Raw genomic sequence first — 115,343 nt, 5'->3', positions numbered from 1 at the left:
CCTCTCATTTGGGATACCGTAAATTGTGTCAGAATAACTAAATTAGTCAAAACTTTGACACAGTTTACGTTAGGAGAAACTCGGGATGATCCAGACTGTCGAAAAAATTTTTAGAGAATACTTTCCCATCCCGGAAGAGAGAAAGAAAACCATTCTACTCGTGGAGGATGAGGCAATCATTGCTCTCTCTGAAACTCAGAGACTGAAAAAGAATGGGTTTAGAGTTATTCAGGCTTACACTGCAGAGGAAGCCGTTCAAATAGCGACTAACGACTACACCATCGACCTGATTCTCATGGATATCGATCTAGGCAGAGACGAAGATGGAACCGACGCAGCAGTTCGTATTCTAAAAACCAGAGACATCCCTATCGTATTTCTCTCCAGTCATATTGAACCTGAGATGGTTGAGAAAACAGAGAAGATCACTTCCTACGGTTATGTTGTTAAAGATTCAGGAGAAACCGTTTTAATTGCCTCTATTAAAATGGCATTTAAACTTTATGAATCTCATCTTCGGCTGAAAAGAAGCGAAGAATCATTAAAAGAAAACCAAGAACTTCTAAGAGCGACATTAAGATCCATTGGTGACGGAGTCATCTCTGCGGACGAATTAGGTAATATCACGGATATGAACTATGTTGCAGAAACTTTAACCGGCTGGTCCAGAGTGGACGCTATCGGGGAACCCATTGAAAGAGTTTTCAAAATTGTAAATGCTAAGACTAAAAGAAGAATGAGAAACTCTTTGGATCTACTTACTCCAAAGGAAAAGAATATGGGTTTGGAAAACCAAGTATTACTTATTTCTAAATCTGGCTTGGAACATAGGGTTGCAGAAAGTTCTGCTCCTATCCGCTCCGAAAAAGGTTATACTATCGGTTCCGTTTTGGTTTTCAGGGATATTTCCAAGGAATATAGTTTGATAGAGAATATTAAAGAAAGTGAATCTAGATTTAAAGCGGTCGCGAATGCAGCTCCCGTTATGATCTGGGTCTCCGGTCTGGATAAAAAATGCAATTGGTTCAACCAAACCTGGCTGAATTTTACCGGAAGGACTATGGAGCAAGAATTTGGGGACGGCTGGGCAGAAGGAGTACATCCGAACGATTTGGAAGAATGTATCCAGATCTATTCCAGTCATTTTGACGAAAGAGAAGCGTTCAGCATGACCTATCGTTTAAAAAACAAAAACGGAGACTGGAGATGGATCCAAGACAATGGGGTCCCGATCACGAATGAATCAGGGATCTTTACAGGTTTTATTGGTTCCTGCGTAGATATCACAGAAGCTAAAGAAGCATTGGAAACATTAGCAAAAGATCTTCATGAAAGAGAATATCTATATAAGGAACTCCAACATAGGGTCAAAAACAGTATGAGTATGATCAGTTCTATCGTTGAGATAGAAGCGTCCAGAACTTCAGATACTAAGCTGGAAAATACTTTGGAGAATTTAGTCAATAGGATACATTCTGTAGGAAATCTGTATGAGATGTTATACACTTCCGATAATTCTCATTCTGTTCGTTTGGATCGTTATATCCAAAAAATCACTGAAAATCTGTTGAATGCTTTCCAGGAAAAAACAAATGAGATCTCTTTACAACTTGAACTAAATGATCTGGAGATAGATGTAAAAAGTGCAATTCCTCTCGGGCTTATCTTGAATGAATTAGTCACCAATATTTTCAAGTATGCATTTCCGAAAAAACAGGAAGGCAAAATTTTCATCCGACTTTTTAAAGAAGATACTTGGGTAAACCTAGTTGTCTCGGATAATGGAGTTCCTTTTCCCAAGGGATTCCGCACCGATTATTCTCCCGGTTTAGGACTTCAACTTGTGAATATGTTAGTTGATCAGTTGAAAGGGAAGATTGAGTGGAAGTTAAATGGAGAGAAGGAAGTTTCTATCCGCTTCTGCAATAAAGAAGAACATTCGGATCAATTTACATTCGTAAAATAGTAGAAATTTCTTCTAAATTTTTCTAAATTTCGGGCCAAAATTGGTCAGAATTCCAGATTGCCAGGGCAAAGGGCGAAATGGAAACTTAAACAATGGACCAGACCCTAGCCCGAAAGGTCAACCCCAAGCCCCGCAGGAAAGGGGGCGCTTATACGGTGGGAGCGGAAGATATTTATATCTTTCCACTTTCCGAAAGTACGAACTTATTTCTTCAAAAAGTTTGGACAGCGTTCGTAAATAAGATGGTCTCCATGACCCTTCCGAACGGAAAACCTGTATTCCAATACGCGATTTTCGAGGCGATCCAAGATAAAAACCTGAAGATCGTAGCATCTTCTACCCATTTCAGAATGAAACAGGTGACCGATAGGATCGGTCTCCAAAGTATCGAAGACTTCATCCGCAATACAATCCCGATCTCTATCCAAGATCCAGGAAATCTTTCTGCCAAATATTTACGAGAAGCGATTCTATCCGTAGAAAAGAAGGCAAGACCGGAAGTTTATTTCCATAGTCTCGACGATGAAAGGGTCCATCCCAACTTAAAACAACTTCTTACCAAAACGATGAATTATGCTGCGGGCATTCCGTTGTTTGTGAAAGGTTTTCCGATCGGTATGTTATGGGGGATCCGTAGGGACAATATGAGTCCCGAACAGGAAGAAGAAGTTCGTCAGCAATTATACAGTCTTTATGACGTAGTGGACTTTGTGATCTCCAAGGAAATGGACCTAAAAGGAGATCCATATTACGCACGTAAGAATATCGAAAAGTCTGATCTTCATTCCAGGGCAAAACATCTATTCTACACCAGAGGTTTCGGCCAAGCCGAACCTGTTACTACCATAGTATTCGATTCTCATACTTACCAAAGATCTTACCGTTTGGATGCAAGTTTTCTAATCCCTTCCGGAGATGGATACTCCGTTAGTTTGAAACGTTTCGAGCCGAAGGAAAGGAATGATACCGGTAAGAACCTTCTTCTTATCCCCGGCTTTTTTTGCAGAAGGTCCGTAATGGACAAGGTAGCCAGAGAATTATCACTCCGCCATGGTTATAGAGTTTTCTCTATGGATATGCGGGGAAGATCCAGACGGACGTTACCCCTTTTTGGTATCCGAGAGGGCTGGACTGTGGATGATTTTATCCAGGAAGATTTTCCGGCAGTTCTTGCATGGATCAAAGAGAATTTTCCAAACGAACAACTAGTAGTAGTCGGCCATAGTATGGGTGGAATGATCCCTCGTTTTTACTGTTCCGCTTACGAAGAAATCGTAAAAAGAAAAAAAGACTCCCCTGTTCCACTTCCTCGTCCTGATGAATTGATCTCGGGAATTGTTTCGATTACCTCACCAAATTTCGTAAGACTACAAGCACAAATTCCAGGTCTAGACATTCTGAAAATGGGATTGAAACTGGTTCCTTCTAAAACGATCTCCGATTTTCTTTTTGATCTGACTTCGTTTTCTCTGCAGACAACTCTTCCGACTGTGGACCTAAATAAGTTTTTTAAATTTCTTCTGGGCCTACACTCTTCCTTGAGAGCTGTTTCTTTTGATCTTCATGCAAAAGTTGTAAATTTGAGAGACTTCGTGGGTTACAAACAGATCTCTCCTCCTGAATGGTATTTTTTGATCGAAGATATTTTCTGCGAAGAATCTACAAAAGTAGTTCTTCAGTTCCTAAGATCTCAACTGAGCCAGGATAGATCTTTTCTTTCCTACGACGGAACTCTGGATTATACCGCGCTCCAAAAAAATCTACAGATCCCACTTTTTTCCGTTTTGGGTTCTGTGGATAAAGTAGTTCCGAGTGAAACAATCGAGAACGATCTTGCTGCACTTCCTCACAAAAAAAATAAGATTCTTTCCTACGAACAGGGTCACTTAGGTATCGTTTTCCATATGCCGGTGGTGAAAGAAATGTGCTCTGAAATTGACTCCTGGATCAAAGGATTGGACTCGACTTGAGCCCCAGGTTTAGAACGCTTGACATTTCGGGAAACGAAAGATAGGTTCAAATACTAGGAAATGGATCTTTTGGAAGCGACCATATATAATATCTCTCTCACGAATGTGGGCTTTGCCGTATTTTTGAAGGCGAAAGACGATTCGGATCAGAGAGTTGTTCCTATTTTTATCGGCCCTCTAGAAACACATTCCATCACTTCGGTTTTAGAAGGAACAAAACCGCCGCGTCCGATGACACATGATCTGATGACAATCCTACTCACCACTTTGGGAGTACAGATCGTAAAAATTGCAATCGAAGAAATCATAGATAATACTTTCTACGCAAAGATCACTTTACGCAAAGACGAGGAGCTGATCGTTCTAGATGCAAGACCGAGTGATTCAATTGCACTTGCTCTTCGTGCTAACGCTCCTATTTATCTGGCAAAAAAAGTCATCGAAGAAGCAGGGATCGTAATGAAAGACGACGAGATCCCTGGTGAGACCATCGGAAAAGAAAAAATTTCTCAGCTTCCTAAATCCCAGTTGGAGATCCTACAGGATTCCCTAGACAATGCTCTAAAAGCTGAAGATTACGAGACAGCGGCAAAGATCAGGGACCAGATCCGTAAACTTCTGGAAAACCCCTCCTAATCTCTTTCCAAATCAGTAAAAAATCCGATTTTTCCCCCGAACATACTGGACCTAAGTCCTTTCCTTCTGTATCCTTGGTCCCCTCGGAGCAACAATCATGGAAAAATCTCTAATGGACATCCTAAACGCCGGAATCGCATTATTTCAATCCGGAGAAGATAAACTAAAACAAAGCCTTTCCGACCTGGATCATGCCTACCAGGACCTCAAGAATAAAGGAGCACAGAACCAATCTGAACAAGCAAATAGGCTTAGGGACCTGATCCAGAAAACGGTGGGTGACGCTCAGGACAAACTTCTAAACGCAAATGAAAGTTCTAAAGCTGTGATCAGCCAGCTCAAAGAGAATTTCGAAAAGATTTCTGTGCAAATTGACGAGGCTCTTCCGGAAGAATTTAAAACAAAGGCTAAGTCCGCTTTAGAAGAGCTAAAAAAACTTACTAAAAAGTAAAATTCGGAAAACTTGATAAAAGTTATATCCTAGAAAAATTCGGGACAAACAAACAGGGTCCCGGATACTAGGCCTCATCTTATTCAGGCCACTCATGATGAGGAAACAATCCTTCATATTAATACTTACAGTCTTCATTGACATGATGGGATTTTCCCTCATCTTCCCTATCTTTCCGGAAACTCTAAATCATTTTCTAGCTCAGGCGGGAGATCCTGTTTTGGATCTTTTAGCCGGTTGGACCTCCCGCATTTTGGACGGCAGAACAAGTGATTGGAAACTTTTCGTAGCTCTCTTCGGGGGAATTGTAGCCAGTTTATATTCTATTCTTCAATTTTTGTTCTCACCTATTTGGGGAAAACTTTCGGACAGTACGGGACGTAGACCTGTTTTAGTTTTTACATGCACCGGTAGCTTTTTAGGATACTTGGTCTGGTTATTCTCAGGAAGTTTTTCATTATTCGTTCTTTCAAGACTGATCACTGGTCTTATGGGCGGGAATGTTTCTGTAGCAACTGCTGCGATGGCAGATTCCACTTCAGAGCAAGATCGTACGAAAGGAATGGGAATGATTGGTGCCGGGATCGGTCTTGGATTTATCGCAGGCCCTTCTATCGGTGGAATTTTAGCTCATACGGATCCGTCTTATCTTCTTCCTTTTTTACCTTTGGGAAAGATGACGATCTTCCCTTCAGTAGCTTTGATGGCGACTGCAGCGTCTTTCGTAAATTTACTATTAATACTCTTTAGATTCAGAGAAACTCTTCCTCATAATTTGCGTAAAAAATCGGAAGGAAGATTACATCCCGCATTAGGAGTTTTTGATCTAGGTTCCAAAGAGATCATGTATATAGGTTTCCTAAATTTATATTTTTTACTCTTCTTTTCAGGATTCGAATTCTCTCTTAACTTTTACTTGGATCAATTTTTAGGATATAAACCCGTAAGTATAGGTTATACTTTCGTTTATATTGGATTGATCATTGTATTCGTACAAGGTGGGATTATACGCAGGATCAGTGGAAAAGTTCCGGAAAAGAAAGTGGGACTTCTCGCTTCTATATTTTTGATATTGGGATTTTCTTTCTTATATTTTTCGAGTGCATCGGTAATCGCTTCCGAACAATCCACATTTCTGTTATTCGTGGCCTTGACTTTCTTAGCGATGGGAAGTGCATTCTTAAATCCTACTGTATCTTCTATCGTATCCTTATTCTCTTCTCCAAGTGAGCAGGGAAAAAATTTGGGGATCTTAAGAAGTTTAGGATCTTTTGGTAGAGGTATCTCTCCCATTATATTTAGCGTAGTGTATTCTCAAAAAGGACCTCAAATATCCTTCTTGGTTTCAGGGATCTTAAGTTTTATTTTTTTAGGGCTGTTTATATTTGTAAAACAGCCGGCTCCTAAAAATTAAAGAACTGCGTTTAAGGCTTCTTTTAGTCTATTAAAATGAAGATTCTCATTCAGCTTGGATCCATTCTCCAATCTAAGTAGGAATGTATCTCTTACCTGACCTGAATCCGTTACTGCTTTAAAGGATAGAATATCCACTCCGAACAAAAATAAGATCTGGGAAATCTCGAATAAGATACCAGGTCTATCTTCCATTCTAAGATCCATCACTGTGGAATCGCTGATCTCTGAATTGAATAGGAAAATTTCCGGAGTAATCTCGACCTTTGCTCTTAAACTTTCCATTTTCTCCGGATGATTCGCCAGATAATTCATTACGGACATTCCACCGTAAAACAATTCATGAAGATCGGCATGGATCGCATTCAGATGTTCGTCCGTCATAGGAGCACCGTCTATACGTTTCACGATGAAGATGTCCTGGATATAACCGTCCATCGAGGTTTCTGCAATTGCCTCTTCTATATTCCAACCATGAACATATAGAACTGCGGTGACCCTATATATGATCCCTATCTCGTTTTTGGAAATATTGACCTTTAGAGCATAAGCTTCGCCCCTAGGGATACAAGAGAGATGTAGAGGTTTTCCTGGAGTTGTAATCATCGGACACCTTTGATGCTAAATGCTGAATTCCTGAACATTATACTCACTAAATTTCAGACTTTTGCATTCTACTAATAATACTGCAAAAGGCGTGCCTTTTTTGTATAAGCTTATATAAAAATAAGAGAAATGTACAGCCCAGCTAAAGCCAGGCTTAGACACTATATTTAAAGGGCGAACTTAATACCTAAGTTTGCAGAATAGATCTTATCGTCAGTGGCCATAGCTTCTGCCAATACCTTGAACATTAATATGTTCAATTCGAAGCCGCCCACGAAATAGTTCATCTGAGTTCTAACTTCAGCAGATCCGCTAGTATTCAAGGATAATGTACCACCTGCATTACCATTCATCTGTTGGATGACCTGAGGAGGAAGACCCGAAGCGTTAGGATCCAAAGCCAAATATAAGGGACCGCTTACTCCCAAATTCAATTTGGTGTATCCTGTATTGTTCGATATACCCGCACCGGCAAATAAGGTTAAGATATAAAAGAGTCGAACCCCGGTTCTAATATCCACCGGAACAGATTGTACCTTCGATTGATAAGCGAAGTTAACATCTGCATCCCATTTACCTGTGGCAGGACCAAACTCAACTTTAACTGCGTCTGTTCCACTCGGGTGATAATTCATAGTGATCTCTTCCCATTTTCTGTGGAAGCCAACACCTAAACTAAGTCCCGTAAATCCGAAAAAGTCCAGTTTGGTGTATCTTTCTTTCGCGATCTGAAATCTAACAGTCATTCCAAAACTGTTTACATTGCCAGACATAGATAAGTCTTTTGAAGTTGAATCACTCAGTGATTTAATATCTCCATTGGAGATATTACCTTGGAAGCCGTGGGCATAAATATTGATCCTATGCAGGAAAGATCTGCCTGAATCCTTTTCATCCTCAGTCGGTTGGTGAGAAGGTCCCTGGCCGAGTAACCAGCCTAAATTCACACCTACCATTACTCCTGGATTGATCGAAGCTCCTACATTCGGGAACTTGGGAATGGAAATATCGCCGTATTGGATATTTATATCATCCTTTTTGACTCCCGCAACTCCAAGCCCCGCTCCTACTTGGAAACGGTTCACTGTTCCTGGTCCCATCATAGAAGAGTTGATGTTTGCAAGAACGGAAGCGTCCGCCATGGACTTTGTAAGCTCATTCAAATATTCTTTGCGGATGGTTTCTTCTAAACCATTGAACTGAGCCACCGTCGAGGCAGGAATTATACTACAGACATTGTTTCCGGAAGCAGGAGGAATACAGGATACCTGTGCCTCTGCGGAAGAAACTGGGATGAAATATAAGGAAGAAGCTAAAATAAGGAAGGCGGCATACCGAACACACCGCCTAATTATACTCTTTAAAGGAGCCATTCGATCCATTTTACCCTTGGACGATAGCTATTTCGAGTTTATTTCAGAGTCCTAAACTTCCACCAATAATTTCTTTCATGATTTCGGTGGTTCCCGCGTAGATTGTTTGGATCCTTGCATCCAAATACGCTCTTGCGATCGGGTATTCCATCATATAACCGTATCCTCCGAAAAATTGGAGGCAGAGGTCAGTATGACGTTTTTGCATCTCAGTGGAATAATACTTAGCCATAGAAGCCTCTACAGTTAATTTTTTTCCAGCTATATGCTCCGAAACCACTTTGTCGACGAAGGTACGGCACATTTCCAGTTCCGTAGCCATCTCCGCCATTTGAAATTTGATGTGTTGAAAACTTCCGATCTTTTTCCCGAAAGCCATCCTCTCTTTAATATATTTTAGAGTCATTCTCTGAACAAGTGCAGTGGCTTCTACCGCTGCGATTGCCAATACGAGACGCTCTTGCGCGAGTTTCATCATCAAATAACGGAAACCTTGTCCGTCTTTTCCGATTACATTCTCTTTAGGAACGACTACGTCGTTGAAGTATAATTCCGAGGTATCCTGGGCTTTTAGTCCGATCTTCTCGAGATTACGACCTCTTTCGAAACCTTTCATCCCCTCTTCTATCATAACAAGTGAAATCGTACCGTTTTCATGTTTCACGGCCGTAATTACTAAATTTGCAAGCTGTCCGTTGGAAATAAATGTTTTTTGGCCGTTGACCACATAATGGTCTCCTTTATCCACGGCAGAAGTTCTTAGACTTTTTAAATCGGAACCTGCTCCAGGTTCTGTCATAGCGACCGCTAAAATGCTATCTCCGCTACAGCAACCTGGTAACCATCTTTTCTTTTGTTCTTCATTTGCGTAAGCACTGATATAAGGAGCGATCACATCATTATGAAGTGATACGAAAAATCCGCTGTTTCCTGATCTGGAAGATTCTTCTATTACAACAACGTTATATAGAAAGTCCGCACCTGATCCACCGTATTCTTCCGGAACGTCAGGGCAAAGCAGTCCGCTTGCTCCCGCTTTTTTCCAAAGTTCTTTCGGAACCATTCCGACTTTTTCCCATTCATGATGATAAGGAGCTACTTCAGTTTCAAAAAACTTACGTGCCATATCACGAAAAGCTTCATGCTCTTCGGTAAATTGTAGGACTCTTTCCATTTATATCTCCCGTGTCAGTAGACGGTATTCATTCTCATGTAAACGCCGGGATTCCGTTTAATGTACTGGATGAGTTCGTTCTGAGAAATAGAGAACAATTCCGTTTCTGATTCTGCTTGGAACGTGTAATTGGACACCAGCTTTTTGGATATAGAGTAAATCTCTCCCACGAAATCTCCGTCGGTCAACTCGGCCAATTTTTTACCGTGTTGATATACGCTTACTTTTCCATGACGAATAATATATGCCTCGTGGTAAAACGCTTTTTCCGTAATAAGCACTGAACCTTTGTTCACCTTGGAAAGTCTCATGATCATTTCTAATTGAGTGACCTGATGACTTGTAAGTCCTTTGAAGTGACGTGAATCTAACAGTGTTTTCCAAGAGTTACTATCACGAATGCTGTTCAGTCGTATCAAGTTTTGTCTTAGATCCGTATTTCTGATAAACTGTAAGAACTTATTCTTCTCGATTGTAAGAGCTACTACATCTGTTTCTGCAAAAACGTCCGCAGCTCTAGGAAGATCTAGAACGAGAGATGCTTCTCCGAAATACTCGTATTGTCCGTATCGTTTAATGGGTGCTATATCGGCATCCCCAAGAAGGCCTTCGAACTTTACGTTTCCGGAAGCGATGATGTAAAATTTATCACCCGGGGTTCCCTTCTTGATGATCTGATCGCCACGTTTGTATTTTTCTTCCCGGACGATCAGTAGGAATTCCTTCGCCTTTTCGATCGGGAAACCGCTGAAAATATCAATTTGGCTTAAGATATCTAGAAGGTTATAAGCCTCCATATGTTTAGGAGGAGTGATCTCCGGATACACAGTGTTCTCTATTCCGAAACGAGCCAGTTTCAGTTTAGTGCCTGGAGGCATATCCGTTCTTGCGATATGATATACGGTGATCTTTTCCTGGATCTCAGGAGGTAAACTCGCTAAATAACTAACCCTTGTATGAAGAGGAGGAATTCCAGCTTCATGATAGATAATCCTTCTGTCCCAAGGAAACTCTTTTAAGAATTTCCAGCGAGATTCGGGAAGAACTCCCTTCTCATACATCTTATCGTGAACTTCAGGTTCATTCAAATGATCGGAAGTATACACAAAAGATTGGTCTTGGAAGAAGAACTCAAATCCTACAGAAGGAATGGAATGTAATGCATAATGAAAATTGAATTCTCCACCGTTGATCATCGCAGGTCTGCCTATGATGATTTGTTGGAAATTGAAAAGTTCGAGTAATTCCTTACGAGGGATCTTAGTAAGAGCTGAATATTTACGGATAAAACTTTCCATCACAGTTGCAGTTGCATGGATCGTGATCTTAGTCTCTTCCATAATTTTTTGGAAAGTTCCAGCATCATGATCCGCATGGCAATGAGTGAGAATAACGTGGTTGATTAACTTAGGATTTACATTAGACATCCTAAGCCATTCAGTTGAGTTCACAGGAGGATCCACCATGATACCTTGGTGATTCAACCAGATAATAAAACCGGAAGTGTTGTCCTCAGGATCGAATCCATGAGAAGGCCCGAGACAGGTGATACCAAGTAAAGGAGCTTGGAAAGGCTCTTCTAACCTATGACCGATCTCGTATTTAATATTGAATCCAACTTCTCCGGGGATCTCGGTCTCTTTCGTTCCATCAGTAATCCTAAAATCACCAGAAGGAAGTTTACGTACCAAAACCTTTCCGAGGTTGACCATATTATCTCTATCGAATACTTGGAAGTCGACTACATCGTCTAGTCCCTTATATCCTCTGAAATAACCCATCTCAGCTTTCATATCAGGAAAGCCGAAAGATTCAGCTCCATCCAAATATTCGGATTCTAAATTGATCTCTTCAGGACCCATTAAGGATTCTTTAAGTACTGTAATAAGCTGATCTTTTTGTTCAGCAGTACAGATGATCGTGGTCTTTTTTTGTCTTAAGAAGAAGTTAAAGTAAATCGGGAATTCAAGCTCTGCGGTGCTGATCCCCTTTTCTACGTGGAAAAATTTGTTAGGAAGTATAAATACCAGGGGAGTCTTTTTTTCAGCCATCGTGTCTTTGATGGTTTCGGGAGGAGAACCGATCTGAAAGAAGCCCTCGCTTGTTTCGACTAAATAGCCCCCTCTAGGAAGCTCAATATATCCCCTGGTTTGTTCTTTTAGCATGAAAAATTCCGCCGCAGTCGAGATCGAATTTTTATTTATGTCTTTCGATGAAACTTTTGATTTGCGCCTTAGGAAGAGCTCCTATGATCTTATCCACCAATTGTCCGTCTTTGAAAAGTAGAAGGGTCGGCAAGGATTGGATATTTAATTTTTGTGCCGTGTCCTGGTTGTCGTCTACGTTTAATTTTTTAATTTTTAAGATATCGTTCATCTCGGACGAAAGTTCTTCCAGAACCGGGGAAACCATTCTACAAGGACCACACCATTCGGCCCAGCAATCTACTAGGACCATGCCCTTATTGATCTCGGAACTGAAAGTTGAATCGTTTATTTCGGTCAATGCCATGAGTTAGATTTTCTCCTATTTTTTTCCCACTCTTTATAACAAATTGGACGGGTCTATTTCTTCTTTTTCTTCTTTTCCTTCTCGGCTTCTATCGACTCTACCTTTTCTTTTAGGGATTCGATCAGGGTTTTTGTCTTCCCCAAGTCCTCCGTTTCGCCCGTAGTTTGCAGGATTTTACGGTTTACCTCCAAAAGGGATATGGATTTTTTCAGATCCCCGGCGTCCTGGGTGGATAAATCGAATTTGGCACGATATTCCTGAGCGGCAAAGTTACAAAGTTCCAGAATTAAGTTATAATGTTCCTGCCTAGGATAGTAAAACGGATTCTCTAAGTCTCTTTCCTTCTCAAAAGCCCGAAAGTCAAAAAGATTCTTACTAAGTATGGCTATTTTGAAATGTATCTCCGGAAAGCTCCATTTCCATTTGGAGTTGGATCCGAATGCCTCGATCGTATTTGTAGTGCAGGTCCTGAGTCCCTTCACGTAATTCAGTCTTTGGAGAGGATTAAATTCTAGGATTTTAGCCAGAAGGTCCTTATTTTCCCCCAGACCAGACTCGAAGTCGGTTCCGACTACTTTCTCCATAAAGGAGATCGCGCTATAAATTTCTTTCCTCCCCTGGTTGAGGTAGGTATCCGATTTTAGATCCAAGATCGCTACTGAGATCTCGTTGATAAGAAGACAGGTATTTATGTTTTTGATAGAATTTAAGGAAAGTGCCACATTGAAGTAAGCTTCCATTTTAGGATCTTTTCTGGATTGGGCTTTGAGAAGATTCCCTTCCTTCTTCAAATCCTCCAAAAATGCGCGAAAATCCGCCAGTTTCTCCTGGAATTCTTGCTTCTGTTCCTTAGTAAGAGCCATTCAATTATACCTGCACATTTATCAGACTTCCGACAGAAAGAGCGTACATATAATCGGAATTGGGAGTATTCTCCGCTTTTTTCCGATCTTCTTCTTTTTCTTCCTCTCCACCCGGTTCTCGAACTGGAAGAGGAACGGAGATTGAATCTAAGGAGTTGGATTCTATTCTCATAAACTCGACCGTTTTGCCTTTCTATCTGAACCAAAGTCCCAATAGAATTATCGGCTTGTTCCTACTAACTATTTGACATATATTACAGAGGCAAAATTCTAACTAAGGAGACAGTATATGTACGCACCACTCGCATTTTTAAATTTAGGCCCTTGGGAAATCTTTTTCATACTAGGTTTAGCTCTCCTGCTTTTCGGGGGCAAGCGACTTCCCTCTTTAGCAAAGGATTTAGGAGACGGAATCCGCCAATTCCGCAAATCTCTTTCCGGAGATGCAGAATCTGAATCTGCTAAAATCCAGGAACCGGAAACAAAACAACCGGCGGCTCCTGCTTCTTCTCCTAAAAAATCCAAAAAATCCGCTTAATAACACGATTTCGCGCAGAAGACACAGAGTTCGCTGAGAAAGTTTTAGGAGAAAGTTCTCCCATATTCAAACCTCAGTGAACTCCGCGCGGGACTTTATGTTAATTCCAATCTTTCGATATGCCTTCTAAAAAAAAGAGCCTTTCCAGTATTCCTCAGCCAACAATCTCAGCTCCAGAGGAAAGTCTTCCTCATGATAGAGAAAAGTTTATGACCCTAGGGGAACATTTAGAAGAACTACGTTCCGTACTCATTCGTTCTATTCTAGTGTTCACTTTTTTTTTCGTAGTCGCTTTATATTTTGGAGAAGAGCTGCACAAGATAGTTATCAAACCGTACAAGAACATTTTGGGAGAGTCTGCTACATTCTACCAAATCAAACTCATGGCTCCTTTTATGGTTTATCTAAGAACGGGATTTATGGTTTCTATCTTGATCACTTTTCCTTTCGTGTTGGCGTTCTTATGGAGCTTTGTATCTCCCGCACTAGAGCCAAGAACCGCAAGACTCGGAAAAGCACTTATAGCATTCTCCACCGTTTTATTTTGGTTAGGAGTTTGGTTATGCTGGGCCCAAGCATTCGAAAGTTTTCTAAAAATATTTTTAGTTACTGTCCGACCTTTAGATATTGAAACCAGGCTTCCTATCGACGAATACTATGATGTATTCTTCAATATGCATTTGATCTTCGGATTATCTTTCCAACTTCCGGTGATCATGGTACTCTTAGCTGCAGTCGGAATATTGAAACTTTCCTTTTTGCTAAGACATTGGAGAGAAGCATTTATAGGGATCGCATTTGCTGCTGCAGTATTATCCCCTGGACCTGATGTCATCTCCATGTTAATGTTATTCGTTCCATTGCTCGTCCTATTCGGGATCTCATTGGTACTAATCGCAATTATAGAGAGGAAATGAGTTGTTTCCGAATCTTCAGTCCAAGCATAAATTGGCGTTCGCTTCTTTTACGGCATCTTTCGTATTATTTTTATCTTATCTACTTTTAGATGATTTTCTATTTGGAGAAGAGATCAGAAAAGAATTAAGAGCATTTGTTTGGATCCGACTCGGGGTCGGGCTTTTCTTCTCCGTAATACTTGGAATACTCACCTATTTTCTTCTAAATTTAAGTTTTAAATCCCTTAAATCAATTTCTCAACTATTGCAAAACTGGTCCCAGGATGTGTATGAGGATTCTGGAGAATCGGAAAGAGAAGATGAGCTGGGAGAACTTGCTAGACATTTCCGGATCGCTCTCTACCAGAAAAAAACAAAAGAAGAAACCGTTTCTCAAGAGTCCTTAAACAAAAAGGAAAGGGAACTTTCGGACAAGATCCAGAAATTTTTCCATAAGATCAGACTTCATAAGATCAAAAATCTAGACATCACTGTTTTTCCACGTTCCTCCGACAGCGGAGAATCGGATTATGCGAATATTATACCGACTGCTGACGGTTGTTTTGGAGTATTAGCAGGTTTTCCAAATCATGGAGCAATTGAATCTTCTCTCAAGGCAAGGATAGAAGGTATGATCTCACTTGCTCAGGAAACCACTGGACTTAGGGGAGAAGATCTACTCTATAAAGTCGATCGTGCTCTCAGATCTACACCTATCTCTTATCTAAATCTCACATTATTTTATTTAGAAACCAGAAATGGAGAAGCAGGTATCCTGCAATTCCAAAAACTTCCTGCGATTGTCCAAAAAAATGGAAAAACGAATATATTACCGATCTCTAAACAAGTATTCTATGATTTCAGAAGTTCTACAAGAGAAGTGAAAAAGATCCAAATCAGGCCCGGAGAATATTTGGTTTTCCTAAGCGATAGACTGACTGAACTTACTAGTTCCGCAGGTGTTGCTCCACTTCTTATCCAACTCCAAAATTGGAGTTCCGGAAGAGAATATAAGAACTCCAGAGAACTTACTCTGGACTTTGGAAGATTTTTAGAAATGGAATCCGGTAAAAAAGGACTTTCTAAAGCAGCAATCTTGACTGTTGGCCGGGTCCGGGATTAGTTATTTTCGCGCCAAGGCGCAAAGAAAAGAAGATTTCTCTACTAATTGCATAAATCCTTAGCGGCTCGCGTGAACCCATTATTGTGGATAGACCAAGGACCAATGTAAAATTTTAGGAATAACAGAAAAAAGAAAATCAGTTCTTCTTGTAGTCTGTCTAATTTTCTGAAAAATCAGTTCGGAAAATTCTCCGGACTCGATTCCCGAATTTCTCACCACTTGAAGTTCATCCAATATCAAATCCAAAACGAGGAACAAAATGATTCCAACCAAAGGTTTTGCTGCAGCTACGGCCAAGGTTCCGCTAGCTCCATTTACATTCGAAAGAAGAGAAGCAAAAGACGAAGACGTCGTAATCGATATCAAATACTGCGGGATCTGCCATTCTGATATCCACCAAGCCAGAGACGAATGGGGAGGCTCTATCTTCCCAATGGTCCCGGGCCATGAGATCACAGGTGTGGTTTCAAAAATCGGCTCCAAAGTCACTAAGTTCAAAGTAGGAGATAAGGTAGGAGTCGGTTGTTTTGTGGACTCTTGCAGAGAATGCCAATATTGCAAAAGCGGATTGGAACAATTCTGCGAAGGCGGCATGAGTGCGACCTACAACGGAAGAGAGCAGGACAGAAAGACCCCGACCTATGGTGGTTATTCCGACAAGATCGTTGTGGATCAAAATTATGTATTAAGAATTCCGGATAATCTTCCTTTGGATGCTGCGGCTCCCCTACTTTGTGCAGGGATCACTCTTTATTCTCCACTTGCTCATTGGAAAACTGGGCCAGGTAAAAAAGTTGCGATCATTGGACTTGGTGGATTGGGTCATATGGGTGTAAAAATTGCTCATGCTTTAGGTGCAGAAGTTACAGTACTCAGCCAATCCAATAAAAAAGAAGCAGATGCAAAACGCCTAGGCGCGGATCATTTTTATGCTACTTCAGAAAAAAGTACATTCAGCAAATTAAGAGGAAGTTTTGATCTGATCATCAACACTGTTTCCATGCCTTTGGACTGGAATGCGTACCTAAGTCTATTAAGAGTAGATGGTTCGATGGTAGTGGTTGGTGTTCCGGAAGAGCAAGTGCCGATCGGGGCATTCTCTTTGATCGGTGGCCGTAAAAGCCTGGCAGGTTCCCTTATAGGTGGGATCGCGGAAACACAAGAGATGTTGGATTTCTGTGGAAAACATAATATCACCAGCGATATTGAACTAATCCCAATCCAGAAAGTAAACGATGCCTACGAAAGAGTCGTTAAAAGTGATGTACGTTACAGATTTGTGATCGATATCGCTAGTTTAAATTAGGAAGGATTTTTCACGCAAAGACGCTAAGATAAGAAGGTCTTAGAAATTACTAAGAAAAAACTTAGCGGTCTTCACGGCTTCGCGTGAGAAAAATTCCGAGTAGAATCTTAAGCGATTTTAGGTTCTTTTTTCAGAACTAGTTTCGGAGGTTTGGTTCCGGCTACCGCATCTTCTGTGATGATCACTTCTTCTACATCTTTGCGAGAAGGGATTTCATACATCAGATCCAGCATTAGATTTTCTACGATAGCACGTAGTCCTCTGGCTCCGGATGCCCTTTCGATAGCAAGCTGAGCGATCTTGTCGATAGCTGCTTCTTCGAAGGAAAGTTTTACATTTTCCATTTCTAGGATTTTGGTATATTGGCGCAAGATTGCGTTTTTAGGTTCTCTGAAAATACGTTTGAGCATTTCTACACTCAAGTCTTGCAGAGTAGCAATCACTGGCATACGGCCGATAAACTCAGGGATAAGTCCGAACTTCATCAAGTCTTCCGGGATTACTCGAGCTAAGATCTCACCTTTGCTCTCATCTCTTAAGATCTTGCCGTCTTTTTCATCGCTACCGAATCCGATCGTTTTTACACCGGTCCTGGTTTTGATGATATTATCCAGGTCTACGAATGCTCCACCCAGAATGAACAGTATATTTTTAGTATCTACCTGCAGATATTCTTGGTGAGGATGTTTTCTTCCGCCCTGAGGAGGAACATTTGCAACTGTTCCTTCTATAATTTTTAAAAGTGCTTGTTGTACACCTTCTCCACTCACGTCTCTCGTGATGGATGCACTGTCAGATTTGCGAGCGATCTTATCTACTTCGTCTATATAGATAATCCCGATCTCCGCCTTTTTGATATCATTATCCGCGTTTTGGATCAGCTTGAGTATGATGTTTTCCACATCTTCTCCCACGTATCCAGCTTCGGTAAGTGCGGTGGCATCTACGATCGCAAACGGGACTTTGATGATCTTTGCAAGAGTCTGTGCCAGAAGTGTTTTTCCGGAACCTGTAGGTCCAATCAGAAGAATATTCGATTTTTCTAATTCGATATCCGCTTTTTTGTCTTTGAGATAAATTCGTTTGTAGTGATTATAAACCGCAACGGACAAAGCTTTTTTAGCATGGTCTTGTCCGATTACGTATTGGTCTAGGATCGCTTTGATAGCGGCAGGATTAGGGACTTCTCCCAAAAGTTCTGTACGTTCTTTTTCCTGTTCAGGCTCTTCTGCAATAATCTCATTACAGAGAGAGATACATTCGTCGCAAATATAAACACCTGGACCGGCAACCAGTCGTTTTACGGAGTCTTGTTCTTTTCCGCAGAACGAACAAAATAATTTTTGTTTATTATTGGTTCCGGTCGGTTTTTTTGCCACGGGATCCCCCTATCAGTTCTTTTGACGCTCTATAGAAATTACGGAATCGATAATCCCGTATTTTTGGGCTTCTTCTGGAGTCATGTAAAGGTCCCTTTCGGTATCCTTTTGCACTTCTTCCACAGACTTACCCGTGTGTTTAGCGTACAAACCGTTTAACACCTGTTTCAACTTCAAAACTTCCTTAGCTTGGATAGCGATATCGGAAGCCTGACCGGTAGCTCCTCCGGTTGGCTGGTGCATCATAATTCTGGAATGAGGAAGAGCAGATCTTTTGCCCTTTGCCCCGCCTGCCAGAAGAAGAGCGGCCATAGAAGAAGCCTGACCAATACAAAGTGTACGAACGTCGGCCTTAATATACTGCATAGTGTCGTAAATGGCAAGCCCGGAAGATACATATCCGCCCGGGGAATTCAGATATAAGTAGATGTCCCTATCCGGATTTTCCGCATCCAGGAACAGTAGTTGGGCGATGATTACGTTCGCGTAATCGTCAGAAATTGCGTCACCTAGAAAGATAATTCTGTCCTTTAAGAGGCGGGAAAATACGTCATACCGCATTTCTCCGCGACCGGTTTGCTCTATTACTGTAGGAATTATTGCCATACTTCTCCAGTTTCCTTATTAGAAAGGAATTCCTTTAGCTGACGGATACTCATCTTCTCGTTGTATTTCTTTTCTACAAGCTGGAAGAGGGTATCGTCTATCTTTTTTGCTAAAAAATTGTCCCGGTAAGTTTCCAGAAGTTTACCTTTTTCCAATTCTTTTTTAAAATCGGCGTCAGGCATACCATATCTTGAGGCAAGGGTCGAGATTTCGCGGTCGAAATCCTCGTCCGTCAAAACGATATTTTCGGTTGAAGCAAGTTTCTGTCTGGAGAAATACCCTTTCAGTCTATTTTCTGCGATGGTTTTGAAGGAATCCCTTACTTCTTCTAGAGGTTTTCCTACCATTTCTGCATATTTTTCGATACTTGGGATCTGTTCTTTAGGAATTCTGGCCTGGCCTCTTCCTAAAACATCTTGCATCATATTCTGATACACATGCTCTGATTCTTCAGTAAGATAGGATTCAGGGAAAATAAACTTGGAATCCGCTACCAGTTCCTTGTAGATCTCTTCCATCTTCTTATTTTTTACGGCTTCGGTATAATTCTTTTGTAGATCAGTTTTGACCTTATCTTTCAAAACTTGCAAAGAAGCAGAACCATCGTATTCGCTCGCAAGATCATCGTCCAATTCAGGAAGAACTTCTTTATAGATCGCCTTTAAGGTCATGGCGAATTCCATCTTCTTGCCGGCCAGATCTTCTCTTGGATAATCGCTAGGATAGGTATAGGAGAAGTCTTTGGTCTCCCCAGTCTTAATGCCGTACAGGTTGTCGTCAAAACCAGGAAGATTATTAGCTTCTCCTAATTTATAATCGCTTGAACCGTTTTTAGCGTTCTTAGGCTCTTGCCCGTCTTCCTTCACTTCGAATTCCATATCAACGATATCGCCGTTCTCGGCTCCTTCGCTTGGTTCTCTCAGAAGTTTTCTGGCAAGTTGTTTACGGACAAACTGAAGTTCTTCGGTGATATCCTCATCGGTAACTTGTACTTCAGGAAGTTTGATCTTGATCTTTTTGTATTTCCCTAAGGAAACTTCCGGATCAGTATCGTAGACCGCAGTTGCCACTAAACTTTTTTCAGGAACATAGTCCTCTACAGTAAATTTAGGGAAACGTACAATCTTGTGTTCCAGTTTTCCGGAAAGTTCACTTACAGTTTCTAATAATAGAAGATTGATTGCGTCGTTTGCTACCGAGTCTCCTAAATGGCGTTTTACCATTTCGATCGGTGCTTTTCCAGGACGGAAGCCCGGGATCTTGAGATCCTTTTGTTTTTCTTTATAAGTCTTTTCGAACGCCTTTTCTAGATCGTTCTTATCAAAGGTTAACTTAAGGTCTACGGATGCGTTTTGATTTTTCTTAGTCTTGAATTCCATGGTCTCAGAAGACAGAAAGCGGAGGACGCCTTCTGTAAGCGGGAAACGGGATTCGAACCCGCGACCCCCTCCTTGGCAAGGAGGTGCTCTACCACTGAGCTATTCCCGCATGGTTGGTAGAACCATGTTTTCTCTCCCAAACCCCATGTAAATCGGTTTTTGACCGGAAACCTATAGTCCGCATGCGGGCTTCAAGAGCCTGGACCTTTTGGGACAGGCTCTTATGACTTTGGAAGGTTTAGATCCTCGGGAGAATTTAGGTTGATAAAGGAGGATTTTTCCATTTCCGGAATATCCAAAAGACTAGGATTTCCATTTTCCATTAGAGTTTTAGGAGAAAATGAATTTAAGCTACCTTTCTCAAATTCTTGGAATAAAAATCGCAGATACTCGGAAGAATAAAGACCGCATAACGGTTCAATCCCTTCTTTCGTTTGGTAAAAAATGCCTGAACCGATTATTTCTTTTTTAGAATATAACCTAGCCAAGGTTTTAATCCTCATATAAGGAATATCCACCGCTAAAACCAAAAAGTTTTTAATCTTAGGATCGTTTTGGAAAAGAAGAAAGGAACTGAAAATCCCTTGTAAAGGGCCATGCATATTTGGAATGGAATCAGAGATGAGAAACTCATTCGGAACGTGTTTGGAATATTCTTCTCTTTGCTCTTCTCGAATGGAAACTCTTACATTCTTACATAAGAATTTTAGTTTTTTATAAGATTCTATAAGAAAGAATTTTTGACTTTTTAAGGAGAGAAAGGACTTATCCCTTCCCATTCTGGAACTTTTACCACCAGCAAGTACGATCCCTACTGAATCAATGGCTCTCATGTGCGCAGCCCTTCGACCACTCGGAAGAACCGTCTAAATAAAATTCCTTTTTCCAGATCGGAACCTCATGTTTCACCCGATCAATGATATAACGATTGGATTCATAAGCTTCTGCCCTATGTATTGATCCTGTTTCCACGATCACTGCTATTTCAGAAATTCCTAATTTTCCAACTCTATGGATACAGTTCGCATGAAGAAGGTCCCATTTTTTGCAGGCATCCTCAAGAATTGCCCGGATCATCTCGTTTGCCATAGGAGCATAAGCTTCGTATTCTAGATGAGTGACCTTCTTACCTTCGTTTAGATTTCGGACAATCCCGGAAAATACAACAAAACCGCCCATCTCGGGAATATCCGGTATTTGAGAAGAAACAAAAATAGGAGAAGAAGATATATGAGAATGAGCTTCCAATACTGACATATCAACCACCGCTGGAAGGAGGAAGCACTGCTACCACTGAACCTTCTCTCAGAACAAAATCATCACTTACGATCGATTGATTCACTGCAAATCTACTAACTTTTAAAATAGATTCAGAACCAGGATTAGTGCGAGTAAGAATTTCTCTAAGATGTACGATAGAATCTCCTTCGGAGACTTCTATCTTTTTTAGATCCGGAAAATGGTCTTTAACTGCGGCAAAAAACAAAAGTTGTATATCCATCTTATCCGCCTATATATTTCATAGAAAGTTCACTTCCGGTAAACTCGTTTTTTTTGGTCTTCATTGCAAGATCTAAAGAATTCTCTAACTCTGATTCGTCTTCCGAAACTGGGAAAGATCGGAAATCGCTTAAACATCCGTAAATTTTCCCCAGATGATCCATCCTAAGACGATTACAACCATTGCAGAAAGGTTCCGTATGATTTGCAATTAGCCCGAATCTATAATTTTCAGAAGTGCGATAATATTTTGCCGTAGATTCAATAGCAGTCATCTCCGATTCAAAATCGAATTCTAAACCCAACTCTTCCTTTATTTTTGCAGCGGAGAAGAATAACTCGGAATGTTTTGCTCTAAGAGGTCCCATCTTCATAAGTTCCAAATAACGGATCGGAAGATTTCTTTCTCCCGCCCAATGAAGAAGCGGACGGATCTGCTCTTCATTATAACCTTTTAATACAGTGCAATTGAGTTTAACCTCCAGGCCTGCTTGGATTGCTTCTTCTATCCTATTTAATAAACGAATTACAGGAAGATTTTTGCCGGAGATAAGAGAAAAAGATTCTTGGGAGAGTGAATCCAGGGAGAAGTTCATCCTATCAAGACCTGCGAGTTTTAGATCCTTAATAAGACCATCTCTGAAAAATCCATTGGAAGTCAGAGCGATATTCGGGATCTTCTCCTCTTTAGCCACTCGAACAAGACTAGGAAGATCTTTATGAAGAGTCGGCTCTCCACCAGTTAAATGAATTTCTTTCAGTAAAATTTTACGGGAAAGAAGAAGTATATTTTTACGAAGAAGCTCTGGGCTTAAAAAAGAACCGTTTGCTCCTTCTCCATTTAAAGCAGTGCCGGGAGCACAGTAAACACAGCCGAATCCGCAAGAGGATGTAACACTCACTCTAAGCACTTCGAATTTTCTACCGTAAGCATCCACGATGTCCAAGCTTACCATACCCGGACGCTTATGAAAGCCAATTAAAAAGTCTTGTCGGTTATGCGAAAATATAAGATGCTTTCATTAGATGAGTCCGGAACAGAAAAAGTATTTTTCCAGACAAACTAAACTGCCTTTTTTGGGAGAATCCGGTCAAAATGGGCTCCTCCAAAAATCAGCTTTGGTGATCGGTCTCGGAGGTCTAGGCTCCCCTGCTTCCTTACATTTAGCAACTGCAGGAGTGGGAAGGATCGGCCTTTGGGATTTTGATACAGTAGAATTAAGCAACCTTCATAGACAAACCGCATTCACTCTTTCTGATATTGGCAGAAAAAAAACGGAAACCACCAAGGAATATATACAAGCCAGGGTCCCAGGAATACGATTAGAGACATTTACAGAAATTTTTTCAGAGAGAATAGATCCGAGTATATTCAAAAATTGGGATATTGTTCTGGATTGTACGGACCAGATCCAAGCGAAATATACAATCAATCGATTCTGCATCCAAAATTTTAAGCCGCTTGTAACCGCTTCCGTTTTTAGGACAAGCGCCCAAATAGCGATCTTCTCCCCTCATGGAAAACCTTGTTATAAATGTTTGTATCCGAATTTAGAAGGATCAGAACTTATTTCCTGCGAAGATGGAGGAGTTTTAGGAGTACAAACTGCAATCGCAGGTTTATACCAAGCTTCTTTTGCGATCCAACACCTACTCTTTCCTGAAAAATCTCCGACCCATTCTACTTTCCAATTGGAATGGGAGTCTCCTCTTATGTATGAAACTTTTTTGGAAGCGGATCCAAATTGTATAGAATGTGGTTCCGGCAAAAGAGAAGAAACTTTTAGAGATGAGATTGACTTAAAGGATTGGAAAGAATGGAAGAAGGACCCAAAATATATTTTGTTAGATGTGAGAGAATCGGAAGAAAGAAAAGAAACTCCGATTGGAAATTCTATATTTTCTCCTCTTTCAGAACTTTCGACAAACTCTGTACTAAATTTTTCTAAAGAAAAAATCTATATTACAATTTGTGAATCAGGCATTCGATCTAAAAAAGCAGCTAAAATTTTAAAGGAAGCGGGACTTACTGCTTATTCTTTGCAGGGAGGAAGGAAAATTTTGGTTTTAGAAGAGATTATTTGAATACGAGAACTTCTATCGGAGGACATAGACTCTCTCAATATACCTACATTATAGAATAAACAAATAAACCGGCTATTACATAAACTGGCGCATATTGGAGTAAAAATCGAGAAAAAAATATGCCTGATAGACGGAGAGATAAATTGTTCCTTTTATCATTCAATTTCTCTTTTATTTCCTCCATTGCATATCTGTTCCATCCGTAACATTCAAACCAAATTACTTTTCCCGAAATCGTTTCCAAAGCTATTGTGCTTATCCACTGATAATATTGCAAATATACATATTTGATCTCGTCTTTACTAAAATGTCCAGAGGACAAAAGCCTATTTTTAGAATATTGCTTATATAAAAACTTATCATCCGTAATTAAAATTTCTAAATTTGGGCTAAAAAACCAAACAACCGCTCGTATGAAAGCTGAGATAATAAAAAATAAAATTATAAAAGTAACTACGTTAGCTTTGGTAAGAAAAAGAGAAAGAACCAAGATGACAATTAATCTAGAGAAAACAACAAGCGAATCTATAAAAAAGGATTGGGATCTAAATCTATAACTTTTGTGCATATTCATCCGCAAATAATAAATAACTATCTCAAAAACTAATTCAATGATTTTATATTCATCTTAGGAAATCACAGATAAGAATCAAATTCCATTCTTCTGGCAGTAAACTCAGCGATCTTATTACCTACTAATTTCTCTACCAAATGTAAGGACATTAAGATCCCTCGAGAAACTCCTCCTGAAGTCAGGATATGTCCATGATCTATAAATTTCTCATTAACCACATTTTTGATCTTAGGATAATTTTTACGTAAAGTCTCTTGGTCCATCCAATGAGTGGTCACTTCCATCCCATCTAGAATTCCTGCCTCTGCGAGTAAAAATGCGCCGGTACAGATAGAAGCTAAAATTTTTACCTTAGGTTCCATTTCTTTAATCCAATTAAGTAATTTCTTATTGTGGATCTCTATCTCTTCTGCCCCGTATCCTCCAGGAATAATTAAAATATCCGGAATACCTGCTTCTTCCAAAGTAAGATGGGGAAAAACTGGAAAACGATTCCTGGCATGTAGAAGTTCCTTCTTTTCAGCAATTATAGAAACTTTAAATAATTTTTCCTTATTTTCATTCTCAGTGATAGAAAACACTTCGTAGGGACCGGAAAGATCCAAAACTTCCACCTCGTTAAATGCCAAAATATGAACGCTAATCTGCTCCATAATCCCTCTTTGTCACATTCTTAACTACAAACGGCTTAGGAAATAATTTCTTAAAAAAGTACTTGCTTATTTCCAATATATAACCATATGGTTATATAAAATATGAATCATGCACTTAGTCAGTCAGCTAGATTGGATGCAACGTTTGCCGCCCTCTCAGATCCCACAAGAAGGGCGATCCTATCGCGTTTAGCGAATGGAGAGGTTTCCGTAATGGATTTGGCAAAACCATTCTCCATGAGCCAACCCGCAATTTCTAAACATCTAAAGGTTTTGGAAAAAGCCGGACTCATCACTGGGATCAAGGATGCCCAGAAAAGATTACGCAAATTAGAAGCCAAACCATTGGAAGAAGCTACTGAATGGCTGGAGAATTATAGAAAATTCTGGGAAGGAAGATTCAATCAATTGGATTCACTTATAGAAGAATTAAAACTTTCTAAACGACCTTCCCCAAAACGTAAAAATAAAAAAGGAGAATAGAATGAGCAGCTTTGTTGGAACCCTAAAGGTAGAAGCTAAAGGAGACAGGGAAATCGTTATGACCCGCGAATTTAATGCGGGGAAAGATCTGGTATTCGACTGTTTTACAAAACCTGAATTAATCAAACGTTGGTTATACGGTCCGGATGGATGGAGCTTGGATATATGCACTGTAGATCTGAAAGTGGGCGGAAAATATAGATATGTTTGGAAATATCTAAAAGACGGATCTACTATGGGAGCGGGAGGAACTTATAAAGAAATTTCAGGACCTGATAAATTAGTTCAGACTGAGGCTTTTGACGAAGCTTGGTATCCTGGAGAAGCTTTGCTCACAACTACGTTTGTCGAAACCTCAGGTAAAACATTTATTACGATCAATGTTCTATATGAAACTAAAGAAGGAAGAGATACAGTGATCAAATCTCCGATGGAAGGCGGAGCTTCTCAAAGTTATAATCGCCTGGAAACATTACTCAATACTCTTGCCAAAACAGCTGAAGGAAAATAATAATCATGAACCCAAAAACAATTTCTATCTTAAAAAGTATCGGCGCCGTATTTACCGGTATTTTGATCAATGTTATACCAGCGATCTCTATTGATGAAGTATTACATATTACTAATTGTTATCCACCTATGGGAGAAAGAATGTCTGATAGTTTATTCCTCCTCGCAAGCTCCTATCGCTTGGCACTTGCTGTCCTCGGAGGATTTTTCACTGCAAAACTTTCTCCTCATAGCCCGATCGGACATGTGATCACACTAGGCGTAATCGGAACAATCGCAAGCACTCTAGGCCATATCCAAATGGGAGACCAAGGTCCTGCTTGGTATTCTATAGGACTCATCGTAATTTCTATCCCTCTTTCTTGGTTGGGTGGATTTATATTCCTAAAACGTAAAGGATAAGATTATGCAAAAGGCAATTCCATTTTTAATGTTCGAGCAAGGTTTGGAAGAAGCACTCCAATTCTATTCTGGCATATTCAAAAATATGAAAATAGAAAATCTTACTAAACTAGGTGGAGGAATGGCTTCTGCCAAGTTTGAGATAGAAGGCCAAAAGTTTTTGGCTTTTACTGGAGGACCTCATTTTAAATTTACTGAGGCATTCTCCATCTATATTAGTGCAGAGACTCAGGCAGAAATAGATGATCTATATGAAAAACTTTCTGCCGGCGGGAGCAAACAACCTTGTGGCTGGGTAAAAGATAAGTTCGGTCTATCTTGGCAGATTATTCCTCCTATCCTAGAAAAATATCTATATGATAAAAACCAAGAGAAGGCGCAACGAGTAACTCAAGCAATGTTACAAATGTATAAGATAGAAATTTCAAAACTACGGGAAGCTTACGACAAAAATTAAGTTTTGATTCCGCCCGGTTCACGGGCGGATTTGTTTCGGGCCTAAGCCGATCTTTTGCTTAAAGAGACCGGAATACCGCTAAACGCTGCATTTCCGGAAAGTTCGTCTAATACCTGGTCGTCCGTTAGATCGTTGATACTGGAACCGGCAAATTTAGAAGCGACTTGGAGAGAAACCCCTTCTTTTGCATGTCCGAATCCATGAGGAATACTCACCACTCCCCTCATCATCTCTTCGGTAATTTCTGCAGGTAATCCAATCTTACCTACTCTGGATTCCACAAGTACTTCCTCTTCTTCTTTAATTCCGAGAGCACTTGCATCTTCCGGATGGATCATGAGTGTGCAGCGATCTTTTCCGGTCATTAGTTTTGGAAGATTATGCATCCATGAATTATTATTTCTTAAATGTCTTCTTCCTATCAGTAAGAAAGAACCATTTTCTTTTTTGTCTGTGAGAAGTTTTTGTCCGTATTTTGCCAATCGATCCAAATCGGAAACCACTTCCTTAGGAACAAGTCGGATCATCTTGTCTTCCGTCCAAAGTCTGTCAGGAAAACAAGGTTTCAAGGCTCCAAGATCAACTCCATGTGGACTGTTTTTCAGGAGTTCTAAACTCATTCCAACGGAAGATCCGGATTTTTCTCCATAAGGGCCTGATTTTAAAGCATGATCAATAATCGCAGAAGGAGTGATCTTTGTTTTGATCAATTCTTTAGGAAGAGGTTTTTCTGATTTAAGAAGTTCGATTCTTTTGGTAAGATCCGAAAAAATTTCCCAATCATGAAGCATTCCTTCTTCAGGTTCGAATGCAGGTTGATTATATCTAACTGTATTTCGTACCGCAAAAACATTAAACACTAAATCGTAATGATCATGTTCCAAAGCAGAACTTGGTGGAAGAATATAATGAGCGTGTTTTGTTGTCTCATTCAGATAGAAGTCCACACTTACCATAAACTCCAAACTTGAAACTGCCTTCTCTAATTGAGAACCGTTTGGAGTTGATAATAACGGATTTCCGGCAGAAGTTACTAGTGCCTTCACTTGACCTTGTCCCGGAGTTAAAATTTCTTCTGCAAGTGCTGCAACAGGTAATTCTTCGTTAAATTCAGGTAAATCCCTGACCCTTGAACCGTAAGTATGAAAACTTCCTGGAGAACTTTTCATCACTCCTTTTGGATCGATCATGTCCACGGCAGGAAGTGTAAACATTGCACCTCCAACTGAGTCCATATTTCCAGTGATACAATTGATTGAATTGATCAACCATTGGCAAAGCGCACCGAATGCTTGTGTAGAAACTCCTACACGACCATAACATACTGCACCGTTCGCTTTCGAAAATTCGAATGCGATCCTCTCTACTGTTTCTACAGAAATTCCGGTTAACTTTTCCGTCTCATTTGCAGGGTACTGAGCCGCAATCGATTTTAATTTTAGTAAATCTTCTTCTTTGATTAAGGAATTTTTCTTTGTTAAGTTTTTCTTAAATAGTACATCTATAATAGAAAGAAGGAAGAATGCATCCGTTCCTGGCAGAATAAAATGATGTTCATCCGCATGAACTGCAGTTTCAGTCTTTCTTGGATCTATAACTACGTATTTACCGCCTCTTTCCTGTATCTCTTTTAATCTCTTTTTTACATCCGGAACAGTCATTAAACTTCCATTAGATGCAAATGGGTTTCCGCCTAGGATCAAAAAGAAATTGGTTCTATCTATATCGGGAATTGGAACCAGTAGTTGGTGGCCGAACATCCAATAAGAAAGTAATTGGTGAGGAAGCTGGTCCACAGAAGTTGCAGAATAATTATTTTTAGTTCTTAAACGCCCTATAAACCTTTGGCCGAATAACATGGAACCGTAATTATGGACGCTTGGGTTTCCGCTATATACTGCGATGGAATCGTTTCCGTACTTATTTTGGATCTCCACAAGTTTTGTAGCGATATCAGTGAGAGCTGTGACCCAGTCTACCTTCTCCCATCCATTCTCAGTACGTTTTAAAGGAAATTTAAGTCTGTCAGGATCTTCGTATAAATTTTTAAGTTCGGGTCCTTTCGCACAAAGATGACCTCTACTGAATTTATCCTCTTTATCTCCTCTAACTGCAACTACTACATCGTCCTCTATCTCTAGTCTGAGTCCGCACATAGCTTCGCATAAAGTACATGATCTATAATGTTGGCGTACCATTTCTTGCCCCTGTCCCAGGAAGGAGTTATCTCCTATCCGAAATCAGAAAGCAAGCATTTACAAATATTGTTGTACTTTAATGATTGGATGCTCGAACTATTTCAATAGTTTGTTCAAATAAGGAACCAGATGTTTAGAGAGTATTTTATGACCTTCTGCAGTGGGATGGATCCCATCGTCTTGGTTCAATTTTCTATCTCCTGCAACGCCTGCTAGCAAGAATGGCATAAATTCAGTCTTTTCTTTTTTAGCGACTCTCGGAAAGAGACTCGCAAATTCTTTTGCGTATTGGGGCCCCATATTCGGAAGCGTTCTCATCCCAATTAATAGAATTTTAATGGAAGGATATTTTGCCCGAGCCTCGCGAATAATCCTTGTTAGATTCTCCTCAGTCATCTTTGTAGGAAGTCCTCTTAAAGAATCGTTTGCTCCCAATTCCAAAACGAACACATCATATTTTGTATTCAAAACCCAGTCTAGTCTTGCGAGTCCACCTGAAGTAGTGTCGCCGCTAACACCCGCATTTACATATCCCAGATCCGGATATTTTTTTTGGAGTTCCAAAAAGGATAGATGAGCAAAAGATTCTTCCGGTCCATTCAAGCCATAACCGGCAGTTAAACTGTCTCCAAAGAAAAGGATCTTTTTGCCGTTTGTTTTTGTTTCCATCTTTGGAGAGACCTTTGGTTCTTGCTCGGAACCTTCTTTATTGCAAGAAGCAACAAAAGCAAAGATTACTAAAATACTGAAAAATCCATAATATGATAAACGGCTCATTTTTTCTCCTATCTACAATCCGACCCATCATGTCCAAGCAAGGTCCCAAAAAGGACGCTTCAAGTTCTGCTTTACGAATACGCAACCGATTGGGATCTAGTAAGTATGTTCAAACGGTTACTAGTCGCAGGCGTTACTGCCGCTTTCTTACTCTTCTTATACCTTTGGTTGGGCCAATTCAGAAGTGAACTCCAAGCCCAGGAAATCCAAGAAGGAATGCTTCGTCAAGCTGAGGAGATTACTTCTAAACTCAGCCCAGAAGAATTAGTAGGTCAGGTCATCCATGTTGCAATACCTGGAACCATTCTAGATCCGATCGCTAAGAAAGAAATTGAGACGATCAAACCTGGTGGAGTGATCTTATTCGGAAGAAACTTGGGCTCCAAGTCTGAGATCAAATCTTTGAACAAAGATCTACAAACAAGTGCATTAGAAAATACTGGATTACCATTACTCATCTCAGTAGACCAGGAAGGTGGAAGAGTGATCCGAGTCAAAGACGGAGTGACTCAATTTCCTGGAGCAATGGCGCTCGGCCAAACCAAGGATAAAGACATGGCTAAAAAAGTTGGCTTTGTCACTTCTTACCAATTGAGAAAATTGGGACTGAACTTTTTATTCGCTCCTGATATGGACATCAATAATAATCCATTCAATCCGGTCATCAACACAAGATCTTTAGGAAGTAATCTAGAAACTGTATTAAATGCGGGAGTTTCTTATGAAGAAGGAGCAAGACTCGGCGGTTCTATTCCCGTAATCAAACATTTCCCTGGTCATGGGGACACCAATGTGGATAGTCATTTAGGACTTCCTAAAATAGAAAAAACCTTGGAAGAACTTAAAAACTTTGAGCTTATCCCATTCCAAACTGCTATCCAAAATGGCGCCGACGCGATCATGAGCGCACATATCGTATATCCAAAGATCGATCCGAACTTCCCCGCTACTCTTTCTTCTAAAATCCTAGGAGATCTACTTCGTAAAGAATTCCAATACCAAGGACTTATTATTACGGATGCGATGGAAATGGATGCGATAGACGAACATTACCAAAAAGAAGATCCGGGCGTGCTTGCTTTGATTGCAGGGGCAGATATTATTCTAATGACTAGCTGGGGTCCAACTACTCAATCCATGAGAGATCAGATCTTAAAGGCCTACAAAAAAGGAACCTTAGTAAGAGAGGGAAAAGATCTTTTAAAAGAAGCAGTCAAAAGACAAATTTATTATAAACTAAAATACGGGATCATCACAGAGTTTGCAGAAGGTCCTAAAAACGGAAGAGCGGCTTCAGTGTTCCCAATAGAACTTCCTGAAGTATTAAAAAACCATTTTGCAGAACAGGATAAGAATAGAGAAAATTTATTCTCCCAATATTACCAAGAAACTCTGAATAGAGATGTAAGCAGAAAGGCGATTGTTTCCTTTCCTAAAACTTTCCTACCTGAAAGTGCATCTATTGAAAATACGGTTTTCTATTTAAAGGGAGAAGAATTTCTTTCCGACCTAAAATCTCGTAATCTTACGAATTCAGATTTAGCTAGTCTGCGCAAAAAGTTGGAAAAAAAAGAAGTAAAACGTGCAGTTTTAAATTCATTCACCCAAACTGAATTGGATCTTGCGGCCTCTCTTGCTCAAAAATTCCCGGAAGCGGAGATCGTTTGCCTGCATTACGGAACTCCATTTTTGGATTTGCCGGATGTTTCAAATCTGAAAATTTTATTCTCTTTTTCTCCAACTCCAGAATCCAAAAAGGCATTATTGTATTCAGTGCTGGACAGAAAGAACGAGATCCCGCTTGTGGATCTGATCTTAAAACCGAATCCTAAAAAATCTTCTGCGTCTATAGAAACGGAAGTAGACTCGGTCAGCAAGAATACAAAATAATTTGGAAACAAGACTCCCGGTCATACAAAAAACTAACAGACCGGGAATCTATGTACACTATCCATTTTGCGTTCACAAATGTAGTTATTGTGATTTTTATTCGGAAGGAATAGGGTTAGAACCTTCTCCCCTGGAAGAAACTCTATTTTCCAAATATAAAGAAGAAGTTCTACTAAGACTTAAAAACTTTCCCGACTATCGAGACATTGTTTTTGATAGTTTGTTTTTCGGAGGCGGAACTCCTTCTAAAGCATCCTATACACGATATGCGGATTTTATAAAATTCTTAAAAGACAATCTAAATCTTTCCGCAGATTCTGAGATTACATTAGAATGTAACCCGGAAGATGTAACTCCCGAATATCTGCAAGGATTGTATGACGCGGGGATCAACAGAGTTCATGTTGGAATACAATCCTTTCTTCCCAAAAATCTGAAGTTTTTAGACAGATATTTCGACCCGGAAACTTATACCAGGACCTTGGAAGCATTACAAACTTCTAAAATAACAAATTATGGCGCGGACCTGATGTTCGGAGTTCCAGGACAGACAGAAAAAGAATTTTACGAAGATGCAAATTCTGTTTTGGCCTCGGGAGTTTCTCATATCAGCATTTATGCTCTCACTGTAGAAAAAGGAACAGAATATAGTAGAAAGGTTTCTGCAGGGAGTGCCGCTCCACCTTCCGAGGAAGTGCAGGAAAAAATCCTACAAGATTTGCCGGATTTTTTGAGATCCAAGGGATTTGTTCAATACGAGGTTTCTAATTATTCGAAGCCCGGACTCTTCTCTCGCCATAATATGAAATATTGGACCTACGAAAATTATTTGGGGATCGGACCTGGGGCTCACGGATTTTTACCTTCCGGTAGGTATTCCAACCCAAGAAACACTTCTGCCTATATAAATGGAACGGGAAAAAATCCGGACCTCTACGAAACCTCTGATCCATTTGAAGAAATCCTAATATCTCTTTTTAGGATATTCCTTCCGATCGATCTTAAAGATTTTTTGGATTATTTTCCCGATAAAAAAGAAACAATACTTTCTAAATTAAAACAAAAGGTTTCAGAAGGAAAATGTACCTTGGACGGTACAATCTTCCAATGGAATTCCAGTTCGGTTCTATTTTTAGACTCAGAAATTTTAGATCTTGCGGATAGGTAACTTAGTCCACTTTAAACTTTTCGATCAGTTTGGAAAGTTGTTCCGCTAACATTTGTGTCTCACCTGAGAATGTGGTAAGATCATCGGCCCCACCCGCTATCTCCTGAGTACCTTCTGAAATACTAAGGATCGTTTTGGTGATCTCATTCGTAGCGTTTTTCTGTTCGATAACCGCTTCTTCGATCTGCATACTGAAAGAAGTTAAAGTATTGGAACTAGTTTGGATCCTGCCCGTATTCGTCTCTTGGTCTTTCACGGAAACCAAAACTTTATTCGCAGAAATCTCGAACTCATTCACACTTTGTTTCAACTTTTTTAATATTAAAGAAGCTTCTTCCACCTTGGAGTTACCATTCATGACAGCATCGTTTGTGGATTCTACAAGTTCGCCGATCTCTTGGACCGAACTGGAAGTTTGGGAAGCAAGTTTGCCTATCTCTTCTGCAACGACAGCAAATCCTTTTCCTGCTTCTCCGGCCCTTGCCGCTTCTATCGCTGCGTTCAATGCGAGAAGGTTTGTTTTTTCGGAGATCTCAGTAATGATAGATAAGATTTCCGTAATTCTAGAGGCACTTTCTCCGATCTCACCCATTGCATTCGTGGAGGCAAACATCGCGTTCTCTCCGGTCACAGCTTGTCTTTTGGATTCTACCGCAAGATTGACCAGTCCCTGCATTTCTTGGTTGATACTTATGATCTGTTCTTTCAACCTCATTGAGTTGCCGTCTATCTCTTTGGTATTCTCCACTGCTTTTTCCATGGACTTACCTACGTTTTGAGCAGAAGCGGCAAGTTCCTCTACTGCCGCAGAAGATTCCTCAGCTGCAGAAGCTTGGGTCTGTGCAATATCCGCAAAGTTCCGAGAAGAAACAGCCATCTCTTCCGATTTAGAACCTAATTTTTCAGACGAAGATCTCATCTCCTTGACCACGTTCAGAAGATTTTCCCTCATCTGGTCCATAGAGATAAATAATGTACCGATCTCATCTTTTACGGGATAATCATTCTTAACCGTTAGATTTCCCTTAGCGATCTCATCCGAGAAACCGATCGCTTTCAAAAGGCCCGAACTCACGAGTCGATCAAATATTAAATTTAAAGAAAGTAATACTACAATCAAGATCAGGAAAGAAGAAAGAACGGCTTTTAGGATAATATCTCCAATATTTTCATAATATACCGAATTTGGAATGCTCACCATTAGAGTCCAAAACTTAGGATCCTTTCCAATATGGAATGGAAAATAATAAGAAGTGTTCCCTCCGGATTCGTATACGAATCTTTTTCCTTCGTTTACATTTTCCAGATATTGTTTTAATTCATTCTCGTCCGCGATCTTTTTACCGAGCAATTCTTGATTTTCTCCGTTGATCGCATACAATCCTGTAGAAGAAATGAGAGCGATATGTCCTTTGTTCCTAAAAGGTTTTTTATTTCCGATCCTCTCTTGCAAATTTTTCAGGTCTATGTCCATACCTGCGGCACCGTAAAATTGACCAGGTACACTGATCGGAACCACAAGAGAGATCATCAGAATACTTTTACCGCTTACAGTATAATGATAAGGACCAACCACTGTAGGTTTATCTGTTTTCTTAGTTACTTGATAAAAATCTCCGGTTCCGTCCGTATTCTCATAATCTCTTAACGGTTCCAAATCTATGATGTCTTTACCGCGAGCGCGGTTTAAATATGGAATAAAACGACCGGATCCGTCATGACCTAGCTTATTCTTATACAAAATATCCTTACCGTCATACGCATTCGGTTCATAACAAAGCCACATTCCGAAATAGTTTTCGTTTCGTTTCATAATCTCACGAAGAGTTTGGACTACCTGCTCTCTCCCCGGAGAAGCATAGATCAAAGGAAAACGAAAACCACGGATCAAACCCATGAGAGTATTCAATTCTTCCATAATTTCGAAAGTCCATCTTTCCGCGGTCACATCGGAACTCTGTTCCACTTCCTCTCTCAAATTCTGGTAAGAAGAATAGGAATTATAAGCCGCAAGCAGGGAGAATGCGGTGAATAGAACGATGGAAATATATAAAGAAATTCGGAGCCGAATACTCATAAGGGCTCCATTTTGAAATTGGAAAGAAATATTGGAATCTTTTTCTTTCTAGCTAACTTTGAATTTTCCTATTAGATTGGATAATTGCTCGGATTGCCCATGCATATCCCCGGAGAATGTAGTAAGATCGTCTGCACCGGTCGCAATATCCTGTGTACCTTCCGAGATATTTACGATAGTTTTGGTGATCTCCTCCGTTGCTCTTCTTTGTTCCGTCACTGCCTCTTCGATCTGAAGACTGAAAGTCATCAGGGAATTTGCACTTTCTGCGATCTCTTTGGTATTGGATTCCTGAGTTTTAACAGAACTCAAAACTGCTTTTGCTGATTTGTCGAATTCGTCTACCCTCTCCTTGATCCTTTGTAGTATCTGAGACGCTTCTCCCATTTTTTTGTTTCCATCCAAAACTGCAGTGTTTGTAGAATTGACTAGTCCACCGATCTCTTGGACCGAGCTGGAAGTTTGGGAAGCAAGTTTTCCGATCTCTTCTGCGACTACCGCAAATCCTTTTCCTGCTTCTCCCGCTCTTGCTGCTTCTATCGCCGCATTCAATGCGAGAAGATTTGTTTTTTCGGAGATCTCAGTGATCAAAGAAAGTATCTCATTAATACGGGAAGCACTGTCTCCAATCGCACCCATGGCACGGTTAGAAGTGCTCATCGCGGATTCTCCGGTAACAGCCTCATCTTTGGAAGAAGCCGCCAGACTCACCAGACTTTGCATCTCTGCATTGATACTCGCAATCTGTTCTTTTAATAAAATAACGTTTCCGTCAATCTCTCTCATACTAGAGACAGCTCTCTGCATAGACTTACCAACGTTTTGGGCAGAAGCAGCCAATTCCTCTACTGCTGCGGAACATTCTTCAGCTGCTGAGGCTTGGGTTTGTGCCACATCGGAAAAATTCCGAGAAGAAACAGCCATTTTCTCCGCTGTTCCGGCTAACTTATTTGTGGAAAATCCTATCTCTTTCACCACGCCGAATAGATGTTCTCTCATCGTATTCATCGCAGCTAATAACGCACCTATCTCGTCCTTACGATCATAATCGGACGAAGCGAGTAAATTTCCTTTCGCGATTTCTTCTGAAAAGCCGATCGCTTTTAATAAGCCCGCGGAGATCAATTTTTGGAATATAAAATGAAGAACAATCACTATCATACTCACAATGAGTAGAGAAGAGACAGCATTCTGAAAAAGTACACTTAATAGTTCCTTCGCAAAAATAGAATTAGGAATACTGATCTGCATGATCCATTGTTTCTGTCCTTTACCGATCTTGAATGGAAAGAAATGATGAGTATTACCATCAGATTCATATGTAAACCGTTCGTGTTCTTCCGATTTAGTTTGGACTAACTTTAATTCTTCTGCGTCCGGGATTACCTTACCTACTAAACTAGGATCACCACCATTAGCAGCGTAAATTCCTTTAGGAGAAATAAGAGCAAGATATCCTAAACCCCGGAATGGTTTTATATTTCCCATAGTCTCTTGTAATTGAGCGGTAGTAATGTCCAACCCAAGAACTCCCCAAAACTTTCCACCATTACTTACAGGAACACAAAGAGAGATCATCTGCACTTGTTTTCCACCGGCTGTGTACGTATATGGATCCGTTACCAAAGGTTCCATTGTCTTTTTAGGGATCTGATAGAAGTCTGCAGTTCCATCAGTTGCCTCATAATTGATAGAAGGTTCTATGACTGCATCCGTAACTGATTTTACGGAATGAACGTAAGTCACGAATCTTCCTGTGGAATCATGACCTTTCTTATTTTTATACTGAGCGTCCGCACCGTCGAATGCATTCGGTTCGTACACTACCCACATTCCGAACCATTTAGTATTCCGATGTAGGATCTCGAGCATCGTATTGATTACCTCTTCTCTCTTAGGATTGGAGAAGATAAGAAGCATCCTGAAACCTCTGGTCATTCCCATAGCGGTATCCAGATAATCTTTTACTTCAAAAGTATATCTTTCCGCGCTTAATGCAGAACCGGACTCGATCTCGGAATGCAAACTGCGATATGAGATCACCGAATTGATCGCAGTAAGAACTGCAAAACCCAAAAATAAAACTAAGGAGAGATATAATGAAATTCTGGCCCTGATACTCATAGGAGGGAATTAGAATAGGGAAACCGCAAATATGGAACAAAAAAAATTCTTTCCGATACGAAATTGTAAAAAAGAAAAACGATCCGAGTATGAGATGGTTTTATTTCGAATATTTGTTAGTTTTTACTTGGAAATTAATTTCCAAGCGGATCCTCATTGTAATCTAATTGTAATAATTTTGTAACAATAGATTGAACTAAGAAAATCTGTTAGATGCGAACAGAATCAGGTAGATCTGTATTTTAAAGCAATCTGGCCAGTACGAGCAATTTCTTGGATCCCATACTTCTGCATCATTTCCATAAAATGTTCCACCTGTCTGGTATTTCCGGAAAACTCTATGGTCATTGTGGTTTTGGTCAGATCCGCAATTTTCGCCTGGAATACTTCGCAAATAGAAATGATCTCGGTACGATTTGAATCTTCTACCTTAACCACTACAAGTACTAGCTCTCTGCTAATACAATCATGATACGCAAGATCCTCTACTTCGATCACATCAGGAAGTTTCAGAAGTTGGCGTTTTACCTGCTCTACTACGGAATCATCTCCCTTTACAACGATCACCATATTCGAAATTTCAGGATCCTGGGTAACACCTACCGCGATGGAATCTATATTATAACTTCTTCTGGTAAATAGACCGGACACATGGCTCATCACACCCGGATGATTGTTTACCAAAATTTTCAGTATATGTTTCATTTTTTACCGGCCCGAACTGTGTCGGAAAATTCGATCATGTCTTTTTGGGATTTGCCCGCAGGGATCATAGGGAATACTTTTTCTTCTGCAGGGATCATGACTTCTAGGATCCTTGCATCATCATCTTCTAAGAAAAATTCTAAAGCCTTGTCGATCTCGGATTTATTAGAAATTTTTAATCCTTTTATGGAATAAGCTTCTCCTAATTTTACGAAATCAGGATTATAATTCCATTCAGACTCGGAGAATCTTTCCTCATAGAATAATTCCTGCCATTGGCGGACCATTCCTAAGAAGTTATTATTGAAGATCAGGATCTTAACCCCTTTCTTATACATCGCGATGGTTGCCAATTCCTGGATATTCATCTGGATAGAACCATCTCCGGAAACACAGATCACTGTTTTATTAGGATTTCCGAATTTAGCTCCTATCGCCGCAGGAAGACCGTAACCCATGGTGCCAAGTCCTCCGGAAGTAAGCCATCGATTTGCTTCTTCAAAAAGATAGTATTGAGCGGCCCACATTTGGTGTTGCCCCACATCCGTGGAAACAATCGCTTTTCCCTTACTCTTTTCGTATAATTTCTGCAAGAATGCCTGAGGTTTGATGGTATCCGTAGAATCATCAAATTCTAATGGATGGTTTTTCTTAATCGTATCTAAAAATCCAACCCATTCAGGACGATCTACCTTATTCACTTTCGGAATAAGTGCCTTTAGGACTTCTTTCAAATCTCCGTGTAAAAGATAATCTACGGATACTCTTTTGTTAAATTCTGCGGTATCTATATCGATATGAGCGCGTACAGCATTCTCCGCAAATTCTCCAGGCTTAGCAACTCGGTCGTCAAACCTAGCTCCCAAATTTAGAATATAATCACATTCTAATACAGCCTTGTTGGCATAAGCAGTTCCGTGCATCCCGAGCATTCCAACGGAAAGTTGGTGAGTTCCTGGAAATGCTCCGATCCCCATAAGAGTTGTGGTAACAGGGATATTTCCCTTCTCCGCGAGCTCCTTGATCTCTTTGGAAGCATTTGCATTAATCGCTCCTCCTCCCACATAAAGAAGAGGACGTTTTGCCTTATTCAATGCAGCCGCGAAAGAATCTAGATCTCCACCGATCGGAGGTTTTTGATAATGTCTAGAATCTATTTTAAGTTTATCTACTTTGCGGACGGAAGTGAGTTCGGTCTGAACGTCTTTAGGAAAATCCAAAAGAACGGGACCAGGTCTTCCACCCAAAGCGACTAAGGTCGCCTCTTGGAAATGTCTAGCGATATCATCCGCAGACTTTATAAGTGCATTGTATTTTGTGATCGGGATAGTGATCCCATAAATATCAGCTTCTTGGAAAGCATCCGTTCCAATTGCGTTGGTTGCCACCTGTCCGGTGATCGCAAGAATAGGAACCGAGTCTAGTTTTGCATCCGTAAGTCCAGTCACAAGGTTCGTGGCACCAGGACCGGAAGTGGCAATACATACTCCGAGCTTACCTGTAGAACGAGCATACCCCTCTGCCATATGGATCGCACCTTGTTCATGGCGAACTAGGATATGTTTTATTTTAGTACTTTTATATAATTCGTCGTAAAATGGCAGAATTGCTCCGCCGGGATATCCGAAGACGATATCCACTCCATATTCTTCCAGGAGTTCGACCATCAAGCGGGCACCGGAGATTTTTGCTTCGGTTTTCGGCATCTTTCCCTCGTTAGAATCCATTCCATGCGAAGTAAGGGCCCTGTCAAGAAGGAAGAATGGACTATAACTTTCGTATTATTTTATGCGCTGCAAACCGGCATTTCTCTCTTTTTTTCCAATTTCAAATTTTCTTTACGGATTTAGTACCAAGGAAAACCTTTACTCATCCGTCAAAGTAATATTAAATAAAAAATTGAATGAAGAATCTCCCAGATCTTCTTTCTAAATTTAAAAAGGAACTTCGGTCCTATGAACGAGCCTATTGAAAAACCCCAAGCAGGAAAGGAAGAAGAAGATTCACATTTTGCTCAGATCAAAAGTTTAGCAAAAGAAGCCTACCGTTTTCTGGATAGCAGACAATGGGACAAGGCCGAATCTAAATTGAAGGAACTTCTGGCTAAAGAACCGAGTAATACTTACGGTTTAGTCGGGATGGGAGACCTTCATTTTAAACGAAAGGAATTCAGACAGGCTCTGGATTTTTATAACAGATGTATCAAAGAAGATTCATCCAATAAATTCTCTTTAATGGGGCTTATGAACTGCTATAGAGAGATGAATCTACTCAATCGGGTCATCGAAGTAGCGGAAGAATACAGGCATATTACTATCACTGACGCATCTATTCTAAGTAGAGTTGCGGACGCTCATAGAAAACTCAAAAACTTCAAAGAATCAGAAGTTTATTATATGCAGGCATTGCAGATCAATCCTAAAGATCAGTATGTGATCGTAGGTTTGGGACATCTATTCTTTGCCTGCCAAAGATACAAAGACGCAATCAGCTGGTGGGAAAAACTTTTAGTTATCCAACCTGATAATATCAAGATCCTAACCGAGATCGGTAATAGCTATCGTAAGATCAAAGACTTTGATGAAGCGATCCGTTATTATCGCAGAGCTGCGGATTTAGATCCAAGGAACTTCTTTGCGCTATACGGTTTGGCAGAATCCTATCGTGGTAAAAAAGATTTCCGTAAAGCAAACGAGTTCTGGGAAAGAATTTTGGAATTCGATCCGGACAATAAACTTATCATCAACAGATATGCGGATAGTTTAAGAGGTATGGGAGAATTTGATAAAGCATTAGAATGTTTTAATAGAATTCTTTCCGAAGGTGAAGACTATTTTGCACTTCTTGGAAAAGCTTCTTCCTTAAAAATGAAAGGTGCAAGAGACAAGGCGGAGGAAATTTATGTGGACCTTCACAAAAAGTTCCCGATGGATCCTCGCCCTGTGGTAGAACTTTCAGAACTTTATTCCGATATGGGAAAAAGAGACGAAGCTCTCAAGTTACTAAACGATTTCCACAAAAAGCAGCCTTTAAACGAGGAAGTGAAACAAAAGCTGGATTCTTTTTCGGAATAATTCAGTCTTTTATTTCTATACGATTTTTCTCCCTCTCTATAAACTCAGGGAGGGGGAAAATTTCCTCCACTCCATTCTTCAAATATTTCGCCTCCGCAGTCCAATTTCCATTCTTTCTAATTAGTTCCACATGATGGTGCCAAATATTTCCTTCTTTGTCTGGAAAGATGCGAGGTACTCGAGCCGGATTTAAATAAAGAGTACCTTCTTCTTTTCTTTTCCAAATCCGAGTCTTCACTCTTAATTTTCTAGAAGAATGGTGCATATGCCCGGCAATTACAACCTTTGGTTTTTTGCCTTGGCCTGCGATCTTTCGGATAAAATCACCTAGATCCTTGTCTCCAAAGTCCCCTTCTTCTTCCTTAAAATCGCAACCCCAGATATCATGAGCTTTATCTCCTAGACCGGAAGGACCATTATGAGCAAGAATGATCAGATCTTGTTTCTGGAAGTCAATGTTCTGGATCAATTCATGGAGTTTTTTCTCCGATTCTTCATAAGAAGAAATTCCAAACACAGATTTAATAAATATTGGAAAATTAAATCTGGCTCCCATAGAAAGAGGTCTGGCGCCCAAAAGTGAAAGTCCAGGTCCAACCTCTGAAAGATTATATTGGCAGACATACGCATCTCCTAAATCTTTTAGTAACTTTTTGTATCTAAGAAGATGGAATGTATGACTTAAATATCCCATGTTAGATGAAGCATTCGTAATCTCCATTAGTAATTGAGGGATAGAAGTAGTATCATGATTTCCTAAAATGATATACTTTGGTTTCCGAACTTTAGAGATCAATTGGGCGATTTTGTTCGTATTCCCCGGTCGATTGTTTCCAAGATCTCCCGTAAATATCACGGAATCATAATTACTTTTGGAAAAGTATTCTGTATCGACCCAGGTCCAGAATCCATGTATATCACCTACTACAGCGATCCGCTTATCAGAAGAATCAAATATCAATTTTACATTCCTAAATTTTAGGTTTCGTTCTTTGGGCTTTTTAAAAGAAACTTTTTTAGATCATACTAGGTCGAAAAAAAAATCAACCAGGATCGCGCATGAAAAACATAAACAAAGAAATTTCCGTCTTCTCCGCAAGGTTTCTATTCTTAACGGAAGGTCTAGGTTATTTGATCGGAACTCCATTTGCGATCGTATTTTTGATCCATTTTATGGACTTGGATCTCAAAGGAGCAGACTCTCTTTGGTTCGTCATGGGAGTGATCTTCGTTCTAGGACTCATCACCAGTTCACTTTCTTCTTTTTATAAATTAAAACCGTTACGAAAATATTCCAAACAATTTGCAGAAGGTGCTGTGACTAGAGAAACAGTCATGGGCGCTCAAAAAGCAGTCTTCCGTCTTCCAGTTCTTCACGCCCTAGACATACTCGTCCGGATCTGGTTAGGAGGAGGGATCTTTGTAGTTTCACTTGGGATATTTCTTCCGATCAGCAAAACGGATTATTCTATTCTTTTAGGACTGATCGTATTCGGGGGCCTATGGAGTGCCGTTTATTTTTATCTGATTGCTGATTGGCTAAAGGACAATTTAACAAGAACAGATCTATTCGGCTCCATTTCATTAGAATCCCTTGTTAAACTCAATCTAACCAAAACACTCGCATTGATCTTCTTTTCCATCGTCCTGGTTTTGGCAATCGGGGTTTCTCTAGTAGTTTATAAGCTTAATTATGAATCTTTAAAGAATGCTTTTACTAACCAAATGGTGAATGTTGCTCAAACCCTGGACCTTCTCACCCAAGGGATTTACGAGGACACAGAAGAGGAAGCTGAACTCATTATCCGAAACAAAACCTTAGGGCTCTTGGTCTCTCAGAAAAAATGGAAAGAAGCGGAGAATTTCCTAAATAATTTTTTAGGATCCAGCCAAAGATTCGAAGGAATAGCGGTTTGGAAAGAGGCGGGAGACTGGTTCTCTCATTCTGTAGGAACAGGAACCTTAGCAAGTAGCGCAATAGTTCCTTTAACTTCTGCTTTCCAACTTCCAGGAGCTGATGAGATCAGAAATATGAATAAGGAGAAGGCTTTCTTTTTTAGCGAACCTTCTAATTCCACCCAAAACGGTTCTCCAGTCATTTTGTATATTAGAGAATTTGAATTGAGTGATGGCTCTAAAGCGTTTTTGGTATTTTCAGTTCGGATAGGAGATCTGACAAATAATATCGTTCAATCCATCAAGATTGGAAAAACAGGTTATCCCGGGCTTCTCACTCCTAAAATGACCTTCTTAAATCATATCAGCGAAAATATGAGATTAAAAAAGATGGAAGATCTTCCTTTCGCTAAGTCATTCATAAATGCGCAAGATGGAGTCGCTATCAAGTACGTGATGGATGGCGCTTATAAATCTATGGTAGTTCATACAAATAAAAAGTATGGATTTAGATCTTTTGTGACCATAGTAAATGAAGAAGTTTCTAAGGAAGCAATTTCTACTATCTTCTATATGTTAGCGATCTCATTTAGCGGATTGTTTGTGATTGGATTTATCATTTATTTCATTTTATCCAAAAGTTTAAAACCTTTAAGAGATAGCCAAAACCTGATCGAAAAAATGTCGGAAGGAGATCTTACTCATAAGCTCACAGTTCTTTCCAGAGATGAGATCGGAGAAATGGCGATCAGTATCAATGAATTCAATCGTAAAGTAAGAGCAGTTCTTCATAAAATTTTCGATGCGTCTCATAGTTTGGCAAATTCTTCCGAAGAAATGTCAGGCACCTTAAAAACGATCTCGGATAATGCACAAAGCCAAGCAGCCGCCTCCGAGGAAATTTCAGCTTCTATCGAGGAGATCTCTGCGGGAATGGATGCAATCTCTTATAGAACAAAAGAACAAGTCAGTCTTCTAAACTCTTTGGATTCCGAGATGGTGGAATTTTCCGGTTCTATCCTGGCCACTTCTGAAAATCTAGAAAATACTCTTTCGCATGTGAAAGAGATCACTGATGAAGCGAGAAGAGGAGGAAAATCTCTGGAACTCACTGACCAAAGTATCCGTAAAATTTCCCAGAGTTCCGACCAGATCACAGGTGTGATCGAAATTATCACAACAATTTCAGAACAGATCCATCTTCTCGCGTTGAACGCTGCTATCGAGGCCGCAAGAGCCGGTGCCGCAGGAAAAGGGTTTGCAGTAGTCGCAGACGAAATTTCCAAACTTGCCGACAAAACTTCCGACAGCATGAAGGAGATAGAAAATATCATCCAAGCAAACGAAACTGAGATCGGGATCGGAGTCAGTAATATCCGGGACACAGTAAGTGTGATCGGAGGGATTATCCAGAGAATTGAAACAATCTATATACGGATGAATGAAGTATCTTCCGTGATGGGAGAGCAGTTGGTCCGAAATAAGGTCGTAAACAAAAAAGGCCAGGAAGTGAAGGAAAGATCGGAAGGTATCCAAACTGCTATCCAAGAGCAAAAACTGGCAATCGAAGAAATTTCGAAAACAATCTCGAGTATTAACGACCTGACCCAATCTAACGCATCTTCCACAGAAGAACTGAGTTCCGGTTCAGTAGGCCTCGCCCATTTGTCCGAGGATCTGAAAAACCAAGCAGAGTATTTTCATTTTTGAAAATGCTCTCCGGATTTTCGGGAGAAAAAGAAGATTTCGAAACTTAGTTGCATTTTAGAGAATTTATTCTAATTTGCGCTTATATGGAATGGGAAAAGATCTTAAGGGACTCTGTAAGGGACGGTTCAATCAAGGAATTGTATCTCAGGAGAGTTCCCACCCTGAAAACCTGCGATGACTGGAATAAGGTAAAGGAAATAGGTCTGATCGATCACAAAACCAAGTACGCCCATTATAAGGGTGGATTGGTCAAATTCGGGGAAGGTCTTTTTTTCGTGAGCGAAGAAAGGCTACAGGCCCTTGCTCCATTCCGCAAATGGGAATTCAAAACCAAGATCAAAGTCACTCCGGACTGATTTAAAATCCTTCTACATTTTTTCACGCAAAGGCGCTAAGGAAAGAAGGTTAGCGCCCAAAAATCTTGAAACTAAATATATACTTTGAATAACAATTAGAAAAGAACCTTCTATTCTTCGCGGCTTCGCGTGAGCAAAAAGAATTTACCTAGTAAGGTTGATGATCAGGTTCAGTTTTTCTGCGACTGTGATCACGTCTTGGACGCGAGTTTTATCCACAAGCACTGCAGTTGGTCCAATCTCGTCCAGAACGATCTTCTTCCCTTTGATCTGACCAAGTAGAAGTTCCATCACGTTCTGGTCTTTGGTGCGAACCAGTACACAATCTTCCGCTACTTCCACAACAGGCAGGTTGCCACCCCAATCTTCTAATAAGAATAAAAGGTTTTGAGCGAGTTCCGCTTTGCTAGAAGCTTTTAAGAAGTCTACGAACTCGTTTGTTTTGTATCCCAGAAGAATTCCCAATTGGTATGCTTCTTTGGTAAGAACGAAAGTATAAACTCGATCGTAGTCTTTTAATTCTGTGAACGCTTTTAAAAGATGAATTCCGTAAATAGAAACTTTCTCAGGGAATGCGATCACGGAGAAGTCCGGGTTGATCGTGATTCCACCCTTCTCCGTAACACCGGCAAGCTCTCCTGTTTGGAAGAAATATTCTCCGAGTTTAGAAAGAGTTAAGAAACGGTTTGGGTATTCTACTTCTAATAATCCGAATAAATGCAGATAGAAGATCGCACTCATGATCTCCTTACGAAGATCCGCCAGATCAGTCTGGAAATTTTTAGTACGGAAACCAGGGCTGAAGATCAAATGTTCCCTGATAATATTAGAGAAAATAACAGAAAGATGAATACGCTTAGACTTGATAATCAAGTTCACACATTTGTCCAAAATCATCTTATCGTAAAAAGGCATTTCAGTAGGTTGGAAAACCTCAGGCGGATTTACCCGTTTCATTCTAGCCTCGTTCACCTCATGGATGACGAGTTTCATGATCTCGAATATATCCTTTGCGAGAAAACCATCCAGGTCCCCTCTTAGAATGATATTCTCCCCTTTAATATCCGCCAAGTTCAGAAGTTTCAGTATAGGAAGGATAAGTTCCATCTGATAGATCTGGCTTTTCTCCGGGAAGATACTGATATCGGGATTTAATAATTCCTGTTCTGTTCTTTTATGATCCGCCTGTTTTACCTTTCCGGATTTTGCCAGGACCAAGCCCTTTCTGCTAATATAAGAAAGAAGCTTTTTGGTATTTAAGAAGAAATCCAACTCGTTAGTGGCGAGTTTTTCCTGTCTTTGGCGAGTTCCTTTTTTAACGGAAGGAAGGATCGGATTATTTTGGATATATTTTAAAAGTTCTTCCGGTAGAGCGAAAATTCTTACGAACTTCTCCTCTACGAAACAAACGTCGGCGATCATTCCCTTTTCGACTAATGCAGGAATGATTGTCTCGTATTTGCCTCTGCTCATCACGATAAAACTTCTGATATCGTCTGCGTCAGCAGCACCGCCACTTAGATAGATCCTGACTACAGTGTCCCTTTCTAATTCGGATAAGGAAACGATAGCTGCCTCATACGCCTCGTCAGAAGTCGCGTGAGTGATAAACTTGCGAATACTGTCGATCTTTGCAGGAGCCTTGACTGCCTTCTTCCATTCGTTGGAAATATCTGTCAGCTTCTTGCGATCTAGAAGTTTTTCGACGGAGACCTTGTATTTGTCCCCTTTTAGATTTTGGTCTAACGAAACAAGGGCAGCCAGCTCGTCATAAGCATGATACTTATCCAGGTTATTGGTAAGTCTTTCTCTGTTTTTTCTTTGGTATACGAGCTGGTATTTGCGGAGAAGGTTAAGTTCCATCTCCACGTTGATTGGAGGAATATTTACTTTACGGGAGATTTCTCCCAAGGTGAGAACATTCTTATTTTTTAAGATAGAGGTATAGATATTAACTTGGAGTACAGTAAGTTTTTCCAGTACACCTTTAAGGTAAAACTCATCTAGAAAGCTGTCGAAAAGAAACTTAACGTTCTTATTCTTTTCTTTGAACGGAAGCTTTGGAATGTTCCAGAGAGCGGCTGTCTTCTTTAGGTCGTTCAGTTCGAGTTTTTCTAATTCTTGCAATAATACTGATTCGCCACTCATACTACTGACCGAAATTCTCGTTCGAGAGCCATACTCTAATTCTCGCCGCTGCCGTAAACCAAAATACGGTTTTCTCGGCGGAACATGGAGAATAGACCCGAGTACCTTTCTTCAGGTTCCTTTATCCCGATTTGAGTATCTTTTCTACCTGATTTGGATTGTGTTCCTTTCAAGTTCTCTTAATCTGGAGCTGAAATGCCAGGATTCCTCGATCAACTTCTGCAAGGGGTAAACAGCGCTAGTCGTATAGTGACCAGTAGTTATGTTTTTTCCACCAAAACCATCCTCCTTTTAAAAGATTTGGCTACAGGAGGAAGTAGTTCCCGTAATATTCCGGTCCGATTGAGAGAAGCGTTTGAAGAATTAGGCGCAACGTATATTAAATTAGGCCAGTTCATCGCTTCTGCCCCTTCTCTTTTCCCAGAAGAGATCGTAACAGAGATGCAAAAATGTTTGGATTCCGTACGACCACTTCCTTTCTCAGAAGTCCAGAAAGTATTAAAAAAAGAACTGGGTAGAGATTACCAAAAATTATTCCAAAGTATAGATCCGGTCCCGATGGCATCTGCGTCTATCGCGCAAGTCCATTCTGCAGTGACAAAAGACGGTTTGGACGTAGTCGTAAAAGTACAAAGACCGGATATCGAAAGTGCGTTAGGAGCTGATTTAAACCTTCTATTCTTAGCATCCAAACTATTCGAAATATTTGTGCCTGGGCTGAATAAATCTGGGCTTTCAGAAATGGTGGGAATGTTCCAATCTTCCATCTTAGAAGAAATAGATTTTATAAAAGAAGCAAACAATTGCGAAGAATTCGAAAGGTATCTTCTATCTTCCGGCGAAACCAGAGCAAGAGTTCCTAAAATTTACAGAGAACTTAGCACCAAAAAAGTTTTGGTCATGGAAAAATTCTACGGAGCTCCCATTACCGACGAAACTTCTCTTCGAAAATTCAGCAAAGATCCTTCCAAAACACTTTCAGATGCGTTGGAGATCTGGTTTTCCACACTTTCTAAATCAGGGTTTTTCCATGCGGACGTACATGCAGGAAACCTAATGATCCTAAGAGATGGAACAGTAGGTTTTATCGATTTCGGGATCGTGGGAAGGATTTCCTCCAAAGTTTGGGAAGGTCTAATGATCTTTTTAGAAGGACTCGCACTGAATAGAACAGACAGGATCGCAAGCGGTTTGGTCCGTATGGATGGAACTGCCTCTGGAATAGACGAGAAAAAATTAGCCAAGGATCTTGAGACTGTTTTTGACCAAATGAGTAAGATGGTCCTGGACATCCAAATGGGAGAGTTGGACGCTTTCGACGAGAAGAAGATGAATACTATTCTTTTCGAGTTCCGAGATATTTCGGATAGGAATGGATTAAAGATCCCCAAAGAGTTTGGACTTCTTATCAAACAAATCTTATACTTTGATAGATATATCAAATCTTTCGCGCCTGAATTAGATCTGATCCGGGATAGGGAAAAATTTATAAAATGAAATCCAAACTTTTCGAATTAGAAGAGGGAGAATCCGGTAAAATTACCGGAATTAAAAACGAATCCGGAAAAACGGGACTAGTACGAAACCTTTTAGACATGGGTTTTCTCCCCGGAACAAAAATCACTGTGGTCCGAAAATTCCAGGACCAAGATAAGATGATCGTAAAATTAGGCCTTGTCCGACTGGCCATTCGGAAATTAGAAGCGGACCTTCTGGAATTGAACTAGTTTATGAAATTATTAAATACTGAAATACAGACTCCGGAGCAAAAAACAGAAAAATCCAGAGTTTTACTTACTGGAAATCCAAACTGCGGAAAGTCCACATTATTCAACAGACTTACAGGACTTAGACAAAAAACGGGAAACTATCACGGAGTCACCGTAGAAAAGGCAGAAGGTACCATCCATACAGACGATAGGACCGTGCATATAGTAGACCTTCCTGGAGCTTATAGTTTAGGCGGAGAATCGGAAGATAAACAGGTAACAACCCGCATTCTTCTTTCTAGAGATACGGAAGACAAACTCATCTTCGTATTGGATGCAGTTGCAATCGAAAGAGGACTCCAATTTTTACTACAGGTATCTTCGCTGAAGATACCTATGATAGTTGCAGTCACAATGAATGATACCTTAGAAAAGAAGGGAGTTCATTTAGATCTCAAAGTTTTATCGAAGGCCTTCGGAGTTTCTTTCTATTTCGTAAACCCAAGATCAGGAGAAGGTGTAGAAGTTTTCGAAAAAGTCTTAACAGACCCTTCTTCGTACAAAACGCCCGATCCTGATTTTTCCTGGGATAAAAAAAGGACCGCGCTGATCGAATCCGTACTTTCTAAACTTTCCGTAGACGATCCGGATTCTGTTAGATTCGTTCTGGAAAATAGTTTTAAAGAATTCAGCGGAGAAAGTTTACAAACAGGACTTCCTTCTTCCAAATTTTTCCCAGAACAAACTCGAAATTTCATCCATTCTGAATGGGAAAAATCTAAATTAGAATTTTCTTATGGAGAAGAGTTGGTCCAAAGATCCATCTGGATCAAAAAACTTTTATCCAAAGCAGTTTCAGGCTCTGAAATCGCCGAAAAAGGGATTTTAGGATTTGCCGATAAAATACTTTTGCATCCGATCTGGGGGCTTACGATCTTTTTAGGTATCATGGCGCTCGTATTCCAATTCTTATTCACCTGGTCAGAATTGCCAATGGACTGGATAGAGACTAGGATCAGTGATCTTGCAGATTGGACAGGGAATTATTTACCGGAAGGACCGGTGCGTTCCCTCATCCAAGAAGGAATGATAGGAGGAGTTGGTGCGGTTTTAGTTTTTATCCCTCAAATTAGTCTGCTCTTCTTATTCATAGGGATCATGGAAGAAAGCGGATATATCGCGAGAGCTTCTTTTCTTATGGATAGATTCATGGGGAGATTCGGACTTTCAGGAAAATCATTTATACCATTACTTTCCAGCGCGGCCTGTGCAGTCCCTGCGATTATGGGAACCCGGACCATAGAGAACAAAGCGGACAGGCTAACTACAATTTTAGTATCACCTCTTATCACCTGCTCCGCCAGATATCCAGTTTATATTTTAGTTATAGGAACAGTTTTCTCTGCAGAACCTGTTTTTGGGATCTTCTCTCCGAAAGTCCTAGCGTTATTCGGTCTTTTCCTATTGGGAATGTTTGCTTCGATGGGAGCTGCGTTCTTATTTAAAAAAACTTTTTTCAGATCTGAACCAGCTTACTTTTTGATGGAGCTCCCTAGATACCAATGGCCTTCTCTCAAAAGTTTATTTTTTACAGTTTATAAGAAGATCAAAGCTTTTATTGGAAACGCAGGAAAAGTAATCTTATTCATTTCTATCATTCTATGGTTCTTGGCAAATTATCCAAGGGTAGAAGGTCTTAAGAACCAAAACTTAAGTTCTTCCCAGGTAAAGTCCTTACAAATCTCCGAATCATACGCAGGACGAATGGGAAAAATGATGGAGCCGATTTTAGAACCGATAGGTTTCGGTTGGAAGATGGGACTCGGGATCATTACTTCATTCGCAGCGAGAGAAGTAATGGTATCCACATTGTCCATCGTATACGGGGTCCAAGGAGAAGATTCCGAGGATGAAAATCTAAGGTCTGCACTCAGAAAAGATAAAGATCCTGAAACCGGAAAACCTGTTTGGACGATTGCAAGCGCACTTAGTTTACTTGTGTTTTTTGCATTCGCCTGCCAATGTATGTCTACTCTTGCGGTTGTAAGAAAAGAAACAAATTCACTTTTCTGGCCGGTTTTTATGTTCACATACATGACGGTTCTTGCATATACTTCTTCTTTTTTAGTTTTCCATTTTTCTAAATCTTTAGGCTGGAATTAAGAATGATAAAAAGGCTACCTTCAAACCTTAGGATAATTTTATTTTACTCTTTCTGTTTTTTAATACTTTTAACTATTTTTAGATTTGCCTTACTCTTTATCTATATTTCCAAATTGGGAAATTCCCCAATTGGCGAGGTAATCATCTCGTTTTTGATCGGAATTCGTTTCGATCTATGCGTGATCTCGATCGTAATCGGTTTATCATGGATCCTATCTTCTTTTCATTACCCAAACCGTTGGAAAATCTATAGATATATTTGGGGAATTCTGCCAATCCCATTATTCTTATGGATGACCGGCCATTTGATCGGAGATACAATCTATTTCGGAGAGGCGGATAAACACCTAGGCTACGAAGGTTTTGTATTTTTAGGAAAAGACCTACTTATTCTAATAGAAGCCGCGGTAAAGAATGATACTTTAAAAGTAATTTTGGGATTGATCGGAATTTTTATAGGTCTTCCGACATTAATTTATCTTTTTATAAAGTACAATGGATACGAATATTCTTCTGAAAACAAGACCAGAGAATTGGCGCAGGTCCCTATCTCCATTATTTTATTATTACTTCTCTTCCGAGGAGGAACCCAATCAAGGCCGTTAAGATCCACAGAAGCAATCCATTCGGAAAATCCTTTCTTAAACCAACTTCCTTTAAATGGGGTATTCACTACGATCATGGATCTAAAATCCAAATCGATTCTTCCTGAATTAGAAATGTCTAAAGAAGAATCGATCCGGATCGTGCAAAAAGAGATCGATTATCCAGGCGCAAAGTTCATAGATCCTGAATATCCTCTTTTAAGAGAAACTTTAGAAACAAGAAAAGAAACTCCTCCAAATATAGTTCTTATTCTTTTAGAAAGCTGGACAGGAAAATTCCTGAAACCAAACGGAGATGGAATTGTTGGAGGAAAAGAACTAGCTCCCAATTTTAATTCTCTAACAAAAGAAGGCAGATATTTTCCCAGATTTTTTGCAACAGGTGGAAGAACAGTAAACGGGCTAATGTCAGTTCTCACAGGGATCCCGGATCGGCCAGGGATAACAGTTGTTAGGACCCATCAGGTGCTTGGAAATTTTGGAGGGCTTGGATCCTTACTAAAAACCTTGGGATATTCCACATACTTCGTGCATGGTGGAGATGTAGGATTTGATAATATGAGTTTTCTTTTCCCTCATTGGGGTTTCGACACGATCATTGGAAAAGAGGAAATCGAAAAAACAGGAAAATATAAATCGGGAGCCTGGGGATTCTATGATGGGGATGTATTAGAAGAACTTCATGCGACTATCGCAAAAGCAAAACAACCTTTTGCCGCAGTCAGTTTAACATTAACAACTCATTATCCTTATCAAGTTCCGGAAATAGGAGAAAATCCTTATCCGGAAACTATGAAAGATTCGGATTATTTTAATACTTACGCATATTCGGATAAATCCATTGGAAAATTTATGGAGAAGGCCAAAAAGTCTCCTTATTTCCAGAACACTATTTTTATTTTTGTAGCAGATCATACTCATCATAGAGATCTGAATCCATTCGAAGACCGTAATATTCCACTTTTGATCTATTCTCCTAAATATATAAAACCGGAATTAGATCCTCAAGTTTCTTCTCAACTGGACGTGATACCGACTATCCTAGGGCTCGTAGGTAAGAAGGTAAAATTTTCTTCCTTCGGTAAGGATCTACTTTCTCATTCAGCCCGATCCAAAACCGGCGGTTCTTATTTTGCATTTTCAAGTGTGATCGGTTGGATCGAGAATGAATATGCTCTTTATAGATCCACAGAAGGTGAACTCAGAGAAGCCTATCCTATGCCTTGGAGTAAGAACAAGTCCAAGTGTGCCTCTATTAAGGAAACCTGCGACGAATATGAACGGAAGGCAAAGGCGTTTTTGAATTTGAGTTATGAACTTCTGAATACGAATCGGATCTTTCCTGAGAAGTGAACTTTAATCCTTCCCTTTCCGACCAGGTATTCCGATCCTAGTCTTAAGGGTATTCACCCTTTTATTTCAGGAGAAAGAATGTCTTTTTCGAAAAGTTTTCGTTTGGAAGATAAATGGGAGATCGGTCCGGATTCTTCCCCGTTTATAATCGCTGAGATCGGATTGAATCATAACGCTGATCTGGAATTAGGAAAGAAAACTATCCGGGCTGCGAAACAGGCTGGCGCGGATGCGGTAAAATTCCAAACATATAAGACTGAAAATTTTTTAGATGTTAAAAATCCCAAAGCGAAAGTCCTCGTAGACATTTTCCAGACTTACGAACTTTCAGAAAAACTACATATTGAATTCCAAAAAACTGCAAAGGAAGAAGGTCTCTTCTTCTTATCCACTCCTTTGGATCCGGGAAGTGTGGACCTTTTAGTAAACTTAGGAGTGAAAGCTCTCAAGATTGCAAGCGGAGACATCGTAAACAAACAACTTCTGCAAAAATGTGCAGGCACAGGACTCCCATTATTTTTATCCAGCGGCGCTGCAGAAGGTTTCGAAGTCATTCGTGCATTAGAACTTTTGGAATCCGAGAAAGTAAAAGATCTAGTATTATTCCATTGTGTTTCTCTCTATCCGACTCCTCCGGAAAAAGCAAATTTACAAACTTTAGAATATTATAAAAATATATTCAATGGTCCTTTGGGTTTTTCGGACCATACTTCAGGGAGTCTTGCAGGAGCATTGGCAGTATCACTCGGTGCAAGCGTTTTAGAAAAACATTTCACTTTAGATAAAACTCTCCCCGGTCCGGATCACACTATTTCTGTAGACCCTTCCGAGTTAAAATCTTACGTAGAAAATGCAAGGCTCGCATTTCAAATGAGAGGAGAAAAGAAGAAGGTAGTGCAACCTCAGGAAGCGGGCGGCAGATTTTTTGGTAGAAGAGGATTATATGCAGACCAAAACGGAAATCCAATCTCACTCCGTCCCGACCTAAGCCAAGAAGATAAAAGATATTTTGATTCTTGGAAGTTAGATGAGGCAAATTCACTCGTCAAACAAGGTAAAGGTCCAAAACCGGGAGAATCTTTCTTATCTTAATATGATACGAAAAATCTGTCTTTTATTTACGGCTCTTTCTTTCGGCATATCCGCGGCTCCCAAGTCCTACGGTTCCTTGGGTTCCGAAGTTGATTTTTTGGATTTCGGAAAAGTTACAGTGGCACCCTTTTCCTATTCCGTATCTTCTTCTTACGATGAAGAATACGGAGCATTCAATCTATTCGATTCGAATCCTAAATCATATTGGTATTCTTCCGGGGAGAATAAACCCGAATGGATTATCGTAGATTTCGGTTCCAAAAGACTGATCAATTCAATCGAAGTTTTGGTGCCTATGTTCCGAGGCAAAAGAGCAACGGAAGAATACGAGATCCAGGTTCTTCACCAAGAAAACTGGAAGACTATTTTTAAAAATGAAAAAGTAGATCTGATCAATCAACATAATCTACCACCAATTGATGCATCCATTCTTAGATTATATTTTCCTAAAAAAGAAGAAAAGAATATAGTGATCGGTGAATTTAAGATCTTACTGAATGGGACCGTTCTAAATTCGGTTTCCAATAAATTTACCGGCTACCAATACCCTGTTCCGGACGGACTTCTTCCCGAAAAAGATTATCAACTTCCGGGAGCGCCAAGAGAGTATAGGAACGGGATCCATAAAGGATTAGATATCTATTATAAACGAGAAAAGGTCGGCCCTCCAAGACGTTTAACCTTCGAAGATGTTTTGGTTTCTCCTGCGGATGGAACAATTATCCGCGCAGATCTAGATTATTCTCCCATGACACTTTCCGAATTCCAAAGGTATTCCGCATTAGCCCAGAAAAACGGGGTCACTTATGTAGAAAAAGATTTTGGAGGCAGGCAGGTTTGGATCGATCATGGGAATGGGGTCATGACCTCCTTTAATCATCTTTCTTCTATCAAAAGAGGCATCAAGCTCGGTGCAAAAGTAAAATCAGGTGATGAGATAGGTAATGTAGGAAACTCAGGTCTAATGGGAGAAGCAAAAGGAAATGATGAGAACATCCATTTACATTTCGAGATCTGGGTGGACGGAGAGTATTTGGGAGCAGGAGTTCCTACAAATCAAATGAGAAAACTCCTACAATTTTTCTTTTCCAAATCGAATCTGAATTAAAGACTCTAAGATTTACGGAGTCGCAGAGATCATTGCTCGAATAAATATTTTACCTAACTTCGGTTCTACATTTATTCTTAAGATCGTTATCACGAATGCGACCGCAGTAACTTGAACTTTTTTCAACTCGTGCTCTACAAAAATTTTTCTGGTCTTCGTTGCGGATACGACCACAATAGCTTGAACTTTGTTTAACTTGAGCCAAACACATGTTCTCCTCATCGCTATCACTTATATAACCACATTTGCTCGAGCTTTGCCCAAGTTGGGCTAAACAGTCATTCTTCATATCGTTATCACGAATACGGCCGCAGTAACTGCGGTTTTTTTCAACCCGAGCTCTGCACAAATTTTTCTGATCTTCGTTGCGGATGCGGCCGCAATAGCTCGAACTTTGTTCAGCTTGGGCCAAACACATATTTTTTAGATCACTATCACGTATATAACCACATTTGCCCGAACTTTGTGCATTGAGATCGATCGACAAGATCACGAGAATCGTGCTAATCAAAAGAAAATGAAAACTTTTATAATAATTCATAGAAACATTTACCTTATCGAGTTTCATAAAATTCCTTTAGATCTTAGATAAGCCAGAATTTTCACTCCAAAAAACCAAGTGATCCATCCGCCAACCGCCGCGAATGCGTAGAGGAAAGAGAATAATAATCCGTATTTGATAGTCCATTCTAAAGATATTTTACATTTCTTTAAGAAGGTAATAAATCCGCCAGCAACAGCGCCCGTTTCCTTTAGAGTGAATTTGATCGTACAGAATTCATTCTCCTGATCGAATTCACCTAACTTTACTCCTAAGTCCTGGATCTTACCCTCTATTTCTAAAATTTCTTTTTCTAAAGATATCAATTCCTCTATTTTACCGTTTCTGCCCTTTAAACTCAAAAGCCCAGCCTTGGATTTTTCTAAGGAGATGCGGGTAGCAGTGATGTTTTTGTATTCGTTTGTTTTATCCGTCTTATTTACGGAAATTGAATCTATAACGCCAATCGTTTGAATGGATTCTACCATTGAGTCGAACTTGTCCGGGTTTACACCAATACCCAATTGTAATGTTCTTTTGCCTGCAAGTCCTGATCTTTGTTCGTATTGTATGACTCCTTTGGCATCTTCTACCATCTTTCGAGTTTTCCTTTCGTTTTCATCAAACTCGGAAGTTTTAGAAGAAACAGCCGCTACCTTCTCATATTTTTGAGAAGACGTGGAAATCGGCGCCTTGTCTTGGGGAGCATAAAACTTTTCAGAAGCATAGTTCTTACGCCCATAATCAAAATTGATAGAAGAACCTTGTTCTTGGTTTATAATATTTGTTTCAGGGCCTACCGCATAACTATAGATAAGCCTGGTTATAAATAGAAATGCAAAAATACCCGCAAATACTAGTGAAAACTTTTTTATAAACTTAGAAACGCTGCTGAATTGTTCCATCCTACCTTACCATTCCGCCAAAAAATTGATCTATTGGACCCTTTCTGCTTCGGATCTGATCCGTTGTAATAGGTCCGATTCTACTAAATTTCCCTTATACAATACTTTTTTATAATAAGAATTCCGGATATGGACCTGCTCTTCCTCTGTTAAAGCCCAGTTAGGGACTTCTTTTCTTAACCTAAATGCAAGATGTGAAAGTACAATCGCCACCGTTACCGAAATATTATAACTTTCAGTAAAACCGTACATTGGAAGTTTTAGGAATACGTCTGCTTCTTCCATAGAATAAGAAGATAATCCTTTTTCTTCTGAACCGAATAATACTGCGCAAGGTTTATCTAATGGCAAGGTATCTAATTCGTAAGAATTTTCTAATGTATGAGGAGAGGTTGCTACGATCCTGTAACCCTTCTCCTTTAAACCGCTTATACAATGTCTAGTATTATCGAAATCCGGTTTTTGGTATTTGTGAATTTTTAGCCATTTTTGAGCACCGAGAGAAATGCCTTCATTAGGCCTATAAGTGTTTCGGTTTTCTATTACGTGGATATCAGTTAAGCCTAAACATTCAGAAGTTCTTACAGGAGCACTAGCATTATAAGGTTGGAATATATCTTCCATTACAATTGTTAAGTACTTTGTGCGAAAAGAAGCGACTTCTTGGATCTTAGAGACCTTCTCCGCTGATATTAAAGTTTTGAAATATTCTTCTAACTGGATTGCTTCCTCTAGATTTATAAAATTTGAATGTTCTTCGGTGAGTTTCATGTTCAAAATGTTTTATTTCCTAGACAATTCCTAAGCAGAAATCCCAAGCAAACAGAATTCCACTAAACATAAGAATAGCAATTATGTACAACTAAATTTAATTTTTGCTTCGAGGCTGTTTCCAAAAGAGTTAATATAAAAAATCCGGAGAAAATAAAAAAATTCTAAAGTTTTTTTAAAAAGGGATTGTACTTTGTTTCCGAAAATCTATTATGTCCCCTATCTTGTCCGGTGGTGAAGGAAAATGCCCGAGCAATTACAAAAGATTCTGAACAATATCAAGGAGTTCTTCAACTCTTTAGATACTACGAAGAAACTGATTTTAGGTGGAGTGGCGATAACTGTAGTCGTTGCCTTAGGGCTTCTGACAACCGTTTCCTCCCAAAAGAATAAGGTCATACTATTTCAAAACCTTACTGCGAAGGATTTCGCAGAGGTTACTAAAAAATTGGACTCCATGGGCTATTCTTACAGCACGGGAGACACCAGTATTGTGAGTGTAGATCCGGAACAAAGGCAAGAGATTATCACAAAACTTGCCCAAGAAAACCTGATCCCCGCAGGTGTGCAAGGCTGGGAGCTATTCAATGTGGAGAAATTCACCGAGACCCAGTTCGACAAGGACATCAAAAAGTATAGGGCCTTAAAAGGAGCTATCGAGCAATCCTTAATGACCCTAAGACCTGTAGACAAAGCATTCGTGAACATAGCAATACCGGAAGATGAATTGTTCAATTCGAATGCTTCGCCGGTGAAAGCCTCGGTCATCTTACATTTTATCCCTGGAGTCGAAGGGATTTCCAAAAAAGAAGTAAAAGGTATCGTAAACTTGGTTTCCAGAGCGGTGCCTAAACTCAAACCGGAAAACGTAGTAGTCGCAGATGCAGACGGCAAGATCATCTCCGACTTCGAAGAAGACTTAGAAAAAGAAAGATTAGAGCTTAGAGTTGTACAAGAGAAATTAAGGATCCAAGAAGAACAAAGGATCCAAAGATTAATCGACGTTAGAAATACTCTTCGCTGGTTCTTAGGCGGAGAAGACAGAGTAGACATCACCCGCTTCGAATATATGTTAAACTGGGATAAAGAATCTTATAAAGATAACCAAGTTTCTCCAGTAATCGAAAGACCGGATGATCCAAATACTCCATATTCTGAACTGAAGATCGTAGACGGTTATAGCTTAAAAGTTTCTTCTAAAGAAACCAGCGAACAATTCACCGGAAGAGGTTTCACTCCGGATGGACCTGCTGGAACTGAACCTAACCTTCCTCCTGGTTATAAAGATACAGACTATCAAAAAGCAGATTATAAGAAAACTGAGAATATCAATAACTTCGAATTCAATAGAAGAGTTAGCGAAGTCCAAAAACAACCTTGGAAGATTGAAAAAGTAAATCTCTCCGTGGTAGTGGACGGTCAGTGGACTAAAAAGGAAAACGCGGATGGAACCGGTTACGACAGAACTTATATCCCTGTTTCCGATGAAGACATTAGAACTGTTCGTAAAAACTTAGAAGCAGCGGTAGGCATAGACAAAGCAAGAGGAGACCAAATCTCCGTAATCAGCATTGCTAAAGACCGCACTGCTCAGTTCGCTGCAGAAGACGAAGAATTAAGAAAACAGAAAGCGATCCGCCAAATGGTAATCGCATCCTTGGTCATTGTATTATTCTTAATACTTACTATCCTCATCTACAGAGCGATCAAAAAAGAAATCGCAAGACGCCGCAGACTACGCGAAGAAGAACTCGCAGCAATGCAGCAGATGATGAGAGAAGCAGCTCTCCGAGTTATGGACGACGGAAGCGCAGAAGTCGAACTCTCTCTGGACGAAAAACTCAGAAGAGAACTTCTCGAAAACGCGATCAATCTCGCCAGGGAAAAACCGGAAGAAGTGGCACAACTTCTACGCACCTGGTTATCTGAAGAGGAAGCAACCTAATGAGTATCCTGTCCGGAAAAAGAAACCGGGCGGGACAGCTCCTCCGAATCCTGGGGGAGCATCTTCCCCCGGAAGTGTTTCGCCACCTTGGGCCTCAGGACACATCGAAACTTTTAGAAAGTTTTCACAAGTCCGGCAAAATAGAAGCGAAACAAGAAAGAGAACTTTTAGGCTCCTTCTTAGAAGGACTCTCAACAGTCCCAAAAGAAGGGATCGATCGAGACACCTTGGCATTAATCCAAGAACTCGAAACTATCCTGAAAGAAGATTTAGTTTCAGAACCGGAATGGTCCGAAGAGCTCAAATCTTATACCAAGGAAGAACTTTCCAAAATCGTAGCAGGAGAATCAGCCGACAGGATCGCACTCATCTTCTGCTACGCGGATCCGGATACTTCTGCCAGAGTATTGGAAGAATTCCCGGAAGAGACCCAGGAGGAGATCCTACTTTCCATACGGAATTTGGACCTTTCTTCTGCCGGACTTATGGACTCCTTGGAGAGGTTTTTGCGCTTCAAAAAAGAAGTCCTGAAATCCCCTCAGTCTGGAGTTCCTACCAGGGATAAGGGTGGCAAAAGGGCCGCAGAACTTTTGGGCAAATTGGACCCCCAAGATTCCCAGAAATTATTCTCGAGGATACGCGAAAAGAGCCAGTCGTTTGCCGAAAATATAAATAAGCATTTCTTCCGAATGGAAGACCTGATGGATCTAAGCCGAGAAGCCCTAAACAAGTTCATGGGAGAGATCCATCCGATAGTGACCGCGACCGCTTTTAAAGGAACGGAACCGGAAACGAAGCAGGTTTTATTGGAAAGGTTAGATCCATCTCTTGCCTATTCCATCCGATTGGAAGAAGATTCTATGGGCCCGGTTTCCCTCGCTGAGATTGAAACCGCTCAGAACGGACTACTTGAAATTTTTAAGGAATCCGTAGAATCAGGAAGAATCAAGTTCCGGAGAAAGAACTAATATGGCAAAACTAGTCTTCAAACCTATCCAAATCGCGGACATGCAGGATCAGGTAGAGCTGCAAATTCCGGACAAATATAAAAAATTCCATAGGGACGAAGACGCCGAAGAGTTCGAAGTCGACCAAGAAGGAAATATTATAGAGCAATACCAAGGTCCTTCTATTGAAGAGATCGAGGCAGAGCTAAACCGTTATAAAGAAGAAACGGAAGAAAATATCAAAACAATGCTCGAGGACTCCCGTCGCAAGTCGGAGGAGATCGAGGAAGAAGGCCGTAAAAAAGCCTTCCAAATGATCCAGGATTCCAAAGAGAAGATCAAACTCGAAGAGGATTCAGGTAAGGCCAAAGCAGAACAGATCTTGGAAAGAGCCAAGATGGAAGCCGAAAGAATGATCAAAGAAGCCGAGATGAAAACGGCGGAGATCGAACATGAGGCCTACCTAAAAGGATTCGAAGCAGGACGAGAAGTAGGATTCAGAAAAGGCCAGGGAGAAGTCCGACGCCTAATCGACCGTCTCGGAACTATCGTAGGTAAAGCGATCGATATCCGTGCGGAACTCATCCAGGCATCCGAGAAGCAGATGGTGGAGATGATCCTGATCATCGCTCGTAAAATCATCAAAGATGAGATCATTGAACGTAAAGAAATCGTACTCAATAATATTCGAGAAGCCCTGAAACGTATCAAGGACAGGGACCGTGTGGATATCCGAGTCAACTTTGCAGACTTGGAGATCACCACAGCTCACAAAGATGAACTTATCAAACTTATGGAGTCTCTTCGCAAGGTCAATATCTACGAAGACTCTCGCGTCGACAGAGGTGGGGTCATCATCGAAACAGATGTTGGTGCCATCGATGCAAGGATCTCCACACAGCTCAAAGAAATCGAAGAAGCAATTCGAAATGCGGAGCCGATCTAATCTAACATTCACGTCCAAACTTAGTCTCCTACCCGGCCGCCGAAACCATAGGCGGTCGGGTCAGGGGGGTTTTCTTTGTAGGCACTTCGACTGGATTCGCTCTTCGCTCATATGTGACATAATTCAGTTATATTCTCATTATCACTTGACTCCGGGTAAAATCCCAGGGACAGTATCCGGTATCTAAGAGCTAAGATCATGATAGAGAAGAAGTTTCACGAAAAGGTAGACGTCATCTCCAAGTATTTTCTGATCTTGGACCGCACAGAAACAATCCGCAAATCCGGGCGCGTCGTTCGAGTCTCAGGAAACGTAATCTATTCAGAAGGTCCTCCGGATTCCAAGATCGGAGAGATCATGGAAGTCCAAAAAGCAGGAACTGAAGGTTACCTGCAATGTGAGATCGTTGGTTTCGAAAATCATGTATATACACTAATGCCTCTTGGTCCTGTGGAAGGAGTATATCCTGACGCTTTCGTATTTTCTTCAGGAAGAAGTTTGAATGTTCCTGTTGGAAAAGAATTGCTCGGTCGTGTATTGAATGGCGTAGGACGTCCGATCGACAAAAAAGGACTCATCATCACTTCCGAAGAAAAATCTCCAGAAGGAGAAAGTATCAATCCTTTGGATCGACCTGTGATCCGGGACATTCTACTTACGGGTGTAAGAGCGATAGATGGAATTTTAACAGTAGGCAGAGGACAAAGGTTAGGGATCTTCTCCGGATCGGGCGTTGGAAAATCCAGCTTACTCGGTATGATCGCAAGGTTCACGAATGCGGATGTAAACGTGATCGCACTCGTTGGAGAACGAGGCAGAGAGGTGAACGAATTTTTGGAAAGAGACTTAGGAAAAGAAGGTCTCGCAAAATCCGTAGTATTCGCAGCAACCTCGGATGCACCTAAGATGGAACAGGTAAACTGCGCATTACTCGCCACTTCCGTTGCAGAATATTTCAGGGAACAGGGACTTCATGTAAACTTAATGATGGATTCCCTAACCAGGTTCGCACACGCAAATAGAGAGATCTCTGTTTCTAACCATGAACCTCCCATCACAAGAGGTTTTAGTTCATCTGTTTTTACTAAAATAGCAAAACTAGTTGAACGTTCAGGTACTTCAAAATCAGGAGGAAGTATCACAGGATTTTATACGATCCTAACTGACACAGACGAGATGGAAGACCCTGTCGCGGACGCAGTCCGAGGTTATATAGACGGTCACATTATTCTTTCGCGTAAAATGGCGGAAAGAAATCATTATCCTGCAATCGATATTCCTGCTTCACTTTCCAGGGTAATGCAATCAATAGTTGAAGAAGACCAGTTCATGAGAGCCGGTATGATCAGAGAGCTGATCTCCACTTATAATTCAGTGGAAGAATTGATCTTATTGAATGCTTACGTAAGAGGATCCGATCCAAAAGTGGATCTCGCTATTCGCAAAAAAGATAAAATAGATTCTTATTTAAAACAAAGACTTATGGAAAGAAGTCTTTTCCCACAAACAGTCAGTGGCTTAAGAGATATCTTAAAAGAAGAAAGAGAAGAAGAGGAATTTTAATCGATGAAAAGATTCCAATTCAGGCTCGAACCTGTACTTCGTTTAAAGAAGATCAAAGAGGACCAAAAACTCAAAGAACTTTCAGAATTAGTGGCAGAAGTTAACCAACGACAATCAGAAATAGATTCCAATGATGCAAGAATACAATCTCTATCTTCTACTACGCTGTCGGGAAGTGCAGACTTAAGAGAATATTCTTATTTGCAAACTTATATGAGACAACTTCTAACTCGAAATTCCGAGTTAGAGAATGAAATACGTTCTTTCGATGAACCTGTTGAAAAAAAAAGAACGGAAGTATCAGAAGCAAGAAAAGAGAAGAAGGTACTGGAACTTCTAAAAGAAAACCGTTTTAAGGAGTATATGCACTCCTATAGAAAGGCGGAAAAAATCCAGGCAGAAGAGCAATTTTTAGCAGATCTTTATAGGAAGACTAGGGAGGAAATTTATGGGGATGATAGATCTAAACGGGATCCGAAAGTATTTACCTATGATACGGGAGGCGTCGAGCGCACCGGTACAGAAGATGCGGGACTTTCTGAGCTCAGAAAACTTTACGAGCGTTATAAAAAGTGACCTCCCCTTTTTAGAAGTACGTAAAACTGTAGAATCTTCCGATCCTTTAATCGGGAGCATGGCAAATCTCCAAGATAAAATTTCTCATTTGGAAAATAAGGCAGGAGAATTGGAAAAAAGAATTTCAGGCTCCAGGCTGGACATCCGGGTATAAAAAGTGGCAAGTTTAACTGACAAAGCAAGAGCAGTATATCTAGTACTCCTGATCTTCTTCCTAGTGTTGATCGGATTTTTTGCGTTTCATTATTTTCAGATCATAGACGCTGCTGAAATTTTTCCTTTTTTAAGAACGGAACCAGGACTCGTAAATGCGGACTCCGAATCCCCTTCTGAATTAGAGAAGTTGGAATTCCGTAAAGAAATGGAAAGACTCGCCAAAGATAGAGACGAGATCTCACAAAAAGAAGAAGAACTCAAAAAAGAAAAAGAGCGCCTGGAAGCGGAACTCGAGAAAATCGAGGAACTCAAACGAGGTCTTACTTCCAAGGAAAATGAGCTTAAATCTTCTGAATCTGAAAGGAATAGCAGAGGTAAATTGGTTAAGGTCATGGCGGAGAAGGTGGCAAATATGCCTCCCGACAACGCAGTGCAGATGCTTACCAATTGGTCGGACAAAGATATCATAGATGTATTCATTCAAATGGACAAGGATGCAGAGCAGGACGGTAGACAAACAATTACTACCTATCTTCTCACCTTGTTCCCGGCAGAACGCAGGGCGAATATTACGAATAAATGGTTGTCCAGATCTGATGTGATTAAGGCTCCTGAATCCAATTCTGAGTCGGAAGAACTTTAAAATTTTATGAAAAAGAAAACGATCCTATTTTTTTCTATACTAGTATTATCTGCAGGAACCATTTACTCTAAAAGTAAAAAAGCTTCCGCACCCGCAAAACCGAAATATGTTTCGGGCGAAGAACTGGTCAATAATCCGGGAAAAGCAGTTGGAGAAACTGTTCGAGTCGCAGGAACAGTAACTCATGTATTATACAAAGGAAATTCTATCCGATTCGTAGTTCATTTCTCCGGAAAACCAGTGGTTTTAGATTCGGACGATTATAGTTTAATGAATCGAGTATCTGTCGGTTCTTATGTGGAAGTTTGCGGATTCTATCTAAAAAATAAGAAGTTGGATCTGGACGGCAAAAGAACAGACATGCCTTCTATCGTAATAGAACAGACTTATTGTACGAATTAAAGTTTCGCACGGAAATCACAGAAGGCAGGTCTCACTCGAAGCCGCAAAGTTTAGAAGAGATTTTTAGGATTTGAAAACCTATATCTTCTTTTCTTAGCGCCTTGGGATGAAAAACTCCTTGGTCACCGTGCGAAACAAAATCTAAGACTTACTTCGAGTTTTGATTCTTTAAAAAAGTTTCCGTTCTCTCTTTTGCGTTTTTCCTAATATTCGCATAGAAGAAATGAAAATCTCCAGTATGTAAATTCCCATCTTTTCCTAAGTTTGGAGTCCGAGTGATCTCAGGTTCGTGTATCCATAGAACCCCAGAATTACATTTAGCGTCCGCAACACCTGGAAGCAATTGATCAAAACTTCGGTTCACACTTCCTAAATTTTCAGACTTAGCTGAATATTCCTCGTCTTGTTTCCAACTCAATGGATTCACACAAACGGTGTCTTTTCCGTATCTATCCAATAATCTACCGGGAGAATTTCCCCAAATATAGGAATTCCAACCCACCACACATCCTGTATCTTTCGGCCCTGAGCAAACAGGCAAACCCGCTTCTTCTTTCTTAAAAGGAAAACCGATCGAATAACTCACTACCAGGTTTTTCTTATATTCCAGATTCGTGGAAATCACTTCTTTAAGTAAACGTATCGAATGTCGAGTGCCTTGGCTATGGGAAGCGATGATATAAGGACGACCCTTATTCCAATGTTTCATATAATAAAGAAAGGAAGCTTTCACATCTTGGAATGCAAAATCTAATGCGGCCTCTCCTTCCGAAGCGTCTTTTGTAAAAACAAAAAATGCAGCTTGTCTATATCGAGGAGCATAAACCTTACAACATTCGTTGAATGCACTTGCTTGGGTTTTGATCGGATGTTTATCAGTTCTTTCGTTTAAACTTTCGTCTTTTAGATCTCCGTTCCAATAATTAGGACGAAGAAGTAATGTAGTTGGATGGATATAAAAAGTATCTGCCTCTGCCAAGGATTGATTTTCTTTTAAGCCTGAATTTTCAGGAACAAGATCCGCATTATCTTTTTTATCCGGAAGTGCCGCCCAAAACTCAGGCTTAGAATAATCGGGAGCAGTTAAATTTTTACTCTCTTCAAAATCCTTTCTAGGTTTAATGAGAAACATACATTGAAAACTAAAAATAGAAAGTACAGAAACTAAAAGAGAATTGCATAAGAATTTCATATTACCTGATCCTTGGCTCAGAATAAGACAGTAGAGAACGGTTTAGGTTTCCTAATTTCGCGGAAATTCTAAAATAAAATTTCTTCTAAACGAGAAAGTGTGTGTTCCAGTTTATCATTCACAATGATATGATCGAATTCATCTTTATGAGCTAATTCTTCCTTTCCATTTTTGATCCTTTTTAGGATACTTTCTTCGGAATCGGTCCCTCTGCCGCGTAATCTTTTTTCCCATTCTTCTTCATTGGGGGGAAGAATGAAGATTGTGATCGCTTCTTTTCCCAATTTTTGTTTTACCTGAGCAGCGCCCTGCACATCCAGATCCATGATCACCGACTTGCCGGCAGACATACATTGGTTTACGAATATTGCAGGAGTTCCATAATAATTATCGTGGACCTTGGCCCATTCTAAAAACTCCCCATTATCGATCCCGGATTCAAATTTCTCTTTAGTCAGGAAAAAATACGTTACTCCTTCCTTGTCACCTGGACGAGGAGCCCTCGTAGTACAAGAAACGGAAAAAGCCAAATCAGGATGTTTGGCTCGGATCAGTTGGATAAGTGTGGATTTGCCTCCTCCTGCTACGGAGGACAGAACGATTAGTTTGGGAGATTTCAGTCCTTTTCTTCCTCTTCTTCTGCGATAGAATTATCCCTGCTTTCTATCCTTCTTGTGAGGGCTTCTACTCTTAAGTTGGAAAGGATCAAATGGTTGGAATCGGTGATTATAATGGACCTGGTCTTTTTTCCCTGAGTCGCGTCTACCAAACTGTTATTACTTTTGGCTTCGTTTCGGATCCTTTTAGCGGATGCAGAATCCGAATGAATGATACCTACAATTTTGGAAACCATTACTATATTTCCAAAACCAACGTTCAAGACGCTAAATTGGGACATTAGGTCCTCCTATTTCTCTCCAACCTAAATCTTTCGATAATGTCCACCTCACCGGTGGCGAGATCCAAGGCTTCTGAGATTTCCTCATGGGAGTATCCTTTTTTCAAGAGGAAAACTACCTTCTCAATTTTACTCGCCCCTTCTCCCAGGTCTTTTAGCGCCGTTTCGGATGAAATTTTTACGGAATCCTGTTTTTGAGGAACGTAACCCGTCATTTTTCTTTCTAGGATTTTTCCGAAGTTCTCTTCTGCAGGAATTTTATTATCCGTTCTTTTGGATTTAGAACTCGTTTTTTTAGGATCTAATTCAGGAGTATAGTCGGGCTCTGCTTTTAAAGAGCCTCCGCTGATATCTTCCGGAAATTCGATCTTATTTTCTTCGAATGGATCTCCATCCAAAGAGATATCAAATGTAGAACTTGGATTGTACATCGGCTGAGGAGTTCTAGTTGGAGAAATTTCAGACATCAATTCCTGGGAATCTTTCCAGCCCATTACATTCTTAATAGTCTTGCCGAAGTTTTTCAGGATTCCCAAGGTCCCGGATTCTTCTTCCACAGAAGCAGTTTCTTTTTTGGGATTTTTTCTTTCAGGATCTAAGAACGGTTTTGGATTTTCTGGAGAATAATTTTCTCTCAGATTTTGTTTATATAGTCTACCTACACCCTCTCCCGCTTTTGCAGCAAGTTCCTGTTTTCTATTCTCTAATGATTCTGCCGGAGTAGTTTTAAGTTCTTTTTGTTTTTCTCGAATTAGAGTCAGATATTCGTTCTTAAATTTTTCCTCATCGGAAATTTGGACCGCTTCCCTATGAGTTAAGGTAGAAGGTTCGCCCGTTTCCAATTCTTCTTCTACCGTTTCGAATTCTAATAATGGTTCAGGAGAAACATTCTGTTTTTCTATTTTTTTTCCCTCGTTAGAAAGTATTCTTTCAGGAAGAGATTCCAACTTTTGGAGGATAGATCTGTATTTATCCTCCAAAGAATCGGAACGTTGGACCAAAATTTTATAAGCTTGGATCTTAGAATTTAAAAGTTCGATTTGGCTTTCTGTTTCTGTTTGGATCTCATCCACGAGAGTTCGGATCTCTTCGTTGATACGACGTATCATATGAGAGCGGATCCTCTTCGTCACTTGAGCGGACACACCTACGTACAAGCCAATGGCTATAATAATGTTTAAGAATAGGACTGTGAATAATTCCATCGCACAAGCGTCCTTTTCGAGGATATTTCCAACAACATCCCTCGGAAGCCGACGTGGTTTTATTAAGCTATATAGTCCACTGTGGAACGAGTAGGCGTCCGAATTTCGGTTTTTCTACCGCTCTTATCGTAGGAGAAAATTCTCTCCTTTCCACCCTCGGGTTTTGGCCCTTTAAAAGAACGGATTTCCTTTTCTATTTCTCCGATCCTTTGGGTGTATGAGTTACGAAGTCTTTCTCTATATTCAGGAGATAGCGAAAAAGTCTCGGTGTACATTTGCACCGCGTACTTTTTATCTATAGAATACTCTCGGATTGATTTTTCGTTCTGAGCGATAACGTTCGAAAGAGTATGTGGATTCTCCACCATAGTCCTTCGGACCAGATCGTTCGCAGCACCGTATCCGGAAAGAGGTTCGTTTAGCCTCATATCCTTTATTTTCCTCTAGATCTGTTTTTTCTCCAGTCTTTTTTATCCGGTTCAGGATCTTGGTACGGCAATTGTCGGATAACCCCGTTCTCCTCTACGAAGGTCTTATGTTTAATCTCGTTACGGGTCTTAAAGTCCGCACTTTTGATCTTGATGGTAACCCCACCAAATAGGGTCTTTTCGACACTGATCTTTCCATTTGCGGCTCTTTCTTCTATATAAGACTTGAGATTCTGGATCTCGTTTTCGTATTCTCTGACTCGGGTCTCCAGTTTTTCTGTAGCCTTACTGGTTTTGATTAGCTGCTGCTCATGGTCTTGGGTGAAAGAAGCAGGATCATTCTCCTTTCTTGCCTTAAGAGTCTTAAGACTTTTGGAGATCTGTTCAAACTTATCCTGGTTTTCGGCTAGTTTCTCTTCGTATTCAGAGATCTGTTTTAATACCTTAGGATCTGTTCCTACTATAAGTTCAGTTGCAGGGTTGGCAGAAGATCCGATGACCTTGGCTGCGATCGTATCGGAAGCACGGATCGTACCTCCTACAATTTGTCCCCTCTTACCATTAGAGATTACTTTTCCACCGGCACTCACAAAGCAGTGAAGAATCCCTTCTTGGACCACAACGTCTTTTTCTGTGACTACAGTTGCGTTCTGGATAAATTTCGCGATTACGTTTCCGCCTGTAGACTCGATACGAGCCTCATCTCTTCCGGAAACACCTTGGCGAATGATGATATCTCCGTCTGCTTCCACATTTGCTTTTTGGACAGTTCCGTAGATCTCGATATTTCCTGCGGCCTTAACCGAGTAATTATCTTCTACGTTTCCGGTGATGATCACTGAACCTAAGAATGTAACGTTACCTGTTTTAATACCAACGTCACCGTTGACTCTGTAAACTGTTTCGACAGAGAGCCTTCCGCTTGCATAGACTACTTGTCCGTTCACCTCTGCAGTGAGTTTGGTTCTGTCTTCGGAAAGAATTGTTCCTTTTCCTTGTTTGAGTTCCGTATCTAATCCGTCTTTTGCAGGTAAAAGTTCGTTAAATAATGTGCGACCGTACTTCCCTCTTTCCGCAGGGATTTTTTCTGCGAGAAGTTGTCCTACCACAACGTTCTCGATCAGATCCATATCCTTATAATCAACTTTTCCGGATTCATCTTCTCTGAAAACTACCTTCTTGCTGATACGAACATGGTAGATGACCTGTGCATTCTTTCCGTTAACAGGAGGATCTCCTTCTGCGGCTGTGAAAGGTTGGTTATAAAATTCATCCTCCAACCTTCTTTGGATCTCTTCTTCTTTTACTCCGTATTTGATCCCTGCGTTTTTGAGATAATTGACTACGTCTTTTACCTCTAGATCTCTTCCGCCTGGCTTTGGAGGAATGAAAGTGATCTTTGCTTTCATCTTATCAGGAGCAATATCCAATACCATTTTAGCCTCGGCACCCTGCCTTGGTTTCATATTGGAAATATAGATTGGTTCTCCCTTTGTCTCTTTTACAATCTTACGGATCTGACCATCATCTACTTCGTTTATTCCTCGAACGGAAAGTCTGCGAGAAACTTCTGAAAGTTCGATTGCTTTTCCTTCACCGGAAGGAGGATATATTGTAAGATAAGTTCCGTTCCTGAAAATTTGAACGACTGCTCTTCCATCTCTATCCTTAGGTTGTAGGAACTCCTTCAGATCTTTGGAGACTAATTTTCCGGATCCGCCTGTGAGTTTTTTGTCTAGTTCTGATAGTTCATCTAAGAATGTATCTTCAGGAAGAATGGATGCTCTGATATGCCAAGGTTCTGAACCGAAAAGTTTTTTCTTTCCGCGTTTGATTACTATATAGTCCAGCTCATGTGATTTTCTTTTGAGATGCGCTGCAGCTAACTGAAGACATTTCTCCAATGTAGGAGCTATAACTTCTACCTGCTCGTTTTGGAGCTTGTCTAGTTCTTTAGATTGGTCTTTTAGAAAGGATGTAAGACTCAAGAACCTTTGCCCTCGTGCAGTAGATTACTTTTTGCTAATAACCGATTTCACTTTTCCTAATTTACTACGAAGTCTTGCTACTGCTCTCGTATGAAGTTGTGAAATCCTGGATTCGGTTACTTCCAATACTTCTCCGATCTCTTTTAAAGTTAGATCTTCGTAATAATAAAGAACGATTACTTTTTTCTCTTTGTCCGGAAGTGTTTTGATCGCTTCCACGATCACATTTTTGATCTCTTCTTTTTCGATGATGGTGTCCGGATTCATGTTCATCGGAGATTCTAATGTCTCCATGAAAGAAACCTCGTCGTTCTCATCGCCAAGGAACCAAATATCATTTAAAGATACGAGTGATGTGCCGCTGATCTTAGTAAGAAGTGAGTTGAACTCCTCGACGGAGATCCCCATTTCTTTTGCGATCGCCTCATCTTCTACATGAGCGCCCTCTTTGTTCTCGAGCATTCCGATAATTTGCTCCAACTGTTTCGCTTTTTGGCGAATGGAGCGAGGGATCCAGTCGATGGAACGAAGTTCGTCGAAGATAGAACCTCTGATACGAGTCATCGCATAGGTTTTAAATTTGATCTGTCTATCCGGATCGAATTTTTCGATCGCATCTAGAAGACCAAACACACCGTATGAAACTAGGTCATCGAACTCTACGTTTTGAGGCATACCGATCGCGATACGACCAGCCACATGTTTGACTAGAGGAGAATATTTTTCTACAAGATAACTGCGAATATTCTGGTCTTTGGTGCTTCGGTAAGACTTCCAAAGTTCGGTTTCATCCGTATTATTGTATTTATCGAAAAGTTTGGACATAACTACGGGATGGGCTGGTCCTCTGCTTAAGAGTGTCGTGGACCAAACCGATTTGCAATAGCATTTTTTGACTCAAAAACGGGAAATCAAGCAGTTTTTTGTCTCATTGGGTTTCTGGGCTGATTTCGGCTAAAATCGAGATGTAAACCGAGAGTTGGAGTTCCTACAAACCAAGAATTCGGTCGGAAAGATTTTTACTATTTATCCTGGCTGCCGTCGTCTTTCGCGAGCATGGTTCGGATCGCTTCCGCCATCAACTTAGGTTCATTTTTGATCGCGATATTTTCCACGATAATATGATCTCCGAATTTATCCGCTTTTTTGCGCGGAATTCCACTCGCAGCAGCTCGGATCTCGTCTGCACTACCTGGAGAATCAAAATGAGGGGTAGAAGTATCCATATCCGCATGTCCCGCATGAGAATGGCGGTCTCCACCTTCGAGACCATCTTCATCTCCCCCAGAATAAGCTCCGGTAAAATTACCTATGAGTTCTAAAAACTCAGGAACCTTAGAAGCTATAACGGAATAAACCCCGAATCCGAATACAGCCATACCGACCGTGGATAAAAATGTGATAAAGATAATATGGCCGAGGTAATTTCCGACCATGATGCCGCAGACCAGACTTATGATGAGTCCTAAAAAGGAGAAAAAAGCGAGGAAACCAATTTGTAGGTTCACTCTTCCTCGCTCTGTTGTTTTTCCCTAACGTCTACGAAATTGAAAAACTTACGGAAGAATCCGGTGATTCCGGAATCGTCTAAATTATCCATTTCTTGGTTGAGTAGAGAATATGTGATCCGATTCAAACAAGCTGCTGCCTTGCTCTTAGGTGAATGGATGATATACGGTTTTTGTTCCCGGATACTTTTTTCCACCTCGTCGTCTTGGAAGATGAATCCTAAATTTTCGACCCTTACTTCTAAGAACTGACCTGAGATATCGATCACACGGTCAGCAACCTTCTTCCCTTCGATAGCGGAACGTACACGGTTTACGACCATCTTAAGATTTTTATCTCTACTTTGGGAAACGATCGCTTTGATGAGTCCATAAGAGTCAGTGATTGCAGTAGGTTCTGGTGTAGTAACTACGATCACATCGTCCGCAGGAAGTGTGAGTCCGATCACATTCGAACTGATCCCTGCTCCGGTGTCTATGATCATATAATCATAGGAATCCAGATCAGCAAATCCTTTGATCAAATTATTTCTTTGGGTATCGTTTAGGTTAGCAAGTTGAGAATAACCGCTAGCGCCTGCGATGATATCCACTCCTTCCGGAGCTTGGATGATAATATCCTTTAAACTTTTATGTCCCTTGACTACGTGATATAAATTGTATTTAGGGATGATCCCTAAGATCACATTCACGTTAGCTAGTCCTAGATCTCCATCAAATACTAGGACCTTCTGTCCTGCCTTAGCCATAGAGATGGCAAGGTTTACGGAGATAGTACTTTTACCGACCCCACCCTTTCCGGAAGCGATCGCTATAATCTTAGTCATAGGTTTGGTTGAAGACACGAGTTTCAAACTCGTATTACCCTCGGTAAGTTTCCGCAACTGAGTCGCTTGGTCCATCCTAACCTCTTTCTCTGGGACTTAGGTTTTCTACCGAAACCTTAAGCGGAGAATACTTCTCCACGGATCTCGATGATTTTTTCCGGATTTACTGCGCATTCAGCGAGTTGGTGTTTTTCCGCTGGGATCATATCGAAGGGAACTTCTTGGCCAACACTTAAATGGGTAAAACCCTTATTAAGTGTATCGGCTAGTTCCAGAAATCCACCCAAAAATTCCGCTTCGTCCAGTTTAGTTAATAAAATTCTACGGAAACCAAGGGGCTCGTAGGCTTTCATTACGGAGTGGGTGTGATGATACGAAGATGTAGCGGATAATACAAGGATATTTTCAACGTTGTCCCTTTCTCCGAAAGCGGAAAGGTATCCGTACATTTTACTAAGCTGGTCCACATTGCGATGGCTATAACCCGCAGTATCTATTAAGATCAGCTCAGATCCATCCCTTGCCAGGGTCTCCTGAAAACGTTTCAGATCTTTTACAGCATAAAAAGGCATTTCCATGGTATCCGCGTAGCGTTTTAACTGCTCGATTGCCGCGATCCTGTAGTTATCAGTTGTGTACAGAGACACTGATTTTCCCATATGAAGATGGTACTTAGCGGCTAGTTTTGCGATGCTAGTTGTTTTTCCGCTACCTGTAGGTCCCACGAAGAAGATAACTTTTCTTTGTCCTCTTCTAGTTCCTTTAAAAATATCAGGCTCCACCTGCACCCTTTCAGAAAGAACTTCTACAATTTTTTCCTGAACTGCAACAGTGCGAGAACGATCGAGAGGAGAAAGTCTCTGCTCTACCTGGGAAATAATTTCTTCCGCATAAGCCTCGCTCATTCCTTCTTTTACAAGTTTATCCCTCATTTTAAGGATATTGGAATCCTGTTCCTTACGAACAGGCCTTGCAAACTTAGGCTCGAATTCTTTCGAAAAAGAAAGTCCTAGATTTTCTTCAGACTCAATCGCTTCGGAAGTGACTTCTATCAGTTCTTTTGGCAAAGAAGAAGTTCTATTTGGGCGAGAAGTTCTTTCTTCCCAGCTAGGCAATTCTTCCAGACTCCTTCTTTTCTCAGAGCCAAGAGTGGACTTTTGTTTGAGAAGTTCTTTTAGATCTTGGAGTTTTTTCTCCACCTTCTCTCTGGAACTTGCCTTTTCAGGGATACCAACTTGGATCTCCACGACCTTGCGGGCCATAAGTCCTGTTCCGAAAACGCCACCTTCGGTTAAAATTCTATGTTCGATGACATGGGCTTCTGGGCCGTATTTCATCTTCATTTGCATTAGGCAGTCCTGTAGATCCTTGCCCCTAATCTTTGCGAAATCCATGTTATCCTCCTGTTTTTTCGATTCTAATATTACGTTTTACTAAACCACTTCTGCGGGTTCCGCCGCTTGGGCTTGAGCAATTCTGAGTTCGCCTGCGATTACTGTCGGAACGGAAGAATGTACTTCTTCTAAAGCGAGCACCGCAAAATTCCTAGGTGGGAATTCTTTTGCTAAGAAATAAGCAAAAGGCATCCTCACTTCTCTATTTACCACATAGATCGGGAATCCTCTTCCCTCTTGGACCCTTCGATTCATATCCGCTACGGATTCCAAAAGTCTTCTCTGGAAATCTGGAGGAAGGACTAAAATATCCCGTCCTTCCAAACGATCTTGTGCGAGAGATTTGTTCAATCTGTCGAGCACCCGACCTTCCACCACGATAACTTGTAGTTTTCCATCCACCATATAATCTTTTACGATCGTATTGGAGATGGATTGCCTTACGAATTCCGTAAGAACATAAGGGTTCGGGTATTTGCCCATTTTGTTTGCAACTGTTTCTAAGATTGGAACAAGATTGCGAATTCCCAAACCTTCTCTGAGAAGATTCTGAAGAACTTGCTGCAACATTCCCAAATTTCCAGGTTTGTCCGCTTCCAATTCTTGGATAAGTGTTGGGTATTGAGATCTGTAATGATCCAGAAGTTTTTTGACTTCTTCTCTTCCGAGCAAACTGGAAGCATGAGTCGCGAGTAATTCTCTCAAATATGTGATGATTACGGTAGAAGAATCCACCACGATAAAACCTTTGGACTCCGCATCTCCTTTCGAATCCGCAGAGATCCATTTTGCAGTTCTTCCATATGCAGGTTCCATGAAGGATTCTCCTTCGATAGAAGAAAGGTCCTGGCTTTCTGCTGAAGGCATTGCCATTAGTTTTTCAGGACGAATCGTACTCGAACCGACTTCCACCCCATTGATCTTGATGGTAAATTGATCAGGAGGTATTTCCAAATTATCTAATATACGGATCGGAGGAATAACGATCCCACTTTCACGTGCGAACTTTCCTCTTAAGTTGGAAATTTGGTCCATCAATGTTCCGCCTTGGGAAGCATCCACCAATGGAACCAGATGATAACCGAATTCGATCTCGATTGGCTCGATTCTAAGTTCGTCGTAATAGTCTCGAGGTTTGCGATCCCCAACCGCTTCTTTTTCCTTTTTCTCCAAAACCTCGAGCTGTTCTTGTACTGTTCTCTCAAGAGAGTATGCGAGATATGCAAGCCCACCTGAGAGAAGTACCATTGGAATAAAAGGTAAACCTGGAATGAATGCGCCGAGTCCCATGGAAGCTGCTACCACATACAATACCTTAGAGTTTGCAAATAGCTGGGTCTTAAATTGTTTCGCAAGATCGGATTCGGATCCGGAACGAGTAACAATGATACCTGTAGCAACAGTAGTGAGAAGTGCTGGGATCTGAGAAACAAGTCCATCACCAATAGTGAACTTTCCGTAAGTTTCGACTGCAGCTATGAAGGATTCACCGCGGATACTTGCACCGATAACGACTCCTCCGATCAGGTTGATCGCAGTGATGATCAGTCCTGCTCTTACATCCCCTTGAACAAACTTACTCGCTCCATCCATGGAACCGTAGAAGTCCACTTCCGCTTCGATCTTCTTTCTTCTTTTACGAGCCTCTGCCTCATTTATATTCCCAGTGGAAAGTTCCATATCGATTGCCATCTGTTTACCAGGCAATGCATCCAATGTGAACCTTGCTGCCACTTCGGAGATACGGGTCGCACCTTTAGTGATCACGAGAACCTGAACAAGCACTAAGATTATGAAAATAATAAATCCAACTACATACTTACTTAAACCGGATTCACTTCCTACTATAAAGGAACCAAATGCATCTATGATCGCACTATTTACACCAGGGCCCTTGGACAAAATTTGTCTAGTGGTAGAAACGTTCAGCGCCAATCGATAGATCGTTGTTATAAGTAATAAACTAGGAAAAACAGAAAACTCAGAAGGTTCCTTGATAGACAAAGAAGTCATAACAATGAGTAAACTTAAAGCCAAACTGAATAAGATCAGAATGTCTAAAATAAATCCTGGCAAAGGAACAACGAGCATTCCAACGATAGCAACTGCTCCCGCACCCAGGATGAAGTCGGATTGTGTATACCATTTCTTATCCATAATATTCTCCTAGGTTTAAGAAGCGTTTCGGAACGCTCTCCGGAAAGATTCGAGTTTCGTAAAGATCACACTGAGTGCGGTATAGAATTTAGCGGGAACTTCCTGTCCAATTTCCACCTCGTCATAAAGTGTCCTTGCCATTGGGCGGTCTTCTACTGTTGCGATATCATTCGCCTTTGCCACCCGGATAATACGTAATGCGAAATCGTCTACGCCCTTTGCGATCACAATCGGGGCTCTGTGTTTGTTAGGTTTATACTCTAACGCAACTGCAAAGTGGGTCGGATTCGTAATAACAACGTCTGCTTTCGGAACTTCTGCCAGCATCTTGCTTTTTTTGATCTGATCTCTGGCCATTTGCCTTCTTCTGGCTTGTAAAGAAGGGTCCCCGTCCTGTTCCTTCATCTCTCTTTTGGATTCGGAAGGAGTCATTTTGAGAGCTTCTTCATATTCATATCTTTGGAAGAAGTAATCCCCTACGCTGATCGCGAGCAGTAGTATCCCCACTACTATAAAAATTTTAAACGCAGTAAAAGTGATTAATGCTACAGATTCTTCGAGGCCCATGTTTCCGAGCATTAGGATCCTGAAAAAGTCCTTCTCTATTACAAAATAAGAGACCCAAGCAATCACAGCCACTTTGACTAAAGATTTTGCCAAACCGAATAATGTCTGACGATTCGGAAGCACCTTTTTAAAATTAGGACGTATCCTTCCGAAATTGAACGCGAGCGCTCTAGGTGCGAATAAAAATCCTGTCTGAACAACGTTACCAACAATTGCAGCGACTACCGTAATCCCCATCAAAGGAAGAAGCAGCTGAGTGATATCCACAAGAGCGTTATTCAAAAGTTCACTGATTGCTTCAGAACTAATCACATTCGCGGAACGTATCCCGAAGAAATATTTTCTCAAAAGATAATAGGATCTCATGAAAAAATATTCTCCCATGAGATACATTAGAACAATACCAGCCAACAAAACGATCGCAGAAGCAACTTCAGGGCTTTTAGGAACATTCCCTTTTTCCCTTTCTTCCCTTCTTCTTCTTTCGCTGGCCGGCTGTGTACGTCCCTCGTCTTCCGCTGCAAATAGCTGAAGGTCAATACGAAAAGGAGCAGGGATTGGCTGCGAATGCGCAGTCACAGGTTGGAACTCCAACATATTATTAGAACGCAACACTTGGAGTGTTTGTAGGAACTCCAACATGCGGATATACAGCGGATGTAGGAATTCCAACAGAGCGAGCTTAGAGAAAAATCCAGTTATTTTCTTCCAAAAGGATCCCATTAGTTTGGCCATCCTTTCAGCATCAGATTCATCTTCTCGAAAGAAAGTTGAAATGCATTGTCCATTTGAGTGATCAAAAAAGGAACGATTAGGATCATAACTACTAGACCAATCGCAATCTTGATCGGAAAGCTTAGCTGTAGAATATTCAACTGAGGAGCAGCTTTTCCCATCAATGCTTCTGAAACAGTGACTAAGAATAAAACCCCAAGTATAGGAAGAGAAATTTTGAAAGCGACTAGGAACATCGCACCAATCGCTTCTTCCATTGCCTTATAAAGACCGTCTTGGATCTCAGGCACAAGTTTCAAAACTTGAACCTTCTCAAATGAATATACTAAACTTTCGAACAGAAAACGGTACGCTCCTAAAGATAAGAATAGAAGCATACCTAACATATTTTTAAGAGTACTGATCACAGGAAGACTTGTTTGAGAGATCGGATCCAAGATCTCAGCATAACCGAAGCCGAGTTGAACGTTAAAAAATTCCCCAGCCATTTGGAAAGAAGAGAATACCAAGCTGACTAGAAAGCCCATAAGGATACCGATTAGCACCTCCGCCATCACAACTAGACCATAATCAGCCATATTACCCGGGATCGGAGGAACGAAGGATGCACTTACGGGAAATAAAATTACAGCAATTAGAAAACCAAGGGTCATTCTTTGAGGAAAACTGATAGAGGCAAAAGAGAACACAGGAGCCACTGATAGAAGCCCCACGATCCTTGCCAGGATCAGAAGAAACACTTGGAAATTTCCGATAAAGTATTCCATTTTTCTAATCTAAAACTTCTCTATCATCAGGAAAAGATCCCTGGTATAATCCGTCATTGTTTGGAGCATCCACCCGGCAAAGATCACGATCACCGCAAAAATGGATAATAACTTAGGAACAAAAGCTATCGTTGGCTCTTGGATAGAAGTTGTGGTCTGTAAAATACCAATAACAAGTCCCACCACCATTGCAGTCAGCAAAATGGGAGCAGAAAGTTTAAGAGTCACAAAAAGTGCATCTCTGATCAGAGTAATTGCATCTACTTCCGTCATTTATAACTCCTTACGAGCTCGTAGACGATTAAATTCCAACCATCCACAAGAACGAATAAGATCAATTTAAACGGCAAACTCACCATCACAGGCGGAAGCATATTCAAACCCATAGAAAGAAGTGCGGAGGCAACCACAAGATCCACCACGATAAAAGGAATAAATATAATGATCCCGATCCAAAAGGCTTTCTTGATCTCAGAAAGCATAAATGCGGGAATAAGAACGTAATTCGGAACATCGTCGAATGATTCTACATTCTCCACTTTTCCGATCTTCAAAAATAAAGCCACGTCCTTGGCGCCGCTTGTCCCGATCTGCCTCATCATAAATTCCCGGAGAGGGACCATGGACTTATCAAAAAATTCGTTGGTGTCAATCTTACCTTCCATGTACGGGTTTAAACCTTTCTCGTACACGATATTCAAGGTAGGGGCCATGATAAAGAATGTCATGAATAATGCGAGTCCCACCATTACCTGGTTAGGCGGAAGGTTTTGGATAGAAAGTGCCCTTCTCACAAAATCCAAGACGATTACTATCTTAGTAAAGGAAGTCAGGGACATCACAATGGCAGGAGCCAAAGAAAGAATTGTAACTAAGAACAAGATCATCAAAGAAAGACTTGTCTCTCTCGGACCTTTCGCTTCGTTCACATTGATATTCAGATTTGGGATAGGGATCCTAGGTGTGTTTGCTTGGGCAAAAGTTTCCTCTGGGATCGCAATGATCAAAACGGCAAAGAGAAGAATGCCAGAAAGTATCTTCCACATAACTGATTTATGTCTCATACCTTCAGAAACCTTTTTACCGACCTTTGTAGCGAACCCCTCTCCCACTTTTCCCCCTAGTTCAAATCGAATAATCCGTTCTCCAGATTATTCCTTTCCTTCTTAATTTCGTCTAACTTCTCTTTGAGCTTTCTCTGTTTCTCTTTTCTTTCACCCGGAGTTTGCCGAAGGGTTTGTTCTTCATCTTCCGACTTTCCGGTCAGACGAATATTCAAATCCTTTAATTGTTCCAGAGCAGTGACCAAGAAGCCACCTTCAGGCGGCTTAAATTCGTCTCTCATCCTCTGGAGTCTCGCCTTAGTCTCCGTATCCGTAATCTCGGAGATTAAATTAATACCGTTATCCGCCACACCCAGCACGAAAATTTGCCCAGTCACTTCTACGATCTGAAGCTGCTTATTCGTGCCCAAATTCAAACTTCCCAGAAGATTCATTTCTCCTCTAACAGGAAGAGAACCTTCTCTGGATTTTGCGAGAGTCCTTAAGACCCAATACGCAGCTCCACAAAGAATTCCGAGTACTAGAACGATCCTAAATAAGATACCTGCAAGACTCGGCCCATCTGAAACAGGCTTATATCTTTCTTCCACAGGATTCGGAACTGACTCAGCAGTTGTTTCCTTCTTCTCTTCTTGTTTAGGAGCAGAAGTTGTAGGAGATTCCGAAGTCTTTTTGTCAGAAGTACCCAATTCTCTCTTGAGAACTTCGTCCATTTGTTCTCGTTCGGAACCTTGGGAATATAATCCTCCGGCGATACCCGATAAAATACAAAAGACTCCGAACGCCAAAGCGAGGGAGCCGAATCCTGAAAAAAACGAATGGATCGTTTGAAAAATTCGGCTCATCCGCCTCCCGACTCCGGCTTGATCCTATCGGCCGGACTTACGATATCCGTTACACGCACACCGAAGTTTTCGTCGATGACCACGACCTCTCCCTTCGCAATCAACTTACCGTTCACTAAAAGGTCCACAGGCTCACCTGCCAACTTATCCAACTCGATAATGGAACCTTCTCCCAAACCTAAGATATCTTTAATATACATCTTAGTTCTTCCGAGTTCCACGGTCACGGACATCTGAACGTCCATAAGAAGGTTTAAGTTCGGAGTTCCTTGGGCGCCGCTTGCAGTTGCAAGGTTCGGGAAGGAAACTCCCTTCATTCCTACTTGGGAAATTCCACCGCCTCCCATTCCGCCTTGGTAGCCACCGCCACCATAATCTCCTCCCCCTCCTCCTCCGGACCTTTTAGAAAGAGAGAGAATATCATTCGCCATAGATAAAGAAAGAAGGAACTGAACTCTGAAGGATGGAAGTCCCTCTATCGCTAAGTTGAAGAAGGTCCGCACCAGCGGATCACCTTCTGGAAGTACCAATGCAGCGGGAGAAGTTACATGTCTGGTTTCCGCAGGAGAGCCATTCACTCCACCGCCAGTCTTAGCAGCGATCTGAGATTGAAGAGCTCCCATAATAGGAGTTAAACTATCTCTAAGAGTTTGGAGTTGGCCTTCGTCCAGACCACCTGAATCGAAGCCTCCCATCATCATGTTCGCAATACGAGCCGCATTATCTGCGGCCATCGCAAGCACAACTCTTCCGTTCAGATTTCCCGAATAGGTAGAATATAATAAAAACGTGTTGGACTTAAGCTCTGCTTCCACATCCTTCCGGGATTTTGCCTCGGAGGTAGGATTCATGAAGTTAGAAGTTTTCGAAAGGATGGCTGCTAAAGTATTCCCTGCAGTCATAAAACAATGAGAGAGAAAATCGGACAGAAGGTCCCTATCTACCGGAGAAAGACCGGCAGCTTCCTTGGACCCGCCTCCGGCAGCCATGCTGCTGCCTGGATCGAATGTATCATTTGCACCCGCTAAAAGGGCGTCTATTTCTTCCTGGGAAAGGGATCCTTCACCCATCTGGGGCACTCTCTCTTAGTTTTGGATTAGGAGACATAATAAAAAGAAATTTGTCGACCCTTTTTTTTCTTGCTCAGAAAATCGGTGGGAAAAGGCCGGGGGAACACCTAGATAAGACCCCACTTTAGAAGCAAAAACAAGTATATTTTAGGAAGAAGATCCTTAGGTCTCTAATGTTTCGATCTGAAAGGAAGAAAGATCTACGTATTGAGAAGCATTTCCGTGGATATCGATCCCAACAAGTCTACCGCTTGCATCTAGATCAATGTTCACATCCTCTACAACTTCGCGCCTCTGCGTGAAAATTCCTTTGCGCCTTTCCCTGCCGGCCCCCGGTCTCCAATGCCAGATTTTTTTTCCATTTTTTACGTATATCGGGCTTGACTGGCGATTTGAAGTCTTGTATTTTACCAAACGGTAAATTAACTATATGGTTAAATACGACACAGAATCCGATCGACTGAGCAATACTTTCGCAGCTCTGGCAGACCCTACGAGAAGGGAGATCCTTCTCTATTTGGTCTCAGGAGAGGCAACCGTTAAGGAACTTGCAGAACCTTTTAATATGAGCCTGCCTGGAATCTCCAAACATCTAAAGGTTTTGGAAAAGGCTGGGCTGATTGAAAGAGGAAGAGAGGCTCAATGGAGACCCTGCAAGATACGACCGGATGGTCTAAAGGAAGCTTCGGGTTGGCTCGATCATTACAAACATTTCTGGGAAGAAAGTTTGGATCGTTTAGATGCATATCTACAACAACTCCAATCGCAAAAGGAAAACCAGGAAAGACCTGAAACAAAAGCGTAACTTTTCTCAATTCCAAAAGAAATATTAGAAATATATAAAATAAGGGACTTAGAATGTCTGAAAAGATAGAAAACATACAAAAAGCCACTAAAAAAGAGTGGATTGGGTTGGCGGTAATCGCCCTTCCCTGCTTGCTATACGCGATGGATTTGACCGTTCTTTATTTGGCGGCCCCACAACTTACAGCGGATCTAAACCCAACTCCTTCTCAACAATTATGGATCATGGATATCTATGGTTTCTTGGTCGCAGGTTTTCTTGTGATCATGGGAAATCTGGGAGATAGAATTGGTCGTCGCAAACTTCTTCTCTATGGAGCGGCGGCATTCGGAGTAGCATCCGTTCTTGCGGCATTCTCCCCTAGTTCCGAAATTTTGATCTTGACTCGTGCAATCTTAGGGATTACGGCGGCAACTTTAGCTCCTTCTACTCTATCATTAATTCGTAATATGTTTTTGGATCCGGAAGAAAGGACTTTTGCAATCGGTATCTGGGGGATGAGTTTCTCTTTAGGTGGAGCGATCGGTCCTCTTGCAGGTGGGGTTCTATTGGAATATTTCTGGTGGGGTTCCGTTTTCTTGATGAGTGTTCCGGTTATGATTCTTCTTCTAATCGTTGGGCCTAAACTTCTTCCTGAATTCAAAGATCCGAATGCTGGCAAAATGGATATCCCGAGTGCGATCCTATCCTTAGTATCAGTTCTTTCTATCATCTATGGTTTGAAGCAGATCGCAGAGAATGGCTGGGGAACAGTCCCAATTCTTACTATACTTGCAGGATTAGTAGTCGGAGCGGTCTTTATTAAAAGGCAAACCACTTTACAAGATCCAATGATAGATCTTGAGCTGTTCAAACTTCCCGCATTCACTGCTGCAGTCGTCGGAAATACGATGACCATCTTCGTAGGCTTGGGAGCTTTCTTATTTATTTCCCAATACTTACAATTGGTCTTAGGACTTTCTCCCTTGGAAGCCGGGCTTTGGACTCTTCCTGGAGCATTAGGCAATATTATAGGATCTCTTACGATCCATATGATCGTTCGTATTATGCGCCCATTATATGTGATGTTAAGCGGACTTGTATTGCTCGCGATCGGTATGTATTTATATACTCTGATTAATACTGAAAACGGGATCTGGATGATTATCGCAGGATCTCTCATCATGTCTTTTGGGATCTGCGCAGTTGTGATCTTAGGAACGGATATCATCGTTGGCTCCGCGCCGCCAGAAAGAGCAGGAGCGGCGGCCTCTATTTCAGAAACTGCGGCTGAATTTGGCGGGGTTCTAGGAATTGCAGTACTTGGAAGTATAGGTGTTGCGATTTTCAAATCCAGGATCAATTCGATCGAACTCCCAGGACTCACTCCTGAACAATGGCAAAGTTCTCATAATACTTTAGCTTCTGCGGTAGCTATAGCAAAAGAACTTCCGGAGCCGAGTAGGCAGATACTACTCAGCACTGCCCAGGGAGCATTCACCGATTCTTTACATTTTGTTTCTTTCTTGAGTGTAGGGATCTCTATCGCTTTGGCATTTGCGATCTTCTTCATTTTGAAAGATAAAAAAGAACCAGAAGGATCTGCTGCAGAACTAGAAAAAGCAGCCAGATAATATTAACAGAATATAAATAAGGAAAATAGAATGAAAGCAGAAGTTTCAGTTGTTGGAAAAGAAATTATAGGGATTAAAACTTTCGATGCTCCGAGAGAATTAGTTTGGAGTGCTTGGACTGACCCGAAACAAGTAGCAATCTGGTGGGGACCAAACGGTTTTACGAATACCATTCATGAAATGAGTGTGAAACCCGGAGGGATCTGGAGATTTACAATGCATGGTCCGGATGGAGTAGATTACCCGAACCGTGTCGAGTTCATCGAAGTGGTTAAACCTGAAAAGCTGGTCTATGATCATGGAGACGATTCCAATCCGAAACAATTCCATGTGATCGTTCGTTTCGAGGAAGAAGGTTCCAAAACCAAACTTACCATGAGAACCATCTTCTCTAGCGAAGATGATGTCAAAAAAGTCGCCGATTACGCATTGGATGGACTTAGAGAAACTCTGGGACGTCTACGAGAATTCCTGGAAAAGAAATAAGAAGATCCGGACTTATTCCGAAGTATTTTCGAATATAATAATTTTTTAAAAAGCGGAGAAGAAGTTTGTGAACGAGATCAAACAACCTGAATTTAAGGAAATGATACTGACTAGGACCCTGAATGCGCCAAGAGATCTAGTTTGGAAGGCTTGGATAGATCCAAATATGGTCTCTCAATGGTGGGGTCCGCATGGATTTACGGCTCCTCTCTGCCAATTGGATCTTCGTCCCGGCGGAGAGATCCTAATCCATATGAAAGATCCGGATGGCGGGATCAATCCGATGAACGGTACTTATAAGGAGATCGTTACATTAGAAAAGATCGTTTTCTCCTCATATATCGCCTTCGAAATGGACGGGAAAAAACCGGCGGCTGAGATCCAGATTACTATTCTATTTGCGGATAAAGGTTCTCAAACAGAACTCCAAGTGCGTGCACTCCCAATCAAAGTGGATCCGGAACTTTATCCTGCAGTGGAAGGAATGGAAGAAGGTTGGACCCAAACCCTGGATAAACTTACGGCTATTTTTGCTTAGTTATTCCGGGTCGGATGCAATAAAAAAATAAATATTAAGGAAACAGAATATGAAAACAAATCCGTTGCAAATACTGAGCTTTTGGATCATCATCTTTCCTTTCCAAAAAAGGAAAAGAGCCGGCGCTTAAGATGGACTCAAAAGTGGGAGGTTACTCCCACTATTTTCATAAATCTTCCGACAAGGAAGAGATCCGAACCAAGGAAACTCAGAATGATATTTTTCGTAAGAAAAAGATCTTTTTTACGGCTTTATTCTCCGTTCCGGAAGAAAAGAAAGATATAAGCCGATTCTGGGAGGAAGCTTTGGAAAGGTTAGCGGAACTTCTTCGCAGGATCCAAGGATCCTGATATTAGAATATTATTAAAATTTAAAGGAATATATTGGATGAATTTAGATATTTTTAAAAACGAAACTTTGAATATCAAAGCGGATGTAGCGATCTTAGTCGCAAGAGTTGTCTGTGGATACGCGTTTATACTACATGGTTGGGGAAAAATTCAGGACCCGTTTCATTGGATGGGGCCTGATTCCTCTATGCCTGCTATTTTCCAATTTTTGGCTGCGCTTTCCGAATTCGGAGGAGGGATCGCTTGGGTAATCGGCCTTCTGACAAGGCTTGCCTCTTTCGGGATCGTATGCACAATGATCGTGGCGGCATATTTCCATTCGGTGATCTTAGGGGATTCCTTTATTAATCTGACTGGTGGGAGATCCTACGAATTGGCAGGAGTATTTTTTACCATCTCCTTGGTATTTTTAACCGTAGGTGCAGGAAGATTTTCATTAGATCAAAAAATCTTTGGAAGTAAATAGAGTAGATTAAATTCTATCCCTGAGAGCGGTTTGCTCTTGGGGATTTCCTTAGTGATAGATTATATCCGCAAAATTTTAGACGCGAGAGTATACGACGTCGCGGTCCATACTCCCTTGGACCAAATGATCCGAATGAGCCAAAGATTAAATTCTTCGGTTCTATTAAAAAGGGAGGACCTACAACCAATCTTCTCCTTTAAAATTAGAGGAGCTTATAATTTAATTTCAAGACTTTCACCTGAGGAAAAAAGATCCGGAGTGATTTGCGCTTCCGCAGGAAATCATGCGCAAGGAGTTGCACTCTCTTCTCAGAAATTAGGGATCAAGGCAATCATCGTTATGCCTATCACTACCCCATCCATCAAAATAGAAGCAGTTCAATATTTCGGAGCAGAGATCGTTCTTCATGGAGATACCTTCGATGAGGCTTATTCTTACGCTAGACAATTAGAAAAGGAGAAGGGACTAAAATTTATACATCCTTATGATGATCCGGATGTGATCGCTGGACAAGGAACAGTTGGTCTCGAAATTTTACAACAATACCCAGATCCGATCGAAGCAGTCTTCATTCCAATTGGAGGCGGGGGTTTAGCTGCAGGAGTTGCTTCTTATATAAAATTTTTACGACCTGAGATCAAAGTTATAGGAGTAGAACCTTCCGACGCGGCTTCTATGAAAGAAGCGATCCTTGCCGGTAAAAGAGTCATCTTAGATAGAGTTGGATTATTTGCGGACGGTGTCGCAGTCAGACAAGCAGGAGAAGAAACATTCAATATTTGTAAAGAACTCTTGGATGAAGTATTAGTGGCAAACACAGATGAGATCTGTGCCGCAGTCAAAGATATATTCGAGGATATGAGAGTAATCGCAGAACCTGCTGGTGCATTGTCCCTTGCAGGATTAAAATCTTACGCACATCAAAACCCGAATCGAAAAGGTGCTCTTATCGCGATCAATAGTGGTGCGAATATGAATTTTGATAGGCTCAGACATGTTGCAGAAAGAGCAGAAATAGGAGAATCCAGAGAAATTTTACTCGGAGTCACCATTCCTGAAAAACCTGGAAGTTATTTAAAATTCGTTCAGACTTTAGGAAATAAGATCATCACCGAATTCAATTATAGATATGCTACTGACAAACAAGCACATGTTTTTGTAGGTTTAAAACTAAAAGGAACACATTCTGAAAAAGAAAAGGTAATTTCTGAATTGGAATCACTGGGTTATGAAGTTTTGGATATAAGCGCAAATGAAACGGCTAAGATCCATATTCGTTATATGGTGGGTGGAAGAGTTTCCGAACTAAAAGATGAGATTATCCTTAGATGTGAATTCCCAGAACGTCCAGGAGCCTTACTTAGATTTTTGGAATCAGTAGGAACCTTCTGGAATATTACTTTATTCCATTATAGGAATCACGGGGCGGATTATGGAAGAGTACTAGTCGGATTTCAGGTCCCTTCTTCCGAGAGAGAAGGTTTCAGAGAAAGACTTAAAAGTTTGGGTTATCCTTATGAAGAAGAAACGGATAACCCGGCGTACAAAATGTTTTTACACAACGTTTGATCAAAAGTAGTGAATTGGATTCTGTGAGAAATTCTTAGGTATCTATCCTAAAATAAGCCTTTTTAAGCATTTTTTGGACGTCGTATCTTTGGCCCGGATTTTCCCCCAAGCAGAAAAACATGATCCCATACATTACGTTTTCCTTAAATAAGGTAATATGTAGGATATGAAGATTACTTCCCTTGTCCTTATAATAAACTCTAAATGCTGGACGACTTGCTACTTCTAATTCTCCGAATTCGATAATCCTGCCGTTACCTTTTTTAATAGAATCTATGACTCCCATCTGGAAATCCCTATTTAAGGCACCATGGTCCACGGTTTCAGTTAATTCTTTTCGAGTGATCAAAACACTCGCAGATTCATTGTAATCTTTTGCCGCAAAAATACCTCCCGCAAACGGTTCCATAGGAAACCAATCGAAAGGAATGGTCAGGTTAAGAGGGGAATTCGGCTCCTTCTTCTTTTCAGGAGAGAGGGATGCAAATACGGAAAATATCAGAAAAACAAAAAGGACCCGATTCAAAAATTTTAAGATCACCTTTTGTCTCCCTCCGTTAGGCCTTTTATTAATTTCGGCTTTGGAAAGGGCATATTTTAGTTAGAAAGAGTAGTTCGGGACAGAATCAAGGAATTCCCAGATCCCCAGGTTCTCCCTGTGCGTACAATCTGAGAGAATCAAAGCTATAAATGCCTGTATTATGATAATCTCCCCAGACCAAATTGATCGCGTATCTTCCCACCTTGGAAAAAGACAATAATTTGGCCTCTTTGATACCGCCGGTTGTCGCTCCTATTTTCCCCCCATGACCGCCCTTGCAAACGACGCAAGGACATCTTTTTCTGAGTTCTAATAGAGGAAATTCGGAGATAACTCCGTCCTTCCATTCTATTTTCAGAATATTCTCATCGAATTCTATGGTTTCAGGTGTAGTCGCTTTTAAACTAAGGCTCATATTATCTTGGAAGTTTTAAGAACTGCTTTCTGAAAGTCCCTATCGTAGTTCCGTAAGTCACCTTCTCGTTTAGAGGAAGATCAGCAAAATCGAAAGTATCCCTTTCTAAAATAAGGATAACTGTGGAACCCATTTCGAATCTGCCTAGCTCTGCACCTTTTTCGATCATGATAGAAACATCTTTATAATCTTCTTCTTTGGTGGTTCGGATCAAAGTATTTGTGATGATCTTTTTATCGTAAGTAACACGTATGCGACCCACGTTAGAAGCTCCCACTTTTATCACTGCAACAAGTCCGAACTCGGTCTGTAAGAATGTGATCAATCTTTCGTTTTTAGGAAAAAGTCCTCTGATCCCGAAAACGGCTAATTCATTTACAGGGAAAAGTTTTCCAGGTTCATAATAATATCCTAATATTCTTCCGTAGGCAGGAGAATGGATCCTATGATAGTCCTGAGGAGAAAGATAAAATGTGATATACTTCCCATTTTGGAATTTGGAAAGATATTTATCTCCACCCAACAATTCTTTTAGATTAAAATCCACACCTTTTGCTTGTAGGATTACCTGATCGTTGATATCTCCAAAACCTGTGATCCTTGCATCTACAGGAGAAACAAGAGCGTTTTCCGCAGAATCTATGATCCTAGCTCCGGCTTTTAATGCTCTGGTGAAAAATTGGTTTAAAGAGTTATACTCTTGGATCTCCAACTCCGCTTCGTTCAAATTGATCTTATAAGCTTTTGCAAATGCCTTTAAGATCGGGATCATGATAAATCTTGGCAATCTTAGAGAAGCCAAGATCCCGAATAATAAAGAGACCAAGTTTTTAGGTAGGATAGAAAGAAGAAGAAGGTAGAAGTCCTTAAAGATCTCGTAATGTGCCCCACCCTCCAGGAATTTCCGGAGTTCTCCTTGTGCGACCTTAGCTAAAAGAACTAAACTGATAAGGACCGGGACAGCGGTAATTAAAGCGAGCCCATAACCTATACCGAATATTTGTAATAGGAAATCTTCTCCATATTGAACATAAGCGTATGCAGAACCAAGTAGAGAAGCTACGAATAAAATCCGATATACATTCGCAAATTTTTCTCCAAAGATGTATCTCGCATTCTGTTCTCCTGTATAGAACCATCCGGAAATAGCAACTATAGAGAATAGCAAGAAGGACGCGATCAATGCAAGTCTTGCAGGATCTGTAGGACCGTTTATCAATACATATAAGAAGTTTTTGACAGATTCAAGATCCTTTACCCCAAAAGAGAATAATGCATAGATCACAAGAGTGGAAATCACAAAACCTTCAAAGAATGTAGCAAGCATGCTCACGATCCCCTGTTTTGCGGCAGAATCGGTACGAACCACCCCTGCTACTCCAGCACTTTTTCCGATCCCTGTTTCAGTGGATAAGAAGAACATTCCTGTTCCAGTGCTGAAAATCCTTGCGAGAGAAAATCCTCCTCCAAGTAAAAGAGAGAAAGGTTGCATTGCTTCTTTAAATACAGATTCTAAGAAGAAGTAAAAATTCCCTAAATGATCCCTAAACAATAGAACATAACTTAAGAAAAATAGGATTAAACCTATTGGAGCAACATAAGAAGAAACTTTTCCGATCCTTCTGATCCCACCTAACACCACGAATACTACCATGATGGAAACTAAGAAAGGAACAGTCATCCCTTGGATATCCAATCCATTCTGAGCCAAAAAGGAAGCTCCTAAAATTGGGATCGCACTTCCCATAGAAAGTACTGTTAATAAACAAGCCAAAGAAAAAGCGATAGCAAGCCATCTAGCCCTAAGCGCTTTTTCTATAAAATACATTGGGCCGGAAAGATATCTTCCACTTTCCAGTTTGATCCTGAATCGGATCGCAAGTGTAGAAGAAACGAAACGAAGTGGCATGATCAGAAAACTAGAAAGCCAAATCCAAACTAAAACTCCTGGACCTGCTAATACCAATGCAAGAGCGGAACCGATTACTGCTCCAGGAAGTAAGGAGGAACCTGTTCCGGCATAGAATGCCTGAGAATGTACCAAACGTCCTCGGGAACCTTTGTAGTCCATATTCCCGGAAAAAATTTTAATCGCTAAAAATAAAAAACGGATTTGTGGAAACTTTAAGCGGAATGTTAGGTATAACCCGATGAAAAGTAAAAAATAAAAATATGGTTTTAAAAGATCCAAATCCAAGAACGGAAATAGTTTAGTTGTTAGCATTCCAATCCATCTTTTCCTTTAAAATAAAGGCTTTTAGAATTATTGGCCCAGAATTTCCTACTCGTATGCCGGGCTCCTACACAGTTTTTACGCATCCAATCCCAAAACCACTCCTTTTTAAAAAGCCGTCGGGGCTCAAAGGAAGAAGAGTGAGTTTCTTTTCTATCATCCTGATTGGGATCCTGTTCGGAATGATTTCCTTGGGTGCAGAAGAAAGTGTTACAACCACGCCTAAACTAAAGGAAATGCCTGAAAACAAGGCTTCTGAAACTCCAGATGGATGGGAATTCGGAGCCAGATTCGGTTTTGGAATGAGAGGACCGAACAGATTCGATCAAAATTTGAACGGATTTAGCTCTAACTTGAATCCTTTAGTGGCAAGCCAAACAAAACAGGAAAACACCAGAGGAAGTATCCAAGGTGAATTTTTAGCCAGGACCAGACTGAGCGAAAATTTTAAGGTAGGGATGATCGGTGGATACAGATACTTCGATCCTTTTTATCTCACAAACCTAACTTCTGAACCTTTTTATACGAATCTGAATTTCCAAATGGAAAGTTTTTATATTTTAGGAATGGTCTGGCAAGAAGGTAGACTGAACAGATACTTCCGCTGGGAAACAGGTATAGGACTCGGGATTACAAGAGCATTATGGATAACAAAAGGTTACGCCACTGACGGAAAAGAATACTACCAACAAAATGGTAACATGAGAGGGAGTGGGCTCGAATTCAGATTAGAAGGTTCCTTGATCCATCCAATCAATGAAAGAGTCAGTTTAAGTTTCGGAACGTATCTGGCCTGGATTAATATCACTTCTTTTGACGGTTCCTTTAATGGAGATACTGCTTCTTTCTATATAAGACAGGATGGAAGACTTTCTCCTCTCACAGAATCTTCAAACCAAGACAATATTCTATTATCGAACCAATATTCCAGAAAACTGGACATGCAATCCGCATACGGCGGATTGTTTTTCGGTGTGAACTATAAATTATAAAATTCTAATACTTACTTGGAGACCGGAAGGACCAGGTCTGGGTGTTTGGCAGAATTGATATACTTAGATTCAGTTATCTTTTCTTTCATTTTCTTTAATGTTTCGTAAGGAATATCTACCACAACAAAATTAGCGATAGAGGTAGGGACACTTCCGCCCGGATCACTTAGGATCTGGTAGGTAACTTCTATCTCATCCCCAACAGGGACGAATTTCCAAAAACCTTTGAGCGAGCCTCTTACGAACCCCTTCTTCTCACCTACTATATTTTCAACAGGTCGAATTGTATAAGTTACTGCCCCGGTATTTTTGTCCTGACTGAAAACCGTATGGATCACGAAATCCCTATCATTTACCGGCCAAGGAGCTCCATTCTGTAGGTAAATATACTTTTCTTTTGTATTTAATACTTTCACTGCTTCCGCATGTTTGCAATTTTTAAACCAAGTTACGTAATTCGGATTGTCTTCCATTAAAGAGATCACTGTATTTAGATCCGCTTTCAGTTTTGTTTTACCTCTGAATTCTTTTAATTCAGAACCTTCCACAGCTCTGGTATGGACAGTGATCCCGTTTTTCTCCTTCTCTAAATCCCAAGAAAATAACTGCATAGGGATTAAAAGAAATACAATCAGATATACATGTTTCATAAGAATACTTAAACCTCTAGGCTATGGATCCGGATCGAACCAATGATCCAACTGAATTGAAGATCAGATCAACCGTAAAATTGGATTACATCGAATAAGTTCGGGAATATTAATCGATATCCAAAGAGCTTGGTTCTCTTTTGTATTTAAGAGGTTTTTGTAGGTATTTGATCAGAAGGACTTTATTTCCTTTTTCGTTAAACTTCACTACGTCGAAAACTTTTCGGGTCATCATTATCCCGCGCCCATGGGTATAACTTTCCTCGTTTAGTTTTTCTCCGTCCAAATTTAACATTTTCTTAAAATCAAAACCGTCTCCCTCGTCTTCTATCTCGAAACCGATCCGTTTAGAATTCAGGGAATAAGCCACTTTTACGTTCCTTGCACCGTAAAAAGCCTCTCTTTGTCTTTTTTGGATGAATTCCATATAATTTCCTGATCTCATCGCATCCGTTTTTTCATCAAAACTTATTCCCAGGTTTCCATGTTCGATTGCGTTGATCAGAACTTCCCTAAGACATGTTCGGATCGCAGTGATCACTTCAGAACCTGCAAATTGACTCAGGTTAGAAGTGAGCTGTCTACTCAAGATATCCGCATTTCTAAGATAATTATTCACAGTGAAATGCATACTTTCAGAGATCAAGAAACGAGACAGAATGTCCTCTGAGATCTCTGAAACTTTACCCAATACCTTTCTTCCCGCCTCACTTTCAAATGATTGGAGACGTATCTTTACAGGTTTAGGCTCCATTACATATTTCTGTTTAAACTCAGAATGGAACTCGACCGTCTTTCTGGTCCTTAAATGTTCTTCCAATTTTTCTTTTGCAAGAAGAAGTACGATAGAACCTTCTTGTGTATCAATTGTATAGATCAGATCTAAGAAATTTTTTCCTTCGACTTCTGCAGGCTTATAACCGGTGAGCCTTGAGAGTGTGCGGTTTGCATCCTTGATATTTCCCTCTTGGTCCAATGTAAGAAGAAGTTCTTCTGCGCCTTCGAACAAATTCCTGAATCTAAGCTCGGATTGTTCTATCGCTTGTTTTGCCTCATTTAGATCTTCTACCTTAGAAGAAAGATCTTTAGAAAGATCATTCACTCTATCTGCTAAAGCTAATGCCAAAAGAAGAATATGTAGTGCGGTTCCAATCTCTACTCCCCAGTAAGCCAAGGAGATTGTATGAGGGATGATCCCGGAAAAACGTAAAATAAATACAAACGCCCCCGCAACCAACGCAAGCCAAGCACCCAAAAAGAAAAGTGCAGGTCTTAAATTCCTGGAAAATCCTTGGAATCCCAAAAACAAGATCGCAGCCAAAGTAATCGTGGATAAAAACACATAAAGTGCCAATGCAAAACCGAATGGAAAAAAATATCCGACTATTACAAGTACATAAGATAAAATTGATATTCCTTTCAGGACTTTATTAGAATTAGGATAATTATTAGGAGCATCGAAATAAAACCGGATAAAATCGGCGGTAGTTGCAGAAACTAAAAATGTAAAAGAAGTGATGACATGACTCGCCCAAACGATCGAGTTCGGCCAGAAAAATTGGAAAGAATATCCATGAAGTGACCATTGGGCGAGCACTCCAGCGCCAACATATCCGAAAAATGCTAAGTAAGTTTTTTCCTTTGTGGATAAGAACAAAAACAGATTATATAAAGCCATTACCAGAAGAGATCCGAAATAGATCCCAAGTAATATCTGCTCATTACTTATATTAGAGAAAAAATCCTCTGATTTATATCCAAACGCAGCAAAGTTCACGGAACTTTTAGTTTGGATCTTTAGATAAACTGTGTCCTTCTCTCCTGCTTTTAACTCTAAAGGAAAACTTGGGAATCTGTATTGGATAGGCCTTTCACCGAAAGGAACTCTGTCTCCACCACGAAACAAAACCTTATCCCCTTTGGAAGCCAGGTATAATTCTGCCTTGTCTAATTGACTGTAATGGATTTCCAAAATCCAGGAAACAGAATGAGAAGATTTATTTTCAAGAGGGATCTTGAACCAATGAGCCTGGTCGGAATATCCTAAACTCGCGGAAGAAAGAGGATAAAACTCCTTCTTTTGCATTTTTTCGAAGCTTGTATCCCCTTCTTCATCTGCCCAAACCTCCGCGTAAGAAACCAAAGAAATCCCGTCATACGGAAGAGAAGAAGGATCGAATGCAAAAACGGGACTAAAAAAGGAAAAGGTTAAAAAAGTGAACGAGAGTTTACAAAAAACTCTCCAAGGTAAAAAATTCTGGATGTCCAAAAACCCTTTCACTCTTTCTAAAAAACCGGAGGGAAAAGTTTGACTTCTGGCGGATCGGCAAGCAAGTCAAAATTCTCCCCTCGGAGACTAAAAGAGGATTTTAGCCTTTTTTGTTTTTGGACGCCGCATCTTTTATCAGTCCTGCGGCAATTTCGTTCCTCTGGATCTGGCTTGTGCCTTCATAGATCTGCAGGATTTTAGCGTCCCTGTAAAATTTTTCCACAGGGTATTCTTTGGTGTATCCGTATCCGCCGAAAATTTGCACCGCATCGGATGCAACTTGGACAGAAGAATCGGATGCATAACATTTTGCCATTGCGGAAAATTTCGCAGCGTCTTTATGGAAAGTTTCTGCGTAAACTCCAGCCTTATAAGTAAGAAGTCTAGAACCTTCTATCTTAATAGCCATATCCGCAAGCATATGTTGGATTGCTTGGAAAGAAGCGATTGTAGTTCCAAACTGCTCTCTTTCTCTTGCATATTCAATCGCGGCATCAAATGCACCTTGCATTAAACCAACTGCTCCGGCCGCAACTGCCGGTCTAGAAAGTATAAGGGTCTTGAACGCGTGTAAGAATCCCATATTTTCTTTTCCACCCAAAAGATTTTCCTCAGGGATTTCGCAGTCTTCCATGATAAGCTGTCTTGTTTCAGAACATCTGATCCCTAACTTGTCTTCCTTCTTTCCGAAAGAAAATCCTTTGGTGCCTTTCTCTATAATAAAACAAGAAATCCCTCTTGGGCCTCTGTCTTTATCAGTCATAGCAAACACAGTATAAATATCAGCCTGGCCAGCACTGCTGATCCATTGTTTGGTTCCGTTCAAAACATAACGGTCCCCTTTTTTCACTGCAGTAGTCGCCATTGCAGGAACATCCGAACCTGCTCCCGGTTCTGATAGACCGAATGCTGCGGTTTTTTCTCCAGAAGCAAGAAGAGGAAGCCATTTATCTTTTTGAGCCTTGGTCCCTCCCACATCTATCGGAAGAGCGCCTAGTTTTGTAGAAGTGAATGCAGTGTTTACTCCCAAACATCCCCAGGAAACTTCTTCTGCGAGAACGATCCCTCCCATCATTCCGTAACCTAGTCCACCATGTTCTTCGTCGAACAATGCCTGGTATAATCCTGCTTCTTTAAATTTTTGTAAAATAGCTTTCGGATACTCGTTATTTTCGTCGTAATGCATTCTGTTCGGAACGACTTCTTTTCTGACTACGTCCCTGACCAGTTCTCTGAGTTGTTGTAATTCCTCTGGTAATTCGAATTGAAGCGGTGAATTCAAGCTTGCCTCCCAATGATATTCTTTTTCAAATTCGGATTTTGATTCCTAGGCAATCTTTAGAAGAAGGTATAGAATGATCAAGCGAAGCTTTTCACTTCGCTCGCGAGAATATGGATTGTTTGTTACACGAACTAAAGAGAAAGTTCTAGGATATTATTTTAGATTCCAAACTAGGGCGCCTAATAATACAAACTTCAGGACTTCCCATTTTTCCATCTTAGTTCTTCCATTCCAAACAAGACCTAAACTTAAAAATGCAAAGAAGAACCAGACACCAAAGCCCGAATACAAAAGTAGCGACATCTTTCCTAATTTTATAAGTTTCAATAGATACACAGAAAGCCCGGCAAGGACCATAAACTGCAATACTCCATATACTTTTCTAGAATTAGAAATGGTCGGGTCGAATTTTGTATAAGTAGACCTGTTTATTTCAGGGACCTTCTTCTCTCCCCCTAATGACTCGGGTCTCCAGTCCGGTTTTTTGATAAGTAGAAGAAGTTTATCTTTCCAACTAGGGGTGGCCTTCACTAAATTCCAAAGGGAAATATATACATGCAAATTTGCCCAGATAGGATTGAATGTAGGAAGAGGTTCCGTCAGTCCGTAGATCGGCTCCTTCTTCTCTTCCGCGTATGTTCCAAACCAACGATCCCAAAGAATTAGTATACCTCCATGATTCTTATCCAAATATTCGGGATCTCTTCCATGATGGACCCGATGATGAGAAGGGGTCAGAAGCACTTTTTCCATCCAGCCTAATTTTCCGATCAATCTAGTATGGACCCAGAATTGGTAGATCTTCAATATCCCATGGCAAATAAAGAACATCCACCAAGGAATGCCGAGAAGAGCCAAAGGTAGATTAAAAGTATATTCGAAAATCCTTTGGAACATGGATTGTCTAAGCGCAACAGTTAGATTAAATTCCTCGCTGGAATGATGGGTTACATGACAGGCCCATAAAAAGTGGATCTCATGAGTGGCTCTATGGAACCAATAATAAATAAAATCCACAGCAAGCAGGACAAATGTCCATGCAAGAAAAGATTCTAGGTTAAATTGCCAACCCTCAGCGGTTTTCAGCAAAGGAGAAGAAGACGGAAATTCCCCCAAATGAAAAAGACTTTGGACAGAATAATATATTCTAATTTTATCATATAGAAGAATGGCTCCTAAGGTAATTATAACTCCGGTAAAAGAGTATAAAATCCCGGTTGCCAGATCGGAAACAGAATCATTCCATCTATAAACTGATTTCCTTCTTCCCCATATAAATTCTATTAAGGCAAGTCCTAGAAAAAAAGGAACCGCCTTGTCCAAAATCGTTTCTTGCATATCCCACACTCTTATGTTCTAGTTTACTGTATTTAGAAATTTTGCCAATTTACGGACCAAAAACCTAGGAGAGATCCTAACGGATTGTGCCATTACTTTATTTGCCACCCCTGAGATCACTACAGCCTTACCTGCTTTCACTCCTTGGTAGCCTACTTTTGCAACGTAAGCCGCATCTGCCTTAGGAACAAGACCACTATTCAAGATCGCAGACTTATCCATTTCCGCTCTTTTGAAAAATTCCGTTTTAGTCGGCCCAGGGCAAAGACAGGTAACATTTACACCGTCTTTACGAACTTCTTCTGCAAGACCTTCGGAGAAGAATAAAACATAGGCCTTGGAAGCATAATAGTTCGTCATCATTGGACCCGGTTGGAAAGCGGCGGTCGAAGCCACATTTAAAATTTTTCCAGAATGTCTCTCTCTCATATCCTTCAAGAATAAATGAGTTAATTCTACAAGTGAAGTTACATTGACTTGGATAAGATCCAATTCTTCTTTCAGATCTAAAGAATGGAATTTTCCGTTTGTTCCAAAGCCCGCATTATTCACGAGAAGATCCACGATCGCTTTTTTCTTCTTTGCAAAGTCGTAAATTTTTTTAGGAGTTTTTGGATCGGATAGATCTGCAGAAAGGACTTCTACATTCGCTCCTAAACTTTCCATTTCCTTTTTTACTGAGTTTAATGTTTTCAGATTTCTTGCTACGAGTATCAGATCGTAACCATCTTTTGCGGCCAATTTTGAAATTTCGTAACCGATGCCTACGCTTGCTCCGGTAATTAATGCTGTTTTTTTCATGCTTGATAAGATTCCTTTTCGAAAGAGTATAATCGCTTTTTTCGCAGCCAATTTTAGATTTAGATTTCCTTTCAGGAAAGTAGAAATTGAAAATTCGTACAAGTTCCCTTTCTTTCTTATCTAATACTTGAAAAAGACTTTACCATCCCGCTTCCGATTGAATGATCCTAGGCTCTTATGATAAAACTACACGGTTATCCGATCAGCAATTATACAAATAAGGTCAAATTGGCACTTTTAGAAAAAGGTTTGGAGTTCGAAGAAATTCGCACCCCATTCTCCCAGGACGAGGAGTTCCTACAAAAAAGTCCGATGGGAAAAATTCCTTACCTGGAAGTGGATGGGAAGTACTTGGTTGAGTCCCAAGCAATTCTAGAATTTTTAGAAGACGCTTATCCCGATACAAAACGTTTGATCCCAGCAGATCCATTCGAAGCAGCTCAAGTTAGAACGATTATATCCTTCATAGAAAATTATATAGATATTCCTGCGCGTAGATTATACGAATCGATCGTAGAAGGAAAAACGATCTCACCTGAAACCGTGGAGCTTACAAAACTCTCCATCCAAAAAGGAGCGAGAGCTCTTTCCAGAATGGTGAAATTTTCTCCATATATCGCAGGAAAAGAATTCACTGCGGCCGATTGTTCTGCGTTTGCCACCTTTCAGATCATAAACGATCATATCGCGGATTGGATCTCTCCAAATCCACTTTTCGAAATTCCAGGATTACAAGCATATCTGGATATGATGATGCAAAATCCGAACGCAGCGAAAGTCGATAAACCGAAGTCAGTCGTTATGAAGGCTTTAAAAAGACTCCGCAAATAGAGCTGATCTAAACTAGATTTTGTGCGCTGCGTTTTTCTATGAGAAAAATTCGGATCAAACCTAGTTGCAAAAAATCTGGTTGACTGGTTCGGTTCGCAAATTAACCTGCTGGTGTCTTTATGGAAGCAGAGAAAGTCATTTCGGTCCCTATCAAAGAACTTCCTCACTTAAAAGTGATCCTAGCCGGATGGTACAATTTTTTAAAGGATAGTTACGATCAGAAAACTATAGACGCAAACGCCTTTAAAGATTCTTTAAAGACGAATGTGGTCTATAATATTGATTCCGACCAGGTAGAGTTACTACTTTCGGGCACGGAACAATTACTCCAAAGCTTCCGCAAAAAACTTTCTTAGTTTCGCTAGGCAACTAAATCATAGAGTTTTAATAGAGCATCAGGCTCAGGATCTCTTCCTAAAAAACGTTTGAAGAGCACCATTGCGTTTTCAGAGCCTCCTTTTTCTAAAACCTCAGTTCTGTATTTTACTGCCAGATCCTCGTCAAAAATTCCCTTGGATCTAAACGCGAAAAATGCATCTGCCGCTAAAAGTTCAGCCCATTTATAACTATAATAACCGGCAGCGTATCCTCCAGAGAAAATATGCCCGAATCCGTTCTGGAACTTGTTATACCCAGGCGGGAAAAGAACGCTCACTTCCTTTCGAACCGTATCCAGAATATTTTGCACTTCGGTTTCCGAATATTTTTGGAGGTGGATCCTTATATCAAAAATTCCGAATTCTAGCTGCCTCACCACTCCCATTGCAGCCAAAAAGTTTTTAGTATCCTTTAATTTTTGCGCAAGTTCCTTAGGAATTGCTTTTCCTGTTTCATAATGAAATGCGAAGAAGTCTAGGACCTCAGGCTCGTAGGCAAAATTTTCCAAAAATTGAGAAGGGAATTCCACTGCGTCCCATTCTACTCCATTGATACCGCTCACAGGAGGTTCTTCTATTTTTGCACAAAGGTGATGGAGTGCATGCCCCATTTCATGAAAAAATGTGACTACATCCGAGTGATTTAAAAGAGAAGGAGCAGAATCCTTAGAAGGTGGAAAATTACAGACCACGAATGCAGAAGGCAGGATCATCTTACCAGAAAGCCTATTTCTAGTCTCCCAATGATTCATCCAGGCTCCGCCCTGTTTGTCTTTCCTAGCTTCCAGATCTAAGTAGAGTCTTGCAATAATTTCGGAGCCGTTCTTTACATGATAAACTTCTGTTTTGGGATCCCAGATCGGAGCATTCGTCTTTTCGAATTTTAATCCTAAAAGTTTTTCCAAAAATGAGAAGGTCCCTTTTACTACGGTATTCTTCTCGAAATAAGGACGTGTAAGCTCTTCATCAAAATCATAATCCTTCTTCTTTAATTTTTCCGAAACGTAAGCACTGTCAAATGCTTGGAAGTCAGGGATTCCTAAGGAAGCAGCAAATTTTTTGAGTTCGCCAATTTCCTTCTCCGCAACCGGCTTAGCTAATTTCCCAATTTTTTCTAGGAAATCCAATACCTGTTCTGGAGAATCAGCAACCTTAGTCGCAAGAGAAGATTCTGCATAATTTTTATATCCGAGTAATTTAGCGGATTCATCTCTCAATGCTAAAATCTCTTCTAAAATTTTTCCATTTCCTGGTGCGCGAGTTACATACGCTTTATATAATTCTTCTCTTTTAGAACGATTGTTTCCGTAAGTCATATAACAATTATAACTTGGGAATTGAAGAGTAAACGTGTAAGTCCCATCTTCGTTTTTGTATAATGCCTTGTCTGATTCCGGGATCTCTTTTACATCTTCTTCTGATTCGATCTTCATTTCGAAAGAATTTGTAGAATCTAAAAGATTTTGGGAGAATTGGTTGGAAAGATCGGAAAGTTTCAGTTGGATTTCCTGGAGACGATTTTTTTTATCTTTCGGAAGACCTACTCCACCAAGTTTGAACTGAAGGATTGCGTCTTCTAAGACCTTGTTCTTAGGCCTGTCTAAATTAGATTTTTCTTCCTCATAAATTTGAGAGTATAATTTGAATAATTCTTCGTTCTGTCCTAGTTCAGTATAAAATTCAGTGATCTCAGGCAGGATCTCGGTATAATGCTCTTGGGTTTCTTCACTATTCTTAACACTATTTAGGTGGGAAAGTACAGTGAACTCTTCCTGTAAATCCTCCATAGAATCGTTCAGAGGTCGTATTATAGACTCGTAATTTACATCCTTCTTCTGTAAAACCTCTTCCAAAACCTTTTTAGTGTTTTGGATCTTTTCTCTCACCTTCTCCTTTTGGGCAGAAAGTGCAATTTGGGGAAATTCTCTGAATAGAACTGTTGAACTCATCGATTCCAGACTTTCCCTTCCCGAATGGAAAAGCACCTATTTTCCATCTTGACAAGATTGAAAAACTGATTCGAATTCCCCCATTCCGGCCCTATGAAATCTTATCTTCTCATCCCACTATTCTTTCTTTATTTGGGCTGCACGAGTCCTCCGTTGCCTGTATTCCCAACCACGGAAGGTATCTGTCCTAAGTCGGATCTATTCGTTTTATCCCAACCAGAGATAGATGTGCAAACTGGAAACGATCTGGTAGGGATCTATTGTAAGGCGAATATTACACCAATCGGATTTGAATGGGAGATCAGTCTTGTGTTTCGAGATGAGATACATCCAAGTACCTGGAAGGATTTTTTCTATAGGATCTACAGAAGGATCCGTTATGGTAGGAACTACGACATTGAATCCTTTTTAGTCCGACTGGAACCTGATGGCAAAACATTCCAATTGGATCTGAAGAATGTTTACTCTGGGGATCAAATTTTCCAAGAGGACCCGGTCGTTCATAAGGACAGGATACTTTCCTCTTCTCTTTTGGAAAATCGGAACTCACTCCCTATTCTTTATGTGAATACTTGGAATCATATGTTTGGAGAGAAGGACAATAATCCTGAACTTTCTAAACAAGAGATCCAAATTTCCGAATTTCGTTTCGGTTCGAGAAGCCAACTGGACGGGTATTTCGGGACTTATTGATAGGAAAAAGCCTTTTCCGACCGGAGGATCTCAAAATCCTGGAAGAAACTAAAAACGAAGCAGGAGTTCTCACTATGGCTAAAATCCCTACTTCCCCCTTCGCGGAACTAGGTCCCAAAACTCCGGTGGAAACCGGAACCGTAAAACGGGGCATTTACGGTAGATATCTGGAAGAATTTACAGAAGGTGCAATTTTCGAACACCCAAGAGAACTGACAATCGATCGTTCTTTTGCACAAGAGTTTGCTACCACTTTTATGGAAGCAAATCCACTTTATCTTTCCGCTCCTTATGCACAAGCTCACGGATTTAAGGATCTATTAGTTTCTCCTTTGATGGTGTTCAACGTGGCACTTTCTTTAGGAGTTCAAAACGATTCAGAAAAAGCATTAGCGAATCTCGGATATTATGATGTTCAATTCCTAAAACCGGTGTATCCGGGAGATACACTTTCGGCTAAAACCAAAATTATCAAAATAGATGATAAGGGCGCGGATAAACCGGGGATCGTTCATGTTCGTACGATCTGTTTGAACCAGAACAAGGAATTAGTTCTTCAATACGAAAGAAAGATCATGATCTATCACTCTAATGGAAAGCCGAAAGGAACTCCAAAACCGGTGATCAAGGATGCTTTTTTCCCTGAGACTGATAGCCCAGTGATCGAACTTCCTGAGTTAAAATTCCCGAAAGGTTTTGAGACTGCTACTTGGACAGATACTTATTTCGAAAATTTCGCAGCTGGTCAGATCTATATCCACCAAAATGGAAGAACAATCACTGACGAACATTTCCCTTGGACTTACAGGGTTGGGAACACTCACCCGCTTCATTACGATAAACTTTACTCTTCCGGAATTTCCGGACCTATGGGTGGAGAACCGGTCGTTTACGGAGGACTCGTATTCGCATGGTTATGCGGACTTTCTTCCAGAGATGTGACTGAGAATGTTATCTGGGATCTTGGATTCACGGAAGGATATCATACTCAACCTTCTTTCAGCGGAGACACTGTAACCGCTATCACAAGAGTTCTTTCCGTAAAAGATAGAGGAACAGAGTTCGGAATCCCTGCGGGAGAAGTCCATCTTCAGTTCATCGGTCTGAAAAACATCAAGGCAAACGATGCCTTCGAAAAATTCGGAGCGGATCTATTCTTAAAAGAAAACGATAAGAAAAAACATGGTAAGGAAAAACTTCCTGAGAAAATTTTCGAGATCGAAAGAAAGATCTTAATCAAGAAAAAATAAGAGACTCAGAGTTTCGCAGAGACACTAAGTTTTTTTCACACAGAGGCGCAAAGCCGCAGAGGTTTTTATAAAGAACTTCTGCTCCACGTTAAAGCCCGGGGTCTTCCCTGGGCTTTTTTATTTCGCACGGAGCACACAGAGGACACGGAGGAGTTAGCACGCGAAGAAAAGAAGGTATAAAAATAAAACCAATAAATCTCGCAGATCCTAAACTTCGCGCTCTTGGCGGCTTCGCGTGAAAACCGCAGCTAAAAAATTAACCTTCGAGCGTTGCGCTCATCGAACCTTTGGAGGCAGGCAAAAGTGGGTCCGGTCCGTAATTTAAAATTAGATCCTGGATATGTTCTGCGTGTTCTAATTCGCCTGCAAACACTACTGTCTTTTTCTGAGCATCTACTTCTACAGCATGACTAAACGCTTGCTCCGGAGTCATCTTGCAAACATCCATAAGCATCATAATCACATATTCGTAAGTATGTTCATTATCATCCCATAAAACCACTCTCCAAGGTCCTCCGATTTGCACCGGATCTTCTGTGGTGGTTTCTTCTATTGAGGGAGAGTTAGGCATGGCACGAAAAACTTATACCCGGCAAAATACCGGGTTGTTTGTTATTTGGATTGGACTGCTTTTTTTGCAAGTTCCACTATGTTTTTAGATCTGAGCCCGAAATAATCCAAAAGTCCGGACCAAGTACCGGATTTACCGAAACTATCCTTCATTCCGAGTTTCAAAACTCTCACTGGGTGTTCTTCAGATAAAAATTCGCTAACTGCAGAACCTAATCCACCGATCACATTATGCTCTTCGCAAGTGACAACTGCACCGCAAAGTTTAGCATATTTTAATATAGCATCTTTATCGATCGGTTTGATAGTAGCCATGTTCAAAAGAGTAGCCTGGATACCTTCCGCTTCGAGTTCTTTTACAGCTATCATTGCTTCGTTTACCAGAACTCCGTTTGCGATGATAAGAACGTCTTTACCTTCTCTCATCACTTCCGCTTTTCCGATCTCGAATTTATAATTTTCTCTTTCGATCAAAGGAAGATTAGGACGGCCAACTCTTACATAAACCGGTCCTTTATAATCTGCAATTGCATGAATGATCTGTTTAGTTTCGTTATAATCGGAAGGACAGATCACTACCATTTCAGGAATGGCTCTCATAGTGGCAAAATCTTCGATACATTGGTGAGAAGCTCCGTCCTCACCCACTGTAATTCCTCCGTGAGAAGCTACCAGTTTTACATTTAAGAAAGGATAAACTATACTATTACGCACCACTTCCCAAGCTCTTCCGGATAAGAACATCGCGAAAGAAGAAGCAAATGGAACGTAACCTGCAAGAGCAAGTCCGGCTGCATGTCCCACTAAATTCTGCTCGGCAACTCCTACGTTAAAAAAGCGATCAGGAAATGCTTTTGAGAATTTATTGGTTTTAGTAGAACCGGAAAGATCCGCGTCTAGTACTACGATATCGGAACGTTTTGCACCTAATTCGTGCAATGCGTCTCCATAACCGTCTCTGGTTGCTTTTTGGTCTGCGCTAGATGCGGATACTGCTCCCATTAACCTTTCAATGCTCCTGCTTTATCAGTTCTTTCCCAGGTAAATGTTTCTCCACTTCTTCCGAAATGTCCGTAAGCAGCGGTTTCCCTGTATTTTCTTCCTTTCTCCAATAATTGTAAGGACTCGGTGATCCCTCTTGGAGTCAGTCGGAAGTTTGCCTTAATTCTTTTTACGATCTCTTCTTCGGAAAGTTTACCTGTTCCGAAAGTATCAACGTGAACCGAAACAGGCTCAGCCACGCCGATCGCGTATGCCAACTGCACCTCACACTGAGAAGCAAGTCCTGCCGCTACCACGTTTTTCGCGATATATCTACCCATATATGCTGCGGAACGGTCCACTTTGGATGGATCTTTTCCGGAGAATGCTCCACCACCATGTCTTCCATAACCACCGTATGTATCGACAATGATCTTACGTCCCGTAAGACCAGTATCTCCGTGTGGTCCACCGATGATGAACTGTCCTGTCGGGTTGATAAAATATTTCGTGTCTTTTAAGAAGTTCGCAGGGATAACCTTCTTAATACATTCTTCAATTACGGATTCTTCAATTTGTTTATGAGAAACATCAGGAGAATGTTGGGTAGAAATTACAACGGTATCTACACGAGTAGGTTTTCCGTTTTTATATTCTACAGTTACTTGGGATTTTGCATCCGGACGTAACCATTTCAATTTACCGTTATGACGTAATCCAGACAAATGTCTGACCAACTCGTGAGAGTAATAGATCGGCATAGGCATAAGTTCAGGAGTTTCGTCGATAGCAAACCCGAACATCAAACCTTGGTCACCTGCTCCCTGCTCTTTAAAAAGACCTTCTCCCTCGGTAACACCTTGAGAAATGTCAGGACTTTGGGCATGAATATGAGAAGAAACTACAGCGAACTCAGCGTCAAAACCTAAGGAAACGTCGTTGTATCCGATATCCTTGATCACATTTCTTGCGATCTCAACCGCGTCGATTTTTCCCTTGCTAGTTACTTCTCCGGCGACTACCACTAGGTTCGTAGTCACTAAAGTTTCGCAAGCTACCCTGGATTTAGGATCCTGAGCTAAATAAGCGTCCAGAATTGCGTCGGAAATTTGGTCGCAAACCTTGTCCGGATGTCCTTCCGATACGGATTCCGAGGTAAAGATGAAGTCTTGAAGGGACATTCGATTGTAATTCCTGTTAAAATTAATTCGAAGGGGAGAATCTTCCCCGCCTAAAACTATAAACCTATGCAAGTCGTCACTGTCAAGTGAATCCGACCCAACCTTTTCCAATCCCAGAAGGGTTCTGTAGGAAATTTAGTCAAAACTTCTGAAATTGATTTGTAGGATTTATACGGTGAAAAAAGCATTTCTTAGATGAAAATTCGGGTCTCCGATATTAAGGTAAAGAACCGCATTCGTAAAGATTTAGGCGACTTACATGGTCTCAAATCTTCCATACAAAACTTAGGGCTTTTGCATCCGATCATTATCGACCTGGACAATAAATTAGTCTCTGGCGAAAGACGCCTGGAATGTGTAAAACTTCTGGGCTGGGAATATGTTGATGTTCGAATCGTAGATGTACGAAGTAAAAAAGAAAGAGTTTTGATCGAAGCCGAAGAAAACAATGTACGGCTACCGTTTACCCCGGAAGAACAAGAAAGGGCTCAAAAACTATTAAGAAGATACTCCCATACCGGGATCCTTGGTAGATTGTTTGCCTGGTTATTGGATCTTTGGGAATGGTTTTGGTCCTGGCTTTTCAAAAACTAAACTAAACACCCATCCATCATCCCCTCATTCAAAACGTTTCTGTTAAGAGACCTGGAAATTTTTTTACTCATCAAATGGAACTTGTTATATGGTTCCGGGGTAGGACGTAAATTACCGGTTGATAAAAATTTTGCACCGCAAAAGAAGTGCAGGAAACAAAAATTTATTAATTAGATTTACAAAAAGGAATCTCTTCTCTATCTTGAGCAATCCATACCAAGGAGATCTCTCGAATGAAAAAATCTTCGATCCTTATAATCTCCACCGCTATACTGGTCAGCTTTGCTGCATGTATCGGTGGACTTCCCGGCCTACAAAGTAATTTCTCGGTCGGAGAACAAGACATTCCAGGAGTAGGAGTTAAGAAGCTTTTCGCACCTTATTCTGAAACTGTGAACTATTGGGGATACATCAAACCAGGACAAGCCGCTGACGCAGTAGTAAACGGAAAGAAATCATATTTCCTTTATATTTGGGTTCCAGCAGCTATCGTTGAACTAGGCGTTCGTCTAATTTCCCCTACCGGAGAAATTGGTGAGCCATCTAGCGGCGACTTCGTGAGTGAGGCTTTCAAAGCTGCAACTCCTGAAGAAAAAAGCATGCCGAACTGGTTCGATACTTGGATTCGCGTAGAGCGCTTAGCAGCTATTATGCCGAACCAAATCGAAGGAGCAGCTAAAGGAAAAGCTCTTCAAAATCTTGGCGACAATGATGATGGAGACGATACTTACAATGAAGAGCGTCACAACAAGTACAACTCTTTACTTCGTATCCAAATTCCTAACATTCCAAAAAGCTTAGATGAACTTAAAAACATCGACACTAAAAAACTTTTAGTTCGCGGTTTATACAGAATTACCTTCACTACTTACAAAGTAGGTGAAGTTAAAGGTTCTTTCGTAGCTACTGTTGGAGTTCTTGGCCCTCCAGGTGTTCCAGGTCTTTCTCCTATTCTTCACGCAAACCCAGCTGAATTGCAAAAATTGGCTGTTGATGCAGAAGAAAAATTGAAAGCTGCAGTTGCTGGAGACAAGAAGTAATCCTTCTTTTTTCCCGCTTTGCTTAAAGCCGAAAGCCGTCGGGTAAAACTGGCGGCTTTTTTTATACCTTCTTTATCTATTTATTTCGCGCAGAGCTCACTGAGAACACAGAGAGCTCAGAACAGCGGTTTCATATTTTTAGCTAACTAACTCCGTGAACTCTGTGTCCTCCGTGCGAAACCTTACTTTTACTTCTCTGTAGCTTGCCTAACCGAATAGCGTTCACTTACAAAAAAGGTTTCATTCTTCAAATTTTTTCCCTTTTCATTTCGAATCCTTAAATTAAGGCTTCCTTAAGAAACGTAATCACACTGAACAAAAGTTCATTTTTATTCGGAGAATATCCATGCTTGAAAATAATTATTTCCTAGAGAATGAAGACTTAAAACAATATTTCGAATCCTTAATAGACTGGGAAGAAGTAGTAGAAGCATTCGAACAAGGTTTCTCCGACAAAAAAGAACATGAAAGAACAGGAAAAGAAGAATTCGCATTGGCTCCAGGAAGCAAAGAAGAAGCCATCGAATTCTACAGATCCGTCTTAGAATCCGCAGGAGAGATCGCCGGAAAAGAAGTGGCCCCTTTCGCTCAAAAAATGGATGCAGAAGGATTAATATACGAAAAAGGTAAAGTTCGCTTTCCTAAAGAAATGATAAACGCAGTCAACCAGGTCAAAGAAGCTGGGATCCTTCCCTACTCTATTGGCCGCAAACATGGTGGATTAGGACTTCCTTGCACAGTACAAGCAATGCTTATGGAAATATTTTCAAGAGCGGACGGATCCGTTGCGATCGCTTTAGGATGTATGAACCTAGCAGAGACCATAGAAAGATTCGGTTCGGAAGAAATGGTAGAGACTTACGTGCCTAAGATGGCGGCAGGAGAACTATGCGGAGCAATGGCACTTACTGAACCGAATTACGGATCGGACCTTCCGAATTTACAAACAAAAGCGATCAAAGGAGAAGATGGAGTCTGGAGAATTACAGGCGCCAAAAGATTTATCACTCATGGTTGCGGCTTCGATGATAAACCCTCCATCATTCTTACCTTAGCGAGAACAGGAAGTCCAACAAGTGGTGCGAGAGGACTTTCCTTTTTCTTAGTCAAAAGTGAAGATGTGGAGATTGCAGGTATAGAGAAAAAGATGGGGCTACATTGTTCTCCCACCTGCGAGGTAGTTTATGAAAACACTCCCGGCATCTTAATCGGAGAAGAAGGTTATGGACTCGTAAAATATTCCATGGCAATGATGAACGGAGCAAGGCTCTCCATCGCAGGACAGGCAATGGGTATCGGAGCGGCAGCTTATTATGAAGCTAAAAAATACGCGGATGAAAGAGAACAATTCGGTAAGAAGATCAGGAATATTCCGGCAGTGAAAAAGATGTTGGACCTAATGGACAGGGAGATTTTAGCAATGAGATCCATTTTGCAAGAAGCTTCCAGATCCATAGACCTCTATCATTGGAAATCCGAAAAAATGAAGGAATCCGGTGTAGATGAAAAAGAGATCAAAAAGGACGAAAATCTAAAAAAATGGGAAAAACTCGCCAATCTATTCACTCCATTATCTAAATATTATATTACGGAACAGGCAAATAAGATCGCATTCGATGCTCTCCAAATCCACGGAGGAGCCGGATACACTTATGATTACGATATTTCCAGGATCTATCGGGACGTAAGGATCACTAATATTTACGAAGGAACCACACAATTACAGGTTGTAGCCGCCATTGGTGGAATTGTAACAGGACTAGGAGCTAAAGGTATCTTAAGACAATATCTGGACGAAGAAATGTCCAGCTTCTCCCCTTCCAGAGAACTATTAGAAAACCGCAAGAAACTGGAAGAATCCCATACAATCTATACTTCTTTAGAAAACGGAACATCCAAGGATGAGGTTGCATTCGAACTAGTAGAATCCGCAACCAGAGTCATCATTGCTGTGATTTCAGAAAGAGGTCTGAAAAAATTAGATGGTGATTCTAAAAAAGAAAGAGCAGCTTTAATTCACTCTTATAATCTGGATAGCATAGCTCTATTAGAATATAATAAAATCCGTATTGAGAATAAGAAGAGCCCTGTCTTAGTTTAGGGCTCTTTTACGCTTCCAATTTTCGATAATCTGATAAATACGCAACGGATAGACAAGAAATCTATCTACGAACATCATCAGGGTGAATATTTTAGAAGGTAATACTTTCTTTTTGTTCCAGCGTATCCCAGATATAACCGCTGATGCTACCTGCTTAGGTGTCTGAGAAGGAAAAGGCACCGGCACTTTCTTACCAGCCGCATCAAAAAAATTTGTCCGAGTAGCAATCGGATAAACAATCATCAGTCTGTGAGGTTTTCTTAATTCAAACTGAAATGCTTCTGCGAAAGAATGAACGGCCGCCTTGGTCGCCGAGTACAATGCATAACCTGGAATCGAGAGAAAACTCATAGCAGAAGCAGTGATGATATAATATACAGGATTGGAATATTCGGCCTGAACCTTTTGTAATCCATAGAGCGCTGAAAAAACATTTGTTTGAAAAATTTTCTCCATACGTTTCCAATCGGGCTTTTTAATCTCTTCGTAATATGCAAAGCCAGCGTTTGCATAAAAGATATCGACACCACCCAATACCTTTTCAGCTTCTTTAAAAATTTTATCTACAGATTCCGAAGAAGAAACATCGCATTTAAAAGTTTTTACTCGATCATCGGAAATATCCAGACGAGACGGATCCAAATCTACAGCAAGGACCTTCACTCCATCGAATGCTAAAAACTTGATCAAAGTTTCCTTTCCGATCCCGGAGGCAGCTCCAGTAACTACTATACGTTTTCCTCGAATATCCATCTCTCATCCCCTATATGAATCGAATGTGAAACTAATTTGTATGTCGTATTTGAAAAGCAAAATATTCAATCAAGATAAATGAATGTAAACAATTGTTCACAAAAATAAAATCCAAACGATTTTTATCGACGTAATACACTTTATGATATCCACATCTTTATATAAATTATTCTTTGTTAGATAAAGAGTGGTAGGAAAAAATTTCTTTCCTTACAAAACTTGTTCAGAAGAATCATTTCGTCTTATTCTTCTGTATTCCATAAAGATCCGGAACATTCCAGGATAATCAAGATGACTGAGAGATATTTTTATCGTCTTTTCGAGGCGATTCACAAGAAGATTTCCTATACTTTTTCCATCGTAGCATTCTCTTTAGCGGGAGGTTGGTTTGGAGCGGTTTACGCGTTTTTCTTCGGATCTGCTACCATTCCGATGTTTTCTCTTCAGACCCATTATATAATCGTTCTTTGTTTTGTATTCGCTACCCTGCTTGTAACTATATTACATGGTGTGCAATATGGATTACTTGCTCCGATAGGTATTTCAGGAATCGAAGCACATATAAGAAGAATCAACAGAACACTAAATCCCGCTCATTCTATTCGCACGGACTCCTCAGAAGAATTAGATGTAATTTTGTCCGATCTGATCCATTTGCCTATGCATAATATGATATCAGCATTTTGTTACGGAAGTTTTGTCCTTCTAACTAGCGTTATTCCCTATTTGCTATTCGATTATAATTTAAAAGAACTTCTGTATATATTCTTGGGATGGCTTGCTGCAATTTTCGTATATTGCGGTTTTAGTTATATAATTACCGATTATATAACCGGCCCGAAACGAGTTATGTTAAAAAAAGTTCTGCTAAGCAGGTCTTATTCCTCTAATTTCCCTCCCGGATTCTTAGGTCTTAAAGGGAAATTTGGATTCTTACTTTCTTTAGTATTATTATCTCTAACAATACTAGCCGTTTACGTAGGCCTCAGACCAGATTCATATTTAGAGATCGCATTCTTTATCGGATTAACATTTTTTGCTGCAACCACACTGATCATTTTGTATTTCCAATCTATTTCTACTACTTTAGAGCAGATCGGAAAATCTGCGAATGATCTTGCAGCCGGAGGTCCCGGAAAGCTTCCTTTAGTCTCGATTGATAGAGAATTTTTAGGTTTTGCGAACGATTTCGCAAAGGCCACGGGCGAGATAGGTAGGATCAGAGAACATCTACAGTTCTTAGTGGAAGAAAAAACTTCTGAGCTCAGAGAAACATTACGCACTGTAGAAGAACTCAAACAACAACAAGATGGAGATTATTTTCTTACTTCTCTTTTAATAAAACCGTTAGGGATCAATCGAACTACCGGAAGAAAAGCAAAGGTTGATTTTCTAATTAAACAAAAGAAGAACTTCGTCTTTAAAGGAAAAGAAAGCGAAATAGGCGGAGACATTTGTATCGCCCAAGAAATCCTTTTAAGAGGAAAAGAATATACCGTATTCTTGAATGCGGACGCTATGGGAAAATCTTTACAAGGAGCTGGCGGCGTTCTTGTTCTTGGAGCAGCATTCCACTCCATTCTACAAAGAACCTTAACGAACGAAAACACCTACTCCCTTTACGCTGAAAAATGGATAAAGAACGCATTTACAGAATTACATAAATTATTCCAGGGTTTTGACGGAAGTATGTTGGTTTCCATGGTCTTGGGAGTTTTAGATGAAGAAGCGGGTATATTATACTATATTAATGCCGAACATCCTTGGTCCGTTTTATATAGAGATGGAAAAGCTACCTTTTTAGAAGAAACCCTACAATACAGAAAATTAGGCACTCCTGGCATGGAAGGAAGTTTAAGTGTAAAAATTTTCAGACTCCAGCCAGCAGATATTTTAGTGATCGGATCAGACGGAAGAGACGATTTAGAAATCGTTTCCGACTCTGGAGAAAAAACCATGAATAAAGATGAATCCTTATTCTTACGGGTGGTGGAATCTTCAGAAGGAAATTTACGAACGATAGTTTCCGACTTAGAGAACAAAGGACGAATTACAGACGATCTTTCACTTTTGCGGATCGAATATGATCCAGGAAAATCTTTAAATAAAACAAAGGCAGGAAAAGGAGTACATCATCTAAGTAAAAAAGCGAGAGAGTTCTTAAGAAATAAAAATATTCCAGAAGCAATTCTTGCAATAGAAGAAGCCTTAAACCTTTCTCCGGATAACCAAATATTAAAGAGAGATTTGATCAGGCTCCATTATAGAAATGGAAATTACCAAGAGGCTTGTTCTCTTATGGATTCCTATGTGGAGGAAAATCCAGGTGATACGGATATAATTTATACCGCTTCTTTCTGCTTTAAAAAGATCGGAGATTTTAATCGTTCTTTAGAACTTGCAGAAAGGATCCAACTTCGTAACCCTGGGATCCCAGCAAATCTAGCTCATATAGCCGACTTAAACCTAAAGTTAGAAAGACCCGAAAAAGCTATTAACTTCGCCAAACTAAGTCTCGAATTAGATCCTCAAAACGAAAATGCTTCTGAGATCTTAAAAAAATTAAACGGAAAATCCTAATTGGAAGCTAGATTAAGTTTTCTAAATTTCCTCGAGCAGAAGAAGATCCCAATACCGCAATCTTATCTGATTCTATAATATGATTTCCTTTTTTGCCGGACCAGGCAAGGTTTAACATGGATCTTGCAACGGTCTTCGCATGAATGGATCTGTATTTTTTGAGAGGACCCAAAAGTAGAGGATTTATCAGGAACGCAAGTTTAGACCCGATCTTCTCTCCTAATCTGAATTCTTTTCTATCCCCTTCCAAAAGAGAAGGTCTGAAAATCCCAAAAGTTTCAAAACCGAGTTTGGATATTTCTGCTTCTACTTCTCCTTTTACCTGATTATAAAATACGAATGAATTTGGATCCGATCCAAGAGCAGTTACTATAAAGAAAGATTTTACGCCCTTCTCCTTTGCTACTTTAGCAAAACGTATTGGATACTCTAAATCTACTTTTTTAAAATTCTCTTTAGAGCCAGCCTTTCCAATCGTAGTCCCCAAAGTACAGAATGCATCAGTCACGACTCCTTCTGGAAACTCATTGAGTTTTTCCCAATCAGTAAGGATCAGTTCTAATTTGGAATGGGTCCATTCCAAAGGTTTTCTAACCAAAAGATAAACCTTGTCCCAAGATGGATCTATTAATAATTCCTGTACAAGTTCTCCGCCGACGAGTCCAGTTCCGCCTGCAATGATTGCAACTCTATGGTTCATTTTTCCATCCTGTTTGATCCAAGATCTGATCGATCTTGGTTTTATAGTCCGTCCCAAAACTTTGGTTACCTACAAACATTTGGTCTCGGGCTTCAAGAGCCGACCAGGCTCTTATGCAAAAGTTCCACCGATTCGGGCATTTATTTAGGAATTATAACATTCCTTTTGTTATCCGAGTCAGTCGAAAACAATAAGAAACGATTGAATCAAAAATGGAAAGGAGTATTTTAGGAAGCTATGCCTATCAAAGATTATCTACCTAAGTTTCTTTGTAATATTCTAGAAATTACCGACCGAAACAAAATGGACGATTCAGTCCGTAAGGTTTTAGAAAACGAGGAAATCATAGGTGCCTATGTATCCAACGCCTTCCGATATCTGCTTCTAATATTTTTCGCAGCTCAGTTAGCCTTAAACTGGAAAAGTGGAGATGCTCTCGTAAACGGGATCGCATTTACAATTTTCACTGCAGTTACGATTGGGCACACGTATGTGATACGGACCTGTACTCATTGGGCCATCAAAGGTTTCTCTTATTTAGCATTGGTCTCGGACTTCTTCGTGATCAGTTCTTTATTATTATATTATACTCTTCATCAAAATTCATTCGATCTTGGATTTGCGATCAAAAATCCGATCATGAATTTTCTATTCTTTCCTCTCGCATTTTCATTGATCCAATTTAGATTAAGATACGTGGTCTTAAGTGTTATCTTATTCTATCTGGTTTATTTCGGGATCTTCTCCTACGCGCTAATATACGATAAGATGGTATTCGCGAAAGATTGGGGAGATTATGTGATGGGACCGAATGTCTTAGTCACAGATGCATTATTCGGAAGACCAATGGTCTATTTGATCTTGGCATTCTTCTTTGCTTTTGGGATCTTGAGAACTTTGATCATGATTAGGCGAATTGGAGAAGGAGAAGCACAAAGATCCTTACTTTCTCGTTATTTCTCCCCTGGAATGGTAGAAGAAATGATGACCAATCCGAACGTATTGGAAGGAAGAAGACAAACTGCCACTATATTATTCACGGACATCCGAAACTTCACTGCACTTTCGGAAAATATGGACCCGTTGGAACTAAGCAGATTCCTTTCTTCCATTAGAGAAACATTAACTGATTGTGTTTTCGAATTCGGCGGGACTTTGGATAAGTATATGGGAGATGCCGTGATGGCTACCTTCGGAACACCTTATCCATCTGCAGATCCTGCCTCAGATGCGATTCGCGCATTACAAAGCGGACAAAGAATGTTGGAAAAATTAGGAGAATTTAATAAAGCCAGAGAATCCAGAGGACTAGAACCTGTAAGGATCGGGATAGGAATTCATACGGGAGAAGTATTCTCTGGAAATATAGAAACGAGTAAAAGTTCTGAATTCACAGTCATCGGAGATGCAGTTAACACTGCTTCCAGAATTGAATCCCTTACCAAAAACTTCGGAAAAGAATTATTGGTTTCCGAAGAAACTTGGAAACTTGCAGGTGCAAATTTCAGAGGAGAGACACTTCCACCAGTTCAAGTAAAAGGAAAAGAAAAGTTGGTAACTGTAGTTGCAGTAGGGGCTTGATGGACAAGAAATCCAGGATCCAAGATCCAAGATTATAAAGGTTTAAATCTTCTATTTCTGATCACTGATATCGGATTCATTTTGTATTGGTCGATTACATTATTGCATGTGATTCCAAAAGAATATCTTTTTAAAGATTATGAAAATCCGATCTTGCAGGCATGGAATTGGTCCTTTTTACCTTTGGATCTTTTTATTTCTTTTACCGGATTTTATAGCCTTCTACTTTCAAAACAAGAGAATCCGCATTGGAAACAATTTGCGATCCTTTCCCTAACTTTAACCTTCACATCCGGATTACAGGCAATTTCTTTCTGGGCGATCGGTAACGACTATAATATCAGTTGGTGGATACCGAATCTTTATTTATTCATTTATCCAATATATTATATTCCAAAGTTGATACGTTCTTAAATTATTAAACGATTTGTTCGCACAGAGAACGCAGAGTTCACAAAGTTAAGAAGAACTGTAGGTTCCCGAGTGATTCGAACGAAGAGAGAATCGTATCGAGGGAACATCCTATCTTACATCTCTGTGGTCTCAGTGAACTCCGTGCGAAAGTATTCTATCCAATCTTTGGTTCGATCTGGAATATATCCACTACTCGGTGCATTCGGATCGTTTGTCCACTTAACATAAGGCTCATCTTCTGTAGGTCCTCCAACAGAGATCCGATCCGGACGGCACCGTTCTCTATCTCGCAGAAAAAGTCCCTCATCTTGTTCAATTCCGAATAACGTTTTTCCATATCGCCTGCAACTGAT

At 40.5% G+C, this 115,343-nt stretch carries 108 protein-coding genes and 1 tRNA gene (1 of these 109 cut by a window edge); 50 read left to right on the top strand and 59 right to left on the bottom strand.

Features of this window, described 5'->3' with window-relative positions; genetic code table 11:
- Positions 1-85 precede the first annotated feature (85 nt).
- From EHO65_RS03840 to EHO65_RS03820, 5 genes are all read left to right on the top strand, one after another.
- Complete coding sequence (locus EHO65_RS03840; RefSeq protein ID WP_135772839.1) at positions 86-1,966, top strand: PAS domain S-box protein; 1,881 nt, start codon at positions 86-88, stop codon at positions 1,964-1,966.
- Between the two features lie 92 nt (positions 1,967-2,058).
- A complete protein-coding gene (locus EHO65_RS03835; RefSeq protein ID WP_135772838.1) occupies positions 2,059-3,936 on the top strand; it encodes an alpha/beta fold hydrolase in 1,878 nt (625 codons plus the stop codon).
- Positions 3,937-3,996: 60 nt separating this feature from the next.
- Positions 3,997-4,572, top strand: a complete 576-nt coding sequence (locus EHO65_RS03830; protein WP_008592198.1) for a bifunctional nuclease domain-containing protein — start codon at positions 3,997-3,999, stop codon at positions 4,570-4,572.
- Positions 4,573-4,669: 97 nt separating this feature from the next.
- Entirely contained in the window at positions 4,670-5,023 is a 354-nt protein-coding gene (locus tag EHO65_RS03825; protein ID WP_135772837.1) for a phasin-related domain-containing protein, read from the top strand.
- 97 nt (positions 5,024-5,120) lie between these two features.
- Complete coding sequence (locus tag EHO65_RS03820; RefSeq protein ID WP_135772990.1) at positions 5,121-6,437, top strand: MFS transporter; 1,317 nt, start codon at positions 5,121-5,123, stop codon at positions 6,435-6,437.
- On the opposite strand, the gene EHO65_RS03815 is transcribed toward EHO65_RS03820, so the two are convergent.
- The 7 genes from EHO65_RS03815 to EHO65_RS19865 form a co-directional block, all read right to left on the bottom strand.
- A complete protein-coding gene (locus EHO65_RS03815; RefSeq protein WP_100725212.1) occupies positions 6,434-7,042 on the bottom strand; it encodes a hypothetical protein in 609 nt (202 codons plus the stop codon). The two genes, EHO65_RS03820 and EHO65_RS03815, sit on opposite strands and share 4 nt — an antisense overlap.
- A gap of 167 nt (positions 7,043-7,209) precedes the next feature.
- On the bottom strand, positions 7,210-8,424 hold the full coding sequence (locus EHO65_RS03810) for an Lsa36 family surface (lipo)protein (protein ID WP_135772836.1): 1,215 nt from the start codon (positions 8,422-8,424) through the stop codon (positions 7,210-7,212).
- 34 nt (positions 8,425-8,458) lie between these two features.
- Complete coding sequence (locus EHO65_RS03805) at positions 8,459-9,589, bottom strand: acyl-CoA dehydrogenase family protein (RefSeq protein WP_100725210.1); 1,131 nt, start codon at positions 9,587-9,589, stop codon at positions 8,459-8,461.
- A gap of 14 nt (positions 9,590-9,603) precedes the next feature.
- Positions 9,604-11,754, bottom strand: a complete 2,151-nt coding sequence (locus EHO65_RS03800; protein WP_135772835.1) for a cAMP/cGMP-dependent 3',5'-cyclic-AMP/GMP phosphodiesterase — start codon at positions 11,752-11,754, stop codon at positions 9,604-9,606.
- Between the two features lie 31 nt (positions 11,755-11,785).
- Entirely contained in the window at positions 11,786-12,100 is a 315-nt protein-coding gene (trxA, locus tag EHO65_RS03795) for a thioredoxin (RefSeq protein ID WP_086446488.1), read from the bottom strand.
- 53 nt (positions 12,101-12,153) lie between these two features.
- On the bottom strand, positions 12,154-12,963 hold the full coding sequence (locus tag EHO65_RS03790; protein ID WP_135772834.1) for a hypothetical protein: 810 nt from the start codon (positions 12,961-12,963) through the stop codon (positions 12,154-12,156).
- 4 nt (positions 12,964-12,967) lie between these two features.
- Positions 12,968-13,135, bottom strand: coding sequence for a hypothetical protein (locus EHO65_RS19865; protein ID WP_167482001.1), 168 nt, complete (start codon positions 13,133-13,135; stop codon positions 12,968-12,970).
- A 117-nt stretch (positions 13,136-13,252) separates the two neighbouring features.
- Here EHO65_RS19865 and EHO65_RS03785 point away from each other — a divergent pair, with 117 nt between their 5' ends.
- From EHO65_RS03785 to EHO65_RS03770, 4 genes are all read left to right on the top strand, one after another.
- Positions 13,253-13,501 (top strand): Sec-independent protein translocase subunit TatA/TatB, encoded by a 249-nt coding sequence (locus EHO65_RS03785; protein ID WP_100709623.1) that lies wholly within the window; start codon positions 13,253-13,255, stop codon positions 13,499-13,501.
- A 119-nt stretch (positions 13,502-13,620) separates the two neighbouring features.
- Complete coding sequence (gene tatC, locus EHO65_RS03780; protein WP_135772833.1) at positions 13,621-14,418, top strand: twin-arginine translocase subunit TatC; 798 nt, start codon at positions 13,621-13,623, stop codon at positions 14,416-14,418.
- 1 nt (position 14,419) lies between these two features.
- A complete protein-coding gene (gene rktP / locus EHO65_RS03775; protein WP_135772832.1) occupies positions 14,420-15,520 on the top strand; it encodes an Arg-Lys translocation region protein phosphatase RktP in 1,101 nt (366 codons plus the stop codon).
- A gap of 259 nt (positions 15,521-15,779) precedes the next feature.
- Positions 15,780-16,826 (top strand): NAD(P)-dependent alcohol dehydrogenase, encoded by a 1,047-nt coding sequence (locus EHO65_RS03770; RefSeq protein WP_135772831.1) that lies wholly within the window; start codon positions 15,780-15,782, stop codon positions 16,824-16,826.
- A 107-nt stretch (positions 16,827-16,933) separates the two neighbouring features.
- Here the strand turns inward: EHO65_RS03770 and clpX are convergent, their stop codons facing one another.
- The 8 genes from clpX to EHO65_RS03730 form a co-directional block, all read right to left on the bottom strand.
- Complete coding sequence (clpX, locus tag EHO65_RS03765) at positions 16,934-18,205, bottom strand: ATP-dependent Clp protease ATP-binding subunit ClpX (protein WP_135772830.1); 1,272 nt, start codon at positions 18,203-18,205, stop codon at positions 16,934-16,936.
- Positions 18,206-18,217: 12 nt separating this feature from the next.
- A complete protein-coding gene (gene clpP, locus EHO65_RS03760) occupies positions 18,218-18,811 on the bottom strand; it encodes an ATP-dependent Clp endopeptidase proteolytic subunit ClpP (RefSeq protein WP_008592146.1) in 594 nt (197 codons plus the stop codon).
- Positions 18,802-20,190: a trigger factor gene (gene tig / locus EHO65_RS03755; protein WP_135772829.1), complete on the bottom strand. Its 1,389-nt coding sequence runs from the start codon at positions 20,188-20,190 to the stop codon at positions 18,802-18,804. Before tig ends, clpP begins: the two co-directional genes overlap by 10 nt.
- Positions 20,191-20,227: 37 nt before the next feature.
- Positions 20,228-20,299, bottom strand: a tRNA-Gly gene (locus tag EHO65_RS03750).
- A 112-nt stretch (positions 20,300-20,411) separates the two neighbouring features.
- Entirely contained in the window at positions 20,412-21,023 is a 612-nt protein-coding gene (locus tag EHO65_RS03745; RefSeq protein WP_135772828.1) for a molybdenum cofactor guanylyltransferase, read from the bottom strand.
- Positions 21,010-21,447, bottom strand: a complete 438-nt coding sequence (locus tag EHO65_RS03740; protein ID WP_135772827.1) for a molybdenum cofactor biosynthesis protein MoaE — start codon at positions 21,445-21,447, stop codon at positions 21,010-21,012. The genes EHO65_RS03745 and EHO65_RS03740 overlap by 14 nt, the downstream gene beginning before the upstream one ends.
- 1 nt (position 21,448) lies before the next feature.
- Positions 21,449-21,691 (bottom strand): MoaD/ThiS family protein, encoded by a 243-nt coding sequence (locus tag EHO65_RS03735; protein ID WP_135772826.1) that lies wholly within the window; start codon positions 21,689-21,691, stop codon positions 21,449-21,451.
- A gap of 1 nt (position 21,692) precedes the next feature.
- Entirely contained in the window at positions 21,693-22,637 is a 945-nt protein-coding gene (locus EHO65_RS03730) for a radical SAM protein (protein WP_135772989.1), read from the bottom strand.
- A gap of 79 nt (positions 22,638-22,716) precedes the next feature.
- Here EHO65_RS03730 and EHO65_RS03725 point away from each other — a divergent pair, with 79 nt between their 5' ends.
- A complete protein-coding gene (locus EHO65_RS03725) occupies positions 22,717-23,775 on the top strand; it encodes a HesA/MoeB/ThiF family protein (RefSeq protein ID WP_135772825.1) in 1,059 nt (352 codons plus the stop codon).
- Between the two features lie 636 nt (positions 23,776-24,411).
- On the opposite strand, the gene EHO65_RS03720 is transcribed toward EHO65_RS03725, so the two are convergent.
- Complete coding sequence (locus tag EHO65_RS03720; RefSeq protein ID WP_135772824.1) at positions 24,412-25,002, bottom strand: DJ-1/PfpI family protein; 591 nt, start codon at positions 25,000-25,002, stop codon at positions 24,412-24,414.
- Between the two features lie 102 nt (positions 25,003-25,104).
- On the opposite strand from EHO65_RS03720, the gene EHO65_RS03715 reads away from it, so the two are divergent.
- The 4 genes from EHO65_RS03715 to EHO65_RS03700 are packed head-to-tail and all read left to right on the top strand — an operon-like array spanning position 25,105 to position 26,854.
- Positions 25,105-25,485: an ArsR/SmtB family transcription factor gene (locus EHO65_RS03715; protein WP_100725369.1), complete on the top strand. Its 381-nt coding sequence runs from the start codon at positions 25,105-25,107 to the stop codon at positions 25,483-25,485.
- Position 25,486: 1 nt separating this feature from the next.
- Entirely contained in the window at positions 25,487-25,996 is a 510-nt protein-coding gene (locus EHO65_RS03710; protein ID WP_135772823.1) for an SRPBCC family protein, read from the top strand.
- A 5-nt stretch (positions 25,997-26,001) separates the two neighbouring features.
- Positions 26,002-26,397 carry a hypothetical protein gene (locus EHO65_RS03705; protein WP_135772822.1) on the top strand — a complete coding sequence of 132 codons (396 nt, stop codon included), beginning with the start codon at positions 26,002-26,004 and terminating at the stop codon, positions 26,395-26,397.
- A gap of 4 nt (positions 26,398-26,401) precedes the next feature.
- Positions 26,402-26,854, top strand: a complete 453-nt coding sequence (locus tag EHO65_RS03700; protein WP_135772821.1) for a VOC family protein — start codon at positions 26,402-26,404, stop codon at positions 26,852-26,854.
- A gap of 41 nt (positions 26,855-26,895) precedes the next feature.
- Here EHO65_RS03700 and EHO65_RS03695 read toward each other — a convergent pair whose 3' ends face one another.
- Both EHO65_RS03695 and EHO65_RS03690 read right to left on the bottom strand, forming a co-directional pair.
- Complete coding sequence (locus tag EHO65_RS03695; protein WP_425269324.1) at positions 26,896-29,010, bottom strand: molybdopterin oxidoreductase family protein; 2,115 nt, start codon at positions 29,008-29,010, stop codon at positions 26,896-26,898.
- Positions 29,011-29,148: 138 nt separating this feature from the next.
- On the bottom strand, positions 29,149-29,829 hold the full coding sequence (locus EHO65_RS03690; RefSeq protein ID WP_135772819.1) for an arylesterase: 681 nt from the start codon (positions 29,827-29,829) through the stop codon (positions 29,149-29,151).
- A 105-nt stretch (positions 29,830-29,934) separates the two neighbouring features.
- Between EHO65_RS03690 and EHO65_RS03685 the strand changes: the two genes are divergently transcribed.
- Together EHO65_RS03685 and hemW are read left to right on the top strand one after the other, a co-directional pair.
- On the top strand, positions 29,935-31,719 hold the full coding sequence (locus tag EHO65_RS03685; protein WP_135772818.1) for a glycoside hydrolase family 3 protein: 1,785 nt from the start codon (positions 29,935-29,937) through the stop codon (positions 31,717-31,719).
- Between the two features lies 1 nt (position 31,720).
- Positions 31,721-32,887: a radical SAM family heme chaperone HemW gene (hemW, locus tag EHO65_RS03680; protein ID WP_135772817.1), complete on the top strand. Its 1,167-nt coding sequence runs from the start codon at positions 31,721-31,723 to the stop codon at positions 32,885-32,887.
- A gap of 1 nt (position 32,888) precedes the next feature.
- Here the strand turns inward: hemW and EHO65_RS03675 are convergent, their stop codons facing one another.
- From EHO65_RS03675 to ilvB, 4 genes are all read right to left on the bottom strand, one after another.
- Positions 32,889-34,964 carry a methyl-accepting chemotaxis protein gene (locus tag EHO65_RS03675; RefSeq protein WP_135772816.1) on the bottom strand — a complete coding sequence of 692 codons (2,076 nt, stop codon included), beginning with the start codon at positions 34,962-34,964 and terminating at the stop codon, positions 32,889-32,891.
- Between the two features lie 48 nt (positions 34,965-35,012).
- Positions 35,013-37,088 (bottom strand): methyl-accepting chemotaxis protein, encoded by a 2,076-nt coding sequence (locus EHO65_RS03670; RefSeq protein WP_135772815.1) that lies wholly within the window; start codon positions 37,086-37,088, stop codon positions 35,013-35,015.
- Positions 37,089-37,313: 225 nt separating this feature from the next.
- Positions 37,314-37,793, bottom strand: coding sequence for an acetolactate synthase small subunit (ilvN, locus tag EHO65_RS03665; RefSeq protein ID WP_135772814.1), 480 nt, complete (start codon positions 37,791-37,793; stop codon positions 37,314-37,316).
- Complete coding sequence (gene ilvB / locus EHO65_RS03660; protein WP_208743959.1) at positions 37,790-39,499, bottom strand: biosynthetic-type acetolactate synthase large subunit; 1,710 nt, start codon at positions 39,497-39,499, stop codon at positions 37,790-37,792. The genes ilvN and ilvB overlap by 4 nt, the downstream gene beginning before the upstream one ends.
- A 249-nt stretch (positions 39,500-39,748) precedes the next feature.
- On the opposite strand from ilvB, the gene EHO65_RS03655 reads away from it, so the two are divergent.
- A complete protein-coding gene (locus EHO65_RS03655; RefSeq protein WP_020770630.1) occupies positions 39,749-40,867 on the top strand; it encodes a tetratricopeptide repeat protein in 1,119 nt (372 codons plus the stop codon).
- Between the two features lies 1 nt (position 40,868).
- Here the strand turns inward: EHO65_RS03655 and EHO65_RS03650 are convergent, their stop codons facing one another.
- Positions 40,869-41,828 carry a metallophosphoesterase gene (locus EHO65_RS03650; protein ID WP_135772812.1) on the bottom strand — a complete coding sequence of 320 codons (960 nt, stop codon included), beginning with the start codon at positions 41,826-41,828 and terminating at the stop codon, positions 40,869-40,871.
- A 98-nt stretch (positions 41,829-41,926) separates the two neighbouring features.
- Here EHO65_RS03650 and EHO65_RS03645 point away from each other — a divergent pair, with 98 nt between their 5' ends.
- Both EHO65_RS03645 and EHO65_RS03640 read left to right on the top strand, forming a co-directional pair.
- Positions 41,927-44,473, top strand: a complete 2,547-nt coding sequence (locus EHO65_RS03645; RefSeq protein ID WP_135772811.1) for a methyl-accepting chemotaxis protein — start codon at positions 41,927-41,929, stop codon at positions 44,471-44,473.
- Positions 44,474-44,556: 83 nt separating this feature from the next.
- Positions 44,557-44,829, top strand: coding sequence for a hypothetical protein (locus EHO65_RS03640; RefSeq protein ID WP_010515454.1), 273 nt, complete (start codon positions 44,557-44,559; stop codon positions 44,827-44,829).
- A 144-nt stretch (positions 44,830-44,973) separates the two neighbouring features.
- On the opposite strand, the gene EHO65_RS03635 is transcribed toward EHO65_RS03640, so the two are convergent.
- Complete coding sequence (locus EHO65_RS03635) at positions 44,974-46,977, bottom strand: helicase (protein ID WP_135772810.1); 2,004 nt, start codon at positions 46,975-46,977, stop codon at positions 44,974-44,976.
- Between the two features lie 195 nt (positions 46,978-47,172).
- Here EHO65_RS03635 and EHO65_RS03630 point away from each other — a divergent pair, with 195 nt between their 5' ends.
- From EHO65_RS03630 to EHO65_RS03605, 6 genes are all read left to right on the top strand, one after another.
- Positions 47,173-48,474, top strand: coding sequence for an ABC1 kinase family protein (locus EHO65_RS03630; RefSeq protein ID WP_135772809.1), 1,302 nt, complete (start codon positions 47,173-47,175; stop codon positions 48,472-48,474).
- Positions 48,471-48,704 carry a FeoA family protein gene (locus EHO65_RS03625; RefSeq protein ID WP_008592751.1) on the top strand — a complete coding sequence of 78 codons (234 nt, stop codon included), beginning with the start codon at positions 48,471-48,473 and terminating at the stop codon, positions 48,702-48,704. Before EHO65_RS03630 ends, EHO65_RS03625 begins: the two co-directional genes overlap by 4 nt.
- 3 nt (positions 48,705-48,707) lie before the next feature.
- Positions 48,708-50,849, top strand: a complete 2,142-nt coding sequence (gene feoB / locus EHO65_RS03620) for a ferrous iron transport protein B (RefSeq protein WP_135772808.1) — start codon at positions 48,708-48,710, stop codon at positions 50,847-50,849.
- Positions 50,850-50,851: 2 nt separating this feature from the next.
- On the top strand, positions 50,852-52,807 hold the full coding sequence (locus EHO65_RS03615) for an LTA synthase family protein (protein WP_135772807.1): 1,956 nt from the start codon (positions 50,852-50,854) through the stop codon (positions 52,805-52,807).
- Positions 52,808-52,885: 78 nt separating this feature from the next.
- Positions 52,886-53,899 (top strand): N-acetylneuraminate synthase family protein, encoded by a 1,014-nt coding sequence (locus EHO65_RS03610; protein WP_135772806.1) that lies wholly within the window; start codon positions 52,886-52,888, stop codon positions 53,897-53,899.
- Position 53,900: 1 nt separating this feature from the next.
- Positions 53,901-55,007 (top strand): M23 family metallopeptidase, encoded by a 1,107-nt coding sequence (locus EHO65_RS03605; protein ID WP_135772805.1) that lies wholly within the window; start codon positions 53,901-53,903, stop codon positions 55,005-55,007.
- Positions 55,008-55,056: 49 nt separating this feature from the next.
- Here the strand turns inward: EHO65_RS03605 and EHO65_RS03600 are convergent, their stop codons facing one another.
- From EHO65_RS03600 to EHO65_RS03590, 3 genes are read right to left on the bottom strand one after another with little or no spacing between them, the layout of a single operon-like run.
- Positions 55,057-55,575: a hypothetical protein gene (locus EHO65_RS03600; RefSeq protein WP_135772804.1), complete on the bottom strand. Its 519-nt coding sequence runs from the start codon at positions 55,573-55,575 to the stop codon at positions 55,057-55,059.
- The gene (locus EHO65_RS03595) at positions 55,572-56,453 is read right to left on the bottom strand and encodes a DUF4349 domain-containing protein (RefSeq protein WP_135772803.1); all 882 of its coding nucleotides are present in this window, start codon (positions 56,451-56,453) and stop codon (positions 55,572-55,574) included. The genes EHO65_RS03600 and EHO65_RS03595 overlap by 4 nt, the downstream gene beginning before the upstream one ends.
- Positions 56,454-56,483: 30 nt before the next feature.
- Positions 56,484-57,224, bottom strand: coding sequence for a TrmH family RNA methyltransferase (locus EHO65_RS03590; protein ID WP_135772802.1), 741 nt, complete (start codon positions 57,222-57,224; stop codon positions 56,484-56,486).
- Positions 57,225-57,468: 244 nt separating this feature from the next.
- On the opposite strand from EHO65_RS03590, the gene fliF reads away from it, so the two are divergent.
- From fliF to EHO65_RS03555, 7 genes are all read left to right on the top strand, one after another.
- Entirely contained in the window at positions 57,469-59,169 is a 1,701-nt protein-coding gene (fliF, locus tag EHO65_RS03585; RefSeq protein ID WP_086446525.1) for a flagellar basal-body MS-ring/collar protein FliF, read from the top strand.
- Positions 59,169-60,137, top strand: a complete 969-nt coding sequence (locus tag EHO65_RS03580) for a FliG C-terminal domain-containing protein (protein WP_135772801.1) — start codon at positions 59,169-59,171, stop codon at positions 60,135-60,137. The genes fliF and EHO65_RS03580 overlap by 1 nt, the downstream gene beginning before the upstream one ends.
- 1 nt (position 60,138) lies before the next feature.
- Positions 60,139-61,062, top strand: coding sequence for a flagellar assembly protein FliH (fliH, locus tag EHO65_RS03575; RefSeq protein ID WP_008592071.1), 924 nt, complete (start codon positions 60,139-60,141; stop codon positions 61,060-61,062).
- 198 nt (positions 61,063-61,260) lie between these two features.
- Positions 61,261-62,625, top strand: a complete 1,365-nt coding sequence (locus EHO65_RS03570) for a FliI/YscN family ATPase (protein ID WP_135772800.1) — start codon at positions 61,261-61,263, stop codon at positions 62,623-62,625.
- A gap of 3 nt (positions 62,626-62,628) precedes the next feature.
- Positions 62,629-63,201 (top strand): flagellar export protein FliJ, encoded by a 573-nt coding sequence (gene fliJ / locus EHO65_RS03565; RefSeq protein ID WP_135772799.1) that lies wholly within the window; start codon positions 62,629-62,631, stop codon positions 63,199-63,201.
- 157 nt (positions 63,202-63,358) lie between these two features.
- Positions 63,359-64,000: a periplasmic-type flagellar collar protein FlbB gene (locus EHO65_RS03560; protein WP_135772798.1), complete on the top strand. Its 642-nt coding sequence runs from the start codon at positions 63,359-63,361 to the stop codon at positions 63,998-64,000.
- 6 nt (positions 64,001-64,006) lie between these two features.
- Positions 64,007-64,402 carry a TOBE domain-containing protein gene (locus EHO65_RS03555; RefSeq protein WP_135772797.1) on the top strand — a complete coding sequence of 132 codons (396 nt, stop codon included), beginning with the start codon at positions 64,007-64,009 and terminating at the stop codon, positions 64,400-64,402.
- 148 nt (positions 64,403-64,550) lie between these two features.
- On the opposite strand, the gene EHO65_RS03550 is transcribed toward EHO65_RS03555, so the two are convergent.
- The 17 genes from EHO65_RS03550 to fliN form a co-directional block, all read right to left on the bottom strand.
- Positions 64,551-65,594, bottom strand: a complete 1,044-nt coding sequence (locus EHO65_RS03550; RefSeq protein WP_135772796.1) for a DUF3089 domain-containing protein — start codon at positions 65,592-65,594, stop codon at positions 64,551-64,553.
- Positions 65,595-65,662: 68 nt separating this feature from the next.
- Positions 65,663-66,196, bottom strand: a complete 534-nt coding sequence (gene gmk, locus EHO65_RS03545; RefSeq protein WP_135772795.1) for a guanylate kinase — start codon at positions 66,194-66,196, stop codon at positions 65,663-65,665.
- 14 nt (positions 66,197-66,210) lie between these two features.
- Positions 66,211-66,492 carry a DUF370 domain-containing protein gene (locus tag EHO65_RS03540; RefSeq protein WP_008597280.1) on the bottom strand — a complete coding sequence of 94 codons (282 nt, stop codon included), beginning with the start codon at positions 66,490-66,492 and terminating at the stop codon, positions 66,211-66,213.
- Positions 66,492-67,697 carry a hypothetical protein gene (locus tag EHO65_RS03535; RefSeq protein ID WP_135772794.1) on the bottom strand — a complete coding sequence of 402 codons (1,206 nt, stop codon included), beginning with the start codon at positions 67,695-67,697 and terminating at the stop codon, positions 66,492-66,494. Before EHO65_RS03535 ends, EHO65_RS03540 begins: the two co-directional genes overlap by 1 nt.
- 62 nt (positions 67,698-67,759) lie before the next feature.
- Positions 67,760-68,125: a hypothetical protein gene (locus EHO65_RS03530; protein WP_100709577.1), complete on the bottom strand. Its 366-nt coding sequence runs from the start codon at positions 68,123-68,125 to the stop codon at positions 67,760-67,762.
- 5 nt (positions 68,126-68,130) lie between these two features.
- Positions 68,131-70,113: a FapA family protein gene (locus EHO65_RS03525; RefSeq protein ID WP_135772793.1), complete on the bottom strand. Its 1,983-nt coding sequence runs from the start codon at positions 70,111-70,113 to the stop codon at positions 68,131-68,133.
- 24 nt (positions 70,114-70,137) lie between these two features.
- On the bottom strand, positions 70,138-70,938 hold the full coding sequence (whiG, locus tag EHO65_RS03520; RefSeq protein ID WP_135772792.1) for an RNA polymerase sigma factor WhiG: 801 nt from the start codon (positions 70,936-70,938) through the stop codon (positions 70,138-70,140).
- A gap of 197 nt (positions 70,939-71,135) precedes the next feature.
- Positions 71,136-71,621, bottom strand: a complete 486-nt coding sequence (locus EHO65_RS03515; protein WP_135772791.1) for a hypothetical protein — start codon at positions 71,619-71,621, stop codon at positions 71,136-71,138.
- Positions 71,618-72,523: a MinD/ParA family protein gene (locus EHO65_RS03510; RefSeq protein ID WP_008597222.1), complete on the bottom strand. Its 906-nt coding sequence runs from the start codon at positions 72,521-72,523 to the stop codon at positions 71,618-71,620. The genes EHO65_RS03515 and EHO65_RS03510 overlap by 4 nt, the downstream gene beginning before the upstream one ends.
- Positions 72,524-72,564: 41 nt before the next feature.
- On the bottom strand, positions 72,565-73,842 hold the full coding sequence (flhF, locus tag EHO65_RS03505) for a flagellar biosynthesis GTPase FlhF (protein WP_135772790.1): 1,278 nt from the start codon (positions 73,840-73,842) through the stop codon (positions 72,565-72,567).
- A gap of 39 nt (positions 73,843-73,881) precedes the next feature.
- Positions 73,882-75,999: a flagellar biosynthesis protein FlhA gene (locus EHO65_RS03500; protein WP_135772789.1), complete on the bottom strand. Its 2,118-nt coding sequence runs from the start codon at positions 75,997-75,999 to the stop codon at positions 73,882-73,884.
- Between the two features lie 15 nt (positions 76,000-76,014).
- Positions 76,015-77,289 (bottom strand): EscU/YscU/HrcU family type III secretion system export apparatus switch protein, encoded by a 1,275-nt coding sequence (locus EHO65_RS03495; protein ID WP_135772788.1) that lies wholly within the window; start codon positions 77,287-77,289, stop codon positions 76,015-76,017.
- Complete coding sequence (fliR, locus tag EHO65_RS03490; RefSeq protein WP_135772787.1) at positions 77,289-78,068, bottom strand: flagellar biosynthetic protein FliR; 780 nt, start codon at positions 78,066-78,068, stop codon at positions 77,289-77,291. Before fliR ends, EHO65_RS03495 begins: the two co-directional genes overlap by 1 nt.
- Before the next feature lie 9 nt (positions 78,069-78,077).
- Positions 78,078-78,341 (bottom strand): flagellar biosynthesis protein FliQ, encoded by a 264-nt coding sequence (fliQ, locus tag EHO65_RS03485; RefSeq protein ID WP_135772786.1) that lies wholly within the window; start codon positions 78,339-78,341, stop codon positions 78,078-78,080.
- Positions 78,338-79,132 (bottom strand): flagellar type III secretion system pore protein FliP, encoded by a 795-nt coding sequence (gene fliP / locus EHO65_RS03480; protein WP_208743972.1) that lies wholly within the window; start codon positions 79,130-79,132, stop codon positions 78,338-78,340. The genes fliQ and fliP overlap by 4 nt, the downstream gene beginning before the upstream one ends.
- 56 nt (positions 79,133-79,188) lie before the next feature.
- Positions 79,189-79,977, bottom strand: a complete 789-nt coding sequence (gene fliO, locus EHO65_RS03475; protein ID WP_135772785.1) for a flagellar biosynthetic protein FliO — start codon at positions 79,975-79,977, stop codon at positions 79,189-79,191.
- The gene (gene fliN, locus EHO65_RS03470; RefSeq protein ID WP_135772784.1) at positions 79,974-81,047 is read right to left on the bottom strand and encodes a flagellar motor switch protein FliN; all 1,074 of its coding nucleotides are present in this window, start codon (positions 81,045-81,047) and stop codon (positions 79,974-79,976) included. Before fliN ends, fliO begins: the two co-directional genes overlap by 4 nt.
- A gap of 430 nt (positions 81,048-81,477) precedes the next feature.
- Here fliN and EHO65_RS03460 point away from each other — a divergent pair, with 430 nt between their 5' ends.
- The 7 genes from EHO65_RS03460 (at position 81,478) to ilvA (ending at position 86,874) form a co-directional block, all read left to right on the top strand.
- Positions 81,478-81,852, top strand: coding sequence for an ArsR/SmtB family transcription factor (locus EHO65_RS03460; RefSeq protein ID WP_135772783.1), 375 nt, complete (start codon positions 81,478-81,480; stop codon positions 81,850-81,852).
- A gap of 53 nt (positions 81,853-81,905) precedes the next feature.
- On the top strand, positions 81,906-83,465 hold the full coding sequence (locus tag EHO65_RS03455; protein ID WP_135772782.1) for an MFS transporter: 1,560 nt from the start codon (positions 81,906-81,908) through the stop codon (positions 83,463-83,465).
- A 30-nt stretch (positions 83,466-83,495) separates the two neighbouring features.
- Complete coding sequence (locus EHO65_RS03450) at positions 83,496-83,951, top strand: SRPBCC family protein (RefSeq protein WP_135772781.1); 456 nt, start codon at positions 83,496-83,498, stop codon at positions 83,949-83,951.
- Between the two features lie 67 nt (positions 83,952-84,018).
- A complete protein-coding gene (locus EHO65_RS03445) occupies positions 84,019-84,489 on the top strand; it encodes an SRPBCC family protein (protein ID WP_135772780.1) in 471 nt (156 codons plus the stop codon).
- 131 nt (positions 84,490-84,620) lie between these two features.
- Complete coding sequence (locus tag EHO65_RS03440) at positions 84,621-84,839, top strand: hypothetical protein (protein WP_135772779.1); 219 nt, start codon at positions 84,621-84,623, stop codon at positions 84,837-84,839.
- Between the two features lie 37 nt (positions 84,840-84,876).
- Complete coding sequence (locus tag EHO65_RS03435; protein ID WP_135772778.1) at positions 84,877-85,305, top strand: DoxX family protein; 429 nt, start codon at positions 84,877-84,879, stop codon at positions 85,303-85,305.
- Between the two features lie 36 nt (positions 85,306-85,341).
- Positions 85,342-86,874: a threonine ammonia-lyase, biosynthetic gene (gene ilvA / locus EHO65_RS03430; protein ID WP_341867362.1), complete on the top strand. Its 1,533-nt coding sequence runs from the start codon at positions 85,342-85,344 to the stop codon at positions 86,872-86,874.
- A 34-nt stretch (positions 86,875-86,908) separates the two neighbouring features.
- Here the strand turns inward: ilvA and EHO65_RS03425 are convergent, their stop codons facing one another.
- The 3 genes from EHO65_RS03425 to asd all read right to left on the bottom strand — a co-directional run bounded on the left by EHO65_RS03425 (position 86,909) and on the right by asd (position 90,054).
- On the bottom strand, positions 86,909-87,415 hold the full coding sequence (locus tag EHO65_RS03425; protein ID WP_244243424.1) for a hypothetical protein: 507 nt from the start codon (positions 87,413-87,415) through the stop codon (positions 86,909-86,911).
- Between the two features lie 85 nt (positions 87,416-87,500).
- Complete coding sequence (locus EHO65_RS03420; protein WP_135772777.1) at positions 87,501-87,830, bottom strand: DUF971 domain-containing protein; 330 nt, start codon at positions 87,828-87,830, stop codon at positions 87,501-87,503.
- Between the two features lies 1 nt (position 87,831).
- On the bottom strand, positions 87,832-90,054 hold the full coding sequence (gene asd, locus EHO65_RS03415) for an archaetidylserine decarboxylase (protein WP_135772776.1): 2,223 nt from the start codon (positions 90,052-90,054) through the stop codon (positions 87,832-87,834).
- 191 nt (positions 90,055-90,245) lie between these two features.
- Between asd and EHO65_RS03410 the strand changes: the two genes are divergently transcribed.
- On the top strand, positions 90,246-91,055 hold the full coding sequence (locus tag EHO65_RS03410; RefSeq protein WP_135772984.1) for an LIC_11366 family protein: 810 nt from the start codon (positions 90,246-90,248) through the stop codon (positions 91,053-91,055).
- Between the two features lie 11 nt (positions 91,056-91,066).
- Here EHO65_RS03410 and EHO65_RS03405 read toward each other — a convergent pair whose 3' ends face one another.
- The 5 genes from EHO65_RS03405 to EHO65_RS03385 all read right to left on the bottom strand — a co-directional run bounded on the left by EHO65_RS03405 (position 91,067) and on the right by EHO65_RS03385 (position 97,395).
- Positions 91,067-91,705: an START domain-containing protein gene (locus EHO65_RS03405; RefSeq protein WP_135772775.1), complete on the bottom strand. Its 639-nt coding sequence runs from the start codon at positions 91,703-91,705 to the stop codon at positions 91,067-91,069.
- Between the two features lie 109 nt (positions 91,706-91,814).
- On the bottom strand, positions 91,815-93,986 hold the full coding sequence (locus EHO65_RS03400) for a 7TM diverse intracellular signaling domain-containing protein (RefSeq protein WP_135772774.1): 2,172 nt from the start codon (positions 93,984-93,986) through the stop codon (positions 91,815-91,817).
- An 88-nt stretch (positions 93,987-94,074) separates the two neighbouring features.
- Positions 94,075-95,256: an acyl-CoA dehydrogenase family protein gene (locus EHO65_RS03395; RefSeq protein WP_008592059.1), complete on the bottom strand. Its 1,182-nt coding sequence runs from the start codon at positions 95,254-95,256 to the stop codon at positions 94,075-94,077.
- 153 nt (positions 95,257-95,409) lie between these two features.
- Positions 95,410-96,594 (bottom strand): sterol desaturase family protein, encoded by a 1,185-nt coding sequence (locus EHO65_RS03390; protein WP_135772773.1) that lies wholly within the window; start codon positions 96,592-96,594, stop codon positions 95,410-95,412.
- 18 nt (positions 96,595-96,612) lie between these two features.
- Entirely contained in the window at positions 96,613-97,395 is a 783-nt protein-coding gene (locus tag EHO65_RS03385) for an SDR family NAD(P)-dependent oxidoreductase (protein ID WP_167482000.1), read from the bottom strand.
- Between the two features lie 177 nt (positions 97,396-97,572).
- Here EHO65_RS03385 and EHO65_RS03380 point away from each other — a divergent pair, with 177 nt between their 5' ends.
- Positions 97,573-98,226 carry a glutathione S-transferase family protein gene (locus EHO65_RS03380; RefSeq protein ID WP_135772771.1) on the top strand — a complete coding sequence of 218 codons (654 nt, stop codon included), beginning with the start codon at positions 97,573-97,575 and terminating at the stop codon, positions 98,224-98,226.
- Positions 98,227-98,345: 119 nt separating this feature from the next.
- Complete coding sequence (locus tag EHO65_RS03375) at positions 98,346-98,582, top strand: hypothetical protein (RefSeq protein WP_086446559.1); 237 nt, start codon at positions 98,346-98,348, stop codon at positions 98,580-98,582.
- A 5-nt stretch (positions 98,583-98,587) separates the two neighbouring features.
- On the opposite strand, the gene EHO65_RS03370 is transcribed toward EHO65_RS03375, so the two are convergent.
- Complete coding sequence (locus EHO65_RS03370; protein ID WP_208743955.1) at positions 98,588-100,552, bottom strand: M3 family metallopeptidase; 1,965 nt, start codon at positions 100,550-100,552, stop codon at positions 98,588-98,590.
- Positions 100,553-100,645: 93 nt separating this feature from the next.
- Between EHO65_RS03370 and lsa23 the strand changes: the two genes are divergently transcribed.
- Complete coding sequence (gene lsa23 / locus EHO65_RS03365; protein WP_135772769.1) at positions 100,646-101,245, top strand: surface adhesion protein Lsa23; 600 nt, start codon at positions 100,646-100,648, stop codon at positions 101,243-101,245.
- A 74-nt stretch (positions 101,246-101,319) separates the two neighbouring features.
- Complete coding sequence (locus EHO65_RS03360; RefSeq protein WP_135772768.1) at positions 101,320-102,495, top strand: MaoC family dehydratase; 1,176 nt, start codon at positions 101,320-101,322, stop codon at positions 102,493-102,495.
- Between the two features lie 256 nt (positions 102,496-102,751).
- Here the strand turns inward: EHO65_RS03360 and EHO65_RS03355 are convergent, their stop codons facing one another.
- Genes EHO65_RS03355 through metK form a run of 3 tightly spaced genes read right to left on the bottom strand, consistent with a single transcriptional unit; the run spans position 102,752 to position 105,227 of the window.
- The gene (locus EHO65_RS03355; protein ID WP_100709550.1) at positions 102,752-103,066 is read right to left on the bottom strand and encodes an ATP-dependent Clp protease adaptor ClpS; all 315 of its coding nucleotides are present in this window, start codon (positions 103,064-103,066) and stop codon (positions 102,752-102,754) included.
- A 41-nt stretch (positions 103,067-103,107) separates the two neighbouring features.
- The gene (locus EHO65_RS03350) at positions 103,108-104,067 is read right to left on the bottom strand and encodes a transketolase family protein (RefSeq protein ID WP_135772767.1); all 960 of its coding nucleotides are present in this window, start codon (positions 104,065-104,067) and stop codon (positions 103,108-103,110) included.
- A complete protein-coding gene (gene metK / locus EHO65_RS03345; protein WP_135772766.1) occupies positions 104,067-105,227 on the bottom strand; it encodes a methionine adenosyltransferase in 1,161 nt (386 codons plus the stop codon). The genes EHO65_RS03350 and metK overlap by 1 nt, the downstream gene beginning before the upstream one ends.
- Positions 105,228-105,422: 195 nt before the next feature.
- Between metK and EHO65_RS03340 the strand changes: the two genes are divergently transcribed.
- The 3 genes from EHO65_RS03340 (at position 105,423) to EHO65_RS03330 (ending at position 108,962) form a co-directional block, all read left to right on the top strand.
- Positions 105,423-105,821 (top strand): ParB N-terminal domain-containing protein, encoded by a 399-nt coding sequence (locus tag EHO65_RS03340; RefSeq protein WP_086446566.1) that lies wholly within the window; start codon positions 105,423-105,425, stop codon positions 105,819-105,821.
- Between the two features lie 233 nt (positions 105,822-106,054).
- Complete coding sequence (gene lipL32 / locus EHO65_RS03335) at positions 106,055-106,861, top strand: major surface lipoprotein LipL32 (RefSeq protein WP_100768693.1); 807 nt, start codon at positions 106,055-106,057, stop codon at positions 106,859-106,861.
- A gap of 346 nt (positions 106,862-107,207) precedes the next feature.
- The gene (locus tag EHO65_RS03330; RefSeq protein WP_135772765.1) at positions 107,208-108,962 is read left to right on the top strand and encodes an acyl-CoA dehydrogenase family protein; all 1,755 of its coding nucleotides are present in this window, start codon (positions 107,208-107,210) and stop codon (positions 108,960-108,962) included.
- On the opposite strand, the gene EHO65_RS03325 is transcribed toward EHO65_RS03330, so the two are convergent.
- Positions 108,954-109,715 carry an SDR family NAD(P)-dependent oxidoreductase gene (locus EHO65_RS03325; RefSeq protein ID WP_135772764.1) on the bottom strand — a complete coding sequence of 254 codons (762 nt, stop codon included), beginning with the start codon at positions 109,713-109,715 and terminating at the stop codon, positions 108,954-108,956. The genes EHO65_RS03330 and EHO65_RS03325 overlap by 9 nt on opposite strands.
- Before the next feature lie 291 nt (positions 109,716-110,006).
- On the opposite strand from EHO65_RS03325, the gene EHO65_RS03320 reads away from it, so the two are divergent.
- A complete protein-coding gene (locus EHO65_RS03320; RefSeq protein ID WP_135772763.1) occupies positions 110,007-112,295 on the top strand; it encodes a SpoIIE family protein phosphatase in 2,289 nt (762 codons plus the stop codon).
- Positions 112,296-112,302: 7 nt separating this feature from the next.
- Here the strand turns inward: EHO65_RS03320 and EHO65_RS03315 are convergent, their stop codons facing one another.
- Entirely contained in the window at positions 112,303-112,995 is a 693-nt protein-coding gene (locus tag EHO65_RS03315; protein ID WP_135772762.1) for an oxidoreductase, read from the bottom strand.
- 237 nt (positions 112,996-113,232) lie between these two features.
- Between EHO65_RS03315 and EHO65_RS03310 the strand changes: the two genes are divergently transcribed.
- Positions 113,233-114,576 (top strand): adenylate/guanylate cyclase domain-containing protein, encoded by a 1,344-nt coding sequence (locus tag EHO65_RS03310; RefSeq protein ID WP_244243422.1) that lies wholly within the window; start codon positions 113,233-113,235, stop codon positions 114,574-114,576.
- A 24-nt stretch (positions 114,577-114,600) separates the two neighbouring features.
- On the top strand, positions 114,601-114,990 hold the full coding sequence (locus EHO65_RS03305; RefSeq protein ID WP_135772761.1) for a DUF5360 family protein: 390 nt from the start codon (positions 114,601-114,603) through the stop codon (positions 114,988-114,990).
- A gap of 154 nt (positions 114,991-115,144) precedes the next feature.
- On the opposite strand, the gene amt is transcribed toward EHO65_RS03305, so the two are convergent.
- On the bottom strand, positions 115,145-115,343 hold the end of the coding sequence (gene amt / locus EHO65_RS03300; protein ID WP_135772760.1) for an ammonium transporter. 2,075 nt of this gene lie beyond the right edge of the window; 199 of the gene's 2,274 nt are visible here — the last part of the coding sequence; its start codon lies beyond the right edge, outside the window — the gene reads right to left on this strand; it ends in the stop codon at positions 115,145-115,147.

Origin of the sequence: Leptospira andrefontaineae (assembly GCF_004770105.1) — a bacterium.
Lineage (GTDB): Bacteria > Spirochaetota > Leptospiria > Leptospirales > Leptospiraceae > Leptospira_B > Leptospira_B andrefontaineae.
The sequence above is the reverse complement of the archived record's forward strand: the minus strand, read 5'-3'. Positions and strand labels throughout refer to the sequence as shown.

Bases quoted from the DNA above. Each gene is read 5' to 3' on its own strand.
- EHO65_RS03770 (WP_135772831.1), top strand. From the start codon at position 15,780: ATGATTCCAACCAAAGGTTTTGCTGCAGCTACGGCCAAGGTTCCGCTA.
- EHO65_RS03785 (WP_100709623.1), top strand. From the start codon at position 13,253: ATGTACGCACCACTCGCATTTTTAAATTTAGGCCCTTGGGAAATCTTT.
- EHO65_RS03460 (WP_135772783.1), top strand. From the start codon at position 81,478: ATGGTTAAATACGACACAGAATCCGATCGACTGAGCAATACTTTCGCA.
- EHO65_RS03720 (WP_135772824.1), bottom strand. From the start codon at position 25,002: ATGGAGCAGATTAGCGTTCATATTTTGGCATTTAACGAGGTGGAAGTT.
- clpP (WP_008592146.1), bottom strand. From the start codon at position 18,811: ATGGCAATAATTCCTACAGTAATAGAGCAAACCGGTCGCGGAGAAATG.
- EHO65_RS03320 (WP_135772763.1), top strand. From the start codon at position 110,007: ATGACTGAGAGATATTTTTATCGTCTTTTCGAGGCGATTCACAAGAAG.
- EHO65_RS19865 (WP_167482001.1), bottom strand. From the start codon at position 13,135: ATGAGAATAGAATCCAACTCCTTAGATTCAATCTCCGTTCCTCTTCCA.
- EHO65_RS03625 (WP_008592751.1), top strand. From the start codon at position 48,471: ATGAAATCCAAACTTTTCGAATTAGAAGAGGGAGAATCCGGTAAAATT.
- EHO65_RS03740 (WP_135772827.1), bottom strand. From the start codon at position 21,447: ATGTCAGTATTGGAAGCTCATTCTCATATATCTTCTTCTCCTATTTTT.
- fliQ (WP_135772786.1), bottom strand. From the start codon at position 78,341: ATGACGGAAGTAGATGCAATTACTCTGATCAGAGATGCACTTTTTGTG.
- fliR (WP_135772787.1), bottom strand. From the start codon at position 78,068: ATGGAATACTTTATCGGAAATTTCCAAGTGTTTCTTCTGATCCTGGCA.
- EHO65_RS03820 (WP_135772990.1), top strand. From the start codon at position 5,121: ATGAGGAAACAATCCTTCATATTAATACTTACAGTCTTCATTGACATG.
- EHO65_RS03570 (WP_135772800.1), top strand. From the start codon at position 61,261: ATGATAGAGAAGAAGTTTCACGAAAAGGTAGACGTCATCTCCAAGTAT.
- EHO65_RS03580 (WP_135772801.1), top strand. From the start codon at position 59,169: ATGAGTATCCTGTCCGGAAAAAGAAACCGGGCGGGACAGCTCCTCCGA.
- lipL32 (WP_100768693.1), top strand. From the start codon at position 106,055: ATGAAAAAATCTTCGATCCTTATAATCTCCACCGCTATACTGGTCAGC.
- EHO65_RS03330 (WP_135772765.1), top strand. From the start codon at position 107,208: ATGCTTGAAAATAATTATTTCCTAGAGAATGAAGACTTAAAACAATAT.
- EHO65_RS03690 (WP_135772819.1), bottom strand. From the start codon at position 29,829: ATGAGCCGTTTATCATATTATGGATTTTTCAGTATTTTAGTAATCTTT.
- EHO65_RS03590 (WP_135772802.1), bottom strand. From the start codon at position 57,224: ATGAAACTCACCGAAGAACATTCAAATTTTATAAATCTAGAGGAAGCA.
- EHO65_RS03675 (WP_135772816.1), bottom strand. From the start codon at position 34,964: ATGAGTATTCGGCTCCGAATTTCTTTATATATTTCCATCGTTCTATTC.
- EHO65_RS03735 (WP_135772826.1), bottom strand. From the start codon at position 21,691: ATGGATATACAACTTTTGTTTTTTGCCGCAGTTAAAGACCATTTTCCG.
- feoB (WP_135772808.1), top strand. From the start codon at position 48,708: ATGAAATTATTAAATACTGAAATACAGACTCCGGAGCAAAAAACAGAA.
- EHO65_RS03535 (WP_135772794.1), bottom strand. From the start codon at position 67,697: ATGGAATTATTCACAGTCCTATTCTTAAACATTATTATAGCCATTGGC.
- EHO65_RS03530 (WP_100709577.1), bottom strand. From the start codon at position 68,125: ATGAGGCTAAACGAACCTCTTTCCGGATACGGTGCTGCGAACGATCTG.
- EHO65_RS03605 (WP_135772805.1), top strand. From the start codon at position 53,901: ATGATACGAAAAATCTGTCTTTTATTTACGGCTCTTTCTTTCGGCATA.
- EHO65_RS03510 (WP_008597222.1), bottom strand. From the start codon at position 72,523: ATGGACCAAGCGACTCAGTTGCGGAAACTTACCGAGGGTAATACGAGT.
- EHO65_RS03550 (WP_135772796.1), bottom strand. From the start codon at position 65,594: ATGAAATTCTTATGCAATTCTCTTTTAGTTTCTGTACTTTCTATTTTT.
- EHO65_RS03500 (WP_135772789.1), bottom strand. From the start codon at position 75,999: ATGGATAAGAAATGGTATACACAATCCGACTTCATCCTGGGTGCGGGA.
- EHO65_RS03325 (WP_135772764.1), bottom strand. From the start codon at position 109,715: ATGGATATTCGAGGAAAACGTATAGTAGTTACTGGAGCTGCCTCCGGG.
- EHO65_RS03700 (WP_135772821.1), top strand. From the start codon at position 26,402: ATGCAAAAGGCAATTCCATTTTTAATGTTCGAGCAAGGTTTGGAAGAA.
- EHO65_RS03315 (WP_135772762.1), bottom strand. From the start codon at position 112,995: ATGAACCATAGAGTTGCAATCATTGCAGGCGGAACTGGACTCGTCGGC.
- EHO65_RS03610 (WP_135772806.1), top strand. From the start codon at position 52,886: ATGTCTTTTTCGAAAAGTTTTCGTTTGGAAGATAAATGGGAGATCGGT.
- fliP (WP_208743972.1), bottom strand. From the start codon at position 79,132: ATGAGACATAAATCAGTTATGTGGAAGATACTTTCTGGCATTCTTCTC.
- fliO (WP_135772785.1), bottom strand. From the start codon at position 79,977: ATGAGCCGAATTTTTCAAACGATCCATTCGTTTTTTTCAGGATTCGGC.
- EHO65_RS03635 (WP_135772810.1), bottom strand. From the start codon at position 46,977: ATGAGTGGCGAATCAGTATTATTGCAAGAATTAGAAAAACTCGAACTG.
- trxA (WP_086446488.1), bottom strand. From the start codon at position 12,100: ATGGCATTGACCGAAATAAACGATTCAACTTTCAGTTCCGAGATCAAT.
- EHO65_RS03830 (WP_008592198.1), top strand. From the start codon at position 3,997: ATGGATCTTTTGGAAGCGACCATATATAATATCTCTCTCACGAATGTG.
- EHO65_RS03705 (WP_135772822.1), top strand. From the start codon at position 26,002: ATGAACCCAAAAACAATTTCTATCTTAAAAAGTATCGGCGCCGTATTT.
- EHO65_RS03710 (WP_135772823.1), top strand. From the start codon at position 25,487: ATGAGCAGCTTTGTTGGAACCCTAAAGGTAGAAGCTAAAGGAGACAGG.
- EHO65_RS03340 (WP_086446566.1), top strand. From the start codon at position 105,423: ATGAAAATTCGGGTCTCCGATATTAAGGTAAAGAACCGCATTCGTAAA.
- EHO65_RS03695 (WP_425269324.1), bottom strand. From the start codon at position 29,010: ATGTGCGGACTCAGACTAGAGATAGAGGACGATGTAGTAGTTGCAGTT.
- EHO65_RS03495 (WP_135772788.1), bottom strand. From the start codon at position 77,289: ATGGGATCCTTTTGGAAGAAAATAACTGGATTTTTCTCTAAGCTCGCT.
- EHO65_RS03600 (WP_135772804.1), bottom strand. From the start codon at position 55,575: ATGAAACTCGATAAGGTAAATGTTTCTATGAATTATTATAAAAGTTTT.
- EHO65_RS03375 (WP_086446559.1), top strand. From the start codon at position 98,346: ATGGAAGCAGAGAAAGTCATTTCGGTCCCTATCAAAGAACTTCCTCAC.
- EHO65_RS03350 (WP_135772767.1), bottom strand. From the start codon at position 104,067: ATGGGAGCAGTATCCGCATCTAGCGCAGACCAAAAAGCAACCAGAGAC.
- asd (WP_135772776.1), bottom strand. From the start codon at position 90,054: ATGCTAACAACTAAACTATTTCCGTTCTTGGATTTGGATCTTTTAAAA.
- EHO65_RS03825 (WP_135772837.1), top strand. From the start codon at position 4,670: ATGGAAAAATCTCTAATGGACATCCTAAACGCCGGAATCGCATTATTT.
- EHO65_RS03310 (WP_244243422.1), top strand. From the start codon at position 113,233: ATGCCTATCAAAGATTATCTACCTAAGTTTCTTTGTAATATTCTAGAA.
- EHO65_RS03615 (WP_135772807.1), top strand. From the start codon at position 50,852: ATGATAAAAAGGCTACCTTCAAACCTTAGGATAATTTTATTTTACTCT.
- EHO65_RS03840 (WP_135772839.1), top strand. From the start codon at position 86: ATGATCCAGACTGTCGAAAAAATTTTTAGAGAATACTTTCCCATCCCG.
- EHO65_RS03540 (WP_008597280.1), bottom strand. From the start codon at position 66,492: ATGTCCCAATTTAGCGTCTTGAACGTTGGTTTTGGAAATATAGTAATG.
- fliN (WP_135772784.1), bottom strand. From the start codon at position 81,047: ATGGGTGAAGGATCCCTTTCCCAGGAAGAAATAGACGCCCTTTTAGCG.
- ilvB (WP_208743959.1), bottom strand. From the start codon at position 39,499: ATGCCGAAAACCGAAGCAAAAATCTCCGGTGCCCGCTTGATGGTCGAA.
- EHO65_RS03725 (WP_135772825.1), top strand. From the start codon at position 22,717: ATGAGTCCGGAACAGAAAAAGTATTTTTCCAGACAAACTAAACTGCCT.
- EHO65_RS03450 (WP_135772781.1), top strand. From the start codon at position 83,496: ATGAAAGCAGAAGTTTCAGTTGTTGGAAAAGAAATTATAGGGATTAAA.
- fliF (WP_086446525.1), top strand. From the start codon at position 57,469: ATGCCCGAGCAATTACAAAAGATTCTGAACAATATCAAGGAGTTCTTC.
- ilvN (WP_135772814.1), bottom strand. From the start codon at position 37,793: ATGAAACATATACTGAAAATTTTGGTAAACAATCATCCGGGTGTGATG.
- lsa23 (WP_135772769.1), top strand. From the start codon at position 100,646: ATGAAATCTTATCTTCTCATCCCACTATTCTTTCTTTATTTGGGCTGC.
- EHO65_RS03835 (WP_135772838.1), top strand. From the start codon at position 2,059: ATGGACCAGACCCTAGCCCGAAAGGTCAACCCCAAGCCCCGCAGGAAA.
- EHO65_RS03595 (WP_135772803.1), bottom strand. From the start codon at position 56,453: ATGGAACAATTCAGCAGCGTTTCTAAGTTTATAAAAAAGTTTTCACTA.
- EHO65_RS03385 (WP_167482000.1), bottom strand. From the start codon at position 97,395: ATGAAAAAAACAGCATTAATTACCGGAGCAAGCGTAGGCATCGGTTAC.
- EHO65_RS03455 (WP_135772782.1), top strand. From the start codon at position 81,906: ATGTCTGAAAAGATAGAAAACATACAAAAAGCCACTAAAAAAGAGTGG.
- EHO65_RS03655 (WP_020770630.1), top strand. From the start codon at position 39,749: ATGAACGAGCCTATTGAAAAACCCCAAGCAGGAAAGGAAGAAGAAGAT.
- EHO65_RS03390 (WP_135772773.1), bottom strand. From the start codon at position 96,594: ATGCAAGAAACGATTTTGGACAAGGCGGTTCCTTTTTTTCTAGGACTT.
- EHO65_RS03670 (WP_135772815.1), bottom strand. From the start codon at position 37,088: ATGAGTATCAGGGCCAGAATTTCATTATATCTCTCCTTAGTTTTATTT.
- EHO65_RS03440 (WP_135772779.1), top strand. From the start codon at position 84,621: ATGGACTCAAAAGTGGGAGGTTACTCCCACTATTTTCATAAATCTTCC.
- EHO65_RS03410 (WP_135772984.1), top strand. From the start codon at position 90,246: ATGATTTCCTTGGGTGCAGAAGAAAGTGTTACAACCACGCCTAAACTA.
- fliJ (WP_135772799.1), top strand. From the start codon at position 62,629: ATGAAAAGATTCCAATTCAGGCTCGAACCTGTACTTCGTTTAAAGAAG.
- EHO65_RS03715 (WP_100725369.1), top strand. From the start codon at position 25,105: ATGAATCATGCACTTAGTCAGTCAGCTAGATTGGATGCAACGTTTGCC.
- EHO65_RS03405 (WP_135772775.1), bottom strand. From the start codon at position 91,705: ATGAAACATGTATATCTGATTGTATTTCTTTTAATCCCTATGCAGTTA.
- EHO65_RS03555 (WP_135772797.1), top strand. From the start codon at position 64,007: ATGAAAAAGAAAACGATCCTATTTTTTTCTATACTAGTATTATCTGCA.
- EHO65_RS03370 (WP_208743955.1), bottom strand. From the start codon at position 100,552: ATGAGTTCAACAGTTCTATTCAGAGAATTTCCCCAAATTGCACTTTCT.
- tatC (WP_135772833.1), top strand. From the start codon at position 13,621: ATGCCTTCTAAAAAAAAGAGCCTTTCCAGTATTCCTCAGCCAACAATC.
- EHO65_RS03435 (WP_135772778.1), top strand. From the start codon at position 84,877: ATGAATTTAGATATTTTTAAAAACGAAACTTTGAATATCAAAGCGGAT.
- EHO65_RS03360 (WP_135772768.1), top strand. From the start codon at position 101,320: ATGGCTAAAATCCCTACTTCCCCCTTCGCGGAACTAGGTCCCAAAACT.
- EHO65_RS03815 (WP_100725212.1), bottom strand. From the start codon at position 7,042: ATGATTACAACTCCAGGAAAACCTCTACATCTCTCTTGTATCCCTAGG.
- EHO65_RS03745 (WP_135772828.1), bottom strand. From the start codon at position 21,023: ATGAGAGCCATTGATTCAGTAGGGATCGTACTTGCTGGTGGTAAAAGT.
- EHO65_RS03810 (WP_135772836.1), bottom strand. From the start codon at position 8,424: ATGGATCGAATGGCTCCTTTAAAGAGTATAATTAGGCGGTGTGTTCGG.
- whiG (WP_135772792.1), bottom strand. From the start codon at position 70,938: ATGTCCAAACTTTTCGATAAATACAATAATACGGATGAAACCGAACTT.
- EHO65_RS03805 (WP_100725210.1), bottom strand. From the start codon at position 9,589: ATGGAAAGAGTCCTACAATTTACCGAAGAGCATGAAGCTTTTCGTGAT.
- EHO65_RS03685 (WP_135772818.1), top strand. From the start codon at position 29,935: ATGTTCAAACGGTTACTAGTCGCAGGCGTTACTGCCGCTTTCTTACTC.
- EHO65_RS03640 (WP_010515454.1), top strand. From the start codon at position 44,557: ATGGAATGGGAAAAGATCTTAAGGGACTCTGTAAGGGACGGTTCAATC.
- fliH (WP_008592071.1), top strand. From the start codon at position 60,139: ATGGCAAAACTAGTCTTCAAACCTATCCAAATCGCGGACATGCAGGAT.
- metK (WP_135772766.1), bottom strand. From the start codon at position 105,227: ATGTCCCTTCAAGACTTCATCTTTACCTCGGAATCCGTATCGGAAGGA.
- EHO65_RS03420 (WP_135772777.1), bottom strand. From the start codon at position 87,830: ATGAGCCTTAGTTTAAAAGCGACTACACCTGAAACCATAGAATTCGAT.
- EHO65_RS03630 (WP_135772809.1), top strand. From the start codon at position 47,173: ATGCCAGGATTCCTCGATCAACTTCTGCAAGGGGTAAACAGCGCTAGT.
- EHO65_RS03380 (WP_135772771.1), top strand. From the start codon at position 97,573: ATGATAAAACTACACGGTTATCCGATCAGCAATTATACAAATAAGGTC.
- flhF (WP_135772790.1), bottom strand. From the start codon at position 73,842: ATGGATTTCGCAAAGATTAGGGGCAAGGATCTACAGGACTGCCTAATG.
- EHO65_RS03355 (WP_100709550.1), bottom strand. From the start codon at position 103,066: ATGCCTAACTCTCCCTCAATAGAAGAAACCACCACAGAAGATCCGGTG.
- EHO65_RS03790 (WP_135772834.1), bottom strand. From the start codon at position 12,963: ATGGCTCTTACTAAGGAACAGAAGCAAGAATTCCAGGAGAAACTGGCG.
- tig (WP_135772829.1), bottom strand. From the start codon at position 20,190: ATGGAATTCAAGACTAAGAAAAATCAAAACGCATCCGTAGACCTTAAG.
- EHO65_RS03645 (WP_135772811.1), top strand. From the start codon at position 41,927: ATGAAAAACATAAACAAAGAAATTTCCGTCTTCTCCGCAAGGTTTCTA.
- EHO65_RS03800 (WP_135772835.1), bottom strand. From the start codon at position 11,754: ATGCTAAAAGAACAAACCAGGGGATATATTGAGCTTCCTAGAGGGGGC.